We start from the raw sequence: 115,343 nt of genomic DNA on the forward strand, positions 1-115,343 counted from the left end.
ATTTAGAATTGATTATAAACCTAGTCCTAATACAAGCATAGGTTTAGACTTAACTAAGAGTATTACAAAACACTTTAATAATAACTACAATGTAAATTTAGGGTTTGCTTATAATTTTTAATCTAATTACCCCTTACTTATTATCATAATGAGAAGGGGGTAATTATAAATGTTTGATAAGTGTAAAAGTAAATTGAACTATTATAAATTTTAATTATAAAACAATATTATTTTAATAATAAATTTTATTAAAATAAAGGATAAATTTGAATATAGACAATTTAAAAGACTATAAAATAAAAAACGATTATTTATATAGCTTAGAGCTTATTAGATTTATTAGTGAAATTTTCGTAATTTTAATTTTATGTCGCATAATTTATGTTGGTATAGATAATTTAATTTTTTTATATAATAGACCAGAACGAATAATGTCGGATTTGTGGTGGATAAAAAGGATGGATGAAGCAATACTTCGTAGCATATTCTTTATTATATTCTTTTTAAACCTTAGACAAATAAAAAGACTTATATTTGTTAAAAATAATGATTTTTATATTAGCGTAGATAATGAAAAGATATATTTTGAAACATATACAATAGATAAAGAAGGTCTTTTTGGTATAGCAAAAAGTTACAAAAAAGTAACCACAACGATAAATAAAAGTGATATAGTTTTTAGATTGCAATCTAAACGACCTGCTTTAGCTTATTCATATATATTTGATAAAGATTCTTTTAATACTAAAGAAATGGAAGGAAAAAATTTAAATCATAAATCAGATTTTATATTAATTAGAATATTATTCTTTCCTATACTTATATTTTTTGTAATATTGGATATTTTATCAAGTTATTTAATATTATTTTTCTTAAATGGTAAAAACTTAAAAACTTACACAATATATCAAACTAAAACCAAGCTAGTTTCATTGCCTTTTATTGATGATTTATCAGTTTATTTTTTATACACAGAGTTTAGACAAAAGTATTCTGCAATGAGTAAAGGTGGCTATGAAATGGAAGCAAAAGAAGAAGCACAACCACTAGGCGAAAAATATATAGAAAAACAGCGTAAGAAAATTGAAAAGATTTTAAGTGAAAATATGATAGATTAATTAAATAAATTTTAAAGGATAAACAATGAGAAAAATCGCCTTAATATTTGTGATTTTGCTTTTATTTGGATGAGAAAGTAAAGAATGCTAAGCGTTGATAATAAAAAGGCTTTAGACTTAATCTTAAAGAATTTAAATAAAAACATAACGCATACTTATGGATGTTTTTTTGATAGGTATGATATGAATATTTATGGATTAAATAAAACAAATGATATTAATACATTTTTAAATAATATTGAAAATGCTAAAAAGCTAGATAATATAAATATGAAAATAATAGCTTATAAAGAAAAAGAATAATTTAAGTGTAGAGAATATAGTAATGGGGTGAAAAGCTGCAGGGTAAAACTTAAAGGAAAGCTTATTTTTAAAATAAAATAAATAATATAGGAAAATGTTATGCAAAACAACAATGAGCCTATTTTTGTGATGAGTAGGAAAAATCAATTTTTATAGTTTTTTATTATGTATTTGTTTTTATATGGGATTTAGCAACATTGTTAATTAGCATTAATCTTATGCATTTGGATAATATTTTTGCAAATATTTTTGGTTTTTGTGCAGCAATTATTACGCCTTATCATTTTTTTATGCAATTGATATCAAAAAAGTTATTTGCTATGAAGATTTTTTCATAGTTAAAAGAAATTTTTGCACTCAAAAGGTTTGCTATAGAAAATTTAAAGATTATTGGTTTTTTACTTCTATTACTAATAATAATATAGTAGTTAGGTTTAAGAAATTTCAATTTCCGATACATATAAATCAAAATATGTTTACACAAGATGAAATTAAAAATTTTATTGAAATTTTAGAAAAAAATAATATAAAGCGTTATAGTTGGTTTGATTAATTAAGTATTATAAATACTACTGAAAGGATTTTATGAAACTAGTATTTCTTGCTATGATAGTTGTAGGATTTGCATTCTTATGTGAAGCTTACCCGTATAAAAAATTTAAGGCTAAACTTTTCTTTAAATGTGTATTTTGCTTTCGTTATTTTAAAGTAATTTCAAAAGAATATAAACCAAAAGATAAAAACCACATATATTATAATTTTATAGAAAATTTTCTTTATTATTTTAAATTTGTAATATTAGTTCTTTCATATATACTCCTTTACTCAGGCATATTAGGATTATTTTTTTGCTAATAAATTTAAAATTTTAAGATATAAAAATAATTTAGAGCTAGTAATAAAAAATGATAAATATTTTTATGATGAAGCTTCATTTGTTTTTGAAACTGAAAGATTGTTTGTGAAGTATTATTACTTTGATGAAAATAATGATTTTAAAGAAGTTAGTGAAGAGTTTTTCATAGATAGTTGTGGTTATATTGAAAATATATATAAAGCAATAAGTTCTAAAGGTAGATTTAGATTATAAAAACTATAAATAATTTATAAATATTATTTATAGTTTTAAATAAATAAAATTATTTTAAAAGATTTGATAATTTATCTTTAACTTCGTTTGAGTTTAATTCTAGTTTTTCAAGTGTTTTACGAGCTCTAAATTCTACTAAATTATCATCAAGTTTTTTACCCACTACAATAGCATAAGGTGTGCCTATTAACTCATAATCACTCATTTTTACGCCAAAACGCTCATTTCTATCATCTAATAAAGCCTTAATGCTATTAGCCAAACAATACTCATATATATCATTTGCAAACTTAACTTGCTCTTCATTTTTAATATCTGATATTATGATTTGTAATGTAAATGCTGAAATATTTTTATCAAAAATAAGCCCATAATCATCATTATTGCATTCAGCAATTACTGCTAAAAGCCTACTAATTCCTATACCATAACAACCCATTATAAAAGGTTTTGCCTTGCCATTATTATCAAGATAAGTTGCATTCATAGCACTTGAATACTTATCGCCTAATTTAAATATATGCCCTACTTCAATGCCTTTTGTAATTTTTAAAGCTCTATTACACTTATGGCATTCATCATTTTCTTTAACCAAGCTTAAATCATAAAAACGCTCTTGTAAAAAGCTAGTTACCTTAAATCCTACATAATGATAGTCTTTTTCGTTTGCTCCACAAATTAAATCGCTTTCATTTTCTAACTCGCTATCTATGAAAAATCTAACAGGACAATCCTTAAGCCCAATAAATCCTGGAACTAAATTAGCTTTTATTAATTCTTCTTCACTTGCATCTACTAAATCAAGTGCATTAGCTGCATTTAAAGCCTTAGTTTCATTTAGCTCATCGCAACCTCTTATAAAATATACTATGATTTCTTCTTTATCTACATATATTGCTTTTTTTGCTACTGCTTTTATGAAATTATGCTCTTTGCATTTAAAGAATTTAGCTAAATCTTCTATGGTTTTTACATTTGGAGTGTGAAATTTTGCAAAATCAGCTTCTATTTCTTTGATAAATTTTCTTTTAGCTCTTTTTGCTGTTTCTATATTAGCACAATATCCACATTCACAAATAGCCAAATCATCTTCTCCACTAGGACTAATTACCATAAATTCTCTTGAACCACTTCCACCAATTGCTCCGCTATCTGCTTCTACAATCGCATAATTTAACCCTAATTCATCAAAAATTTTACAATACGCTTCTTGCATATTTAAAAACTCAGTTTCTAAAGACTCAAGCGAATCATGAAAACTATAAGCGTCTTTCATAATAAACTCACGAGCCCTAAAAAGTCCAAATCTAGGTCTTGCTTCATCACGGAATTTAGTTTGAATTTGAAATAAATTAATAGGCAATTGTTTATAGCTTGTAATTTTTCCACGCACAAGTGCAACTATTGCTTCTTCTGCTGTCGGGCTTAGGATAAAATCATTTTCTTTTCTATCCTTAAACCTTAGCAATTCTTTACCAAATTTAGCACTTCTTCCACTCTCATCCCAATAATTTAACGGGCATACAAAACTAAGATTTAAATAGTTTGCTCCTGCATTTTTCATATGCTTAATTACAATATTTTTAATATTTTCTAATACTTCAAGCCCTAATGGCAAATAACTATAAAGTCCTGAGCCAAGTTGCTCTATATAAGCTGCTCTACTAAGTAAAATATGACTTTTTAAGATAGCATCTCTTGGTGCTTCTTTTGTCGTTGGTGCGTATAATTTTGAAAATCTCATTCGTTTTCCTTCACATTAAATAAATAATTTAAACTTTGCGTTTCTAAACCTTCATCATCAATATTTTTAAGTCTTATTGTAGGTTCGTGCAAATAAGACTTCATAACTTGTTTTGCAAATTTCAATGCTTCTTCATTATCACTATTTTTTAAATAACCTTTCTTAATTGCTATTGCTAATTCTTGATTTATGATTTCATCTGCTCTAATTCTCATAGCTTTTATTATAGGAGTTACTTGAATTACATTTAAATCCTTATAAAACTCATTAACCATTTTTGCAACTACACTAAAAGCAATTTTTGCTTCTTCATCTTTAAATTGCATATTTTTCTTAACTATTTCATTTAGACTATCAACGCTAAAAACTTCTATCAATTCACTATTTTCAAGTTCAATATCTCTTGGCACAGCAATATCAAAAAAATACCTTTTAAACTCAACCGGACTTATAATATCTTTAGTAATTATAGGTTCATTTGAACTAGTAGCACAAAATATAAGCTCATAAGAATTTAAAATAGAGATTAAATCTTCATAATCTAAACATATTAAATCTAGTTCATTTGCTAGTTTTAAAGCATTTGCTTTGGTTCTTGAAATTATCGCAATATTTCCTTTTGTATGATTTAGTAAGTGTTTTGCAGCTAATTCTATCATCAAACCACTTCCTATTAAAAGGATTTTTTTAGTTTTAATATCACAAATCTCTCTTGCTTTTGCTACTGCAACAGAGCTTACTGATACAGAGTTTTTTGAAATAGCAGTTTTATTTCTAACCATTGCAGCACATTTAAAAGAATAATTAATCGCTACTTCTAAATTAGGAGAATAATTAGCACTTTGCAAGGCTTGTTTTAATTGACCTGTGATTTGAGTCTCCCCTATTACAAGGCTATCAAGTGAGCTTGAAACACTAAAAAGATGATGAATAAACCCACTGCCTTCGTAAATATCAGGAGAATTTTTGATAAGTTGCTCATCAATCTTACAAATTAAACATAAGCACTTTATTATGTATTCATAAACACCCACTTGGTTTTCAATATAACACATTATTTCTATTCTATTACAGGTGCTTAAAATCACGCATTCTTCTATGTAATCATTAGCTAAGATTAATTTATAAATTTCTTTTTTCTTAAATTCATCACTTAAAGCTAGTCTTTCTCTTACTTCAATACTTGTATTTTTATGAGTAAAACTAACGCTAAAATAATGCATCAAAACTCCCTAAAAATCATTTTTTTAACGATTTCTTTTAATTCATCGCTACTTGCGTATTTTAATGCAAGTTCTCCGTAATTTTTAGCTTCATTTATACTTGCATTTATTAAATCGTATTTTAAAAATTGCTCTTTTATCCACGATAATTCATCTTTGCTTAAAGTCTTACAAAAATAAGACCTTAGCCTTGCTTTATCATCGCCTTGTAATTTTTTATCTAGCATAATGTATGGAAGAGTAACTTTGCCTTCTTTATAATCATTTAGATTTGGCTTTCCTAAAGTAGCTTCATCTTGAGTAATATCTAAAATATCATCAACTATTTGAAAAGCAATTCCTAGATTTTTACCAAATTCTTTATAATCATTAGCGTTAGGATAATTAGCTAAAAGTGCTGCTGCATATGCACTTGCTTCTATTAATGAAGCAGTTTTTTTATAAATCATTTCATAATATTTGCTCTCATCTTCATTAAAGCTTTCTCCAAGCTCTACATCAAGCAATTCGCCACTACTAAGCAAGGCAACTGCACGACCAACACAGGCTGCTATTTCACTTTTAAAAGAGCATAAATTATAAAACGCAATTGAATATAAAATATCGCCTAGCATAATAGCAGTTTTATCGCCATAAATTGCATTAATACTTGGAGCATTTCTTCTAGTTAGTGCTTCATCTATTACATCATCGTGCATAAGCGATGCTAGATGAATACACTCAATTACTGCACATAATTTATAAGCTTCATCACTAACTCCAGCTATTTTTAAAATCAGTTTTGAGCGTAATCTTTTGCCGTGATTTACCTTGGCTAAATACTCATAAATACTAGGATGCTTTAACTCTTTTATAAATTCATTTATATAAAAATCTATCTTTTCCATACTACTTCCCTTTCATGAATAATATCTAAAGTTATTTTAACTTTATATACTTTTAAGAATATTAAACTAACTATCAAATGACAATAGCATTTTAAACATTTTTTTAATCTCCTCACTCTCACTTCTTTTATATTTATTCATCTTTCTAAATTTATAAGGTTCCATAGCATTTTTATCAATCCATAAGCCTTTTAATTCACTTTTTGCTTTTAATTCATCATCTTTATATATATCTGTATAATATGTGTATGCCCAAGCACAGCCCTGCTGAACCATATAACGATTTATGTCAATTTCATTTAGATAAACAACGGCTACCTTTCTTTTATATTTATCTATATTCTTAACATCAATATTTATTTTTTTATCTAAAATCATATTAGATAAAATACCTTTACATTCTTTACCAAAATTTTGATTACCCTCTGGTGCATCAATGCCATATAATCTAATATCTGATTTTACATTATTATTAACAGCAACAAAACTATCACCATCATAAACTTTTATAACTAAATATTCATCGGCAAATAAACATAATGTAAAAAATAATAAAAATATTTTTTTCATTATTTAGCTCTTACGATTTTATTTAAAAATGTGAAATTTTCTTTAATTTTAAAATCACTTTCAATAGATTTTGCTAATTTTTCTAAAGAAGATTTAAAATCATCAAATAAATAATTAGCATAAGAACCTGGATTTGGATTAATCTCATTTAGATAAATCTCATTATCTTTAATAAAAAAATCACATCTAATTAAAGCACCTTTAAACAACGGCAAATAAAGTCTAGTAAAAGCGTCTTTTAATTTATTTACTAACTCATCATTAAGTTTTACTTCTTCTATTTTTTCTTGTTTAAAGCTTAGATATTTTTGGTCAAAATCTAAATGACCATTTTTCTTAGGCTCTTCAATCTTTGAAAATACAATTTTTTCGCCATCAAAAAATCCTGCTAGATTTACTTCTTGAATATTTTCAATAAAAGGCTCTGCTAAAATCTTGTCATCAAATTCATACGAACTATCATACGCATAAGCAAAATCTTCTTTATTTTTTACTATATTTATACCTATACTACTTCCAAGCCTAGCTGGTTTTAAAATAACAGGTAGTTCAACCTCATCATTTTTGCTTTCTAATAATTTATAAGCAATTGTTTTAACCCCTACTTCATTTGCATAAAGTTTAGTTAAATGTTTATCAAAACTAAGCACACAAGCAGCGGTTCTAGGGCCTATGTATTTGATATTATAAAAATCAAACATAGAGGCTAATTTCCCATCTTCGCCATCTTTTCCATGAACTATATTAATAGCTATATCAAATTCTACTTTTTCTTCGCCTAAAAGTTTTTTAAGATAAAAGCCACCTTGTTTTAATACTAAAGGCTTAAGGTTTTTAAAACCACCTTTTGCAAAATAATTTGCATTCATATTGTTTTTATCTATTAGATAAAACTCATTATCAAAACTAACATAAATAAAAATTACATCATCTAATAATTTTGCCACAGTTACAGCACTTACTATGCTTATTTCATGCTCGTAAGAATTCCCACCAAAAACCATTGCGTATTTCATTTATTTTCCTTAACTTAATTTTTTAAGAGCTAGTTTTATTACTTCGCTAACACTATTTGCATTAATATCTTTTAAAGCTTTAATCACAGCTTCTTGTTTAAAGCCTAAAGCAAGTAAAGCTTCACTAGCTTCGTAATAATAATTATTCTCCGCACTTATTCCTAATTTGATTATTTTATCTTTTAATTCTAATATTAATCTACTTGCACTCTTAGCACCAATTCCTGGAGCTTTACATAAAGCTTTTGCGTTTTCGTTAATAATAGCACTTTGCAAACTCGCTACATCCATTGATGATAGAAGTGCCATAGCACTTGTAGCACCTATGCCATTTACTTTTATTAAGGCTTCAAATAATATTTGCTCACTTTCATCTAAAAAGCCATATAATTTATTTGAATCTTCTTTAATAATTTGAGTAATTAATAAAGCTACTTTATCTCCTTTATTAATCCTAGCAGCACTTAATAAGCTAAGATTTATTCCATACCCTACTCCATAAGTTTTTAAGATTATAAACGCAGGAGTTTTTTTAATAACTTCACCTTCTAAATAAACTATCAATAATCTTCCTTTTTTGTATCAAAGCCTTTATTTTTTTTCGTTAATATACCTAAAAATAAATTAAAAAAGTAAAATGAATGAAACAAGAACTAATAAAAAAATATTTTTTCAATATTTTTGGTATTTTAATATCAAGAATAAGTGGCTTTTGTAGAGATTTTTTACTAGCTAGATTTTTAGGGGCTAGTATTTATTCTGATATATTTTTTATAATGATAAAGCTTCCGAGTGTTTTTAGAACCTTATTTACTGAAGGCACATTTAATCAAAGCTTTTTACCAAATCTAGCCAAAACTAATCGTAAAGGCGAATTTTGTGTAAAGATACTTATGATTTTTATAGCTATTCTTAGTTTAATAGCATTAATTGTTTTTATGTTTTCTAATATCTTTACTAATCTAATAGCCTATGGTTTTGATGATGAGATTAAAAAAATATCAGCACCTTTAATCGGGCTTAATATTTGGTATTTAGTGATTATTTTTTGTGCTTCGTTTTTTGCGTCTTTACTTAATTATAAAGGTAGATTTTTTATAACTAGCATAAGTGCTTCTATTTTTAATTTTGCCTGTGTAGCAGCTCTTTTAATATTTAAAGATTTAGAAAAACTACAATTGCTTAAAATGATTACTTATTTTATTTTAATAAGTGCTTTTATTCAAGTAATTATTTTAATGATTGCTTTAAAGGATAATAAAATCTTTCATTCTATGATAATTTATGTAAAGAATTTAAATCATAAAAATAAAAAAACTTCTCTTAAAGGCTTTTTTAAAAATTTTAGCTCATCTTTAATTGGCTCATCAAGTTCGCAATTAAACTCATTGGTTGAAATTGCTCTAGCTAGCTCATTAGCTCACGCAAGTATTTCATATCTTAATTATTCAACTAGACTTTATCAACTCCCATTAGCCTTAATTGCTATAGCTTTTACTCAAGTATTTTTCCCAAGCTTAATTGCTTATATTAAACAAGGAAAAATTCAAAATGCTATTTTAAGTATTCAAAAAATATTTGAATTAATGCTACTTTTATTAATACTTGCTGCATTAACAGGCTATATTTTAAGCGAAGAGATAATTAAGCTCTTATTTGAGCGTGGAGTATTTACAAATGAAAACACACTTGAATGCGCTAAAGTCTTAAGGCTTTATATATTATGTATAGTTCCACTTGGAATTTCAAAATTATTTTTAGCTTGGATAAACGCAAATTATTTACACTCAATTGCTGCTAAGATTTCAATAATGTCTTGTTTTATAAGTATAATTGCAAGTTTATGTTTGATAAAAGATTTTGGTATTTTAGCGTTTTGTATAAGTGCTAATATTTCTGCTTGGTTTATACTACTTGCTTATCTTTTTGTGTTTTCTTATGCTAGATTTTTTAGTATTTTAAGACCTAGCGTTTGCTTAGGAATTATCTTTATTAGTGTAATATTTGCTTATGTTTTAATATATTTAAAAGGATTTTTAAATGCAATTTTTTAACTCACAAACTAGAAAAAAAGAAGAATTTACATATAAAAATGAATGTATAAATATATATGTTTGCGGTCCAACCGTTTATGATGACGCACATTTAGGTCATGCAAGGTCAAGCATAAGTTTTGATTTATTAAAAAGAGTAATTAAAGCAAATGGTTTTGAAGTAAAATTAGCAAAAAACTACACAGATATTGATGATAAATTAATCAAAAAAATGAATGAAAGTGGCAAAAGTCTAACTGAAATTAGTGAAACTTATATTAAAAGTTATGAAGCTGATATGAAAGCTTTAAATGTTTTAGAGCCTGATATTAGCCCAAGAGCAACTGAATATATTAATCAAATGATTAGTTTTATTGAAAAATTGCTTGAATTAAAATATGCTTATAGATTAGATGATGGAATATATTTAAATACAAGTTTAGATAAACTTTATTTAAGTATTTCAAACAAACCTCAAGATGATACTATCTCAAGACTTGAAAATGAAGTAGATAAAAAGAATGCAAGTGATTTTGTATTATGGAAATTTGATGAGAATTATTATAAAGCAAGTTTTGGCACAGGTCGTCCTGGTTGGCATACTGAATGTGTTTGTATGATTTTAGATATTTTTCCTAAATTACACATTCATTGTGGTGGGGCTGATTTGTTGTTTCCACATCACGAAAACGAAGCTTGTCAATGTCGCTTAGCAACTAAAAACGAACTAGCTACTTTTTGGCTACATAATGGCTTTGTAAATATTAATAACGAAAAAATGAGTAAAAGTCTAAATAATAGCTTTTTTGTAAAAGACGCTTTAAAAGAATTTAGCGGAGAAACACTTAGATTTTATTTACTAAGCACTCATTATAGACAAGATTTTAATTACACAATTACTGATTTAAAAGCTTCTAAAAAACGCCTTGATAAAATATTTAGAGTGAAAAAAAAGCTTAATTTAAATGAACTAGATTTAAAAACAATAGCACCTAATAGTGAGCTAAAAGCAAAATTAGTTGAAGCTTTAAGCGATGATTTAAATACTTCAAAAGCACTTGCAATTGTAGATGAATGGGTAAATTATGCAAATACTATAAAAGCTAATGATGAGCTTAAAAATGAGTTTTTAGCTATTGTTGAATTATTAGGAATTGGAGTAATTAATCCTAATGAATATTTACAAAATTGTGATGAGAAATTCCGTATTCAAATTCTAAAATTAATTGATGAAAGAAATGAAGCTAAAAAAAATAAAGATTACGCAAAAGCCGATAGTATTAGAAATGAATTAAGTAATTTAGGCGTAAGCATTCAAGATAGCGCTAATGGTGTTGATTGGGAGATTTTATGAATTTAAAAGAAATAGAAAATCAAAATGTATCCCAATTAAAATTATCTTATGTATTAAAAAGGTTTAAGCACTATTTTAAAGATTATAAAATAAGATTTTTTCTAGCAATAATAGGTATGATTTTAGCTTCAGCTGGAACTGCTGGTAGTGCTAAGATTATTGAACCGATTTTAAATAAAATCTTTGTAGAAAAAGATGTAACATTATTATATATCTTACCTTTAGGTGTGTTTGCTTTATATTTTATAAAGAATTTAGGTCTTTATATGCAAACAATTAATATGGGTTTTATAGGTATAGAAATTACAAAAAGACTAAGACAAAAAATCCTAAAAAAAATCATAGTAATGGATATGAAATTCTTTCAAAAACACCCTAGTGGAGAGCTAATATCACGCTCTTTAAATGATATTGGAAGTCTTCAAAATGTGCTTACTAATTTCATTCCTGATATTACAAGAGAAATAATTACAACCTTAGGCTTACTTTATGTAGTGATTTCTCAAAGCCCAAAATTAGCTTTTTTTGCATTTATTATCTTACCTGCTGCTATGCTTCCTATTAGATATTTCATAAAAAAATTAAAAAGTATAGGAGTAGCAACACAACAAAATTATGCCGAGCTTACTTCAAGACTAAATGAGATTTTAGGCAATATTGAGCTAGTTAAATCATCAAATGCTGAAAAATTAGAACTAGAAAAATACAAAAATAGCAATGAAAATGTAGCGAAATTAATCTATCGTGGAACTAAAATAAATGCCTTTACAAGTCCTATTATGGAAACTTTTGGTGCTTTAGGCGTATCGGCAACTATAATAATAGGTGGAATGGAAGTTATAAATGGCTCTATGCAAATAGGCAATTTTTTCTCATTTTTAACGGCTTTATTTTTAATATATACTCCTGTTAAAAGAATTACAAGTCTTTATGCAAGTCTTCAAACAAACTTAGCAGCTAGCACAAGAACTTTTTATTTACTTGACCTTGAGCCAGAGATTAAAGGTGGAGATGAGAATTTAAATCAAGAAATTAAAAGCCTAAAATTACAAAATGCTAGTTTAAAATACGATAATAAATTAGCTTTAGATAATGTTAGTATAGAGTTTAAAAAAGGCGAAATTACCGCAATTATAGGAAGAAGTGGTAGTGGAAAAAGCTCTTTAGTAAATACTATTTTAAGATTTTATGAGCTAAATTCTGGAGAAATTAAAATAAACAATAACAATTATAAAAACTATTCACTAGATAGCTTAAGAGAAAAAATAGCAATAGTTACACAAAATATTTATTTATTTAGCGATACTATTGCAAATAATATTGCTTATGCAAATGAATTTGATGAAGAAAGAGTAATTAATGCTTTAAAACTTGCAAATGCTTATGATTTTATAAGTGCTATGCCTGATGGAATTTATACTAAACTAAGTGAAAAAGGTAATAATTTTAGCGGCGGCCAAAGACAACGCCTAGCACTTGCAAGAGCGTTTTATAAAAATCCTGAAATAATAATTTTTGATGAAGCAACAAGTGCTTTAGATAATGAAAGTCAGAATTTAATATCAAAAAGCTTAGTAAATATTAAGCAAGATAAAATAATTATTCTAATAGCACATAGACTAAATTCTATTGCAATTGCTGATAATATTTTGATTTTAGATAATTCTAAAATGGTGGGATTTGGAAACGATAAAAGCTTAGAAAATAATGAATTTTATAAAAAATTAAAAGAAAGGTATGGAAAATGTTAAATTATATAATTCAAAAAGATAATTTATTATCAAATATTATGCACTATTGTTTGGAAATAATTCCAGGTGCTTACGGTTATTTTTACAATAAAAATAAATTTATTAATAAAATAACAATAAATAATATAAATTATATAAATCAGTTTATTTGTGAAATTAATAATCCTAAACAAGTTAAGGCAGTATTTGCAAGTGGATATGCAATAGCACTCATAGAAAATCCTAATTATCAAATCTTAAATGAATTTTATAATTCAAATTTCAAAATAGCCTTAACATTAAATGAAAAAACTAAAACATATGAAAATTTATGCGACTTTTTTATTCTAAAATCAAACGATTATTTAGATTATAAAAATATTAAAAAAGATATATATTTATGTGGTTTTAATAGTATAGAAAATTTATGCGAAATAGCTATAAATGAGAAATTTACTGGAATAGTAATAGAAGGTCTATCAGATGTAAAATTTTACAAAGAAAAATATCCTAAATTAAACTTTATTTGTAAAAATCCAAGTGACACCAAAGAAGCATTAAAATATGCAAATTTTATAATTAAAAAAAATATAAGTGTAAAAAATGAATATAGAAAGTAAAATATTAAAAAATGGCTTAAAAATTTATGCCGTAAATCTAAATGATAATTCAGGTGTAGCTAGTGTAAATATCTTTTATAAAGTAGGCTCAAGTTATGAAGAATTAGGCAAAAGCGGTATAGCACATTTGCTAGAACACCTATCTTTTAAAAGCACAAAAACTCATAAGGCTGGAGAATTTGATGAGATAATAAAAGCATTAGGTGGAGTAAATAATGCTTGCACTAGTTTTGATTACACTCAATATTATGTAAATATCGCAAATATTCATATTAAAAGGGTTTTAGAATTATATTCTAGTATGATGAGTGAGTTATTGTTTAATAAAGATGAGTTTTATAAAGAAAGAGATGTAGTCCTTGAAGAAGAGAGATTAAGAGTAGGAAATGATGCTTTTGGGTATTTATATAATGCTATTTATAATTACGCTTTTATAAAGACTAGTTATCATTGGACGCCGATTGGATTTGCTGATGATATAGCAAATCTTACACCTAAAATTGTAAAAGAATTTTATACTAAATTCTATGCACCAAATAATGCTTGTATAGTAATTAGCGGAGATTTAGCTAATATTGATATTTTTAGTATGTGCGAAGAGATTTTTAGTAAAAAATCAGCAAAAAAAATCACACAAAATAAAGTATATGAACCAGATAGAACAGGTCTAAAAGAAATAGAACTTAGTTTTCCTAATCTAAATTCTAATATTTTTGCTTGTGCTTATAAAATACCTGCATTTAATCACGAAGATTTTGAGTATTTAAAGGCTATTTCAATATTTTTAAATCTTGATAAAAACTCAATTATAAAAAATAAAATGATAAATGAATATAATCTATGTGCTGATTTGGACTTTTACGCACAAAGCTCTAAGAATGAAAATTTATTTATAATTTTTGGAGTTTGTAATGATTTAGTAAATACAAAATCAGCAATAAAGCAACTAAAAAAATTAATTAATCAAACAAAATTTAATAAATTTGATACAAGAACAATTTATAATCAATTAGAATTAAGCATAAATCAAGTAAAATCCAACCCAAGTGCTTTAGCGAGTGGAATTGGTAAATTTGAATGTTTTGGAGATGTAAATGTATTTTTAAATTCTCTAACTTCAAAAGAATTAGATTATAAAATTTTAAACCAAGTTTTTAAAAAATATCTAAAAGATGACAATTTAACTCAAATAATTTTAAAGGAGAAAGTATGAAAAAAGAAATAATAGGTGCAATGACAGCTTTAATAACACCATTTAAAAATGATAAAATTGATGAACTTAGTTATGAAAAGCTAGTTAAAAGACAAATAGCAAATGGAATTGATGCCGTAGTTCCTGTTGGAACCACAGGAGAAAGCCCAACTTTAACTCACGAAGAGCATAAAAGATGTATAGAAATAGCAGTAAGTGTTTGCAAAGGAACAAATACTAAGGTTTTAGCAGGTGCAGGCTCAAATGCAACTCACGAAGCAATATCTTTAGCAAAATTTGCTCAAGAGTGTGGAGCTGATGGGATTTTAAGCATTACTCCATATTATAATAAACCTATGCAAAGTGGATTATATAAACACTATGAAGCTATTGCTAAATCAATTGATATTCCTATTATGCTTTATAATGTTCCAGGAAGAACAGGTTGTGAAATAGCTAGTCAAACTATAATTGAACTTTTTAGAAATTGTCCTAATATTTACGGAGTAAAAGAAGCAAGTGGAAATATAGATAAGTGCGTAGATTTATTAGCAAACGAGCCAAAACTAAGACTTGTAAGTGGAGAAGATAGTATAAATTATCCTATTTTAAGCAATGGTGGTAGTGGTGTAATTAGCGTTACTTCAAATCTTTTACCAAATGAAATTGCTAATTTAACTCACGAAGCTTTAAAAGAAAACTATAAAAATGCAAAATCTATTAACGATAAACTTTATAATATAAATAAGATTTTATTTTGTGAGAGCAACCCAATTCCAATAAAAGCAGCAATGTTTATAGCAGGATTACTTCCTAGTCTTGAATATCGTTTGCCACTTTGCGCTCCTAGTAAAGAAAATCTAAAAAGAATAGAAGAAGTTATGAAAAATTATGATATAAAAGGATTTTAATGCAAGAGATTAATTTTAAAGATAAAGTATTAGTAATAAGCGGTGGAACTCGTGGTATAGGTAAGGCTATTGTGTATGAATTTGCAAAAGCAGGTTGTAATGTTGCATTTACTTATAATTCAAACGAACAAATCGCACAAGAAATCGTTGCTGATATTGAAAAAACTTACAAAGTTAAAGCTAAATGCTATCCATTTGATATACTTGAGCCTGAAACTTATAAAGATTTATTTTTAAAAATTGATGAAGATTTTGATAGAGTTGATTTTTTTATCTCAAATGCAATTATTACAGGTCGTGCAGTTGTAGGTGGATATACTAAGTTTATGAAACTTAAACCTCGTGGAATTAATAATATCTTTACAGCTACCGTTAATGCTTTTGTTTGTGGTGCTCAAGAAGCAGCTAAGAGAATGGAAAAAGTTGGCGGTGGAAGTATTATTTCAATTTCTAGCACAGGGAATTTAGTTCATATTGAAAACTATGCAGGTCATGGAACAGCAAAAGCAGCTGTTGAAGCAATGGCTAGATATGCAGCAACCGAATTAGGCGAGAAAAATATCCGTGTAAATGTTGTAAGTGGTGGTCCAATTGATACTGACGCTTTAAAAGCATTTACAAATTACGAAGAAGTAAAACAAGCTACAATGAGTTTAAGCCCATTAAATCGTATGGGGCAACCTGAAGATTTAGCGGGCGCATGTTTATTCTTATGCACTGATAAAGCTAGTTGGGTTACAGGGCATACATTTATTGTAGATGGTGGAACGACATTCAAGTGATGAATTTACCTAATCTTTTGGCTAGTGCTAGGATAATCCTAGCACCTATTTTATTTATATTATTAACTCACTCAAATACATTAGTAAGTGAATATGGCATACATATTTCTTGGATAAATTATTTAGCAGCTCTTATTTTTACTATTGCTTCTATAACTGATTTTTTTGATGGATATATTGCAAGGTCTTGGAATCAAAAAACAATTTTAGGAGAGATTTTAGACCCTTTGGCTGATAAAATGCTTACCTTAGCAGCATTTTTAGGGCTTATGATGATGGGAAGGGTTAATGAAATTCTAGTTTATTTTATATTAGTTCGTGAGTTTTTTATAACTGGCTTAAGAGTTATGATAGTAGCTGATGGGCTTAAAATCGCTGCAAATATGAGTGGTAAAATAAAAACAACCTTTCAAATGTTAGCAATTGGATTTTTGCTAATGGATTGGTGGGGAAAAGATATTTTATTTTATCTATGCTTTTTCTTTACTATTTATTCTGGGGCTGTTTATGTGATTGAATACGCAAAGGCTAGTAAATGAAGAATATATTAATAACTCTTCTTATATTAGCTTTTTGCTTTTGGCATTATGGGGCTAGTTTTTTAGGGACTATTTTAATACTTTCTTTTTTGATATTCTTTCACGAATTAGGGCATTTTTTGGCTGCAAAATACTTTAAAGTTAGAGTTTTAACCTTTAGCATAGGATTTGGAAAGCCAATTTATGTGAAGCATTACAAAGGCACTGATTATCAAGTATCGAGCATATTTTTAGGTGGATATGTCAAGATGAAAGGTCAAGATGATAGCGACCCTACTCTTAAAAATTATGATTATGATAGCTATTCGGTATTACACCCATTTAAAAAGATTTTAATTCTTTTTGCAGGTCCATTTTTTAACCTACTTTTAGCATTTTTAATCTATATAAGTTTAGGTTTTATAGGGACTAAGCAATTAGCACCAGTTATAGGAAATTTAAGTCCTAATTCAAGCAAAGAATTAAAAATAGGCGATAAAATAACAAAAATAAATGGTAAAGAAATTCAAATTTATGATGAAATAAAACCACTCGTAAGAGATGGAATAAATGAATTAGAAATTATAAGAAATAATGAAAAAATAATACTTAAAGTAAATACATTTTATGGTGATAGTTATAATATTTTCGGAGAAAAAACAAAAAAAGCATTATTAGGAATAGCTCCTAGTATGGAATTTGTAACAGAATACCACAAAGATTTAGGAGTTTTTAAATGGGCATTTATACAATGTGTTGAAAATAGCACTCTAATATTTGAAAGTATTAAAAAACTAATCCTAGCTGAAATAAGTCCTAAAAATATTAGTGGCATAATTACAATAGCCGATATTACAACTCAAGCTACAAGTGTAAGTATATCTACATTATTACTAATAACAGCCCTGCTCTCAATAAATTTAGGGATATTAAACCTTTTACCAATTCCTGTCTTAGATGGAGGGCATATATTTTTCAATATTTATGAATTAATTTTCAAACGCCCAATAAATCAAAGAGTCTTTGAAATACTAAGTTATATAGGAATGTTTCTTTTATTTTCTCTTATGATATATGCTACATATAATGATGTAGAAAGAATAATCAATAATGAAACTATAAAGCTAAAATAATTTTAGCTTTATAATAATTTAGCCAATAAAACTATTAAAAAACATAAAATTAGAGCTATTATATGAGCTTTTTTTACTAAAAAATTATTTGAATTTTTATTTCTTTTTAGAATTATTATGCTTATAATTGTAATAGCTATCATAAAAATAATTAATAAAATTTTAATAACAAAAATAATCTTTGAAACATTAGAAAATAAATGAAATTTATCTATAGCTATCATTATTCCAGTGAAAATTAGTAAAATAAAGCTAATAGCATAAATTATCCCTGAACTCTTAAAATATGCTTTTTTAAATTTATTCATATTTTCAATTTTTGCACAAATAACACAATCAAAAAATACATAACCCACAAAAACAATTACTGAATATAAATGTATAAAAATTAATATAAATTCTTTCATTTAAGCTTTTCTTTTAATGTCTCATAAGCTTCGTTAATCTCATGAAATTTATCTATACAAGCCTTTAGCTCATTTTCGTTTAAATTTTTAGTATTTAATACATCAGGGTGATATTTTTTAGCTAGTTTTCTATATGCTGCCTTAACCTCAATAAGACTAGCATTTTTGCTAAGCCCTAATACTTCATAAGGGTCTTTTCTAGCCTTTTGTTGGCTTTGTCTATTTTGATATTTTCCATAATCTTGATTATAATTTTGTCTATAATAACCTTGGTTATATGTTTTTTGATAATTATAAATATTAATAAATTCTTCAAAATCACTAGAAATTCCAAAAATTTCAGCAATCTCTCTTAAAGCAAAAATCTTTTTTTCACTAAAACCATCAATACTCGCACAATAAAGCAAACTTTGCATAATATTAAGCTTTTCATTTTTGCTTAAAATAAAATTATTTTTAAGCTCTTGTGCAACTATTCTATAATTTTCTGGATTTTCTTTAGCTTCTTTAAAAACCTTTTTTAATCTCTCACGCTCAACTAAATTATAAGAATTATTATCTAGTATTAATTTTATAAATTCAGCTTCTTTAGGCGAAATTACTCCATCAAGTTTAGCTATTTTTGCAATAAGTGCGACTAGGTATTCAGCATATCCGCCTTTCATTTTAGTAAATTGATTGTTTAATATATTTCCTTTAAAAAATAAAGGTAATAAAATTGCTCCAATAAGCCCTAAAATCGCTGTTAAAATAGTCCCTAATATTATCGCAAAAAATGATATTATGGTTCTAATAATACCCTTACCTGTAATAAATCCTATAATTGCTAAAATTATTATTAATAATAAAAATATATTCAATTTTCTTCCTTTATAACACTTAAAATCTTTTGGAAATTATCCTTTTTTATCCCACGATAGACTAAAAACCAATCTAATATAACCCAAATAATAAATATAAACCATATCAAAATAAAAGAAAAAGCAACTATATTTAAATATATTTTTGATTGCAAAATAAATGGAGGTGGCGGTGCATCAGGTCCAGAATAAAAAAGCATTGCAAGTGGAATATGTAAAACAAATAATAAACAAAAATGAGAAATAAAAAACAAAATAAACTTAATAAATCCTAAAAATCCATCTCCTTTATAAAATCTATCAGCTCCTAAAATACCAAAAAATATCCCTAATATTAGTCCTATTTTTGGTTCTTTTAGTTTTATTTCACTAAGCTTATTTATATCAATTTGCTTATCTTCTAAGCTAAGCAAATTGATATCTTTAATTTTGTTATTTAAAAATAGTTTTTGGGCTGTATCCACGATAATCCTTTATGTTTATCACAATAATCAATCTTCGCTGCTATCCTTTTGAGCAATTAATACACCTTCTATCATTTTTTTAATATCGCCATCAAGTATCGCATCAACTTGGCTAAATGCTTCATTGCTTCTAGTATCTTTTACTTGCTGAAAAGGAGCTAAAACATACGAGCGAATTTGATGCCCGAAACTATTTTCACCAACTCCTCCTGTATCTTTTCCATCATTTAGTTTTTGCATCTCAAGTTCATATAATCTTGAACGAAGCATTTTATAAGCTGTGGCTTTGTTTTTATGCTGACTTCTATCGTTTTGACATTGCACTACAATTCCTGTTGGAATATGAGTAATTCTTACTGCACTTTCTGTCTTATTTACATGCTGACCACCCGCACCACTTGCTCTATAATAATCTATTCTTATATCTTTTTCTTCAATTTCAATTTCTATATCATCATCAATTTCAGGTGCAACAATTACACTACAAAAACTAGTATGGCGTCTAGCATTACTATCAAATGGACTAATTCTTATAAGTCTATGAACCCCGTGTTCAGCCTTAAAATACCCATAAGCATTAAATCCACGAGCAACAAAGCTAACATCTTTTATCCCTGCTTCATCGCCTTCTTGATAATCTAGTGTTTCAACTTTAAAGCCTTCTCTTTCACAAAATCTCAAATACATTCTATAAACAATACTCGCCCAATCATTACTCTCCGTTCCACCTGCTCCTGGGTGAATATTAATAATTGCGTTTTTAGTATCGTTTTCTCCACTTAAAAGCATTGATATTTCAAGACTTTTAATAGTTTCTTCTAAATTAGGACTATCTATAAATAAAGCTTCTAAAGTCTCATAATCATTTTCTTTTACCGCAAGTTCAAACAACTCACTAGTGCCTACTAATTCACTATTTGCAATTTCATATTTTGATACTAATTGATTTAATTTAGTTTTTTCTTTACCAAGCTCGGCTGCTCTTTTTGCATCAGCCCATAATGCTGGGTCTTCTTGCTCTTTTTCTATTTCTTTTATTCTTTCTTTTGCCTCGTTTGGTTTGATTATTTTTTCTATATTGTCAAGTTTTATTTGTAATTCTTTTAATAATTTACTAAATTCATAATTATCCAAATTTTGCTCCGTAATTGTATTTTAAAGGCAAATCTTAGCTAAAATTTATTAAGATAATAGCTTTTTTAAAGGAATTTAAATGAAATTATTTTTACAAAGTTTAGGCTGTAATAAAAACTTAGTTGATAGTGAAATTATGCTAGGTCGCTTAAAAGAATACGAAATTACTAATGAAGCAAGTGAAGCTGATGTATTGATAGTAAATACTTGTGGCTTTATAAAAAGTGCAAAAATTGAAAGTATTAATGCTATTTTAGAACTACACGAAATTAGAAAAAAAGGCTCAATTTTAGTAGTAACTGGCTGCTTAATGCAAAGATATAAAGATGAATTGGTTAAAGAATTACCCGAAGTTGATTTATTTGCAGGAGTTAGCGAGTATGCAAAAATTGATGAATTAATAGCAAGTCGTGAAAGTAGATTTAGAGATTTTGTATATTTACAAGACGCAAATACTCAAAGAGTAATAACAGGCTCAAATACTCACGCTTATATAAAAATCGCTGAAGGCTGCAATCAAACCTGTAGCTTTTGTGCTATTCCTACATTTAAAGGCAAGTTAAAATCTCGCCCAATAGATGATGTAGTAGCTGAAGTTAAAGGCTTAGTTGCTAGGGGATTTTATGATTTTTCATTCATTGCTCAAGATACAAGCTCTTATTTAAAAGACTTAAAAATTAACGATGGTTTAGAGAATTTAATTTCAGAAATTGAAAAAATTGAAGGCATAAAGGCTGCTAGAATTTTATACCTATATCCAAGCTCAATTAAGCCTAGTTTAATTACTAAAATAATTAACTCAAAAGTATTTGTGAATTACTTTGATATGCCACTTCAACACTCAAGCGATAAATTATTAAAAATTATGAAGCGTGGCTATGATAAGGCTAAGGCTATTAGCTTTTTAGAGCAAATGAGAGCAGCTCCTAATAGCTTTTTAAGAACTGGTTTTATCGTAGGACACCCAGGAGAAAGTGAAGAAGATTTTGAAGATTTATGCGAGTTTATTAAAGAATTTGATTTTGATAGAATTAGCGTGTTTGCTTATTCAAAAGAAGAAGATACCGCCGCTTACTCAATGCAACAAATCAATGCAAATACTATTAAAAGTAGGCTAAAAAAGATTGAAAAAATCGTAGATGCTAAAATCAATGCAAGTTTTGAAAAAATGCTAAATCAAGAAATAATAGCAAGTTGTTTAGGAGAATCTAGCGAAGGCGAGTTTTTTATAGGTGCTAAGCCACTTTTATTTGATAGAGATATAGATGGAGAAATCTTAATAAATGAAAGTGAGATAGGAGAGCTAAAAGTGGGTGATTTAATAGTGTGTAAAATCACTCAAGTGCATGAAAAAACACTAATAGCAACTGCAATTAGACGCTATGAGAATTGAATATTTAGAAGAGCTAAAAGGTAAAAAAAACCTTTTAGCATTTTCACACGGGACTGATAGCACGGCACTTTTTTATGCTTTGCTAAATAATTGCGAGTTTGATTTGTGCTTAGTAAATTATCACACAAGAATAAATTCCAATAAAGAAGAAGAAAAAGCTAGAAATTTAGCAAACAAATATGGAAAAAATATTTATATAAAACACGCAAGCCTAGCACAAAATAATTTTGAAAATAATGCTAGAAATTTTAGATATGAATTTTTTGATGAGCTTATGTGTAATTATGATAATTTAATAATAGCTCATAATTTAAATGATAGATTTGAATGGTTTTTAATGCAGTTTGCAAAAGGTGCAGGGCTTTGTAATTTGCTTGGTTTTAATGGTATTGATAATAGAAAAAATTATAAAATAATTCGCCCTTTAATAAATGTAAGCAAAGATGAAATTATGCTGTATTTAAATGAAAATAATTATGAGTATTTTCAAGATGAAAGTAATTTTAATACCAAATATAAAAGAAATGAAATTAGGCTAAATTATGCAAACGAATTTATAAAAAGTTATTCAAATGGAATAAAAAAAAGTTTTTCATATTTAGAAAATGATAAATTTGATTTTTTAGGCACAACTAAGGAATATAAAAATTTATTAATTACAAAAAATATAAATTCTATAGATAAAGCTATTAAAAAATTAGGATTTATAAGCTCAGCTAAACAAAAAAGCGAATTGCAAAATTTACTTAAAGAAAACAATGAATCAGAATTATTTTTTGGTAAAAATAGTGTTTGTGTATGTGTCTATTTAGATACTTTCTTTGTTTTTTTAAAAACTAATTGCAAACTAAATAAAAACGAAAAAGAATTATACAGAAAAGAAAAAGTACCAAATAAATTAAGATTTTTCTTAAGTAAAAATCAAATTTCAATAAGCGAAATAAAAAATATAATCAATAAATTTTAAAACAAATAATTTAAATTTCATTTTAAAATATAAATTACAAAATAATACTTCCATAAAGTAAAATATTTACTAAAACAAAAGAGGTTATGGTAAAAACAAAAAATGAATTGAAAGTTAATTCATTTTTTAAATATAAATAAAAATAATAAGCAACACATGCAAGAATTAAAATAGAATTAGCAACAATATCTAATGGTGAATATATAGTAAAATATTTAAATATAAAAACACAATAAAAATAAAAAGCAACATTTGATATATAAATAAAAAAATCTATTTTACTAAATTTCATAACCATAAATCCTTTGTAAATTATTAAGTAATATCCAAAATTAGTAAATTTCAATATATAAATTATTGTTTTATTATAAATTTATTAATAAATATTATTTAAATTTTAAAATTTTTCAAACTAAGTTTAATAATATTTTTATAAATATACTTAAAGTTAATATAAAATATACAAAATAATATTACACATAAATAATAACTTTAAAAAAAATAAATAGCCCTTATAAAAGGGCTTAAATTTATTCTCCTAAAGCTTCTTTTGCGTATTTAATACCTAAATCATAAGCCTTAGCATTTGCATCACGAGTTTTTGGTGGCACATGGCTTAACATAACTTCTTTTACTTTTTGAATATCCATACATTTACTCATATAAACAGCTATAGCAAGTGCAACAACTGATTGAGTAGCCACATTTCCAACTTCATCTTTAGCTATTGTAATAATCGGAATTTCAAGTATTTTAAATTTTTTTCTATCTTCTTCACTTGGTTTTACTAAATTTGGTTCAACCACTATTATCCCGCCTTCACAAACGCCATCTTTAAAACCTTTATAACCTTTTTGTGCAGTTGAAAGCATAAATGTAATTTCACCTTCTACTGCATAAGGAAACAAAATTTCATTATCGTCTAAAATAATATCAACCTTAGTTGGACCACCACGAACTTGAGATGTATATGTACTAGCCTTAATTGCATATCCACCTTGTTCTATCCAAGCAGCTGCTAAAATCTCGCCAGCGGTAATTACACCTTGACCGCCTTCTCCACCAAATCTTAACTGATGTTTCATTTAGCACCTCCTAAGGCATTTAAATCAACCATTCTTTTTTCTCTAGCTGCACGGCGAACTTCCTCATAAGCCTCACAATATTCTGCTTTAGCTTTGTTTTCATAAAGAATTCCACTAGGAAATTTACCAATTTTCTCCTCATCACTTAATTTTTCAAATTGAGCCTTATCAACAACCATACCCTTAATCCAGTCAAGAGTTTGAACTGCCTCTCCCATTTTATTTTTACGACCTAAATTAATATGGCAGTTACTAAAACAATCAATAAAGCTATAACCTTTATGAGCTAATGCTTTATAAATCATATTTTCAAGTTTATTAGCTTCAATAATATTACCACGAGCAACAAAACTTGCACCAGCTGCTTTTACTAATTCACAAGCATCAAAATTTGGGTCAATATTACCAAATTGAGCTGTAACGGTATAAAATCCTTGTGGTGTCATTGGACTTGTTTGAGAATTTGTAAGTCCATAAATAAAGTTATTAATCATAATATGCGTCACATCAATATTGCGTCTAGCAGCATGAATTAAATGATTACCACCAATTGCAGTTGTATCACCATCTCCAGTTACAACTATTACATGTTTAGTTGGATTAGCTAATTTAACACCAGTTGCGTAAGCAAGTGCACGACCATGAGTTGTATGAACTGTATTACAATTTACATATGAACTCATACGACCACTACAGCCAATACCACTTAATAAACATACATCATCCATACTCCAACCAATTTTCTCAATAGCACGAATTATACATTTTAAAACAACACCATCACCACATCCCCAACACCATTGTGTAGGCATTTTATCTACTCTTAAATATTCATTATAACTAAAAGCCATTAGAAACTCTCCTTTACTTTAGCTACTACTTCACTAGGTGTTATAGGACGACCATTTGCTCTATGTAAAGTAGCGAAATCATCTCTCTTACTTGCTCTTTGAATTTCTTCTAAATATTGTCCCATATTTAATTCTGTTACTAAAATTTTCTTAAATCTTGAGCAAACTTGCGCTATTTTTTTCTCATGAACCGGATATAAAGTAATTGGTCTAAACATACCAACCTTTATTCCATCTGCTCTAAGTCTTGTAATTGCTTCTTTTGCAGCACGAGAAACACTACCATAAGCAATAATACAAATATCGGCATCATCTAACATATATTCTTCATATAAAGAAATTTCATCTACTTTATTTTTTACTTTACCTATAAGTCTTCTCATATTATAATCAACTATTTTTCCATCTTCAGTTGGAAAACCTATATCTCCATGATGAAGACCAGTTATATGATAGCGATAACCTTTGAAAAAAGGATTTAGTGTAGCAGGTTCGTCCATATCGGCTTTGTAAGGTTTATAGTCTTTTGGGTCTCCCGTAAATTCACGGCGTGGTTCTATTTTCAAATCTTTTATATCTGGTAAACTTGCTTTACCATTCATATGTCCAACCGTTTCGTCCATCAATAAAAATACTGGGGTTGAATATTTATTAGCATAATTAAATGCTGTAACTGTTAAATTATAACTTTCTTCAAGACTAGCAGGTGCAATAGCAATATTTGCCATATCTCCATGGCTTGGACTTTTTGCTTGAAACAAATCACCTTGTGCAACACGAGTTGGAAGACCAGTTGATGGACCACCACGCATAACATTTACTATTACGATTGGAATTTCAGCTATATATGCAAGTCCTATTTGTTCAGCCTTTAAACTAATTCCAGGACCACTACTTGCAGTCATTGCTTTTGCACCACTCATAGCTGCACCTAATGCTACACTAATTCCAGCAATTTCATCTTCCATTTGAATGAACGTTCCACCAGCTTTTGGTAACATATGGCTTAATTCATGAGCTATCTCACTACTAGGAGTGATAGGATAACCACCAAAAAAATTACAGCCACAATCAATTGCAGCTTGCGCAATTAAATTATTTCCAGTTGATATAACTTCTCTCATATTTACCCTCTTTATAGTTTTTGAAAATTATTTGCTTTTATCTTTGCTGCTAATTCTTTATTTTCAGCAGTAAGTTTTGCAAATTTAAATTCTTTAGGATTTGCTACATAAATAGCAAAATCAGGGCAATGTAACTCACAATCTTTACAACCTATGCAATTTTCTGGATGAATTACTTCTATCATTTTTCCTAGAACTGCCGTAGGTTCATCTCTCATAGCAATTGCACCAGATGGACAATAGCTAACACATAAATTACAGGCTTTACAATTACTCTCATTCACCCATACAGGTGTATTTTCTGGAGCCTTCATATCCATTTTATTTTCCTTTCATAAGCCTAGATTATCTAGGCTTTAATTATTTTAAAATTTCTTTGATTTTTTTACCGATATCTGCAGGAGAATCAACTACATGAACTCCATAGCTTTTTAAAGCTTCTTTTTTAGCAGCAGCACTTTCGTCAGCACTTCCTACAATAGCACCTGCGTGACCCATTCTTTTACCTTTTGGAGCAGTTGCACCTGCTATAAATGCTACAACAGGTTTTGTGATATTTTCTTTTATAAATTTAGCAGCTTCAACTTCTAAGCTTCCACCAATTTCACCTATCATAACTATAGCTTTAGTTTCGCTATCTTTTTCAAATTCAGCTAATAATTCTTTATAAGCAAGACCTATGATTGGGTCTCCTCCAATTCCAACTGCAGTTGTAATTCCATAACCACCTAAAACAACTTGATTTGCTGCTTCATAAGTTAAAGTTCCACTTTTAGAAATTACACCTATATTTCCTTTTTTAAATATAAAGCCTGGCATAATTCCTAATTTACATTCATCTGCAGTGATAATTCCTGGGCAGTTTGGTCCAATGATTTTCATACCTTTTTTATTTGCATAAGCTTTTGCAAACATCATATCTTTTACAGGAGTATGTTCTGTGATTACTACTGCAAGTTTAATTCCTGCATCAGCAGCTTCAATGATACTATCTCCAACAGCAAAAGGAGGAACGAAAATTAAACTTGTATCAGCACCAGTTTTACTAACTGCTTCTTTAACCGTATCAAATACAGGCTTTCCTAAATGAGTTTCTCCACCTTTAAATGGAGTTACACCACCAACTATATTTGTGCCATAAGCAATACATTGTTCTGCGTGAAATGTAGCTTCTTTACCTGTAAAGCCTTGAACTATTACTTTTGTATTTTTATTTACTAATATACTCATTTTTTCTCCTTACTTTACTAAGCTTTTTACAATTTCAGCACCATTTGCAAAATCTGTTGCTGCGTGAATATTTTTAAGACCTGAATTATCTAGAATTTCTTTTGCTTCTTTAGCGTTTGTTCCATCTAAGCGAACTACTACAGGAATATCAATTTTAGTTGTTTTTGTAGCTTCTAAAACACCATTTGCAATTCTATCACATCTTACGATACCACCAAAAATATTTATGAAAATTACTTTTACATTCTTATCTCTCATAATAATCTCAAATGCTTTTGCAACGGTTTCAGCACTTGCTCCACCACCAACATCTAAGAAGTTTGCTGGTTTGCAGCCACTATAATTAATAATATCCATTGTAGCCATTGCTAGACCTGCACCATTTACCATACAAGCCACATCGCCATCAAGTTTTACATAACTTAAACCATATTTACTAGCTTCTAGCTCTGCTGGGTTTTCTTCTGTTTCATCTTTTAATTCTGCAATATCTGGATTTCTATAAAGACCACTATCATCAAAACTCATCTTAGCATCAAGTGCGAAAAACTCGCCTTCTGCAGTTTTGATTAATGGGTTAATTTCTACTAAATTTGCATCTTTTGCTAAATATAATTTATATAATTTATCTATAAATGTTATTAATTTTTTACCTTCATCTTTATTTAGACCTAAAACTTTTACTACTTCAAGTCCGTGAAACATTTTAAAGCCAATTGCAGGGTCAATTGTAACTTTTGCTATTTTTTCAGGTTGCTCTGCTGCAACTTTTTCTATATCCATACCACCTTCACTTGAAGCAATGATTGTGATTTTTTCTTCCATTCTATTAAATAATAGTGCTAAATAATATTCTTTAGCAATATTTGCACCACTTTCAATATAAAGTTTTCTAACAAGTTTTCCTTCTGGTCCTGTTTGATGAGTTACAAGGTTCATACCTAATATTTTTTCAGCATACATTTTAACTTCATCTAAATTCTTAGCGATTTTTACACCGCCACCTAAACCACGACCACCAGCGTGGATTTGAGCTTTTACAGCCCAAACACTTCCACCTAATTCTTTTGCGTTTGCAACAGCTTCTTCAACACTAAATGCAACCTTACCTTTTAAAGTAGGCACACCAAATTTAGCAAAAATTTCTTTTGCTTGATATTCGTGTATATTCATATTTTCTCCTTATCTTTTATAAAAAGAAAGGTTTAAAAAACCTTTCTTAAAAATATTAAATTGATTTTATTATATCATTAAATGTAATACTAGGTCTCATTAATTTATCAGCTTTTTCACCTAAATCATAGTAACCACCTAAGTCAACTGGCTTTCCTTCAGCTTGCATATATTCTGCAAAAATTTTATCGCTATTAGCATTTATCTTATCTGCTACTTCCATAAATTTAACTTGAATTTCTTTATCAGCATCTTGTTTTGCTAAAGAATTTGCTAAATATTTTGCAAAAAAGAAATGACTTGTTCTATTATCATTTTCTTTTACTTTTCTACTAGGTGCTTTATTTTCTTCTAAATACATAGAAATAGCTTCATCAAAAGCCTCTGCTAAGACTTTAGCCTTAGGATTATTTTTTTTAGCTTCGTATTCTAAAGAACTTTGTAATGCTAAAAATTCACCTAAGCTATCCCATCTTAAATGATTTTCTACCATCACTTGCTCAACTTGTTTTGGAGCTGAACCACCAGCACCTGTTTCAAACATAGCTCCGCCATTTAGCATTGGAACTATTGAAAGCATTTTCGCACTTGTTCCTAATTCAAGTATTGGGAAAAGGTCTGTTAAATAATCTCTTAAAACATTACCTGTAATTGATATACAATTTTTACCACTTCTAATTATTTCTAAACTTTTTTTGCAAGCATCGTATGGATTTAAAATTAAATATTTATTACCTAATCTATCTCTTACTAAATCAGCTAAAATTTTATTACTAGCTCTTTTTTCATCTAACCAAAAAATACCTTCTTCACCGCTATCAGCACATCTTTGTTCTGCTAATTTAATCCAGTTTTCAATAGCATCAGGCTTAGCTTGATTTACTCTATATATATCGCCTTTTTTCACATTATGACTTAAAACTACCTTGTCATCAATTTCAACCACATAAGTAGCATCACTATCAGCTATAAAAGTTTTATCATGTGAGCCATATTCTTGAGCTTTTTTAGCCATCAAACCAACATTACTAACTGAACCTACTTTACTAGGATTTATCGCACCATTTACTCTCATATCATCTAAAACTGCTTGATAAATTGTAGCATATGTTTGATCAGGAATAACGGCATTTGTATCCATTTCATCACCATTTTTATCCCATAATTTAGCACCATTTTTAAGCATTGCAGGCATTGAAGCATCCACAATAACATCGCTTGGAACATGAAGGTTAGTAATTCCATTATCAGAATTTACCATTGAAATAGGTGCACGAGTATTTAAAATTTCATTATATCTTTTTAATATTTCATCTTTTTTACTTGAATTTTCAACTTTAGCTAAAAGTTCTTTTAATCCATTATTAGGATTTACACCTAATTTTGTAAATTCATCACTAAATTCAGCAAATAAGTCCTTAAAATATACTTTTAATGCATGTGCGAATAATACAGGGTCACTTACCTTCATCATTGTTGCTTTTAAATGAAGCGAAAATAAAATATTTTCCTTTTTGCAATACTCAATTTGCTTATCATAAAACTCATCAAGCTTTGCAACATTCATAAAAGTAGCATCAATAATTTCATCTTTTACAACATCAAATGATTTTAATTCAGTTTTAACATTATTAACTATTTTATAAATAATAGCCTTAGAATTACTTGTAACTTTAAATGCTTTTTCATTTGAAAAAAAGTCATCACTACTCATACAAGTTACACAACTCTTACTATCCTTACTAAATGCTTTTGTTTTATATGGATTTGCTTTTGCATATTCTTTAACAGCTCTTGTACTGCGTCTATCTGAATTTCCTTGTCTTAAAACAGGGTTTACAGCTGAACCCAAAACTTTTGCATATGTATCTTTAATTTTTCTTTCTTCATCATTTTTAGGTTCATCTGGATAGTTAGGAACATTATAACCTTTTTCTTGTAACTCTTTAATACAAGCCTTTATTTGCGGAATCGAAGCTGATATATTTGGAGTTTTTATTACATTTGCTCCATCTTTTTTAACAAGTTCACCTAACATAGCTAAAGCATCATCAACTCTTTGCTCAGGTTTTAAATATTCTCCAAAATTAGCAAGTATTCTAGCTGATAAAGATATATCTGCTACTTTAACATCAATATTAGCATATTTTAAAAAAGCCTTAGCAATAGGTAGAAAACTAAAAGTCGCTAACGCTGGCGATTCATCCGTAAATGTATAATAAATACTCATTTTGTCTCCTTTTTAAATTTTTACTAAGACGATTATGTAATTTAAAAAGTAAAAAAAAGTAAATAAAAAAAATAATTTTTAAATTTATCTTTGCCTTGCAACCTCTTTTTCATGTTCAGATAAATTCGTGTTAAACTTGTGTTTACCGGTCTTTTTATCACGCATAAAATATAAAAAATTTGTCTTTTCAGGAGAAATTGCTGCTAAAATTGCAGGGGTAGAAACGTTACAAATTGCAACACTTGGAAGTCCTTCATTTTTATATGAATTAAACTCGCTATCATCATTCCTTATCATTTCTGGTGTAACCTTATTATGAGAATTCATACCATAATTTAGCATTCCATCCATTTGAAGTTTCATACCCTTATTTAATCTATTATAAATTACACTAGCTACAACTGGCATCTCTTCTTTATTCGCAGCTTCTTTTTGTATGATACTAGCGACAATTACAAAACGATAAAATTTATTTTCTTCATAATCTCCAAAAACTTTTTTGCTAATTTCATAATTACGCTTTTTTGTATTCTCTAATAAATATTTTATAAACAATTCTTCACTAATACCTAATGGTATTAAATAAGTATCAGGTGTTAATACACCTTCTTTATAATTTGATTGCAACTTCAATTCATTTAACAATTTATCAGGGTTTAATTTTAAACTAGGAGCAACTATTGTTCTTAAAAAATATTCACTGGTTTCACCTGGAATTAATGTGATTTTTACTAAAGCTGCTTTATTTATAGTAAGCTCATGTAAAAATTCAGCTCTTAATAAATTAGTGTTAGATATATTTATCCAACCACTCTGAGGGCTACCGAAAAACAATAACAAATATTGATCTAATTTTGAAAATTGCAATTTTGCATTATTTAAACTTGCTATAATCTTAGAATTAGAACCTTTAGGAATATAAACAACTGAATTTGAACTAACAGGCTGTAATAAATAAAATAACATCGCTAGGATAATAATGAAAAAAACATCTAAACCAATAAAAAAAATTTTAAAAATAGCCTTTGCATTCATTGCCTTAATATTAACCTTTGTACTCATATTAATTAATGGTATTTCAATTGATAAATTAAGTATTTTTAACATATCAATCAATAATTTTAGCTTAAAATTAGATAAAAAATTAACCTTAAATATTGATGAAGTTTATATAAAAAAAGCAAATAATGAAAATAGTTTAACAATGGATGATATAAAAAAAACTATATTAAATTTAAAAAAATACAAAAAAGTTTTGTTACTATTTAGTAAAATTGATATACATAACATAATAAATAATGAAAATAATTTTAAAATATTTTATAATCAAAAAATACTAAAAATATCAGCTAATGACTTAAATTTAAATATTAGTATTGACTTATATTCTAAAGAATTAGTTGCAAACATAAACACACTACAATATAAAAATTTAAATTTTACAGGCAATGTAATTTTTAATAAATTAACAAAAATTAATGGAAAATTAACTACTACAAATGATGATTTTAGTGTAGATATATCTTTAGAAAATATAAAAAATGATATAAATTTAAATCTTAAAAATATAATTATAAATAATAAAAATTCAAGCTTAGCACTAATAAAAGAATATATGCCACCAATTTTAGATGAGTGGATTATAAATAGGGTTCAATTTGATAAATTCACTGGTAATTTCACTATATCAATAAAAAACAATGAATTAGATGGTATTTTTGGTGATGGAAGCTTTACAAATGTAAATGCTAGATATAATGATAAAGCACCAATTGCTTACGCTGATAATATTAAAATAACTATGAAAAAATATTCATTACTAATAGATGGTGAAAATTTAAAAAGTCAAGGAAACCTAAAAGCGGATATTTTTAAATTATACATAGAAAATATTTTAAAACCTGATGTTTTAATAAACATAGAAGCTAAAAATACTTTATATAATAATGAAGTAGAAAAAATTATAAATGCTTTTGGAGTTAGCTTAGGAATTAATCAAACAAGTGGTAATTCAGATGCAAAAATACAAATCTTACTAAACAATAATCACACGCATAACATAAATATAATTGTTAACTCTAACGGTAGTTATAAATATAAAAATTTTGCATTTGATGCTAAAAATGTAAATATTAATATCAAAGATAAAATAATTAATATAACAGGCAATTTAAATGCGAAAAACATTAATGCCAATAATGTTAGTGTAATTTTAGACACAAATTCAAATATTGGAAATATCAATATTAAAAAATTAAAAATAAATTATGATGATTATTTTAATTATAATGACGAAGCTAACTTTGATTTGAACCTAAACACAAAAATGCTAACTTTCAAAAATATAAATACTGATATAATTTTACAAAATGATGCAAAAATAAAAATAGAATTGGATAAAATTTTAAAATATTCTAAAAAATTACAAGAATATAATTTTCAAAATGGAGAATTAGAATTATTTAATAAGGACAATGCCTTCTTTATAAATATTACAAATGCTACATTTGATTTAAATTTATATAAAAATAAAAATTTCAAAACAATTGAAGAAGCTAAAATATATATCAATTCATATGAGAATAAATACACAAAAGATGATTTTTATATAAGTATTTATCCTGAAAAAACAAAAGTTGATACCAAAAGTACAAATTTAAATGTTGTTATTGATAAAGATAATACTAATATAAATGTTAATAATATGTTAATTTTAACAAATGATATGAATAATAATTCTAATGAAAACTTAATATTAATTTTAAATAATTCACAAATTATATACAATGATTTTTTATTAAATTTTAAAAAACTTAAAATAAATAAAAACAATGAAATAAAAATAAGAGGTGAATTACTGGATAATTCTACTATAGTAGCATTAATTAAAAATGATATTTTACAAGCATATATTAGGAATTTACAAGGCACTACGCTAAATAATATAATATCTAAAAATATTTTTAATACTGGAACTATAGATATAGACTTAAGTGGAAAAAATATGAATGATTTTAATGGTCTTATTAATATAAAAGATGCTAGTTTAGCACACACAAAAAACTATGTAAATTTACTAGCAATAATAGATAGTATACCTAGCTTAATAACTATCAATAAACCTAATTTTACTAAAACAGGATTAGGAATAAAATTAGGTTCAATAGAATTTACTAAAAAAAATGATTTCATAGATATAAATAACATAAATATATTAGGATATAGCATAGATGCAAACGGCAAAGGTAGTATTGATATAAAAAATAACTATGCTAATATTACAACTAATATTTTTACATTAAAAGGCACGAACAAAATCATCGGCAACATTCCTATAGTAAAAGAGATTGTAATAGGAGAAAAAAATAATAAAATTGCAACACAATTAAAAATTACTGGTAAACTTGATGATTTAAAATTTCAAACATCAATAGCAAAAGATATAATAACTAGTCCATTTAATCTCATAAAAAATATAATAACATTACCAAAAAATCTATTAGATTTTTAAAAAAGCTAGATTAAAAAATCTAGCTTTAAAATCAATAAAAAATTATATGAACTTTTTGACTACCGTGAACGCCAAAAACTGTGATTAATTCAATATCAGCTGTTCTACTAGGACCTGCCAAATAAACTATATTTGTAGGTAATAATTCACCATTTTCATCGCATTCTTTTTTTATTCTTTCAAGACCAGTTGTAAGAGATTTTTCTATTTTAGTTTTATCTAATAAAACTATACATAATGTTGGTGCTAGACTTAACATTCTTGGTTGTTTTGCACTTGATTTTATGCAAGCAATACCATGTGAACTAATAGCAAATGCAGCATCAATTATAGAAAAATCGCTATGAAAAACCTCAGCCCTTAACTCTTCAATCGGCTTATTAAAACATATTTTCTTAGTAGCATTTATATTTTCTACATTAATGCTTAACCCATCTGGATATATCAATGATTTATAACCATAATTAGCAACAATATTATTAATCTCGTCAACCACCATATCTAAACCACTAACTTCATGAACTATAAATTTATTATCGCTCATCTTTGTTTTTGTTTCCTCTAATGGATTATCACTTTGTTTAATATGAACACTAGGATCAATACTAGGTTCATTTAATTCTTTTTTAATACCACACTCAACTGCATTTAAAATTTGTTCTTTTGAACGCTTGCTAATTTGTCTAATAATCTCATTCATATTTTACTCCTTCAAGAGTTTTTAACTCATCATAAAGATTGCCTTTAAGATTAGGTAATTTTTTATAATTAGCCCAATTTTTTAAGACAGGCAAGCTTGTTCCTAAACTTTGTAAAAGCCAATTAAATTTACTAGCATTTCCCATAGCCGTTCTCCATACTTTAGGGCTTGTAGCAAGACTTGCAAATTTTTCAAATCCATAACTTTCTAATTTAGAATGTTCTAATTCATTTGCTCCTAACGGTGCATTGTCTCCACCCTCTCCTACTTTATCACGGCGTAATTTTCTAATCATACTATCAAGTGGGATACAAACAGGACAAACCTCTGAGCACCTACCGCATAAAGAACATAAAGTTACAATATCTCCATGCTTATCCATTCCAAATAATTGCGGTGATATAACTTCTCCTATTGGTCCAGGATAAACAGCGTCATAACTATGACCTCCGATTTTATCATATACAGGGCAAAAATTCATACAAGCACCACATCTAATACAGCGAAGTGCTTCATAATAATCTTCATGACTTAAAATATTTGTTCTATGATTATTAAATAAAATAATATGCATTTCTTTTGGCCCATCTAACTCGCCTTCTTTTCTAGGACCTGTGATTATATTATTATAAGCTGGGATAAATTGTCCAGTTGCTGAAGGTGTTAAAAGCGTATCAGTTGTAGCTGCATCGCTAAATGTTTCAACTAATTTTTCAATACCACAAACACTTACATGAATATCAGGTGCAGTAGTACACATCCTACCATTTCCTTCATTTTCTATTAACCAAATAGCTCCAGCTTTAGATATAGCAAAATTTGCACCACTAATACCCATTTCTAGGCTTTCAAACTGATTTCTTAAATGCTTTCTTGCTATGGCGTTTAATTTTTCAGGTTCGTTTTCCTTGCTGGCACCTAATTTTTCTGCAAACAATTCACCTATTTCATAACGATTTTTATGTATAGCAGGGACAACTATATGAACTGGTGCTTCACCACCCAATTGCAAAATAAGTTCTCCTAAGTCAGTTTCAACAGCTTTTAAACCTTTATTTTCTAAATAATGATTTAAACCTATCTCTTCAGTGGCCATTGATTTTTGTTTTAATACTTTTTTAATATTTTTTTCTATCATTAATTGATAAATTATTTCACAAGCATCTTCTTTAGAATTTGCAAAATGAACTTGCATACCATTTTTAGTAGCATTCTTTTCAAATTCTAAAATTCTATCTTTTAGTGTAAATAAAGCATTATTTTTTGCTTTTTTAGCTTTTGCTCTTAATCCATCCCAGTCATTAAATTTAGCATCAACTAATTTTTTTCTATTATTTTGTAATGTATGCATAGCATTGCTTACATTTTCTCTCATTTGTTTATCTGATAACTTTGTTCTTATTAATTCGCTATGGTTTTTCATAATGACACCCCTTCCATACGAGAAACTAAAAAGTCATATAAATGATAACATTTAATATCAAGACCCATTTTGTCAATCGTTCCTTTAATATTCAATAAGCATCCACCATCAGCTGAAAGTATAATTTTTGCTCCACTATTTACAATATCATTTACTTTTGCAATAGCCATAGCATTAGAAATTTCAGGTTCTTTTACACTGAAAGTTCCACCAAAACCACAACATTCTTCTTCATACTTAAGCTCAACTAATTCTACGTTTTTTAATTTTTTCAATAAATTTTTGTTAGCTTCTATACTTTTTTGCACTCTAAAAGCATGACAATTCGTATGCCAAGTAACCTTAATAGGCTCTCCTTTATCTTCTATACTAAAACCTATTTTTTCTAAATATTGACTAAGTTCTATAACACGAGATGAAAAATTTTTAATCTTTTCATAATTTGAGTCATTTTTAAATAATTCTAAATAATCATGACTCATCATACCACCACAGCTTCCACTTGGAATTACAACTGGCAAATCTTCACTAAAAAGCTCAGCATTAAACAAAGCTATTTTTTTAGTATCCTTAAAATATCCTGTATTATAACTTGGCTGACCACAACAGGTTTGGTCTTTTTTAAAAATAACCTCAACTCCAGCACTTCTTAAAAGCTTTATAGAGTTTAAAACTGTAGTCTGCATAGCAGCAGTACCTAGACAGGTTGCATAAAAATATACTTTTTTTTGCATTTTTAACCCTTTTTAATAAAATATCTTAAATTATACTTATTAAAAATTATTAAAGGTTTAATTATGATATTTTATGTTACAATTATTTTAAATTTTGTAATTTTTTTAATACAATTGGTAGACAATAATTTTATGATTGTTAATTTTGCACTACATAGTAATTCTAAATTTTATACTTTTGTCACTTATGCTTTTTTACATTCTGATTTAGAACACATTATTATGAATATGTCAATGCTATTAATTCTTAGCCAGTTCTTAAAGTATTATAATCAAATAATAATATTTTTAGTATATATAAGCGGGGCTATAATATCTGCTTTATTGTATTATTATCTTATGAATTACTTTAATCAATTCTTTATTTTAGTAGGAGCAAGTGGAGCTATATATACTTTATTTGGATTTGCTAGTTATATTTTTAAACAAACTGGTTTTTTAATAGCTACAATAATAACTAGTGTAATTTCAGTTATATTTTTTGAAAATATTGCATGGCAAGCTCATATATTTGGTTTTATATATGGATATATTTGTGCTTATTTACTAAAAAATTAAATAAAAAAATGTATTATTTTTATAAAAAAAAGGAAGTAAAATGAGAAATTTTTTAAAAGGTTTTTTTATAGGTTTTGGAATAATGATATTTTTTGTTTTAGGAATTGTGGTAACTAAAGCATATGAATTACTAGCCATAAACAATAAAAGCACTATAGAAAGAGAAGTAGAAGTTACAAAAACAATAAAATACGATAATTATTTAGCTAATCCTAATTTTAATTCAAGCAAAGAATTAAGCATTAAAGAATATTTAAGTAATGAAGAAAAAAATGAAATAATTAATACATTTTCTAAAATATTAGAACTTGCTAATAATAGTGATATTTGTAAAGGTGGTAGTTATACATTGCAACAAAATATAGCATATAAAGATGGAATACAATTCCCTAGTGGTTTTTTATTTAAATCTGGATTTGAATGCAACTTTAGTAAAGAAAAAATTAAAAATTATGAAGAACTACTAAATAAATTTAATGAAGTATTAAAAGATAATAAATATATAACGCTTGATATTCCAGCAGTGAATGAAGTAATTAGCGATACTAATTTTACAAATATTAAAGAATCATTACACGATGAAATTTATGAAAAAAGTGAAGAGCTAAAAGAACATTATTCTAAAATATCTAACAAAATTTGTAAAGTTATAAATATTACATATGAAAACAATTCTTATCCATATGCTAGATATAAAAATGATATAATTTACAATATTCCTACGGTAGAAAAAGATATGATTGCAAAATTAAAAGCTAATATCAAAATAGAGTGCGAGTAATATTAATTACTGTTTAACTTTATTACATAACATTTAAAAATATAATTTTAAAAGGAATATATTATGAGTATTTTAACTAATGGCTGGGCAGCTTATGATGAAAAAGCTATATTTAAACCTATAAAATTTAAAAGAAGTGCGTTAAAAGATAATGAAATTTTACTAAAAACTCTTTATTCTGGAATTTGCCATAGTGATATACATCAAGCTAAAAATGAATGGGGAAGAACCGTTTATCCTATTATTCCAGGTCACGAAATAGTTGGTGAAGTAATTGAAATTGGTAAAAATGTAAAAGATTTTAAAATAGGTGATTACGCTGGTATTGGGTGTATGATAAATTCTTGCAAAACTTGCAATGCTTGTTTAGAATCAAAAGAACAATTCTGTGAAAATGGAGTAGTTTGGACATATAATAGCTGTAATCATTATGATGATAATGAGATTACAAAAGGTGGATATTCTGATAAAATAAAAGTTAGAGAAGATTTTGCTATTAAAATTCCACAAAATGCACCACTTAACTTAATAGCTCCACTTTTTTGTGCTGGAATTACTACATATTCTCCTCTTAAATTTTCAAATATAAAAAATAATGATAATGTTGCTATTGCTGGATTTGGTGGACTTGGTATTATGGGATTTAAATATGCTAAAGCTATGGGTGCAAATGTTAGTATTATTGCAAGAAATAATAAAAAAAAGGATATAGCATTAAAACTTGGAGCTAATGAATATTTTGATGATGTCAAAAAAATAAATAAAAAATTTGATATGATTTTAATAACAATTCCTGCAAAATATGATATTAATGATTATTTAAAAATATTAAAATACGGTGGAGAAATAGCAATAGTAGGATTACCACCTATAAATGAAGATGTTAGTATTAAAGTAAATCAATTAATGCCTATGGCTCATAAAAAAATATATGGCTCATTAATTGGTGGTATCAAAGAAACTAAAGAGATGCTTGATTTTTCATTAAAACATAAAATTTATCCTGAAGTAAAATTAATAAAAGCAAATGAAATTAATCAAGCTTACGATGAATTGCTAAATAGTGGAAGTGATTTTCGCTATGTAATAGATTTTAATGAATAAAAAACTAATATTAAGCCTAATATCGTTGGGCTTAATCTCATTTCTTTGTGTTTTAATTGAAACATCGCTTAATGTAACATTTCCATTTTTAATTAAAGAACACAATATAAATATAAATACAGCTTCGCTTTTAACCTCTATGTTTTTATTAGCTATTACATTGTTAATGCCGCTTAGCTCATTTATAATATATAAATTTAATACAAAAATCATATTTAATTTAATTATAACTTTATTTTTAATATCTTTAATAGCCTGTATAACTACTAATAATTTTTATGTATTACTTATAGCCAGAATTATTCAAGGCATAGTTGCAGGAATTGCACTACCATTAATGTTTAATATTGTAATAATAAAAGCACCTAAAAATTCATTTGGATTTTTAATGGGATTTTGCATTTTTTTAATCGCTTGTGCACCTGGTCTTGGACCAATATATGGTGGATTTATGATGAAATTTCATAATTTTAATAGTATTTTTATATATCTAATACCTTTTGTAATAATATCATTTATAATAGGAGTATTTAGCATTGATAATCTACAATGTCAAAGTAAAGTTAAATTTAATATACTAGAATACATTTTTATATTATTAATTATTGTAAGTTTAATTTTAAGTATAAAAAATCAAATTTATTTAATTTTATTCATAATACTACTAACAATATCAATAAAAATGAAAAACCAATTAATTATGTGCATTACAAACATAAATTATACTTCAGGTGCATTTGTAATATTTTTTATACAATTCATGGCTTTAAGCTTTTCGTTAATCTTACCAAATTATTTAATAAATATTTTAAATTTAGATAATTATAATGCAGGTAAAACAATGCTTATTGGGTGTATTATTGCTGCTATTTTAGCTCCAGTAAGTGGAAAAATTAGTGATAAACATAATCCTTTTATAATATCTACAATAGGAGTATTAATAATTATAATTTCAAATATTTTATTTTTATTACTTGATAAAAATTTATTAAATTTCTCAATTTCTTATACTATTTTTTCAATAGGTCAAGGATTATGTGCTAGTCCTATCATTTCACATATAATAAAAATATCTACAAATAAAACAAATGCTAATGCATTTTTTAATACATTTCAGCAATGCTTTGGTATGTTTGGTGTTATGATTTCATCATTAATTTTTAATAATAACTATATTTTAGGATTTAATCATGTAATAACATTGCTAATAATACTATCAGTAATCTCATTAATTCTAACACTAATAAGTTTTAAATTTAATCAATAATAAATTTATACACTACATCTTGTCTTTTTGATATTTGTTCTATAAAATATCTTATTTTTGAATCTTGTGTTAAAATTTTATCACTTACTTCATCATAAAAATAATATGGCAAATCATTGCTAACATTTTCCATCATTTTAAATCTAGTTAATAATATATTAATATCTGACTGTTCTAATGGACCTATTTTGTTATATTTAACATTCATATAATCATTTAAAGATATACATAAATTATTAATTTCTAATAAAGAATCTAATAATTTTGTATATGTTATTTTATTGCTTTTATTTTTGCTTTCTAATAAATAACCTTTTAAAATGGTAAAATTAAACAAAATTTCTTCTTCTTTATTTATAAAGTTTTCTTTTTTTAAAACACAATCTAATAAAATTTTCTGATTTACAATAATTCCTTTTAATATAGGTTTTATATTATCCTGACTTTTACTAGGCCATAAAAAAGAAAAAATATAAACTATAAAAAACGCTACTATAAAATCTATAACTCTAACAAAAATTAACTTTTCATAATCAAGCCCTAAACTAGCAAAAAATATAGCTAAATTCATCATTATAAAAATAGTAGCTATAAAATAAGGAAAATGTTTAAAATATATACAAGCAAAATATGATACGAATAATATAGGTATTAAAAACGAAGAATTAATAACAAAAATAATAAATAAACCCAATGCAAAACCTATAAGTGCTGCATATATCGTAAGTTTATTATTGATTGTAGTTGAATTTATAGTTTCTTTAAACAATGTAAAGACCCCCATAGCTATCCAAATTCCATGGTCAAGTTTAAAAAAAACAGCCAAAAACATAGAAAATGAAGTAGCTAAGGCTACCTTTATAGCAAATTGAAAATTTTTATCCTTAAAATTTAATTTATCAATAATATTTTTTAAATTAAATTTATTATTATCAGGTTTTAATTTTATCTCCCTTGAACCACCTAACCTAAAAATTTCAAATTTATAATACAAAACCTCAAGCGAAGAACAAAGTATAGGTAAGGTATTTAATTGTTTTAATCTATCAAAATAAAATCTACTTAAATTTACCTTTTCATCTTTAAAAATATGTTTTAATTCCTCTAAATTATAAATAATTTCTTTTTGTATATTTTTTACATGCGAATTTGTTTTATTTTTTCTTAAAAATGTCCTTAATGAAAATAATGTAAGCATTATTTCTTCACATTTTAACAAATAAAACATAGCTGTTTCTTGATGTTTTATCAAACTAGAGTCTTTAATATTTACAGAACGAGTTTCAAATAAATTTTTAAGCGCACCTAGTCTATTTGATATCAAACTCTGCCATTCATCATATTTATTATTATTGATATTTTCACTCATAAAAATTAAATCATTTAATAACATTAAAAAACTTTTTCTAGTAAATCCACCATATGTATAAAAAGTAAAAGTTCTAAACAATATAGCAATGCTAGAACCTATTATAATTGCAACAAAAGCATCATTAGCATTATAATTACCCATGCTAGAGCTAATCAATAATGCCATATGTAAAATCGTAATATAAATACCGATTCTTTGATAATCTAAATCAATAGAACTAGAAAAAACAACTAAAAACACCCATAAAAAACAAGGGATGAAAATATAAAAATCTAGCCTGACTAAAAACGGAACCATTAATGCAAACATTGCACTAAGAAACATAAAACTTGATAAAAGTAAAATTTTTTTTACGCCAATAGCATTTAAATTATTCATATAAAAAATAAAAACGCAAGATAATACACTAAAAATTAAATGATTACTATCTAAAATAAAATAACTAATAATGGTACATACTAATAAACCTATACTAGATTTTATAGCATAAAGCAATGAAAAATTACTTGGGTCATAAGTATGAAAAAATGCTTTAATTTTCAATATGATTTCATTATAGCCTATCATTTATTTATACCTAACTTCAAAATAATTAGTAATTTTATTTTTAAATTGTAATGCTTCAATTTTTCTTTTAAGTTCTTTATTTTCTTCTATTAAAACTTCTCTTTTATCTCTTAAATCAATATAAAATTTACTAGATTCATATATATGCAATCTAAGAGATATCAAAATAATTGAGCATATAGATATAACAATAAATTTCAAAACTATCTTTTTATTAAAATTCCATATAGAATAATCAATGTAATTATTTAGTAATTCTTCTTTTTCTAAATAACTCGTTCTTTTATCATCTTTCATTATTTATATAAAACACCCTAAGTTTAGCACAGCTTGCTCTTGAATTATTTTTAATTTCATCTACCGTAGGAGTAATAGGCTTTTTCGTAATTATTACACCTTTACTATGATTGTTACCACAAACACATCTAATAGTATTTTCATCACAAATACAATTTTTTGACCATCTTTTAAAAGTATCTTTAACTATTTTATCCTCTAAAGAATGAAATGTTATAAAACAAACTAAGCAATTATTTAATTTTTCTATTTCTTCTAAAAATCTAGTTAAAACACCCAGCTCATCATTTACTTCTATTCTTATAGCTTGAAAAACTAATGTTTTCAATGAAACTTTTCTATTATTTAACTTAGAATTACCTATAACAGCACTCAACTCTTTACAAGAATTAATTGGACGATTATTAATAATATTTGTTGCTATATCACTAGCAAGTTTATATGGTAATTCTGCATAATTCATAAAAATTTCACTTAATTTATCTTTAGAATAATTATTTACAATATATTTAGCATCTAAATTATTATCTTTATTCATTCTCATATCTAACTCTAAAGAATCAAAAGAAAAACCTCTATCGTCCTTATCTAATTGCAAACTAGATACACCTATATCAGCTAAAACAGCTCTAATTTCATTTTTATTTATTTTATTTAATATAAATTCATAATTAGTTTTAATAATATTTACTCTATTTGTAAATTTTGATAATTTTTGCTTAGAATATTCTATAGCCTCGTCATCTTGGTCACAAGCTATTAAATTTACAAATTGATTGTTTTCTAAAATAGCATTAGAATGACCAGCATACCCTAAAGTAGCATCTAAATAAGTACCTTTAATATCCTTAAAAAAATATAAAACTTCATCTTTTAAAACTGGAATATGAATTTGCAACTACAATACCTTAGCAATTTATTAATATAAATTGATATGATAAACAAAAGTTTTTAACGAGGATATAATATGAATGAAGAAATAATGAGATATGCAAAAATTATGTATGAAAAAAATTTTTTATATGGACTAGACGGTTCGATTTCTTATAAACTTGATAATGATAATTTTATCATAAATAAAAATTTAATATATAGCAATGACATTAATTATTTTACAAAACTTCAATTAAATAAAAACTATAAATATACATATGCTAGTAAAGATTCTTTATATCATTCATACATATATTCTAGTATTTCTCAAGCAAAAGTTATAGCCGTAATAGTTAGTGAAAATATCTTAAAAGCATGTAATTTAGGTATTCTTAATTATGACAACAAAAATATAATTATAAATTCTAACTTAATACTAGATAATAAAAATGAACTAATATCTCAATTCAATAATTTAAATAAAAAATATCTACTAATAAAAAATTTTGGATTATTAATATACGATAGAGATTTTAATACTTTATTTGCCAATATTTTCAAGTTAGATTTAATAACAAAAATTTATTCTTAATCTATTAAAACAATTAACGCCCATTAATATTTATAAGTTAGGATTTACGCTTAATTTAGCATATAATAGGATAAAAAATGATAACTTGGATGCAACGTCATAAAAAATATTTAGTTATTACTATATGGATTAGTGTTATTGCCTTTGTAGGAGCTGGTTTTGTTGGCTGGGGTAGCGTAGATCTAAATACATCAAGAAGTAATTATGTAGCAAAAGTAGGAAATTTAGGAATAACACATAAAGAATTTCAAAATAAGTACAGTGAATTATTTTCTATACAAAGTCAGCTAAGCGATGGCGAATTAACTCAAGAACAAGCTTTAAAATTAGGTTTAGACAAACAAGCTTTAATAACACTTGTAAGAAATAAACTGTTATTAAATTTCGCTTACGACTTAGGACTATATGCAAGTGATGAAGAAGTATTACAATCTCTTATGAATAATGAATATTTTCATAAGGATGAAAATAATAAAATTTTTGATAAAGAAAAATATAATTTGTTTCTAAAAAATATTAATCTTAAGGCTAGTGAATTTGAAGAAAGTATAAAAAACGATATTGTAATTCAAAAATTAATTAATCTACTAAAAATACCAAATAATAGTGAAGAACTAAATTTAATAACAGCTAGTTTATTTATGCAAGATGAAATAAATATGAAGATTATAACTACTGAAAAAGTAATTCCTAATGAGAATGAAATTAAAGAATACTGGAATAAACATAAAGACAATTATAAAAGCGAAATAACAAAGACTTTTTCAGTATACACTATAGAACCAGAAGTAAATTTAAATGATTCCGAAATAAAAGAATACTGGGAGAATAACAAAAATAATTACAAAGATGAAGACGGAAAAATAAAAGACTTTAATGATGTTATTGAACAAGTTAAAAATGATTTAGGACTAGAAAAAACTGAAAAAGTAGCTAAAATAAAATATAAAGAATTAAAAAATAACGAAATTAAATTTACAAGTACAATAACACAAAATTTAAATTCATCATTTGCAACAAAGTTAAATTATCTATCTGAAAATCAAATTAGCAAACCTTTTATAGAAAATAACAAATATAATATAGTAAGATTAGATAAAATTAATCAGTCTAGTATTTTAGAATATGAAGATGCAAAAATAATGGCAAAAGAGGATTTAGAAGATGAATTATTTAAAGAAAAATTACAAAGTCTAGCTAAAAAAGAATTAGAAAACAATAAAATATCAGGAGAAAATATAGGTTTCATCTCTAAAAATTCTAAGAATATAACTAAATTGTCTGATACTGAATTTTATACTTTCATAAACAATGTATTTTCTAATAATGAAAAAAAATCTTTTGTTTTACTAAATGATAAAGCAATAGTTTATGAAATAATTTCACAAAAATTAGAAAATGAAAAAGAGTTAAACGAGAACAAAATAGCATTAAATGATGAGATAAGTGTTTTAAAAACAAATGTTATACTGAATGAATTATTAATAGAATTAGAAAAAATTTATAAAATTAAAAATTATTATAAAGGTAGTGAACTTTGAATATTTTAGCAATTGATTTAGGTTCAAGTTTTATAAAAACTGCTATAGTTAAATTTGATGGCGATGGAATTAAATTATTAAGTATTTTTAAAACTCCAACCTACGGTATTAAATCAGGTAAAATAACAAGTATAGAAGATGCCAGCAATTCTATAAGAAGAGCTGTAAAAGGTGTTAAAGAAAGTATTAGTGTAAATAATGACAAAACTGTTGTATCAAAAAGTTTAAGTGTGAATATTGATAAAATAGTAGTTTCCATTAGTGGGGCTTATACAAATTCATTAAAAGGTTTTTCAGAATTAACATTAGATACCGACGGTGCAACAATTACTAGAAAAGATATTGAAAGAGCTATAGAAAATTCTAAAATCTCTGCAGGAATACCAAAAGAGCAAATACCTATACATGTTTTACCTTATAAATTTAAGGCGAATAATACTGATAATATTGAAGACCCATTAGATATGAGAGCATCTAGTTTTAGACTAGAAGCAAATATTATAACTATGAATAAAAACGATTATGAAAACATAAAACAAATATTATCAATAGCAGATATTAATAAATATGATTTGGTATCATCAATTTATGCTAATTCTTTATACTGCTTAAATTCGGATGAAAAAGAAAATGGTGTAGCTATAATTGACTGTGGAGCTCAAGTATGTGATATTGCTATTTATTCTTATAATTCATTAATTTGGATGAATCATTTTCCATTTGGTTCTGCACATATTACAAATGATATAGCTAAATTTTTAACTATCACAAATGAAGCAGCTGATAAAATTAAGCTCCAATTTTATGCATTTAAAAATGGAGAAAACAATGCGGTAGATTATTATAAAACTGGTTCAACGACAAAAGACACTGTATCGGTTGATACAATAGCTAAATGTGTAAACTCAAGAGTTGATGAAATGCTAGAATGTATTTATGCTAGCATAAGCGATAGTCAATATGAAAGATATGTTTCAAGTGTTGTTTTAACTGGTGGTTGTGCTAAATTTGGTGATATCTCAGAAAAAGCATTTCCTAAGTTTAATAATAAAGCAGTAAGAACTCTTATAAATAAAAATAAATTTTTCATAGGAGAAAGTGAATATTATACACAACCTGAATATACTTGTTTGTTTGGCTTGTGTATGTATGCTAGTGGATTTCATACAAAATATGAACTGAATTCAAATGGAATTTTACTTGTTAAGCAAAAGAAAAAGGATTTTGATATAATAGATAATTATCAATCTATTGAAAATACAATCAAAAAAACCGATTTAAATAATGAAGATAATATTGAAATTGATATTAAATTAAATGATATAGAAGAAAATAATAAAAACGTAAAAAAGGAAATAAAAATAGAGGGTATAAAAATTGAAAAAAATAAAATAAAAGAAAAAAATTTTTTTCAAAAAGCTTGGGAATATATTTGTGAAACCTTAGAGAGGAGATTTTAGTAATGGATAATAATATAGATTTTGAAGTAACGGAGAATATTGTGAATTGTGGTGTCAACATAAAAGTAATAGGTGTAGGTGGTGCTGGTGGTAATATGATTAACCACATAATTAATACTTGTAATTTTGCTTCCAACATAGATTTATTAATTGCAAATACGGACTTACAAGATATTAATAAATCAAAGGCTGAAATAAAAATACAATTAGGAATAAAAAAAACCAACGGACGTGGTGCTGGAATGATTCCAGAAGTTGGTAGAATTTCAGCTGAAGAAGCAGAAGAAGAAATAAAAAAACACCTTATAGGTACAGAATTATTATTCATTGCAGCAGGTCTAGGAGGTGGAACAGGTACTGGTGCAGCACCTGTAATAGCAAGAATTGCTAAATCTTTAGGAATATTGGTTGTTTCAGTCGTTACAATTCCTTTTAAATATGAACAAAAAGTTAGAACAAAAGTTGCATTAGAAGGATTAGTTGAACTAAAAAAAGAAAGCGATTGTGTAATACAAATTCAAAATGATAAACTAATTGCTATTGCTCCTAAAAATTTAAATGCTAAACAAGTATATGCCTTCGTTGATGAAGTATTAGTAAATGCAGTAAGTGGTATCATTAATGTATTACTTGAAGAGGGCGATCAAAATATTGACTTTGCAGATGTTAGAACAATAATGACACATAGAGGGATAGCTTTAATGGGTATGGGTAAAGCTACAGGAGAAAACGCTATTATAGAGGCTTATGAAAATGCTATAGATACACCATTACTTGATACTTGCAATACAAATTTAAGCCAAGCTAAAGGTATAATTGTATTCTTTAAGTATGGTGTTAATGCTCCTTTCCTTCAGCTTGCTGAAACTATGACATCTATTAATAGCCAAGAAAAAGAAGATTGCAAAGTTATTTGTGGGCATAAACTATCTATGGATTTAGACCCTGATACTGTTGAAGTTACTATTATCGCAACTGGTTTTGATGAAACTAGAGAAGAAGAGATGAAAATAGAAGAAGATAAAAGAGCACAAGAAATACAAGAAAGTCAAATGAAACAAGCTCATATACAAAGAGTTAGTGGTGGTATAAACAAACTTGATTACAAAAATATTAATTATGATGAACCGACTTTTATAAGAAGAAGTAAAGATTAAGGATTATCCTTAATCTTCTATATTAACTTTAATGATAATCCTTAGGTCTTAAAGAACCATAAAAATAACTAGCAGTTGCACCACCATCTATAAGAAAATCAGCACCTGTTATATATGCACCCTTTTCACTCATTAAAAGCTCAGCTACGTTAGCTACCTCATCAGCAGTTCCTGCTCTACCAGCTGGACATTTAGCAAACATTTCTTTATAAAAATCACCCCTTATCCCATTAAATTCATCAATAGCAAGTGGGGTAACAATTATACCTGGAGAAATAGAATTAATTCTAGCACCCCTACTACCCCATTTATTAGCTTCCATCATAACTCTTTTTTCATTACAGCGTTTTGCCAATTGATACGCATGAAGAGTATCTTTAATATTTTCAAGTTTTAAAATTTCTAATGAAAGTAAATCTTCAGTAGGAGAACACGCAAGTTCTAAATCTTCTTTAGGTGTTAATTGTTTCATTCTATGCCCTGATTGACTAGAAATAGTAACACCTACACCATTTTTTGAAATTACCTTTCCAACTTCTTCAAGCAAAACTGCAGTACCATATAAATCTACCTTTAATATAACTTCAATTGAAGCTTGTGATGGCGAAACCCCAGCAGAATTTATAAGCATAGAAATTTCGCCATAACTAAGACCCTTTGATATTAATTCTAAAATAGATTTTCTACAAGAAATATCAACCTCCATAGGTTCTATATCAAAACCTGCCTCTTTCATAATTTTTGCCGTATTATTAGCATTATTGATATTTTTATCACCCACAATAATTTTTTTACCATATCCAATTCTTCTAGCAATAGCAGTGCCAATTTGACCTGCACCAGTCCATAAAATTACACTTTTATTCATAAATTTCCTTTTTACACCAATTTTTAATAATACATTCTGATTTATCTACAAAACTACCATGTATAGCCAAACCTTTTTCAACCTTTACACCATTTGCTGTTTTTGCAATATCTTTTTCTGTATTAGACATACCACTTCCTTCATGGGTGCAAAAAGGATAAATCTTTTTACCCTTAAAATCAAATTTTTCAAGAAAAGCATAAATAGCCATAGGCATAGTCCCAAAATAATTAGGATAACCTAAATAAATTTCATCATATTTTAAAATATCGCTAGGAATATTAAGTATTTTAGGTCTAACATTTAAATACAAATCTTTTTTTGCCTCATCTATGCAAACATTATAATTGTTAGAATAAGGATTTTCTTGTTCAATCTTAAATAAATCAGCACAAATAATGCTTGCAATAATTTTTGCTACTTTTTCGGTATTTCCGATTTCAATATTTATTAAAGAACCACTAAAATAATTTTCCCCTGCTCTAGAATAAAACGCTATTAATTTTGACATAAAAAACCTCCGAAAATATTATAATTAAATTTATGATTACTTGTTATTATAAAATATTATTTAAATTAATTTGAAAATAAAATTCAAATATAAGGAAAACAAATTAGTAATAAAAAAGTATTTTAAAAACTTACTATTACAAAAACCATAAATTTATTGTTAAAAATAGAAGATGGTAAAGATTTTTGTATGCGTATTTTTAGTACTATTTTTAAAAATTCTTATGATATATATTATAATCTAAGTATAATGAAATTGGTAAAAGAATTCATAATAGACCAAAACCAAAAACTAAGAACTTACAATAGAATATTTTCAAAAGTTAAAATAAACTACCTAATTAAGCATTATAATATTAATGACGCTAAAATAACCTATGACACAATATTAATGGGAAAAATTATTAAATAATACAAGATGAAAATAAAAAATAAATATTTTTAAAAAATATCTATATCTTTTATTAAGGATTACTTATTTTAAAAAATAATCCCTAATTATAAATAATAATTAAATTTAAATAAAATTATGATTTAATAATTTAACGCTAGAATTAAAACTAAAACTATTTTTTAAAGCATTACTTACATAATCTTTTGCATTTTTACAAGCTGTTTTAATATCTTCGTTTAAAGCTAAATTACAAGCAATTGCAGAGCTTAGAGTGCAACCCGTGCCGTGAGTTACAATATTTTTTATTTTTTCGCCTTTAAAAATCGTAATTTCACCATTTTCGCTTAAAAAATCACTTGCTTTTAAGTGTCCACCTTTTAACAAAACCTTACAATTTAGAGTTTTTTCTAGACTTTTTGCTGCATTTATTGCATCTTTTTCATTTGTGATTTTTTCGCCCAATAAAACTTCAGCTTCATATAAATTTGGAGTAATCAAATAAACATTTTTTGCAAAATCTTTTATAGCATTAATCGCCCTTTCATCAAGCAATCTTGCACCACTTGTAGATACCATTACTGGATCTAATACGATTTTACTATATCCATTTAGAGTATTTTTAACACAATTTATAATTTCTTCATCATAAAGCATTCCGATTTTTATAAAATCTATTTCACATTCATCAAAACAAGCTTTTATTTGAGCTTTTATAAAATCTGCATCAACCCTTAAAACGCCAAAAACTCCGCTAGTATTTTGAGCAGTTAGAGCTGTAATTACACTCATTGCATACATTTTATGAGCTTGAATTGTCTTTATATCAGCTTGCAACCCAGCCCCACCAGATGGGTCACTTCCAGCTATACTTAATATCTTTTTCATTTAATTCTCCTATGTTTTTAATATTTATTGTTGCATTTTCGCAATTGATTCCAACGCTAAAAATGTCGTTTTTATTAGCTAAATCAATTATTTTAAAGCTATCATCAATTAAAATAAATTTATTAGTATTTAGCTTATTCATACAAGTTTTTAAAGCTATTTGAGTAGTTTTTAAATATTTTCTTTCATCTTGAATGAAAACAAATTCATCTAAAATATCAAATCTTTTTAAAACAAGTTTTGCAAATGGACTAGCTGTATAAATACACTTTTTATAAGCTCTAAATTTTGCTAAAAACTCATTTACACCTATACATAAATTAGCTTCTTTGCTATAAAAATCAATGCAAGTTTTAATGATTTTTTTACTTAATTTAGTTTTGTTTAATTCATCAATTTTTTTAAGCCCATCATAAAAACTTAAATCATCTAAATTATATCCATTAGCTAATTCTTGCCAAAAGCCAACGCTATCAATGATTACGCCATCAAGGTCAATTATAAAAGAGAAATCTTTTTCCATAATTTTTCGCAATTTGCTTTATAATTTTGATTTTCATAAATCGCACTTATACAAGCTATATTTTTTATTTTAAATTCTTTTAAATTGTCTATATTTTGATAATTTAATCCTCCTATTGCAACTTTAGGCATGTTTATTTCTTGCACTATTTTTATTAGGTCATTTTTGCTTAGCATTTTTGCATCTTTTTTAGTATTGCTCTCATAAATTGCTCCAATGCCTAGATAATTCGCTCCTAATTTTAAGCCTTTTAACGCTTCTTCATAATTACTTGCACTTATTCCTAAAAACATATTTTTTGGTATTTTTAGATTTTTGTTTATATCGCTTTGTCCTAGATGAATACCATCAGCATTTAGCTTAATTGCAAGGTCTAAATCATCGTTTATTATTAAAGCTACTTTTTTTATTTCACAAAGATTTTTTAATTTTAAAAGTGTATTAAGGCTATAATTATTCGCTTTATTTCTTACTTGAAAGCAAGTTACATGATTTGCAAATAAAATCTCACAAATATCTAATAATTCATCTTCTTTAGTGTATATATCATCACTAATTGCATAAAATCTTAAAATTTCATCTAAGTTTTTCAATTTTTATCCTTTCTTTTATGGTAATTCCATCAATTTTGCTTAACTCATCAATTAAGTGCATTTTAAACGACATAGTGCCATTTGCTTTAGTTTCGGCTATTTCAGCACTTATGTTAAATGCACTTATGCCTGTGATTACGGCATTTAATTTATCATCATTTGCCCCTACAAAAACGGCTAAGATATTGCCTAGCATACAACCTGCACCTGTGATTTTTGTCTGCATTGCCGAACCATTGCTTAGCATAAAAACATTTGTTTCATTGATGATAAAATCATTTTTACCTGTGATTACCAAAATAGTTTTATGTTTTTTAGCAAAATCAATGTATTTTTCTAAATCATTTTGATTTATTTCATCACTACTATCACAGCCACTTGTATTTAATGTCTTATTTACTAGATAATTTATCTCGCTTGCATTGCCTTTAATTACACAAAACTTTATATTTTGTATTAAATATTTACATAAATTATTTCTTGCATTACTAACTCCTGCTGCAACGGGGTCAAAAACAATAGGAATATTTAATTCATTTGCCTTTAAGGCTGCGTTTTTATGGGCTTTTATTAGATTGTCGTTTAACTGCCCGATATTTAGCAAAACCGCATTACTAATTGTAACAATTTCGCCAACTTCTTCATAAAAATCTCCCATAATAGGTGAGCCACCAACAGCTAAAATAGCGTTAGCTGAGTCATTTATCGTTACATAATTTGTAATACTTTCTACTAAAGTTTTATGATTTCTTGTTTTTTGCATAATGTTTTGATACATATTCTCCTCCTAAGGTTAAAATTAAAATGATTAAAAAAGTTAAAATTGATGCTAAAAAATCAAAATAAATCAGTATTTGATAAATTAAAAATCCAATAAACCAAATTAAAAAATTTAATTTAGCTGAATTTTTTAGTTTAAAACAATATACACATACCATAACCGATGCCATAGGTAAAAATACTGAACTTAATGTATATAAAAAATTTTCATATAAAGAAAAAGGTATAAAAATAGCTATTAATAAAGCAATAAATATTATTAATAAAATTGTAATTTTATTACCAAATTTATTATTTATATTTTTAATACTTTCATTAGCTGAAAAAATGTCTAAATATGTTGTTGTTATTGTTGAAAAAATAATCAAAAATATTATTAACATTGATAATTTTAAAGTGATTAAAAAACTAGAAAGGTCGTTATAGTATTTCATAGTTAAATATCCAATTATATACATAAGTGAACTTCCTAGAAAATACGCGACTGAAGCTACTAAACTATCTTTTATTGGATTTTTAAAATATTTTGTATAATCACCAACTAATGCAAGCCAAGAAATTGGCATAGCAATACTTAGTTCAATAGCATTTATCAAGTTTATTTTATTAACTTCTATTTGGTTTAAATTAAGATTAATTAAGTTATAAAAAATATAAATTACTATCAAAAAAAGTATGCAAACTATAAAATTATTTATTAACATTAATAAATTTTGTTTTAAGAATAGCCATATTATTAAAAGTGATGATAATAAAATTGCTACTAAGTTAAAATTTGTATTTGGATATAGTCCATTTAGTAGTATTGCTGCACTCATAATCATAACTGCACTCCAGCAAATTAAAGCTAGAAAATTGCAAAATGAAAAGAATATTTTGCCATTTTGTGAGTAAAAATATTTAAGACTACCCATAGCATTGCATTTTAGTTTAGTGCTAATATACATCATAGCAAAAAATAAAATTCCACCTAAAAAATGTCCAAAAAATATAGCAAATAAAGAATCACTTAAAATAAGACCTGAAAATAAACTACCGGCTTCAATTTCAGCTAGCGAAATACTAGCTCCAAGCCACAAGAAAAAATTACCCATACAACTCTCCATAAAATCAATTTATGGGAATGCTAAGAAAGGATTAGAAAATTTTGCATCTCCCTACGCTGGCATTACCCAAACAGGTTCAAAGGGTCAAGACTATTACGCCTACTCTCAGCTTTCGCTCCCCTAAAAATTGTGATTTTAAATTTAAAAGATTAATATTTATAAAATAATCTAAAAAATAAAGTACGGATAAAAATTAAAGATTTAAAAATTTCTCTTGTGATTTTTTTAACTACAAGAACATTATAATCCTTATGTAAAATCGTACTTTCGCTATAATTTTCACTCACTAATAATGGCTGATAAAGTATAGTTAAAACACCGTGTAAACCGAAAGTATCCATATAATCATCTACAGGATAAACCCAATATCTAGCATATTTTATAAATTTCTTAGCAGCATTAGGTTTTAATAAATATGCTTGGGCTCCACTTAATTTTTTATATGTTTTATAAAAATTATTATTAATTTTATATATTTTTTTATCAAATAATTTATATAATCTTACATAATCATATTTTGAATTTAAAATTAAATTTAATGTATTTTCATTAAATTCATCACTGAATTTTAAATCATCTTCTAATACAATAATAGGCTCATTTTCTTCTATACATTTTTGCCATAACAAAAAATGTGATGCAAAGCATGCTCTTTCACAATCAGTTAATGCTCTACCTAAAATATAAGTAAATAAAGAGTTTTCGTAGTATTTTTTAAATTTTACAAACTCGTTATTACCCCCCCCGACCATCAATGGCATTAAAAAATATGAATTTATCTTTCATATTTTGTGGTAATTTTTCTATCTCTTTATTCATTTTTTCAAATCTATCTACGGAAGTTTTTAAATTTATAACATAAATATTCATAAAAATCCTTAACAAATTTTAGTCAAGTTTAACTTGACTAATTTCTAACTTTATCTAATACACCATTAATAAGCTTAGGTGCATTATCACTTGCATATTCTTTAGCTAGTTCAATAGCTTCATTTATAACAACAGCTTTATCTGTTTTTGTAAAAAGCAATTCATAAACACCAAGTCTTAAAATAGCTTTTTCCATACCACCTAAATTACTAACTTCATTGCTTTCTAAAATACCTTTTAAACACTCATCTATTTTTAATAGATTTGCTTGAACGCCGTTAAATAATTCTAAAGCCCATTCACGAATAGCATTTCTTATTTTATGCTCTTCTAAATAATCATTTACATGCTCACTATTTTGAACATAATCAAATGAATACAATAAACTTACAACCGTTTTTCTAGCTTGATGTCTAGTTGCCATTTTGAACTCTTTGTAAATTTAGCATTTCAATAGTAGTTACCATAGCTTCATAACCTTTATTGCCACTTTTAATTCCTGCTCTATCCATAGCTTGCTCTGTAGTGTTTGTTGTAAGAACACCAAAACTAATTGGAGTATCATTTGCTAAAGTTATAGCTGCAACACCCTTAGTGCATTCTGCTGATACATAATCAAAATGTGGGGTATCTCCACGAATAACAGCACCTAAAACCACTATTCCATCATAATTTTTCTTCACTGCTTGTTTTAAAGCATAAGGTAATTCAAAAGCACCAGGAACTAAAATTAAATCTAAATTCTTTTCATTTCCACCAAAACGAACAAAAGCATCTTTAGCACCTTCAACTAATTTATCAGTTATAAAACTATTAAATCTAGCGTTTATTATGGCAAATTTCTCATTACCATTTAATTTTAATTGTCCTTCAATAATATTCATACTTATTCCTTATTTAATATTTTCAATAATAAATTAATTTTCTCTTCTAATTTGCTAGTAGCTACCATATTAGGTCCATCGCATAAAGCTTCACACGGATTAAAATGTGTTTCAAAGAAAAATCCATCAACACCAACTCCAGCAGCAGCTCTTGCTAAAGGCAATACAAAAGAACTATCTCCACCACTCTTACCACCTGCTGCTCCAGGCATTTGAACGCTATGTGTAGCATCAAATATAACAGGTGCGAAATTTCTCATAATTTTAAGAGATCTCATATCAACAACTAAATTCCCATATCCAAGACTAGTTCCACGCTCAACCGCTAAAACACCGGCTTCTCTTGCCATTTGATGAGCTTTTGAAAAATCTTCATCTTTTAAATCTTTAAATGATAATTCTCCAATATCAGAGCAAGCAAAAAAACTTTCATCATTAGTTTTATAATCATACCCTCTAGTCTGTGCTACTTTTGCTACGCTATATTTCATATCACTTGGATTTAAAAATTGACCTTTTTTAATATTTATAATAGCTTTAGTCTTAGCGGCTGCAACTAATAAATCAGTTTGTCTGCATAAAAAAGCTGGAATTTGAAGAGTATCAACAACTTGAGCTGCAATTTCAGCTTGATAACTCTCGTGAATATCTGTAATTATTTTATATCCAAATTTAGATTTTATATCAGCTAAAATCTGCAAACCTTTTTCAAGTCCAGGTCCTCTAAAACTATCTAAACTTGTGCGATTTGCTTTATCAAAACTTGATTTAAAATAAAAATCAATTTGTGGATGTTTTGCAATTTTTTCCAATCTTTTTGCAACTTCTGTAACAATTTCAGGACTTTCTATAACGCAAGGTCCTGCAAATAATATAATTTTTCTCATTTTTTATTATCCTTACTTAAACTTATTCCTATACCACCTATTAAAACGCAGATTATACCTGTTAAAACTACAAAACTTGGTAAATCATCACCCAAAAACAATCCTAAAAAAAGCGTAAAAACAACATCAAGATAACTTACACCTGCTACAACTCCAGCTTTTTTCGTTGCTTTATAAGCCTTTGTAACTTGCATTTGATAAAAACACGATAAAGCTCCTATAGCTATTATTAAAAACCAAGTAAAAAATCCACTAGGCACTACAAAATGTGAAAAAAGATAATCATATTTATTTAAATTTTCAGCACTTAAAAAATTAGCGCAAAACATTGATAAAGTTGGTAAAATTACTCCCATTGCAAAAAAACTAAGCGCTATTATTTCAACATTGTAAAATTTACCCAATTCTCTAGCACTAGTAAGTGCTAGTGCTGCACAAAATCCACTTGCTATACCTAGTAATGAATTTTTTAAATCAAAACCAGTATGTAAATGTTCTGGTGCAAATGGTTGAACTATTAATAAAACTCCAGTAAATGCTAAAATTAAGCAAAAAATACCTTTTAAACTTATTTTTTCATGCAAAAATAAAAATGCTATTAATGTTACAAATAATGGATTTGTTTTTTGAAATGCAAATGCTCCACCAAGAGATATATTAGATACATTATAAAAAAATGCATATAGGGATATAGTACCTGCAAATCCCCTAAAAGCAAGTAATAAAAATTTACCACCATGTTTTTTATAAGGAATTTTATAAATCAAATAAGATATAAAAATCAAACTTATAAAATTTCTAAAAAACATTACCTCTACACTAGGAAGCTCATCAGAAAGTAGTTTTGCACAGCACCCCATGAGTGCAAATGCAAAACTAGCAATAACCATAAAATAAATTCCTAAATTTTTCCTAATTAAGTATCTTAATTTATCCATTTAGGAATGCTACTATAAATTACTTAACAGGAATACTAGGTGGTATAATTCCAGGCATAAAATATGCAATTACACTTACCCAAATTCCAATTATAATAATCATAGCTATTGAATATTTAATTGTATATTTAAATAATTCACTCTCGCGTCCTACAAGGCCAACAGCAGCACAAGCAACTGCAATACTTTGTGGAGATATCATTTTACCAACAACACCACCTGCACTATTTGCAGCTAAGAATAATGTGTCATGAAATCCTAATTGATGAGCTGTAACTTGTTGTAAAGAACCAAATAAAAGGTTTGCACTTGTATCAGAACCTGTTAAGAACACTCCAATCCAACCTATAATAGGAGAGAAGAATGTAAATGCTCCACCAGTTTGTGATAATGCAATTCCTAATGTTCCACTAGCTCCACTGTAATCAGTAATTTTTGCAAAACCAACAACTAAACCAATAGTTAAAATAGGAAACGCCATTTCTCTTAAAGTATCATTAAAGCATACTTTAGCATCACTAGCTTTTACTTTTAAAATATATATACTTGCAATCGCAGCAAATAAAATAGCTGTTCCTGGAGTATTAATTAAAGAAATTCCTAATCCTAATGGTTGAGTTCCTGCTTTTCCTCCTTCTACAAGTGATGGTTTAATAACTGCTAAATCACCTAAACTAGCAAATGATAATTTAAGATTTGTAAATGCTAAAGCTGCGTCAGTTCCAAATAATGATTTAAACCAAGGTTGAGTCCAAACAACAACAAAAACGATTAATAATAAGAAAGGTGACCAAGCATAAATAATTTCTCCAATGCCTAAAGTTTTTACATCACTAAAATCTTTTTTATCATCAAATCTTACAATATTTTTAATCTTAAATGTTTTTGCAGCAACAGCAGTAGCTACCAAAGAAACAATAGCTGAAATAATATCAGGTAATTCAGCACCTAAGAAGTTTGCTGATAAAAATTGTGCTATAGCAAAAGAAATAGATGCAACAAATACAATAGGGAAAGTTTCTTTAATACCTTTTATACCATCCATCAAAAATACTATAAAAAATGGAATACAAAAACTAAACGGAGGTAAAATTCTACCAACCATAGCAGCAACTTCATGTTGTTCTACCCCAACAGCTTGTGCCATAGCAATAATTGGAATACCAATAGCACCAAATGCAACAGGAGCTGTGTTTGCTATCATACAATATCCAGCTGCTTGTAGTGGTCTAAGACCTAAACCAACGAGTAAAGCAGCAGTAATTGCAACAGGGCCACCAAATCCAATAGCACCTTCTAAGAATGCTCCAAAACAAAATCCAATGATGATTACTTGAATACGATGATCAGGCGTAATTGTCATAATACTTTGTTTAATTACTTCAAATTGACCTGATTTAATTGAAAGCTTATAAAGAAAAATAGCTGCTATTATAATCCAAGCAATAGGCCAAATACCAGTAGTAAAACCTACTATAATACTAGCAAATGCAGCATTTAACGGCATTTTATAAGCAAAAACTGCAACGAGAATGGCTGTAACAACGGTTAAAAAACCTGCCACATAACCTTTTGTCTTAAAAACCACTAGGCAAAGAAAAAAGCAAAGTATAGGTAAAAACGCTACTAATGCACTTAACCAAATGTTGCCAAGTGGGTTAAAATTAGGTGTAAATTCCATAATTTTCCTTTCATAATAATTTGAGTTTTTTAGATTAATACAAAAAAAATAACACTTAATACAATATGTGTAATAAAATGTTATATTTGTAACTTATTGTAACAAATTGTTATATAAGATTTCTTGTGTATAATTAAGATTTAGAACTTTAATTAAGAAAGGTTTTGTTATGAGAGGTTATACCGTTTTTTCAGGTTCAGCAAATATTAACTTTGCTCAAAAGGTTGCCCAAAGGCTTGATTGTAATTTAAGTGATGCTGGAGTTAAGCGTTTTAGTGATGGAGAAATTAGTGTTCAAATTGGAGAAAGTGTGCGTGGTAAAGATGTATTTATTATCCAAAGCACTTGCGCACCAGCAAATGATAATTTAATGGAATTATTAATATTAACTGACGCATTAAAAAGAAGTTCAGCTAATTCAATCACTGCTGTAATTCCTTATTTTGGATATGCTAGACAAGATAGAAAAGCAGCTCCTAGAGTTCCAATTAGTGCAAAATTAGTAGCTGATTTAATGCAAACTGCAGGAATTAGCCGTGTAGCTACTATTGATTTACACGCTGGTCAAATTCAAGGATTTTTTAATATCCCTGTTGATAACTTATACGGAAGTATTATTTTTAACGAACATTTAAAACAAAGAGATTTAAGTAATGCTGTAGTTGCTAGTCCTGATACAGGTGGAATTGTTCGTGCTAGAAGTGTTGCTAAGGCATTAAATTTAGATTTAGTTATAGTTGATAAACGCCGTGAAAAAGCTAATGAAAGTGAAGTTATGAATATCATAGGTGATGTTGATGGAAAAGATGTAATTATAGTTGATGATATGATTGATACTGCAGGAACTATTATTAAGGCTGCTGATGCATTCAAAAATAGAGGTGCAAAAAATGTTATAGCATGTTGCACCCATCCAGTTTTAAGTGGAAGTGCATATGAAAAAATAGAAAATGGTGCTTTAGATGAGTTAATAGTAACCGATACTATACCGCTTACAAAAGAATGCAAAAAAATAACAGTTTTAAGTGTGGCTCCTATTTTTGGTGAAGTTATTCGCCGTGTTTATCATAATGAAAGTGTTAATGGACTATTTAATAACTAAATTTTTAAAATTCCTAATTTTATTAATTAGGAATTATTTTTTAAACTTATAACTAAATAATCCAAATCATCTTCGCTCAATTTATTTGTATTAATAATAAAATTAATATATTTAGTTTGAATATAAATTCCTTGATAATCTATATATTTTATTTTCTTATACTTGACTTTAAATAAGAAAAATCCATATTCAAATTCTAAAAAATCATCATAAAAATTAATTTTGATTAAATTAAATTTTAGCTCAAAAACTAGCGTAATTATAGGATTTAAAATAATTAAAAAATACATTATAATAATTTCATCACTATATTTAAACGCTGCAATTATAAAAATAAACCAAATTAATAAAATCAAAAAATATTTATTAAAAGTCTTCAGCCTTATGCTATGTTTAAGTAATGGTAATTCATAATCATCAGGGTATTTACCTTTAATATTTAGCATATAAAATATACTCGCAAAAAATATAAAAAATGGGAAAATATATTTTAAATCTTCATAATTATCTCTTACTTTGTATCGCTCATAAATAAAGCCATTTGATTCTAATTGCCTTATTTCTGGATAAAATATGCTAGGAACATAGTAAATAGCTACTTTTTGCCCTATGAGATTTTTTGCATAACTTTTATCTTCTCTTGCTATGAAAGTTTTGTGATTTTTATTATTATCAATCATTTTATAATGCCATATTATGTAATCAGTTCTACTTCTAAATATTTTCTTATAAACTATCTTTTCTATATCATACAATACACCTTCAGCCTTTTTAAGTTCATTAAGATTTTTTGTATGATCGCTTATATATTCTAAACTATATAAAACTATCACAATAAAAGTTACAAAAACAAAAAACGCTGAAACTAATTGAAATAAAAATAATAAAAAATTACCTTTTTTATCATAACAAAGTCTAAAAATAAATATTAAATATAAGTGTTTAAAAAATGCCAACATTACTAATTTAGGAAGCTTGGCTTCCTTAAAATTATAAATATTTTTTAATATTTTCAACCCAAGCATTAATTCTTGCTTCGTTTTTATCCCCATCAGCTTTATCAAGGCAAAGTCCTCTTAAAGCTTTTCCAAATTGTAATCTTGAGAATGTGTAGTTATAATCACTTGAGCAAACTTCGCCTATAAATCTTGCTCCACTAAAAGCTAATTTATCATAAAAATCAGCTACACCAGAGCAAAAACTATCAGGATGTCTTTCTTGTCCGCCAACACCTACGATAGCTACATTTTTATCGCTAAAATCAATAGTATTTAATAATTTTACTTTACTTCCCCAATCATCAGCCAAAGCACCAAAAAAATAGCTTGAACTCATTAAGATTAAAGTTTTATATTCTGATAATGCGTTTATTTCAACATCTTTAATATTTATAACATCAGCACCAATTTTTGCTGCAATTTGCTCTGCAAAAGCTTTAGTAGTACCACCTTTTGTAGCATAAAAAATACCAACTTTTTTCATAACTTCTCCTTAAAATTAAAATGTAGTTTCATTGTAGCCTAAATAAGATAATTTTTGTTTTAAATATTTTAAAATTATTTTAAGCTACTTTTAAGATTGGGGGGGGGGTATTATATGGCTTTAATTTTTTATTAAGGAGTGTAAATGGATACGAATAGTATTTTAATGAGTATTCAAGACAAGTTGCCAAAAGACGGAATGGCTGTAATTAATTTAAGAGAAAAGTTAGGAAGAATGAGCGATGCTGAAAGAAAAAACTTTTCAGATAAACTACTTGCTGCAAAGCTTAAAAATCCTACTACTGGAATTATATGTGCTATGTTTTATGTAGATAGATTTTATCTTGGCTCTATTGGTTTAGGCATACTTATTTTTATACTCAAATTCATTACTTGTATGTTTGCAATAGGAATTATATGGTGGATTATTGATATTATAAATATTGGCAAAAAAGTTAGACAATACAATTATCAACAAATTTTACAAATTATATAAGGATATATCGTGAAAAAAATATATTTTTCTTTAATTGTAGTTAGTGCATTTTGTATAGGTTGTGGTTCTATACCTAGTTGTGATGATGAGAAGGTAACACAGCTTTTAACTGAAATTTTATTAGAACAATCAAAAACATTAGATGCTTATGATATTTCATATTCAAGTTTTATGACTAATAAAATTGATAAAGAAGTAAAAAAGATAAATTGTACAAACAAACTCATATTAAAAGAAACTGAAAATTTTAGTATAGTTAAAGAGATATGGTTAGACTATAGTGCAAGATATACTGATGATGGTATGGTATATGTGGAAGTTTATTAATAATTTTGTGTTTAGAATTTGAAATAGGATTTTCCTATTTTGAATTCTTTTTACAAAATTATAAAAAATAAATCATATATTTTTAAAAAATAAAATTTTATATTTCATTAATAAAAAAATATTAGTTCACAAAACAAATACAATAAATATTATAATAAACAATTTAAGTTATCATCTTTATAACTATAAATATATTTAATAATAAATTTTTCAACTATTTAATACTAAAAAAATAAATTTAAATAAAAAATATAAAATTATATATTTGTTATATAAAAGCTAAAAAAAATAAAAAATAAATAAAACTTATTTTTAAAAAATGTAATACAAAATTATTTTAAATTTTATAAAAATACTTACAATAGCTTTTAATGATAAAAATATAAAATCATTACTAAAAAACAAAATAATTTTACTAACAATTATAAAACTTTTTAAAATTTGAACAAAAAAAACCAAAATCAATTTATACTATAAAAGATAACAAAATTAAAATTTTTATATTGCATATATTTTTTAAGAAAGACGATTATAATAATTTAAATAAATTATGATTACTCTATTATCAAATAATTAATTATATTTTTATTTTCTTCTAAATATTTTATAACTCCGTAGTCTTTGTTCTTACAGCTTGTTACAAAATCTTTATATATTGTTTTGTTTTTTAATTTATGTTGATTATTTTTTATATACACTTCACAATCTCCTATAAATTTTCTTATTAGTTCTTGTTTAGGTGGATTTTTATAGCATTTGCATTGTATTAAATGTAGTTCATTGTTTTTATAAGCTAATAAATCAATGCCTTTATCGTTCTTTTTATTTATGTAACCATTAGGATATACTTTGTATCCTAAATTTTCATAAAAAGTTTTAATTTTAAATTCGTAATCTTGTCCTTTTTTGATGTTTTGTTCTTTATTCTTTAAATATTCTTTATAATTTTCTTTTTGTTTGTTTAATTTTTCTTTGAGTTCTTTGTTTTCTTGTTCTAATTTTTCAATTATCTTTTTGTAATCTTTTTCTAAATCTTTTATAATCTCATATCTTAAATTATCTTTTAAATTTAGCATTATTTCTTTATTTGTTTCTTCTTTTAGTCTTTGTTTAAATTCGTCTTTAATTTTTACTTGTCCTGCTTTTTCTCGTAATTTTAAAATCTTAGTTTCTGAAAGTGCATATTTTGCTAGTATTGCAAAAAATATTATTAATATAATCATAAATAATGTTGCCATTTTAATTTCCTAATTTTTTGTTTATTATTTTTAATTTGATTTCAAGTAATATTTTTTTCTTGTTTTTTTACTTAAAAAAACTTTGTATCATAAAATATAAATTCATTTATTTAATTTTTTCTTTAAAATATCAGCTTTGATGACTGCTGTATAATATTCTCTTTCTTCTTTACTTAATTGCTCTATTAAAACAAATATTTCTTCATTATCTTTTTTATTATAATTTACTGTATTTTTAGCTACATTATTTTTAAAATCCATAACAATTTGATATAAATTAGGTTTGTATTTTTTCCAATTGTAAAGTGTTTGTATTGATGTATCTATAAAACTACATAATTCAATATTTGTCATATTTTAACCTTAAAGATTTATAAAACGAATGCTTTTTTACTGGTTGCGAAAGGTGGATTTGAACCACCGACCTTCGGGTTATGAGAAATATATGTCTCTGTTTATCTAATATTTATTATTTAATTAATCTTTATTAATAACCAATAAGGATTTAAAATGTTAAAAAAGAAAAAACGAAAAATTAAAGAATATGAATATTTTCAATTTAATCAAGAGACTATTAATGAAGTTGAAACGCTTTTTAATGACATTTTAAGTAATGATGATTTGCATTCTAAATTATTATATTTAAATATGCTTACAAGCTCTTTTATTGAAAACAATGTTTCAAATTCTTTATATTCTTATAATGAAATTATGTGTGGTATTTATATCTTATCAAAAAAAATAAAAAATAAAGAATTATTTATTAAACATAAGTTTTTAAGGTTTCCTAAAGGTTTTTAAATTGAATAAATATTCTATTAGTGATGATGATTTAATCTATTGTCAAAAAAAGCTTTTAAAAACTTTTACATTCCAAAAATGTGCTAAGTTGAAAAATAATTCTAATGACGAAAAATTAAGCATTTTTGATATATCATATAATGCTAATATTAATATAAAATACTCTTATGAATTACTTAATATAATTGATTTATATGGTTCTTATAATCAATGTATTTTAACATATATTCCTATCTTTATTACTATTACTTTAGATGGTTGTTATCGTAGAATGCTTAAGGGTGATTATAAAGAGTTTAACGAAACTAGATTAAATAATGAAATCCCTAAATATTTAAGATATAAATATGATTTAAAAAAGCCTTTAAATATCAAAGACTGCTATAATATATTAAATTATCAGCATAAAAAAATGCGTGATAGATATCTTAACAAATATAAAAATATTTGTCACGATTTTATAAAAGTTCCAGAGCCACATAAAAACGGAGTTCCTCATCTACATTGTTTATGGTTCGTTCCTAATGATGAAAACCTTATAAAATATTTAAGAAAAATATTTAAAGAATGTTGTCCTGCTCCCCAAAATCATACTCAAAAAGGTTTATCTAAGGAACAAATATTAAAAGGCGATACTCAAGGCTTTCAAACAAATATTAACGACACTTGTGCTTATATTACTAAGTATATTTTTAAAACATTTAGAAATATACATAATAAAGACTATAAAATTAACAAGTTGCACGCTTGGTATATTAATTATAAAATTAGGCGTTTTACTCGTTCACATTTAAAAACTTGTAATAATTATCGTTTTCCTATTATTGTTTATCGTAAAATAAGACATCATCTTATTAACTTAGGTTATAAAGACTTATCTGATTGTTTTTTTGCTTTTTTTAGTAATGAAAAATGTTTTATTAATTATAATTTAAATCGTAAAAAGGGCGATATTTATATTAATATATCTTTATTAGGAAAAACTATATCTTATACTAAACAACAAACAATTATAAATCATTATGGTGATAATAATAAGATATATAAACAAGACATTATTAAAAATAATACTTATGTATTAGATTATGATAAAAATTTAAATAAAGATGTTTATGATATATATTATCATAGTTTTGTATCATAGAAAGGATTTTTAATGTTATTAAAAGAATTGTTTATAATTTATTTTGATATGTATTCAAATACTTTAAAGCCTACTACATATTTAAGTAATTACCATACCTATTTAAAACATTTTAATGAAACCGAAATCGGTAATAAAAACTTAAATGATATTGATTTTATTTATTTACAAACATTTGCAAATAATTTATTAAATCAAGGCTATAAGCCTAAGACTGTAAAAAATATATTATCCATATTAAATACAGCTTTAGAATTAGGCGAACGATTGAAAGAAGTTAATAAAAATTATTGTAATTTAGTTAAATTACCTAGATTTGATAATAAAGTCTATTTTAGACATAGCACAGAAATACAACAAGATATTATAAAATCTATAATTTATAATGATAATAAATATAAAGATATATTTTTATTTTTATTACACGGTAGGAGAAAAAACGAAGTTTTAAGCATTAAATGGGAGGATGTAGATTTTGATAATGAAAGCTATGTAATACGCTCTGAAAATTGTAAAATCTCTAAAAGCTTAGAATATTCATTAACTCCACTTTTAAAGTATAGATTAAAAGAACATTATAAATATACCTTGTTTAATTCTCCTAAAGATTATATTTTTACAAACCCCGACACAGGCAATAAATACATTGATTTACGCCGTGCTTGGAATAACTTTTTAAAGCTTAATAATTTACCTAAAATGAGATTACACGACATAAGACATTTAATCGGCACTTATGCGATTAATCATTTAGGACTTAGTATGGAAAGCGTTATGCTTACTTTAGGTCATTCAAATATAAGCACAACACACAATTATCTAACACGAAATAAAAACTTTTCAAAAATTGTAATAAACAGCATTTTAGAAAGTGTAATAACGCCTTTAAACTCTTAATAATTTTTATATATTTGTGTATGTAGGGGGGGGTATGGGGGACTCCCCCATAAAGGCTTTTGTGGTATTCACACAAAAGCCGGAGCAAAAAAATGCGTAGCATTTTTTTTAAGTTAGGTCTTTGACCTAACCCCATAAAAAATTAAAAATCTTAAAAACTCTATTTATTTTAAAAAAGTATTTATTCCCTTTCTTAATAGCCCTTTAAAATCGTTTTAACGCCAAAAGCATATAAACCTACTCTTAACGCTTTAAAACGCCAAATTTTTAACGCTAGGTGGTTTAAAATGTATATTTAAAATCTATGCTAAATAACTAAAAAAGAATTAAGAGCATAAGCAAGGGCGGGGGCGTTAGCCCACGCCATTGCTTTGCTCCTTGTCTTATTTATACAATTTTGCGAGATTTTAAAAAATCCCCCTTAAACACTGATATAATCGTTATTTTATTCTTTAAGTTTTCTTTAAGAAAACACCCCATTTTTACCCATTTTTTAAGTTAGCTCTAATAACAATTATCAAAAAAATAATTATATACTTTTAAGAATAAATTAAGTTTTAAAATGTTATGATTGCAAAATTTAAAAATAATAAGATATTATTATTAAGATTAATTATATAAATAGCGATTAAACGCCCGTGAAATGGTTGCGAAAGGTGGATTTGAACCACCGACCTTCGGGTTATGAGCCCGACGAGCTAACCACTGCTCTATTTCGCGTTAAAGAAAGGGTGGATGGGGTAAGAGGATTCGAACCTCTGGATGACAGGACCAAAACCTGTTGCCTTACCGCTTGGCGATACCCCAATGCAAAATAAAGATGAAATTATATATTAAAAATAAATATTTGTCAAGTATTTTTTAAAAAATATTTTAAAATATCAAAATAAAATTTAAAATCATACAATAAAACTAAACATATAAATGTGCGTTCAATAAAACAAAAAATATTTATTTAAAATATTAATGTACTTAAAATGGATGGGGTAAGAGGATTCGAACCTCTGGATGACAGGACCAAAACCTGTTGCCTTACCGCTTGGCGATACCCCAATGCAAAATAAAGATGAAATTATATATAAAAATAATATTTTGTCAATAATATAAATATTTTTTATTAAAAATAATAATAAAAATGGTGAATTTAAATAAATTTAATAATATTTTTTAAAACTAAGCATTTATAAATAATTTTAATTTAAACTTCGTTATTAATTTAATTATAGAAAGGAAAAAAATGTCTTTTATAAGTATAGAAGAAGGAATTAAAGAATTAAAAAAAGGCAATATGTTAATAATGTTAGATGCTGAAGATAGAGAAAATGAAGGTGATTTAATATTTCCTGTAGATTTTAGTACACCTGATAAGGTAAATTTTACGCTTAGTTATGCTAGAGGTGTTGTATGTGTAGCTTTAGACAAGAAAATAGCTGAACATTTTGAATTACCGTTAATGGTACCGAAAAATACTTCAAATCATGAAACTGCTTTTACAATAACAGTAGATAGTAAAAATGCTACTACAGGGGTAAGTGCAAGTGAAAGGAATGAAACTATTAAAATATTTGCAAATCCTAATGCAAATGCAAATGATTTTGTAAGACCTGGACATATCAATCCTCTAATAGCAAAAGATGGTGGGGTATTAGTTCGTACTGGACATACCGAAGGAACAGTTGATATGTGCCGTATAGCTGGATTAACTCCTGCTTGTGTAATCTGTGAAATTATGAATGAAGATGGCACAATGGCAAGAAGAGATGATTTGATTAAATTTGGAAAAGAACATGATATTAAGCTTATTACTATTGAAGACTTAATTAAATATCGCCTAAAAAATGAAAGTTTAATAAATAAAATAAATGAAGAAAAAACACAACTACTGCATAACAATGTAACAAAAATTTCATATAAAGATTTTTTAGGGCATATTCATACTGTTTTCAAATTTAATGGCGAAAAAGAAAAAAACTTAGTTAAGTTTTATAAAAGCTCATCGGATTTAAATATATTAAATTCTGAAAAATTAGAAGATACACTAAATGCTATTGATATCCTTAGAAAAAATGGTGGAATGCTAATATTCATGGAAGGTCAAAAAAGTGATGATAAAAACTACGGCATAGGAGCACAAATTTTAAAAGATTTAGGTGTTGATAATTTTGAATTATTAGGAACTTCTAGTCAATTTGCAGCACTTAGCGGATTTGGGCTTAATATTAAAAATATTTAATAATCAAGGTTTATCCTTGATTATTTGTTGAGATTTTGCTATACAAAATATACTATATAAGTATGTCTTACACAAAAATATAATAAGATTTTAAAAAATAATTGATTATGCTTAATAAAGTTATAAAAACTTTTAAAAATGTAAAATTAAAAAATATAAATATATACTTTTAGCGGATTTGGTCGTAATATTAAAAATATTTAATAATCAAGGTTTATCCTTGATTATTATGTTGAGATTTTGCTATATAAAATATAATGTATAAGTATAACTTACACACAAATATAATAAGATTTTAAAAATTATTGATTATATTTATAGCTTGCAATAAAGTTATAAAAACTTTTAAAAATGTAAAATTAAAAAACATAAATATATCATTTAAAAATACAAAATTCATAAAATGACATACTCATAAATATAAAATATACAAATTTAAAAATACACAAAATATATTTTTTAACAAACATAATTTTATAAAATCAAAATAATATTATTGCATTTTTGTAATTTTGATAAGGTTTAAAAAATAAATTAAAAATAAGTTTAAAATCAATTTATAAGTTTTTGTAATACAAATTTAAAAGTATAAATTAAAAGATTTAATTTTATTATCAAGGCGTAAAGCCTTGATAATTTTATTATCTAATATCTACTTCAATAGTGAATGAATTATTAGAATCTAGATAGCTATTTCCAGCATTTGGGATAACTTTAATATTGTCTTTTACATAAGATTGTGTTTTATATTTTGTATCAAAATCATAATCTAAAACATTTACCTTAGTTCCGTAATCAGCCACATATTTAACTTGTGAAGCTAAATCTCTTAAATAACCATCATAAACAACACTAGAAGCTGCTGCTGGATTATCTTTAGTCTTAATAACTCTTTCTTTTTTAGCCTCGTCAAAATACACAAATTGAACTTTATTGGTGTTAATTGTATTTTTAAAGCAACTAGCACCTGCTTTGCAAGATATGTCTTTAAATTTCAATGTAGTAAACGCTACATCATAATCTTTATCTAAAGACTTCTCTTTTGTATAAGTTACTGGAGAACCTATTTCTACTTTAGCTTTTGAATCCTTTGTTATAACAAATTTAGGTAATAAATTAAATTTATTATTAACAGTCTTAGGATATCTCAAACCTAAAATTACTTTACCATAATTTTTCGCACTAAATAAATTTTCATCATAATCACTTAATTTATTTTCTGGTTGTAATTGTGATAATTTACTATCAAAGCCACTATTTAAACCTGTAACATTAAACTCAAGTTTATCATTATTACTTAAAGTTAAATCTGATTCAACATTCACTTTTATCTTATTAAAATCAGTAGCATTGATATTGCTATATTTAAAATCATAGGTAACTTTTGCACTGTCATTAGAATATTTTTTATAAAAATATTTATCCTCACTACCATTATTTACTACATTTTGTAATTGAATAGGGAACATTAGCTGATCGTTATTGTCATCACTAAACGCTAAAATATTTAAACTATCTCTTTTCAAACCAACTTCGTTCTCTACTTTTTCAACATTAGCATAATTTAAATTCTCATTAGCTGTGAAATTTACACTTATCTCATTACCTGGAGTTTGACAATTAATTTTACCATTTTCATCAATTTTATTAGCATTATTTTTAGCATCTTTAATACCATCTTCTTTTGTAAGAACTTTGTTATCATTCGCACAAATACCTAAAACAAAATCTGATAAAGTAAATTTACTCTCTGCTAATGCTATTTTTGCATCTGTTAGCATAGGGAACACTGTTTTAATTTTTACATTACCATCAGTTGTAAAATTAGCTATAGGTGTATTTTTAACAACTAATGTTCTTAATTGTTCAGCATTTTCATTCTCTAAATATAGTGTTTTTATAGTGTTTTTAGAATCATTAACCCTTAATTCAGCTATACCTACACCAAATCTATCATCTTTTTTATCAGTTGTAAATACAACATCATTATTAGTATATGAATCATCAACCTTTCCAGCTTTTTTATCAAATGTATTTTTACCATTTACCTTATATTCTATGCTTTCTGGTCTAATACTAAATTTATTTGTTGTGCCTTCACCTAATTGATAGCATTCTTTACCTATCTCATCATATTCAGCCATTATAAATTTAAATTCATAATTTTGACCTACTGGTAATTTATCATTTAGTTTTAATGTTAAAGGTTTTCTAGTTGAATAATAACCATCACATTTATCATTTTTTTCACTTAATTTTTGATTTTCGTTATAAACGGTTGCATTTAATGGATTACCATCTTTATCAAAAAACTTAACAAATTGCTCATCATAAGGATTAGTAGGATTTATAAAACCTAAATAAATGTCTTGATTATTTGTTCTAGTATAAACACTATTTACTGTTTGTACGCCTGTTACAACTCTATCATTCTTTATAATACTATCAGGATTTTTAGGATTATAAGCTGTTCCAAAGGTAACTTTAGGCATTTCAACATTACCTACTCTAATCTCTGCTTGTCCTAATTGACAACCATCTACTATGTCATCAGCATGTGCTTTAGCAACTCCAACACATTTTCCATTTTCTTTGTTAAAATTAGCTTTTTGAAATAATGGTCTATCATATTCTCCATCATTATCTACTATCTCATTAACTTCTAGAATAAATGTAAATATCTTACCTTCATCAAGCTCTTTTTGACTAACTTTTACTAATTCTTGGAATTTACCTTCAGTAAATTTTAAACCTAAACCATCAATTCCTTCTTTAGGGACAAGTTCTAATCTTACATTTTCTACCATTGTGCTAAAATCAGTATTATCTAATTTGTTACCATTTTCTGCAACTAATTTCTTTTTCAATGTAAATTTAGTTAAGTAATATTTATGTTCTTTACCCCTTGAAATTCTTTTAGGGATAACATCACCTTGATTTGTAAGGTGAAAATACACATCGTTTAGATTACTTACTCTTAATTGAGTAGCTAAATTTTTACTACCTTTATTTACTGAATCTGTGATTAATAAAGCATCTGCATCTGGGTAAAATGTAACATTAACAGCACCACTCATTGAAGAATTTGTGAAATATTGCTCACTAGGAAACGCTGGTCTTGCATTTATACTTACTAAATTGCCCTTGCCTTGCTCATAAATACCTTTTCTATCACCATGAGTTTTATGAATACTGAATGAGAAATTGTTTGTTACACTAGAAGTACCAGCTTCGGTTGTATAATAAGGTCTTTGTTTATAATAATCAAAATAATTTATCCTAGAATGCATATAAGTTTTACTTTCTACATCATAGTTATAACACTTAGTAGGTCCGCCTAAATTTCCACCCTCTTTAAATGATTTTGTTCCATTAAAATATTCATCGTCATTTATATAAGTAATCCTTGAATTTTTTAACAATAAATATTCTAAAACTTTAGGAGTAACCTTGCCATTTGTGTATGCATCATAATACCAGTTATAAATATTGCAAGCACCTTGAGCGTTATTGTAATTGCTCTCATCTAAATACAACAACCTATTACCAGCTTGGTCAACTAATTTACCACTTCCATCTTGCTCTGTAAAATTTTGCAAATGTGCTCTATTATTGCCCTCACCTATACCATGACAATAATCTTTAACATTTATATTACCAACTACTAAATCAGCGAAATTTTTAATTTTCCAGTCACCATCGCCATCCATTGGTAAATTTTCAGTCATATATATTAATAATCTAGAATTAGCGTAAGCTGTAGTGCTAACTTCTATCCTACCCGTTGTATCACTTTTAAATTCTTTAAAAATATCTTGCATTACATATGGCTCACCTTGATTTGGTTTCATACGAAACTCAGGCTGTGGAGAAAAACTAAATTTATTAGTTGTTCTAAAATTAACGACATCGTTTAGCTTACGATTTTGATATAGATTATATTCTGTTATTGTTCTTACTTTGTTATTTTCTAAATATGCTTTAATATCATTTAATTCTTCTTGTAATACTTTTTTACAATTATCACTAGCATTAGCAAGTAAATTTTTAATAACTCTTTCATGTTTATCACCTACAAAATAACTGCAAGTTCCATAACTTTTATCATTATTTACACCACTACCTAAATAATTTTTATTGTATTTACAAAACGAATATATCTTAGCATAATCATAATTAGCACCACATTGTTTTAATAAATCAAGCCTAATTTTTGACTTATTAGTTAAAATGCTTGTATGATGAAACAATGATGGATTAGTAGCTATATCCAAACTACTATCTTGGACACATTGAATATTAACTGGGTCATTTATCTTTCTAATCTTAGTGCAATCCTCAAAATTATACCTATATTTATCATTTCCCCAAGTTGGATCAGCCGGACTAAAAGTAAAACATTTAGACAAGTGTTCGTTAGAATTACTGGCACCATCATTAATATTAATTCCTAATCTTAATTCATCAGCATTAATTTGATAAAACGCTGATAATAATGTTAAAGAAAAGACTAATTTCTTATTCATATCCCTCTCCTTATTAAAATCTTTAATTTGCTATTATAATCACTTATATTAAATACATATAGCCCTTTAGTGCAAATATGATTAACCTATTTATTTTTAGGTCTAAATACCTTTGGTGCATTTTCGCTCTCATTTATATAACTTGCATTCATTAAGTCTAGGCAATATGGTATCGCAGGAAAAATAGGCTCTATACATTCACGAATTGCTTTTGGCTTACCTGGGAGATTGATTATTAGAGTTTTACCCCTTGTCCCTGCTAATTGACGGCTTAGGATTGCTGTTGGGACAATCTTAAGTGAGCTTGCACGCATTAATTCTCCAAAGCCTGGTAATTCACGCTCGATTGCTTTTTTTGTTGCTTCTGGTGTAACATCTCTTAAAGCTGGTCCTGTTCCACCTGTGGTAAATACCAAATCGCATTCAAATTCATCAGCCATTTTAATAATCTCATTTGTAATCAGCTCTTCTTCATCAGGGATTAATGAGTATTTAAAATCAATTTCATTTAATAAATATTCTTGCATAATTTTTCTAATCTCTGCTCCACTAATATCTTCATAAACTCCTGCACTTGCTCTATCTGAACTTGTAATTATCCCTATTTTTATATTATCCATTTTTATCCTTTAAAAAAATATTTCTTTATTTAAAAGCAATTCATTTGCTGTATTTTTAATCTCTTCTTCATAAGCTTTTAAATATTCTTTACATTCTTCTTCTAAAGATGATAATTCAAATTCCACATAAAATTTGCTTAATTCTTGTATTTTATCTTTATCTTTAGAAAAATTATTGTAATTTTCGCCTAAAAATAATTCATTTGCTAACATTCCTGATAAAAGAATTTTGATTTCATTTTTTATTTCTGAAAATGATTTTATATGCTCGTTTGGATAAAAATACTCAAATGTAAATAAATTAGCATAAATTAAATTCGCATCACAAATCTTTGCCATAGTGATTTTACCTGCTTGATAAATAGCTTGAATATATTGCTCGTTTTCGCTTAATTCTAAATCTTCGCTAATGCCGTGCTTTATCACTAAAATCTCATGTATTATTTCTCTTTCGCTTAATCTATCTCTTAGTAATAATTCATTTTCTAAGCTTTTAAAAGAAGCCCCGCTAAAACCTTTTGAAATATAAGCTAAATAATCTAAATTAAAATCAGAACTTATTAAATCTTTTTTAACAAGTTGTTTAAAGAACTCTATTCTGTCGCTGTAATTTGGTAAGGTAAAATGAATTTTTTTATCAAATCTTCTAAGTAAGGCTGGGTCTAAAATATCCGCTCTATTTGTAGCTGCTAGTATTAAAACACCATTTAAATCACTAAAGCCATCAATTTGTGTTAAAAGCTCGTTTAATGTATTTTCTCCGTCATTAGATAAAACATTTCCACGCTGTTTGCCAAGTGCGTCTATTTCATCAATAAACACTATACAAGGTGCTAATTTTTTTGCATTGTCAAATAATTCTCTAACACGCCTAGCTCCAAGACCTACAAAAATTTCATTAAAGCTACTTGCACTTTGATATAAAAAATTCACCCCACATTCATTTGCTAACGCTCTTGCTAACATAGTCTTACCTACTCCACTAGCACCAGTTAATAAAACTCCTTTTATCAAACAATGATTATTTATTTTAAAAATTGAACTTAGTTTTCTTAATTCTTCTTTAGCCTTAAACTGACCTATGACATCATTAAATTCAGTATTTGATTTTAAAACAAATTTATATTCTGGCTTTAAAAAACTATTAACTGCACTATTATTTGATGGTATTTTCTTTTGTAATGATTTTAGATAATACAAATAATAAATAAAAGCCACCACCATAATAAACATAAAAATTATAGAATAATCAAAATCATTTTTTTTACTAATACTTGTAGTTTTTAAAATATCTTGCACTATTTCATCATTTGCTAAAATAGAATAATCTTTATTATTAGCGCTAAAATAAATCATATCATCATATAAATAAACATTTTTTAAATCATATTGTCTTAAATTTTCAAATTCTAATAATGATATAGTTTTAGGACTTTTACTAATAAAAAAAATACCTAACGATATCAATGCTAAAAATATACATGTGAATATTATTTTTATTTTTATATTAAATTTTTGCTTTATTTTTGTCAATTTCTACCTCGTAATCTTTAATATTTATCCAAGTTTTTAATAAGTCTTTATCTGATTTGATTTTAATTAGATTAAAATATTGGTCGTATCCTTGATAATAGCCGTCTTTAAACTGCTCTACTAATACTATTAAATCTTTTTGATTTTTTCTAAATTCATAATTTTTTAATCTAGTAATTTCTTTAATCTCGTTTAATCTTTGCTTTGAGATATTTTTATCAACTTCGCCTAAAGTCTTTGCTAATTCTACGCTTTTTGTCCCGTCTCTTTTAGAATACACAAAAGCGTGAAGATGAGTTATAGGGAATTTCTTAAAATTATTAATAGCATCAGCCCATATTTCATCACTCTCACCTGGATGACCTACTATATAATCAGTGCCTAAGGCATAGCCTTTATTAGCTAAATATTCAAATAATTCTAAGTCTTTATAAGCTTTATTTCTTCTTTGCATTAGTTTTAGCATTTTTTCATTTGTGTGTTGTAAGGCTATGTGAAGATGTTTTTCAATAAAATCTTCGTCTAATAATTCTTTAAACTCATCATCAATTTGAACCGGCTCAATGCTACCTAAACGAACTCTTTTAATCCCATTTATTTTGCTAATTTCTTTAAGCAATTTTGCTAAAGATAGATTTAAATCTTTTCCGTAACTACCTATATTTGTGCCTGTTAAAACTACTTCTTTATAACCATTATTAGCTAGGGTTTTTATCTGATTTATAATTTGCTCTAATTTTAGGCTTCTAGCTCCGCCCCTTACACTAGGAATAATACAATAAGAACAAGCAAAATCGCAGCCTTCTTGGATTTTAACAAATGCTTTTGTATGGTTTTCGTAATTGCTTACTATTTTTTCATCTATGAAATTTAGATTTCCTAAATCAAATTCCTTTGGATTTAGTATAAACTTATTTATATTTGATTTTAAAGACGCACCCATTACACCATCAACTATTTTGCTATCATATAAGCTTTTGCCAATACTTGCCGCAGCACAACCTGTTAAGATGAACTTAGTATTTGGATTATGATTTTTAATATGTCTTATATATTGCTTTAAGCCTAAATCAGCTTGATTAGTAACCGTGCAAGAATTGATTACTATCATATCAGCTTGCAATTCATCATTTATTATTTCATTATCTTTTATGTAGCTTTTGATTAGTTCGCTATCGTAAATATTGGTTCTACAACCAAAAGTTTTAATATATATTTTCATTATTATCCTTTAAAAATGGCTGATTATTTCTTTTATCCATATAAATAGTTTGTGATGGGAAAGCTAATTTTATATCATCACTTGCTTTTAATCTTTTAATAATTTCTTCACTTACCAAAGAACGCATTTTTAAAGTTTCTCTTGAATTTGTCATAAACCATACTGAAATTTTAACCCCATATTGCTCTAAAAATACAAACATTCTAACATCAGTTCCTGAGTTTTTCATTTGATAATGATTTCTCATTTTTTGTATTGCTTTTTTTGCACTATCACTAAATGCTTGAGTGTGAGTATTTACTGCTTCTAAAATAATTTGTTTAGCTTTGTCAATATTGCTTGAAAAATCTATTACTATATCTATTCCGTCCCAAACCGTTTTCATATAAGAATAATTATAATTTGATATAAGCTCTGTGTAAATATAATTATTAGGTATATAAATAAGCCTACCTGCACGACGATTTTGAGTATATGTAGTATAAGTGATATCTTCATATATAGTCATTTTAAGTAAAGATATATCAATAATATCCCCTACATAAGTAACGCCATTTTTACTAACTTTTACCCTATCACCTACATGAAAACCGCCACCAAATTGTAATGTAACCCAACCAAGTAAGCTCATAAACATATCTTTCATTGCAATAGCAAGACCAGCTGATGCAAATCCTAATACGCTTACTAAATAGCTTATATTTTCAACAAAATAAAATATTGAAAATAAAGAAACTATTATAAATGTAAAAATATTTAATATTTTTTGAGATGTATATACCTTATCTTTGTCATCCACATATTTTCTAATTAATTGTCCCAACAAATAACGAGAGATAATAATACATATCATAACAGCTATAAAAAAAATAGCTTCATCGTATTGTTTTTTTATATCATCATCAATTAATTTTAAAATATTATTTACTTTGGCTTTATAAATTTCATAGGCATTTTTGATATTTTCTAAAGCACCTGAATAATCATTTAATTCTTTAGTAGTATATAAATATTCGTTTTCTAAACTAACATTATTATCAATATTTATTAATTCTTCTAAATAACTTTTTTTTAATTCTAATTTACTTACTAAATTTGAAAAATCTTTTAATTTATTTTCATAATCTATTTTTTCATTTAATAAACTCTTACGCTCACTAAGACCTTCTAAAACTAAATATATATTAGTGATTTTTTTATATTCAATAGGTTCTAGTGGTAAATTTAAATATTTTATAATATTATAATATTCATAGTCTTTTAAAACATTTAATTTATCCTCTAAAATTTTTACCTCATTTAAAATTTCATTTCTTTTTGCCTTACTAGATTTTTCTAGCTCATTATTAGCTAGTTCTAATTCTTTTTTTATCTTTAAATATTCTTGATAATTTTTATAGTTTTTAATAACAATATTATCTTTTATTTCGTTATTAATTTTATGTATTTTCTCTTTTAAAGTATAAATTTCTTCTAAATTTTTTGTCAAATCAATATCAGTATCAGCAAAAATATTAGTTAAAAATAATATTAAAGCAAATAAAAATCTCATTCAAATTCCCTTAAAACTTTTAATATTTCATCTTTTGAAATATCATTTTTAATAATGCTTAAATCTTCTTTGCTAGGTAAAATAAAGTTGATTTTTCCACTTAGAGTTTTTTTGTCTTGAAAAAATCCTTCATAGAATTTAGAAGATGAATTGATTTTATAAAATGTAGGTAGATTAAAATTCTTTAAAGTATTTAAAATACTTATTTCAAATTCTTTTGAAATTAAACCTAAATTACAAGCCAATTTATTAGCCATAACCATACCAATAGCAACAGCTTCTCCGTGTAAATAGCCTTTATAATTCGTCTCATTTTCTATAACATGAGCAAAAGTATGACCATAATTTAGTTTCATTCTAAGATTATCTTCAAACTCATCATTTATTACTACATTTGCTTTAATTTTTATTGATTTTTCTACAAATTCTAAGATATTATCAAAAATATCATCAAAACTTAATTTGCTTAATTTGTTATAAAAATCCAAATCAAAACAAACAGCCATTTTAATCACTTCAGCCATAGCAGCACTTAATTCAGCCTTTTTTAAAGTCTTAAAATAATTTGTGAAAATATAAACAGCACTAGGTTGCTTGAATGTGCCTATTAGATTTTTACCATAAGCATTGTTTATGCCTGTTTTACCACCTACTGCTGCATCAACACTAGCAAGTAAGGTTGTAGCTATATTTATATGTTTTATTCCACGCTTATAAATACTAGCTACAAAGCCACCAATATCGCTAATTACCCCACCGCCAAGATTAATTAGCAAATCACTTCTACTAATTTCAGCCTTAAATAGTTCTTCTAAAATATAATTAACGCTTTCTTGATTTTTGTATTCTTCTCCATCTGGTATAACTATTATCGCTTTTGGTTGTTTTCCTATTTTTTGTAAAACATCATTTAAGTATAGTTTTTCTAAAGTTGTATTAGTTAAAATTACATAATCTTTATTTATTTTTAATTCTTCATCTACATAAACTTTATATGCTTTATCTTTTAAATCAATATCTATTACCATAACCTCACCTTATTACATCATAATTTTTTGGAATACTATATTTAAAAATATCATCATTTATTTTTAAATTAATTTTTGAATTTATAAAATCTATGCTTACTTGATTATCTAATTCATCTTTATAACTTATATTTGTTAAAAGATTATTAAGCACTTTTACATAATAAATTATATTATCATACTTAGCTTTATAGATTACAAAATCTTCTTTTTTTTCATATAAAGAAACATTTTTTAAAATATTTGTTAAATCAATTTGTTCTTTACTAATAATTACTTGTTCTAAGTCATCATCAATTATTACAACTTCATTTTTAGTAATATAAACTTTTTTTTCATCAGGGTTTAAGTATTGCCATAAACTTTTTTCATTTTGATAATAAAATTTACCTTCATATATTAAAGTTTTATTACTCAAATCAACTACTTTTTGAATAAAATCAGCTTCAAAACTATTGTAATTTATATTATCAATTTTAAATGCAAAAGCAAAAATTCCACAAATACAAAGCAAAAAGATTTTTTTAATAATCATTTAAATACCTTTTAAATATCCTTTTATTTATTTTAACAAATATAATTATATTCAAAAATCAAAACCAAGAGGTAAATTTAAATGTTTAAAAATATAGCAAAATGTATATTTGGAACTCGTAATGATAGACTTCTTAAAGCCTACAAAAAAAGAGTATTAAAAATAAATTCTTTAGAAGAAAAATATCAAAAATTAAATGATGAAGAAATTAAAAGCGAATTTCAAAACCTACAAAATAAAGTGCTTGAAGACAATAATAATTTAGATTTAGTTTTAGAAGATGTATTTGCAATAGTAAGAGAAGTTAGCAAAAGAACGCTTGGAATGAGACATTATGATGTGCAATTAATAGGCGGTATGGTTTTAAATGATAAAAGCATAGCAGAAATGAAAACAGGGGAAGGAAAAACCTTAGTAGCAACCTTACCTGTGGTATTAAACGCAATGACAAAAAAAGGCGTTCATGTAGTAACAACAAATGATTATCTAGCAGCAAGAGATGCTAATGAGATGAGTGCTATATATAATTTTCTTGGTTTTAGTGTTGGTATTTTAGTAGGAAACGACCATAGAAATAGAAAAGCTGTTTATGCGTGTGATATTGTTTATGGAACTAATAGTGAATTTGGTTTTGATTATTTAAGAGATAATATGTGCTTTGATGCTGAAGATAAAGTTCAAAGGGGACATTATTTTGTAATAGTTGATGAAGTTGATAGTATTTTAATAGATGAAGCTAGAACTCCATTAATAATTTCAGGGCCAACCAATAGAACATTAGATGGCTATATAAGAGCTAATGAAGTAGCTAAACAAATGGTTCGCGGAGTTGCACCAGATGATCCTAAAGAAAAACCTAGTGGAGATTTTATAGCAGATGAGAAAAATAGAACTATTTTAATTACAGAACAAGGAATTTCAAAAGCAGAAAAATTATTTGGAGTTGATAATTTATATAGTCTTGATAATGCTATTTTAGCTCATCAATTAGACCAAGCTTTAAAGGCTAATAATTTATTTTTAAAAGATACTCATTATGTTGTTAAAGATGGCGAAGTAATGATTGTAGATGAATTTACAGGTCGTATTAGCGAAGGAAGACGCTTTAGCGAAGGCTTACATCAAGCACTTGAAGCTAAGGAAGGGGTTAAAATCCAAGAAGAAAGTCAAACTTTAGCAGATATTACCTACCAAAATTACTTTAGAATGTATGAAAAACTTGCTGGTATGACAGGAACAGCCCAAACTGAAGCAACTGAGTTTTCTCAAATATACAACCTTGATGTAATTACAATCCCAACTAATGTGCCTGTAATTAGAAAAGATTTAGATGATTTAATTTATAAAACTCAAGATGAGAAATTTAAAGCCGTAGTTGATGAAATAAAAAAAGCTAACGCAAAAGGACAACCTGTATTAGTTGGAACTGCAAGTATTGAAAAAAGCGAGCTTTTACACGAGTATTTAAAAAAGGCAAAAATAGCTCACAATGTATTAAATGCTAAAAATCACGCTCATGAAGCTGAAATAATCAAAGATGCAGGTAAAAAAGGAGCAGTTACTATTGCAACTAATATGGCTGGTCGTGGTGTTGATATAAAAATTACTGATGAGATTAGAGAATTAGGTGGCTTATATATAATAGGAACTGAAAGACACGAAAGCCGTAGAATTGATAATCAATTGCGTGGTCGAGCTGGAAGACAAGGTGATCCTGGTGTTAGTAGATTTTATTTAAGTCTTGAAGATAATTTATTAAGAATTTTTGGTGGAGATAAGCTAAAAGCAATTTTTACTAGATTAAAAATCGCTGAAGGCGAAAGCATAGAAAGCTCACTTGTAACTCGTGCAGTAGCAAGTGCTCAAAAAAAGGTAGAAAATCTTCATTTTGAAAGTAGAAAACATATACTTGAATATGATGATGTAGCAAACGAACAAAGAAAAACTATATATAAATATAGAAATGAATTGCTAGATACAAATTATGATATTGAGACAAAAGTTGAGCAAAATATAGCTGAATATGTGGATTATTTAATTCATAACTTAAATGATTTAAGTGCTGAAAATTTAGTAGAATTATTCAAAAATGAAATTAATTTGGAGCTAGATTTAGAATTATTAAAAACTTTAAACACAGAAGAAAGCAGAAGTGTTATTATTGATGCAATAACTACTATGTTAAAAGTTAAATTTAGCATAGTTCCTGATAGTGAAAAGGAAAGAATTGAAAAATTATTATATCTACAAGTTTTAGATGGTGCTTGGAGAGAGCATTTATATCAAATGGATATTTTAAAAACAGGTATTGGTCTTCGTGGATATAATCAAAAAGACCCATTAGTAGAATATAAAAGAGAAAGTTATAATTTATTTATGGAGCTAGTTGAAAGAATTAAAAGTGAAAGTATAAAAGTATTGCTAATAATTCAACTAAGAATGCCTGAAACTAATGAAGAAATTCAAGAAATTGAAAAACCTATCAAAAAGCAATCAAGAAATGAACCTTGTGCTTGTGGTAGTGGTAAGAAATATAAAGATTGTTGTGGTAAAAGTGGGCCACAAAAAGGCGTATTTGCTTGAAATTCTTTATAATTAATCTTGAGCAAGATATAGAAAAAAGACAAAAAATAACAGCCCTTTGCGAAAGCTTAGGGCTTAATTATGAAATAATTAAAGCTGTATATGGCAAAGCGTTGAGTGAAGATGAAATAAAACAAAACACCTATCCTAAAGAAGAACAATTAAAATTATTCAAAAGAACTTTAAGCCTTGGAGAAATAGGCTGCGCTATGAGTCATAGATTGTGTTATCAAAAAATTATAGAGCAAAATCTAGAAGATGCAATTATTTTAGAAGATGATGCAGTATTTGATAAAAATTTATTAGAATTTTTAAAATATAAAAATGAATTTCCTAAAGATTTAGAACTTTTATTATTAGGTCATTATAAGCAAATGTATTACGATGATGGTTTTATGATAAATAGTCCTTTTTATAAATATTTTAATATTCAGATAAAAAAATGGAATATTAAAAGAATTGTTGGTGGTGGTAATGGAACCCATGGTTATTATATTACCAAAAAAGGTGTAAAAAAACTATTAAACTTAATGAATAAAATATATATTCCAGCAGATTGGTATACAAATAATGATAGACATACAAATTTATATGCTTTGTATCCTACATTAATTAATCCAGATTTAGCAGAAACAAGTTCTACACAAGTAAATCCAATTAATAAAAAACGCTCAAAAATCAGTAAATATTTTAAATTATTTAAAACTAAAATACAATTTTTTATCCCGTCTTTAATGAATTTAAGAAAATATAAATAATATTTTTTATTTTTTGCTATTATAGAACAAAAGGAGTGTTTATGATATTAAAATTTAAAAATTTTTACCCAAATATACATCAAAGTGTTTTTATTGCAGAAGGTTCAAAAATAATAGGTCATGTTAATATAGATAGTGGTAGCTCAATATGGTTTAATGCCGTAATTCGTGGCGATGTAGCTAGTATTAAAATAGGGAAAAATACAAATATTCAAGATAACTCAACAATACATGTAGCAAGAGCTTTATATGATAAAAATGGTAAAGAAATTAGTCCAAAAATTGACTGTAATATAGGTGATGGTGTAACAATAGGTCATAATTGTGTAATTCATGCTTGTGAAATATCAAACAATGTTTTGGTTGGTATGGGTAGTGTAATAATGGATGGTGCAAAAATAAATGAAAATTCAATTATTGCTGCTAATTCTTTAATAACAAAAAACAAAACTTTTCCACCTAATTCACTAATACAAGGTTCACCTGCAAAATTTATAAGAGAATTAAGCGAAAATGAAATACAGGCTATAAAAGAGCAAGCATTAGAATATTGTTTAGTAATGAAAAATTATATAGAATAGAAATTAAACATTAAAAAAGTGTTAAAATCATTATAATTTTATATTCATTAATGACAAAAATATATTTATTATTATTTTGTCTATATTAAAAACATTATAAATATTTTGTAAAAAATTATTTTTTATAAAATATTTTTATTAAATATTAAAATATTAAAATTGTAATCTAAAGCTAATACAAACATTAAAATTACATAAAAATTATTAATTTATACAATTTTTCATTTTTAATTATTATATATTTTTAAATAATAAATATATAATTTTAAATCCATTAAATATCAATAATAAATAATCTTACAATTTTTAATATTTAATAAATAAAGATAACTATATTTTTTTATATTTTTTGTTTAAAAACCAAAGATGAGCATACTCTATTAATGCACTTTTTTTATTTTTACTAAAAAATTCTTCAAATTCATCTATTTTTACATATACACTTTCAATAGCCTCAGCACTATCAGCACCTCCGCCTTTACCAACAATATCATCATCACTAACTATTGCAAAGTACAACCTTTGTGTGCTAACACCAGAGCCAAATCCAGTATAAAATTTACCTAAAAAATCTAATTTTTTAGGTTTAATTCCCAATTCTTCTATACACTCCTCCATAGCTATTTCTTCATAGCTTTTATTCTTATCAACTATACCACTACAAAGCTCAACCGTTAGTCCGTTTTCAATATCACCTAGACCTTCATGATAATATAACGGAGCACGAAACTGCTTAACAAATATATAGCTATCTTTAGCTTGATGATACAATAAAACACTAACACAATCATGTAAAACTATAAAATCCCATTCAACCAAATTTCCATTTAAATCATAATGAACTCTTTTTGGTTTTATAAATTTAGAATCACTAAAATTAGTTAATTTAAAATCCGATACTTCTATTTTCATAATAATTCCTTTAAAATTTCCATACCTTTTTCATCTATTTTTTTACCTTTAAAATGTACCTTACAAAAATTTAATAACATACTATGGAATTTAGAATAAATTTCATAAAGTTCATTACATTTGAAATATTTATAAAAATATTCATCATCTAAGCCACTCATTAATTTTTCTGCTACTTCATCATAATAATTAAATTCATAACCTAAATTAGACATAAATCTTAATGTATAACTATCTATTACCAAATATTCTTTTTTACATAAATAGTTCAAAATACTATCAGCACTTTCATAAGAAATTCCTTTACAAGCAAGCAACCATTCTCTATCTACATTATTAAAAAAATTATCTAAATTTTCATAATCTAATAATATTTTTTTAGCTAAATCTAGTATTCTTTTAGCCTTGGTATTATAAAAACCACTAGGCTTAATTAAAATAGCTAGATTACTTACATCAAGTTTTATTAACTCATTTAAATTTGTTATTTTTTTATCTTTCAAAAGCGCTAAAGATTTTAAAACATTTTGCCATTTTGTATTTTGTGTGAGTATTACACTAATTAATTTTTCAAAATCACTTAAATTACTATCTTTATCCCATTCAAACTCACATTCATAACCATTTTTTATAAGCAATCTTAAAATCACGCCACCATTTATCATATTTTATCCTTAAAAATTTCACAAAATTGCTTAGCGATTCTACCATTCCTACTAGCTCTTAAATTTGAAAATTCTATAGCTTCCTTAAATAATCTTTCATCATTTTCATAATTTTTAAAATATGACTTTACTATCTTTAAATATTGTTCTTGGTTTAATGCATAAAAATTTAACCATATACCAAATCTTTCTTTTAAAGAAAATTTATCATCCATTTCATCATTAAAATCAGCATCTTGATAATTTTTATTATTATTTTTTAATACATTTTTATAATTAGAACTAACTATAAACATTATATTATTACTTAAATTTTCTATACCACCATCAATAATAGGCTTTAAAAGTTTATAATCATCATCATTTACATTAAAACTTAAGTCATCTAAAAATAATATAAAATAAAAATTTAAATTTTCTAAATCATCTATTATGTATCTTAAATCTTTTAAATCATCTTTAAAAATCTCTACAATTCTTAATTTTGTATTAATAAAGTCATTAAAAACTGCCTTTACTAAGCTAGTTTTACCACAACCTTTAGCTCCTGATAATAAACAGTGTTGGTATAATTTATTATTTAAAAAATTATTTATATTACTTTTTAAAATATCAAATTTATCATCTAAAAACAATAAATCACTAATATTAATTAAATCAATATTTTTAATACCTTTAAAACTACTAGTCCTTCCTCTATAACTAGCAGCTCTAAAGTTAGAAAAAAAATTATTCAAAATTTACCTCTTTTAGATCAGCAACACTTGCTATATGCTTATAAATTGTATAAACTAATGCTAAACGATTTTGTTTAATATCATTATCTTCAACATTAATCATTACATTATCAAAAAAATTATCAATTAAAGGTTTTAATGAAAAAATATTTTCTATATTTTCTAAAATATTATCTCCAAAACTGATTTTTTTATAAGCTAGATATAAAGATTTTTCATTTTCATCTACAAGTTTAGTTTCATCACAATATAAGTCTTTTTTATCTTTAATAATATTAGCCAACCTTTTAAAAGTGGATAATTTATCTGTAAAATCATTATCATTTTGCAAATGTATCAATGCCTTAATACTATCATCAATTACTACTATTTTATCATTATTAGCTTTTAAAACTGCTTCTATAAATGATGGATTTACATCATATAAAGCATTAAATCTATCATTAATAAATGTAACTAATTTTTGTATATCAAAATCAGCATAAATAGTTTTTATACTATGTAAAAATTCAGCTATATTAAAATTTACCCTAGCTGATATTATTATTTTTAAAATACTAAGTGCTGCTCTTCTTAAAGCATAAGGGTCTTTGTTACCACTTGGAATTTTATTTATGCTAAACAATGCCATTAAAGTATCAAATTTATTAGCTAAAGACACAATTTCACTCAATGTAATACTAGGTAAAACATCATACAAATACTGCTCTCTTATAGCTATAGAAATTTCTTTAGAATATCCCATTTTCAAAACATAATATGAACCGACTACTCCTTGCAATTCAGGGAATTCACCAACCATTTGTGTTCTTAAATCAGCCTTGCTAAATTTTATAGCATCTTTTACAAATTCTTCATTACTATATGCAAATATTTTTGCTAATTTAAGAGCTATATACTCTTCTCTTTTAACTTTATCAGCTATCGTTCCTAATTCTTGCATATAAATTGTATTGTTTAATAGTTCAGGCTTTAATCCTTCTTTTAAGTCGTTTCTCCAGAAAAATAACGCATCACTGAGTCTTGCTCTTAAAACTTTTTCATTACCTTTTCTTATTAACTCTAAATTTGGATTAAATGAATTTGTAATTGTTACAAAATGATTACTTAATTTATTATTGCTATACACTGCAAAATATCTTTGATTTTCTTTCATAGAAGTAATTATAACTTCAGGTGCTACCTCTAAAAATTCTTTATCAAAACTACCTAATAAAGCACTAGGATATTCAGTAATTGCTATAACTTCTCTTAACAAATCTTCATCTAATTCAACATTAACATTATGCAATTTTTCAATATTTTTAATTTCGCTTAAAATTATTTCTTTTCTATCGTTTGGATTTAAGACAACTTTACCTTCAGTCAAAACCTTATAATAATCAGCTTGAGTATTAAATTTAACCTTATCTTGTGTAATATTTCTATGTACAAATGTAGAATTTTCACTATTAATATTAAACACACTAGCACTAATTAATTCATCATCAAGCATTACACAAAGACTAGTCACAGGACGAATAAATTTAAAATCATACGCACCCCATCTCATACTTTTACCAAAATTAAGTGAATTTAAAAAATCATTTAAAATACCAGTAAATAGTCCTCTAATATTTCTACCAGCTTCTTTTTTTTCATAATATAAACATTCTTTACCTTTAACTAATTTAAAAGTAATTTCATTCTCACTTATATTTGCTTTTTCACAAAAACTAATTCCAGCTTTAGTAATTTTTCCATCTTTAAATGCAACTTCTTTTGGTGCACCTATTATTTCAATAACACTATCATCGGTAGTTTCATTAGTAAAAAATGTAAAAACAAATCTTCTAGGTGTATATAAAAAATTTAAATCTTTAAAATTAATATTATTATATTTTAAAATTTCACTTAATTTATCAATAATATTTGGCTCTTCCTTTAAAAATGGAATTGCTGGTAACTCCTCAGTACCTATTTCTATCAATACTTTTTTCATTTTATCTCCTTGAAAATAAATCCTTGTTCTTTAAGAATTTTACTAACTTCTTCTTGATGAGCTTTGCCTTTAGTCTCAAGTGTAATTGTAATATTTGCATCACCAAAATCAGTACCTAATCTATCATAATCAACTTTTATTATGTTTGCTTGTGCATCTTTTAAAGCCTTAGTTAAATCAAGTAATGCTCCAGCTTTATCAATTAAAGTTACGCATATTTGCATTTTTCTATAACTTTTCATAAGACCTTTTTCAATAATATTATTTAACATTGTAATATCTATATTTCCACCACTTAAAATACAAACTACATTACCATTTAAATTAGGAATTTTATTATGCATAATAGCTGCCACACTAGCTGCACCTGCACCTTCAACCACTTGTTTGTGTTGTTCTAATAAAAATAATACAGCATTAGCTATTTCGTTGTCATCAACTAAAACAATATCATCAACACATTCTTTAATAATATTAAAGCAACTTTCATTAACATCTCTTACAGCTATACCATCGGCTATAGTTTTAACCTTATTTGAGTTTATAATTTTTCCTTCACTAAAACTATTTGTCATAGCACTAGCACCCTTGCTTTGCACTCCGATTATCTTAATTCTAGGATTAATTTGTTTAGCCGCACTAGCAATTCCACTAATCAAACCACCACCACCAATTGGTACTACTATATAAGATATATTTTTCAATTCTTCAATTAATTCTAAAAATATGGTCCCTTGTCCTGCCATTACGAATGGGTCTGCAAATGGATGTATAAAAGTTAAATTTTCTTTAACTTCAAGCTCTTTTGCATATGCATATGCTTCATCAAAATTATTACCTTTTAATATAATATTAGCACCTAAATCAGCAGTACTTGAAACCTTTGTAATTGGTGTTGATTCTGGCATAACTATATAAGCATTTGTGTTAAATTTAGCAGCACTAAAAGCCACTCCTTGGGCATGATTTCCCGCACTTGCAGCTACAACACCTGATTTTCTTTGTTCTTCACTTAAATTTGAAATTTTATTATAAGCTCCCCTAATTTTATAAGCACCTATTGTTTGAAGGTTTTCACATTTTAACCACACATTATATTTATCATTTGATAAAAATCTTGAATGATTAAAAGGGGTTTTTATTGCTACATCATATACTTTTTCTTGTGCTTCATATATCTTACTAAGTTCTATCATTTTACCTCTTTTCTAAATAAAATCCACATTCTAAATGATTTGAATTTATAAACTGATCAAATAATTCAAATTTTAATAATTTATGTGTTTTTTCTAAAATCTTTAAATCTTCTTTAGCACTATTTGGATTACACGATATATAAATTATATTATCTATTCTTTTTGCTAACTCAATACTACTACCTAATCCACTTCTAGGTGGGTCAAGCATTATATGTGAAAAATTATATTCATCTAAATTTATATTTTTTAAACGATTAAACTCTCTTACCTTATTCATAGCCATAACTACTTCATCATCTCTTAACCTTGCAATATCAACATTTTTTATTTTATTTAATTCACAATTATTTTTCAAAAACATAATATTTTTTTTACTAAGCTCAGTAGCTAAAACTTTATTAAAATATTTAGCTAGTACTAAAGTAAAATTACCATACCCACAGTAAAGCTCTAATAAATCATCACAAGGTTTATTTTCTAAACATTTCTTTGCAAAATTTAGCATATTTTCATTCATAATTAAGCTAGGCTGAATAAAACATTCATCATTAAACTTATATTTAATCCCATTGCTAAAATGCTCTAAAATATCGTTTGGATAACATTTACGCTGATTTCTAGCTTGTAAAACGATATTTAATTTTAAATCAGTTAAATTTGTTAGCACATCATACAATATTTTAGGATCTAAATCACTAATATTTTTATGATACAAAAATAAAATGTTCATGCTAGAAGAAGTGCTAAAAAATCTAATTTCAAATAACTTTTCTTGATAATTTTTTGGTAATTTTTTTAATACATTAGGCATCATATTTTCAATGCTTTCACATATAAAATCAGTATTAAATTCTATGGTTATTTTACCATTTTCAAACATTGCATAATATATTTTCTCATTGTTACGGTATAAAGCAAAATTTACTCTAGTTCTTAAACCATCTTTATAAATCTTTTCGCAAGGAATTTGAAATTCCTTGCAAGTAAGTTCAAACTTATCCAACTTTTTTTCCTATTATGCGAAGTGCTAAACTCATCATAACTATTCCTAAAATTATGGTTAAATACACATTTAAACCAAGACTTACTGGAATATATCCGAATAAAACTGATATAGCACATACTAAAAGTGCATAAGGCATTTGAGTTTTTACATGGGCTGAAAGCTCACATTTAGCACTCATTGCACTTAAAATAACACAATCTGCTATCGGAGAACAGTGATTACCAAAAATCGCACCTGTTAGAACACAAGATATATTAACAACTATATAATGATGAAGTTCAGTAGCATCAAAACCTGAGTGAATTCCTACTGCGTGTGCTAAAGGAATTGCTAAAGGCATTAAAATACCCATAGTTCCATAGCTTGTTCCTATTGCAAAACTCATAGCTGAACCGATTAAGAAAATAAAGCTAGGTAATAAAATATGTGGAGTAGAATCTGCTAATAATTTTACTATATAATCAGGAGTTCCTAATTGTTTTACTATAGCTGTAAGACTCCAAGCAAAAAGCAACATTGCTATTGTAAATATCATACTTTTCCAACCATGCAACCAAGTTTCTATTGCTTCTTTGTGATTAATTTTTTTACGAATTAAACCTAAAATAATTGCTACTACACTAGCAAATAACGCAGCTTGGAATAATGCAAGACTTGAATTTGCTTCGCCAAATGTTGTTCTTAATGCATAAAGAGAAAAATAATTTTCTTCTACCTTAGCTAGTTCTTCACCTTCTAAAGCACTAAGCCCACTAAAATAAAAACATAAAAGTGCTGATATAATAAGTGTTAATATAGGAATTAAAGCATCACTAATTTTATGAGCAATATCTTCTCTAGGTTTTAATTCACGCTCAAGTTCAGCCCCAACATCAAGTGCAGCTTCGCTTACTATTCCAGCACGAGCGTTTTTTTCAGCTATATACATTGAGCCAAATTCTCTTTGCTGAATAGCTGTTAAAACAACAAAAATTAGCATAAAAATATTATAAAATCTATAAGGAATTGTTTCTAAAAAAATTCCAAAAGCATTTACATCATTAATCCCTATTAAAGCATAAGCTGTTCTAATTAATCCTACTTCTACACCTATCCAAGTAGATATTATTGCAATTCCTGCAACAGGTGCAGCGGTGCTATCTAAAATAAAGCTTAATTTTTCACGAGAAATTCTAAATTTATCAGCAATAGGTCTCATAATAGGACCAACAGTTAAACTATTTGCATAATCATCAAAGAAAATACAAAGCCCAATCATCCAAGTACTAACTTGTGCTGAAACAGGGCCTTTTACAAAGCGAGTAAGTGCAAGTGCTATGGCATTTACACCACCCATTTTTGTAATCAGTGCAACTACACCACCTATACAAAATACTTGTAAAATTACTCCTGCATTACCACTATCTGTCATTGAATCTAAAACATGTTTTACAATATTTGAGAAAGATGACAAAAATAAATTAACCCAGTCCATAAAACCAGTATCTTTATAAGAAAAAACATAAGCTACTTGCTCTTTATTATCAACTATATTTTTTACTGTTTCATAGTCAAAAAAATTAGCAAAAGCCAACAAAAGTGTTCCAGTAAAGACACCTATAAATAACGATAAAATAACTTCACGAGTAATAAAAGCTAAAAAAATAGCAAATAAAGGTGGTAATAATGTTAAAACACCATAAAGCTCCATATTTTTAGCACCCTCATCGGAAGCATAAGCAAAAATGCTAAACAATAATAAGAAAAAAAATCTCATACAAAATCCTTAAAAAATTAATCCCGACTAATCAAAACGATAAATAATAATTAATTTTACTTAAATTTGACTTACTTTAAGTATTGTTAAAATTAATAAAATCTCACATTTTTTTCTGAACTAATATAGCTGTAATAAATGCTATTATTGCTATAAATACAATATAAATTGCCCCACCTAAATTATAAACTAATAAACTTTTTTCTAAAGCTTTTGAATTTAAAAATACTAACAAAGGTGGTGTAATAGCACCAGCTATCGCATAAGCTAAATTATAACTAAAACTAATTCCACTATAACGAATTTTTGCTGGAAAACTTTCTAACATAATTAATGGAGTAAAATTCATAATACCAGCAAAAAAACACGATAATAAATATGAAACTACAAATAAATTAAAATTTTGATGAATGTAAACTTCATAAAAATAAAAACTACCGAAAATAGCCCAGCATAATGCAAAAATTTTGCAAATTTTACTAATACCAAATTTATCACTCAAATATCCTGTTGATATACAACCAATCATCATAGAAAATATTCCGAACATTTGAATTAAAGTATTTGTAACAGGTTCTAATTTTAAAATCTTTAACGCAAAATTTGGCATTAATAATACAAAAACAACGACACAAGCAGTTAATACCCAAGTTATTAAAATTGATATAAAAATACTAAATTTATAATTATTAAGCACTTCTTTAATAGGTAATTTTACTAGCATAGAATCTTTTTGCATTTTCTGAAATACTGGAGTTTCATTCAAATATCTTCTTAAGTATATTGATACAATACCAAAAACACCACCTAATGCAAATGGAATTCTCCATGCCCAATCACTCAACTCTGCCTTAGTATAATTTAAAGTCATTATCAAAGCAACTATTGAACCTAATAAAATTCCACCAACAACGCTTGAAGTTAATAAGCCTATAAATAGACCTTTTTTACTATCTTCACTATGTTCTCTTACAAAAACCCAAGCACCAGGTAGCTCTCCACCTATTGCCATACCTTGAAAAATACGAACTAGCAAAAGTAAAACAGGTGCTGCATAACCTATTGTTTCATAAGTTGGGATAAATGCTAATGCAAAAGTAGGTATCACCATTAGCAAAATACTTAACATAAACATATTTTTTCTACCAAATTTATCCCCAAAATGTGCCATAGCAACTCCACCTAATGGACGAGCTAAATATGCAGCAGCAAAAGCCCCATAAGTATTCATTTCTTGCCAAAACTCATTTTCTAACGGGAAAAAATGATGTTGAAAATATCCAGCAAAAAATACAAATATAATAAAGTCATAAAACTCAAGTGTCCCACCAAGTGAGCTTAAGGCTAGAGTTTTTACTTCCTCTTTGTTTAATTTTTTTGTCATAAATCTCCTTTTGTAAAATTATTTTTTATTTTTGTGCTAACAATTCTTTATAAGCATCAGCTATTAATGTATCTAGCTGATAATCAAAATTATTTGTATGAGAAAATCCAACTAAAATTTGAATCCTAGTATCCCTTATACCAAAACTATTTTTCATAGCCTCATTTTTTATATCATCTATAAAATTTCTAACAACTAACTGATTTTCATTAAGTATAAAAATTAAAAATTCATTACCACTCCACCTTACAATGTATTTATCATAATTTTCACTATTTTTCTTTAATGTATATGCAAATTCCTTTAAAATTTCATTTCCTAATTCAACGGTATAACTTTCATTAATTCTTCTTAAATTATTTATCTCAATTATAACAACACTTGCCTGAGTTATCATATCTTCTTCTAAACTATGTTCTAAATTTGCATTAATAATTTCTAAAAAAGAATATTTATGATAAGTTTCTGTTAAATAATCAAAAGATGTTATTTTTTTAAAATGAGCTTCTCTATTTTCTTTATTTACTAATCTAATGACTTCGCCTAATTCTATTATTAATTGAGTAATCATTATAACACTAATAGCAAAAACACCATTTATTATATATACAATTAATTCAACTTCGCTATTATAAACCTTATCACTAGTAAAATACACAATTATATAAACTAGAAAATAAAATGCTGGGAATAAAAATATGTATTTACTAAATTTTCTAAGATTCAAATAAAAATAAGATGAAAGTGTAATTATAAATAAATCAAAGCCATATCCCCAACCTAGTGTATATGAAAAATATATAGTTGATACTATAATTTCAGCTTGATACAAATACAAAGCATAATGTCTTACTTTTATAAATTCAGTTTGTAATATTTTCTTGTATAATTTAAACAAAAATAAATTATTAAAAACCCTATGTCTTAATTTTTTTTTAGATATTTTTTTATTTATTATTTTCTTATAAACAATTTTAGCAATAAATAAAACTAGCAAAAATAATAAATAATAAATAGCCAAAATAATAAGTTCACCAGCAACTTTATTATTACCATATATGTAAAAAACTATAGCAACGCTAGCTCTAGCCAAAAACATTAAAATACTATCTATTAAAACTAAAAATTCGTATTTTACCACTTAAATTATCCTATCACCATATTCATATAATATATATTCTTTTCCAATAGTTTTAGTTTCATATTTTAACTTAATAATTTCATTAATTTTTTCTAATAATATCTTATGCTTTTTTTTACCATCAATAAATTTATAATTTTTTGCTATTACCTTTAAATATAAATCATAATTAGTTTGACTTCTTTTTATTTTTTTATCAAAATCATTACTTATTGATTCTAAAAGAAAATATAAATTATTTGAATTTTCTTCAATAATTAAAATAATGCTATTTAAATCCCATCTAATAATAAGCTCATTTGATGGAAAATAAATTCTTAACAAGGAATAAAACTGATTTATAATTTTTTCATAAGAAAAATAATCTATTTGAAATATATTATCCATATTTTTAAGAATAGTTGTAAATTCAAACATACAAATATTTAAATTATTATAACTCAATATTTGATTTTGAATTAAATACTTAGATAAATCTTTTTTATTCATAATTCTTAATCTATTATTCATACTTGCTATATAGAAATTTATCTTTTGATTAGTAACACTTTCTACATATTCAATTGATTTTAATCCGACAGTATACGCACCAAAAACATTTACAGCCAAAACAATACAAATTGAAACTGTAAATAAAATTTCTGACATAATATTATCTTCAATACTTTTATGCCACACACTGTCAAAAATCATTAATGAAACAAAAAAAGTAACTAATATTATATAACTTATAAGTGCTGTTATTTTTCTTTTTTTATTTGAATTAATATATATTGTATAAACTAAGCTAGCAAGTAATAAGACATATAATTGTGCTCCACCGGCTGCTCCGAACAAATAAATATTCCAAGCTATTGCAATCATTATGCTAAATCCACCCATAATAAAGCAAAACCAGCTTAAATGTTTAGCAACAACTTTTTTCTTTCTATTTAGAAGCAAAACTATATAACTTATAGTGAAAACAAAATACGTTCCAGCAATCATAAATTCTCTTAAGAATAAAAAAATCATACCTAACACAGCAAATGAAAACATTAAAGATAATATAATAATGACATAAATCCTAGTTAGGGTTAAATTATTATTTTTAATATCCTTATATGTTTCATAAAGTTCTTGTATAAATATAACTTTTTCGTTATCGTTCTTATACATTAGTCCTCGTTAAAAGAATAATCGTCGTCATCATATAAATCGCTATTGTATATATCATACTCATCTAAAGCACTTAACTCATCATCAAATTCATCAAAATCTTCAAATTCACTTAAATCATCATCTAAATCACTTAAGTCATCTTCAAATTCATCTAAGAAATCATTATCATCATATTCATCAAAATCTTCAAATTCATCTAAAAATTCGTCATCATCATAAGCCATTTTTAATACCTCGCATAAAATAAATTGTTAATATACCATTTTATTTATATTATTTGTTAAAATCTAAGCAAAAATAAAGGAAAAAAATGCAACTTACACACATAAACGAGCAAAATAATCCTACTATGGTTGATGTTAGTGATAAACAAATTACTAAAAGAAGAGCTTTAGCAAGTGGCAAAATCACAATGAACGAAGAAGCTTTTAAAGCAGTTTTAAACGGAAATGCCAAAAAAGGAGCGGTAATAAATACAGCTATTGTTGCAGCTGTTATGGGAGCTAAACAAACATCAAATCTAATCCCAATGTGCCATCCACTACCAATTAGTAAAGTTGAAGTAGATATTGAACCAATTGAGAATGAATTTGCTTTTAGACTAAATGCAGTGGTAATCACCGAAGGAAAAACAGGTGTAGAAATGGAAGCATTAAATGCTGTTAGTGTAGGCTTATTAACGATTTATGATATGGTTAAAGCAATTGATAAAACAATGGTTATTGATGATATAAAATTATTAGAAAAAGACGGAGGCAAAAGTGGTCAATTTAGAAGAAATTAAAGCTGATTTAAAGATAGAATATCCTTGCAACTGGAGCTATAAAGTAATACTTGATAAAGATGATGATATAAATGAATTAGTAAAAAAGCTAGATATTAAAAATGCAAAAATTGAAAGTTCAAAATCTACAAGTAATTACAAAAGCTATAACCTAAGCCTAGAAGTGCCAAATGAAGCTTATAGATTAGAATTATTTTCTGCTCTTAAAAAGCATTCTAAATTTGTTTTATAAGGAAAAACTATGAAAAATATATTATTTAATGAAATACAAGAAAAAGCTAAAAAAGAATTTATTAATTCAAATGATGATGGATTAATAGCTAGATTATATACTAAATATTGTGAAGAGCTAGAGAATTTAGAAGCACTTACAAATGAGAATAAAAATATAGTTTTAAAAGCCCTTTTAAGAGCAAAAATGTCTATAAAAGAGCAAGAGATTTATACTCTTACAAATGAGCTTGAAATGATTAGAAAAGAGATAAAATCAAAAGAATTAGAGCTTTATAATATTACAAAATCAAGTTTTAATGAGCTAAGTAAGGTAGTTCAAAATGATATTCAAAAAGAATACCTTGAAGAACTTATGTTAAATGAAGCAAACTCGTTACAAATCCTTTACGAAACTTCTCAAAATGCTTTTATAAATGTTCTTGAAACAAATGTAATGATAGAAGAAAGATGCTTTTTAATAAGTAATTTTATGTTAATTAATGCACTTGAATATGCTAAGTTTAATAAGGATAAAATAATTAATGCAGCTGAACTTATCTTAAAAGCAGCACTTGAACTAGCAAATGAATGGCAAAGCTATGCTGAAGAGCTTTTAACTGGGGTTTTAAATGGACTTTTAGAAGGTATATTTGCTATCTTAGAAAGGCTTAAAAAGGATTTAGAAGTTAGCTTAAGTGATAATGAACTTGATAATATGAAATTATCTCTTCTAAGCCTTGAGAGTGATTTTATAGCTATGATTAAGACAAATCTAAATAACGATGCTTCAGGTAAGGCACTTGAAAATATTTTAAATAATAAACTTGATAATAATTTTGCTAAATTTGCAAGATTAGTAAGAGAAAACAAGCAACTACTAAATATAAAATTAATTAAATTTCAAAATAGCGAACTAAACGAAAAAATCAAAAAAGAATTAAATACTTTAGAAAAAGCTTATAATGAATTTGATGTAAAAAAATTAGCAATAAATATACTAGAAAAATTTAAAAAATAAATTTATTAAAGTTAATTTACCATTTAGGTAAATTAACTTATAAATTACAATTATTACTTTTACTAATATAAACCCTACCAGTATAAGGTGCTACACAAACTAAAGCTGATTCTTTATTCTTTGTTAATTTAATCCACACAGGGCTAGTAATTTCTACAAGTGCATCACCAGTTGAAGTAACCTTATGTTCTACTGGAACACCAAATTCATCAAAATATAATTCAAAATAGCCATTAGATGAGCTATGTTCTACTTTAACTCCATAAGTTTTATTTAAATCAAATCTATTATCACCATCCATCCTAATAGTCTCATCTAAATAATCAGTTGCATAAAGAGCAGCATCCATATTTCTACAAGAATATCTAATATTCCCTATTTTGGCTTCATCTTCAACACCTCTTTTAGAACATATTTGATACTCATTTTTTACATTTGAATTCCTAGAAGGATCATGTCTATCACTTGGAACTATATTAAAGCTCCAATACCTTCTAGCATATAATCTATCTTCATATGCAACTATTGAAGATGGTGCAACTGCTGGAGGTATAGTTTTTCCTAAATATGCATTATTACGTTCACTAGCTTTATCTTTACTCCCTATTTTATCATCTACTAAATAATTATCATAATTTAATGATAAATATTGAGTATATCTAATATCATTAGCTAAATTTCTAGCTGCATCATTCACATCACTTGTATGAATTTTAGATACCGCAATAGCACTTAAAATCGCACCAACAACCATAACAACTAATAATTCAATCATAGTAAAAGCTTTTTTCATACTTACATCCATTCTAAAACTTGAGCTAACTCATTAGCTACAAAGCATTTAATACCTTTAAAATTACTTTTATTTGGAATTATAGCATTTTTAAAACCTTGATTTTTTGCTTCATTAAGTCTAATGTCAAGGCTAAAAACTTCGCAAATTCCACCATTTAAACTAAGCTCCCCAATAAATACACTCTCATTGCTTAAAACTCTATTTTTAAAGCTAGATATTATAGCAGCTGCAACTGCTAAATCAGCAGCAGTTTCGCTAACTTTTATCCCACCGCTAATATTTATAAATACATCATATCTTGCAAGTGGAATTTCTAATTTTCTCTCAAGCAAGGCTAAAATCATATCAAGTCTATTTCTATCAAATCCCGTTGCACTTCTTTTAGCATAAGCACTTTCACATACTAAAGCCTGAACTTCAAGAGTAATTGCTCTGCTACCTTCTAAAATAATAGTTAGAGCACTTCCTGCGTGATTTTTACCTACAAATCTAGTTTTAATATTGTTTGCACTTATAAGTCCATTTTCACTCATTTGCCAAATGCCTATTTCGCTAGTGCTTCCGAAACGATTTTTAAAGCCTCTTAAAATTCTTAATTCCTTACTAGCATCACCTTCAAAATAAAGCACCACATCAACCATATGTTCAAGCACTCTAGGTCCTGCAATTGAGCCTTCTTTAGTGATATGTCCTATTATAAATGTGCTAATATTATTGCTTTTGCTTAGTTTCATTAGTTCAAATGTAAGCTCTCTTACTTGAGTGATTGAACCAGCGCACGAACTTATATTTTCTGAATAAATAGTTTGAATACTATCTATAATTAAGACTTCATAATTATTGCTTAAAACTTCATTTTTAATATTTTCAAAACAAAGTTCTGTAAGTAAAAACAAATTATCTTCATTAGCATTTAATCTATTTGCACGAAGTTTTATTTGACTTTTACTCTCTTCAGCACTAACATAAAGGACTTTTTTGCCATTTTTCGCTAAGTTTGCAGCGGTTTTTAAGAGTAAAGTTGATTTTCCAACACCAGGAGAGCCACCTAGTAAAACTAATGAGCCTACAACAAGCCCGCCACCTAAAACCAAATCAAGCTCTTTATCATAAGTTGAAAATCTATCAACTTGCTCAATTAAAACTTCTTTAATGCTAACTGCTTTGTTTGAATTTGGTTTTATTTCGTTTTTTAATACTTCAATTTGAGTTTGATTTAATTCTAAATATGAATTAAATGCCCCACATTCAGGGCATTTGCCTAAAAATCTAATTTGTTGATTACCACAAGCTTGGCATTCATAAAGGCTTGATTTTTTCTTAGCCATTGTTAAAAATTCCGTCTAAAAGAACCTTTAAATATTCATTTGCTTTAAAAGGAGCAATATCATTTGCACCTTCTCCATATCCAAAATATAAAATTGGTAGCTCTAATTCTCTTGCGATTGCAAATAATGAACCACCTTTACTTGTTCCATCAAGTTTAGTAATAATTACTCCATCAAGCTTTACTAAATCATTAAAAACTTTTGCTTGATTAATACCACTATTGCCTTGAGTTGCATCTAGGACTAGAATTTTTCTATGTGGAGCGTTTTCATAAGCACGAGATGAAATTCTTATTATTTTTTCTAGTTCATTTGCTAGATTTTTTTTATTTTCTAATCTTCCTGCTGTATCAATAATAACATTATCATAACCTTTGCTAAGTGCTTTTGTAATGGTATCAAAAGCAACTGCACTTGGGTCATGCCCTTGCTTAGTGCTTACAATATCGCAATTATTCTTACTAGCCCAAAGTTCAAGTTGCATAATTGCACCTGCTCTAAAAGTATCACAAGCTCCTAGTAAAACTTTTTTGCCTTGATTTTTATAAAAATTACTTAATTTTCCTATGGTTGTAGTCTTTCCTACTCCATTTACACCTAATATTAATTCTACAAATGGTTTATCATTAGAATTTGAATTAGGATTTTCATACATAAAATATGAGCTCATTACTCTTTCTAAATCTGCTCTTTCAACTATATCTTTAGGTGGTAAGTAGTATAAAATCTCTTCTACTATTTCATAAGTAATATCAGCATTTACTAGCATTTCTTCTAATAAATCTTTACTTATTTTTTCGTTTTTTGGTTTTACTTGATTTATAGCTTCAAGTGTTTTTGCTAAGCCTTTTTTTAAAAAATCTAACATTATTTCATAACCTTTTGAATATCAATATCAAGCATTTCTTCATAAACTGCACCTAGATAGTTGTTTATGTTTTTACCATTTTGGTCGTATAAAGCAATATATGGAATGCCGTTAATTTCTCCTAAAACTTTTACAAGCGTATAATTATTATCTCCTACAGCAACATTATAATTAATATTATGTTCTTTTATAAACTGTTCTAGTTCTTCATTGCTTTTATCTTCTAATAAAACACCTATAACTTCTAATCTATCTCCATATTTTTTAACTAAATTGTTTAAATGATAAATTTCAGCTATACAAGGTGGACACCAAGTAGTAAAAAAATTAAACAAAATAATTTTATTAGAATTAAATTCTAAATCCTTATTATCTTCACTTTTTCGCTTCAATTCAAAAACTCTATCTGAATTATGAAAATTTAAAGAAAATTTTACTAAGTAATTAAAATCATCCTTTTTTATTACTTTTTCATCTTTTTCATTATTGTTTGTTTCATTATCTTTTTTATCATCTCCACAAGCTACAAATAAAGCTAAAACAAAACATAAAAAAATAATTTTTACTTTCATTATATATCCTTATAAAATTAAAATTGTTTTATAGGATAAAATTATGGATAAAAAGTTAATAAGAAAAGAGTTTCATAAACAAAATTATAAATTTTGTAAAAATTATCTTGTGTATAAATATTTGTTAAAAATCATTAATAAATATAAAATAAAAAATAAAAAATTAAATTTATTACTTTATATATCAAAGGAAAAAGAAATAAACTTACAAAAATATAAAAGATTGTTATCAAAAAAATTTAATATATATTGTCCTAAAATGCTTGATAATAATTCACTAGCTTTCACAAAATTAAGATTACCATATGTAAATTCAAAATATAAAATAAAAGAAAGTATGAGTAAAAATGAAAATATAAAACTTGACATAGCAATAATACCAACACTTGGCATTGATGGGGATTTTAGAAGAATTGGTTATGGAAAAGGTTATTATGATAAAACTTTTTCAAATATAAATTATAATTTATTAATTATTTTTATTCAAAATATAGAATCTATAACTAAAGACAAAATTTGTTCTAGTTTAGATTTAAAATGTGATTTTTATATCACACCAAAAAGAATTTACAAAAGAAAAGAGTTAAAATGATTTTAGAAATAATTTTATTACTTGCTGTTTTCATCTTAGGTGGAGTATTAGGTTATTTTATAACAAAAAAAATAAACGATGCACACTTTAAAGTACATGAAGAACAAGCAAAGGCAAAGGCAAAAGCTATAGAATATGAGGCTGAAAAAATATTACAAAATGCTGACAAAATATTAGAAAACGCTAAAGCTAGTGAAGTCAAAATAGAGCTTAATTACAAAAAATCTTATGATGAAAAAAATATGCAGCTCCAAAAAGAATATGATAAGAAAATATTAGAACTTGAAAAAAAAGAAAATAGCTTAGAGTTAAGTTACAAAAATTTAGATGAAATAAAAGAAAAGCTAAATATAAGCGAACAAAATGCCAAAGAATTAATGAACGAAGCAAATATACTAAAACAATCTTGCGAAAATAAAATGCAGGAGTTGTTAAAAAAAATAGAAAATATAAGTGGTCTTACAAGCGAAGAAGCAAGAGAATTAGTAATTAATCAAGCAAAAGATAAGGCAAGAGATGAAATTTCTCATATTGTAAGAAAATGCGAAGAAGAAGCAAAAACTCAAGCAAAAATTAAAGCTGGATATATCCTAGCACAAGCAACTACAAGATATGCTGGAGAATATGCAAGTGAAAGACTAATAAGCATTATAAATTTAAAAAATGATGATTTAAAAGGTAGAATTATCGGTAAAGAAGGAAGAAATATAAAAACACTTGAAATGGTTTTAGGTGTTGATGTAATTATTGATGATACTCCAAATGCAATTATTATTAGCTCATTTAATGTTTTACGCCGTGCTGTTGCTAAAAAAGTAATTGATTTATTAGTAGAAGATGGAAGAATTCAACCAGCTAGAATTGAAGAATTACATGAAAGAGTTTCAAAAGAATTTGAAGAAGAAATGTTTAATGAAGGTCAAAATATCATAATGGATTTAGGACTTACAAAAATGGCTCCTGAATTAGTAAAATTAATTGGCCGTTTAAAATATCGTGCAAGTTACGGACAAAATGCACTAGCACATAGCCTAGAAGTTGCACATTTAGCAGGAATTATCGCAGCTGAGTGTGGTGGTAATACAAGACTTGCAAGGCGTGCTGGAATTTTACATGATATTGGTAAGGCTTTAACTCACGAATATGAAGGAAACCATGTTGATTTAGGTGCTATGGTTTGCGAAAGACACAAAGAACATCCTGTGGTATTAAACGCTATTTTTGCTCATCATGGACATGAAGATGCTTTAAGTATTGAAGCTGCTGCAGTTTGCACGGCTGATGTTTTAAGTGCAGCTAGACCTGGTGCTAGAAGAGAAGTTTTAGAAGCGTTTTTAAAGCGTGTTAGCGAACTTGAAGATATAGCTAAAAAATACGAACAAGTTAAAAAAGCTTATGCGATCAATGCTGGTCGTGAGATTAGAGTAATTGTTAATGCAAAATTAATCAATGATAATGAAAGCGTTTTACTTGCTAAAGAGATCGCTAAAGAGATTGAAGATAAAATGCAATTTCCAGGAGAAATTAAAGTAAATGTTATCCGTGAAACTAGAGCTGTGGAGATAGCTAAATAATGCAAGAATTTATAGAAAAATTTGTAGAATACGGATATATTTTAGTATTTTTATACTCTTTAGGCGGCGGTATGTTAGCACTGCTTGCCTTAGGAGTGTTTGCAAGTGCTTATAATGTAAATCCTTATATTAGTATTTTAGTAGCTTTTGTGGGTAATTTTTTAGGCTCGTCGGCTTTATTTTATTTTACTAGAGCTAGTAAAAAAGACTTTCAAAAACATCTTGTAAAGCATAAAAGAAAACTAGCTCTTTTAGTAGTTTTATTTAGAAAAAATGGCTTTATTTTTACTTTAGTTTGTAAGTTTGTTTATGGGCTTAAAACCTTAGGTCCAATAGCAGCCGAGATTTCAAAATTAAGCTTTTTTAGATTTAGTATTTATAATCTAATTTCTTGTTTTGTTTGGGCTGTTGTGGTGTTTTATGCTGCGTTTTATTTAGGAGATAGTTTGGCTAAAACTTTTGATGAATATTCATCTTATATGCCAATTATTTTACTTGTTTTATTGATTGTAATTTTCACATATTTAAAAATAAAAGCGAAAAAATGAAATGTGAAAAATTATTAAATATTAGATTTTTTTTAAGAAAGATAATTTATTTTAAAAATCACAAATTCCTAAATCAAATTCTACTAGATTATCCGAAATTATCTAAGAAATTTAGCGAGAATTTAAAATATCACAATGATATGTTATGCAAAAAATACGGGGCTACTAATTTTACTTTTGAATATTCAAATGAATGTTTTAAAAGGGATTTAGAAATTATTACAAATAGATTTTTGGATATTTTAAGTAATGATGAGATTATTTTTAATGAATTTGATTTAAAAATTACGCTTAGCTCAAATCCTAAAGTAATTAGCGAAGGACTTTTTACAATTCATTTGCATTATAAAAATGAGCTTTTATATTCTTTAAGTTTTGTTTTATTAAATGATGCTTTATTAATCACGGCCTTACAGGGTAATTTAAATACTAAAGATGAGATAAAAGAATTTACTAAAGTTTATTTTGGTTTAAGACCACTTAATTTTATTATATTTTTTGCTTTTATTTTTGCTGAGTTTTTAGGTATAAATAAAGTTTGCGGAGTAAAGGATAGATTTTTAGTATCAAGATTTAAACGCAATAGAAAAAGAGATGGAAGAGTATTTGTAATACCAAATTATGACGAAATATGGCAAGAAAATACAAAAATTATTAAAGAAGAAAAATCATTTTATGTATTAGAATATTTGCAAAAAGATTTAGAAGAAATACCATCAAAAAAACGCTCAATGTATAAAAAAAGATTTGAGTTCTTAAAAACGATTAAATTGTAAGCAATAATTATTCCTAACTAGCTAAAATGCTCTTTATGAGAGTAGATAAATTTTTAAATGCAGTAAATATCACAAAACGCCGTTCAATTTCACTTGATATGTGTAAAAACGGCGTAATTTGTATAAATGGAAATGTTGTTAAACCTAGTAAAGAAGTAAAAGTTGGCGATATTATAAGTCTAAATCTTTTAAACGAGCAAATCAGATTTAAGGTATTAGCTTTACCTACAACCAAAAATGTAGCTAAAGCAAAATCAAATGAATATGTGGAAAAACTAGATGATAATCAAGGCTAATTTAGATAATTTAGATTTAGTGGTAAATGAGTTTGGTGATAATGGGATTTATTTATTACAAGGCGATTTAGCTAGTGGAAAGACTACTTTAGTAAATAAAATAGCAAATAAAAAGTTAAATCAAAAAGCAATTTCTCCAACTTTTAGTGTATTAAATACTTATAAAAACGATACTAATACGATTTATCATTATGATATTTATCAAAAAGGAACAAAAGTTTTTATAGAAAATGGTTTGTTTGAGAATTTGTTTAATGATGGTCTTCATTTAATTGAATGGGCTGATGATGATTTTATAAAAATATTAGAGCAATTTGCACTTGAATACAAGATTGTAAAAATTAGCACTAATAATGAAGGTAGGCTTTATGAGTTTAGTTAATTTAAAAGCGTGTGGTCTAAAAAAAAGTATAAAAAATATAGAAATTATAAAAAATGTAGATATTAGTATGGATAATTCTCAAATAGTAGGATTATTTGGAAGTAATGGTGCAGGAAAAACTACTACATTTTATATGATTTGCGGACTTGTTAGCCCTAGTGCTGGGGATATTTTTTTAGATGATTTAAATATTACTAACGAGCCACTTCATAAACGCGCAATTCTAGGCATTGGTTATTTACCACAAGATTCAAGTGTTTTAAAAGATTTAAGTGTTTGGGAAAATATGCAAATTGCAGCAGAGCTTAAAGGGCTTAAAAATATAGATGAATTAATAGAAGAAAAATTAAATCTTTTAAAGATTTATGATAGAAAAGACCGCCTTGCAAAAAGTCTTAGCGGTGGGGAGCGTCGTAGATTAGAAATAGCTAGAGCTTTAGTTTTAGAGCCTAAGTTTTTATTACTTGATGAGCCTTTTGCTGGGGTTGATCCAAAAAGTATTAATGATGTTCAAAGCATTATTAAGGATTTAAAAGATTTAAATATAGGCGTATTAATTACTGACCATAATGTCCGTGAGACCCTTAGAATTTGTGATAAAGCTTATGTTTTAGATAGCGGTAGTATTTTAGCTAGTGGAAGTGCTAAAGAAATTGCAAATAATGAAATAGTAAAAAGCAAATATTTAGGTAAAAATTTCTCACTTTAAGGAAAAATATGAAATATTTAGAAATCAAAGAAAAATATCCAAATACTAGAATAATAGCAGTTAGCAAATATACAACTGATGATAAAATAATTGCATTACATAATTTAGGTCAAATAGAATTTGGTGAAAATAAAGTTCAAGATTTAACAAGAAAAAAATTAGAATTATCAAATAAAATTAATTGGCATTTTATAGGAAATTTACAAAAAAATAAAGTAAATTTATTAATAAAATCACAGCCTATTATGTGGCAAAGTTGTGTTAGTTACGATATGGCTAAATATGTTGATACAAGGCTTGATTATAAACTTCAAACATTATTAGAGATAAATGTTGCTAACGAAGATAGCAAATCAGGAATTACACCTGAAAATGCTATTGATGAGTACTTAAAAATAAAAGAAAATTGTAAAAATATAAATTTAGTTGGTGTTATGTGTATAGGAGCAATGAGTGATAATTTGCATCAAATTATAAAAAGTTTTGAATTATGTTATAAAATATATCAAAATTTAGAAAAATATGACGCCAAAATATGCTCTATGGGGATGAGTAGCGATTACGAAATAGCAATAAAATCTGGTTCAAATATGATAAGACTAGGAAGTATTTTGTTTAACGAATAAACAAAATACTTTAAGATTTTAGTTCTTTTTACCATTTAATGCTCTAATTTTTGCACTTAAACTAAATATTTTAATGAATCCAGCTGCATCTTTTTGATTATATACATCATCTTTATCAAATGTTGCAAAATCTTGGTTATATAGCGAATTTGAAGAAACCTTACTTAATGCTTGAACACTTCCTTTATAAAGCTCTAAAACAACCTTTCCTGTTAATTTTTTTGCAAATATATCAATAGCTGCACTAATAGCTTCTCTAGTAGGACAAAACCACTTGCCATCATAAACTAAATAACTCATTTCAAGTCCTAATTGAGTCCTTAATTTCATACTATCCCTATCTAATATTAATTGCTCTAACGCCCTTAGTGCTGTATTTATAATAGTCCCACCTGGAGTTTCATAACAACCTCTTGACTTCATACCTATCAAACGATTTTCTACTATGTCAATTCTACCAACACCGTGTTTTGCACCTAAATCATTAAGAATTTGCAAACTTTCATAAGGGCTAAGTGATTTATTATTTACACTAACTATAAAACCTTCTTTAAATTCAATCTCAACTAATTCACTTTCATTTGGTGCTTTTTTAGGATTTACACTAAAACAAAAACAATCATCATTATGAAAATTTGCTGGATCTTCTAGAACGCCACCCTCAGTAGATATATGCCAAGCATTTGCATCTTTACTATAAATTTTTTCTTTAGTAGCTGTAGTTTTAATTTTTTTTGATGCTAAATAATCTAACAAATCTCCTCTTGATCTCATATTCCATTCTCTCCAAGGAGCTATAGTTTTTATATCTGGTGCTAAAGCGTTTATAGTATATTCAAATCTTACTTGGTCATTTCCCTTGCCAGTGGCACCATGTGCTATTGCTGTAGCATTAATACTTTTTGCATAATCAACTAACGCTTTTGCAATAACAGGTCTAGCCATAGAAGTTCCTAATAAATAAGTTCCTTCATAAATAGCGCCACTTAAAATAGTTGGATATATATAATTTTTTACAAATTCCTCTTTTAAATCAACTATCACACAATCAGTTGCACCTGAGTAAAGTGCTTTTTCTTTAACACCTTCTAATTCGCTTCTTTCTTGCCCTACATCAGCTACTAAAGCATAAACTTCTACATCTTTATAATTTTCTTTAAGCCAAGGTATAATAGCTGAAGTATCAAGACCACCACTATAAGCTAAAACTATTTTTTGCATTTTTTCTCCTTTTTAAATTTCATTTTCTATTATTTTTTTGTATTCTAATAAATTTTTTACAATATTTGATTTTAATTCATCATTTAAATATAAATTTAAAATAGTTATACTAATAGCAGCAAAAATTTTTCCTTGCTTATAAATAGGCACAGCAAAACAAGCAAAATCTACATCATATTCGCCGTTTTCAAATGTATAACCTAATTTTTTACTATCATCAATATTTTTATACAAATCATCTATATTATCTATAGTATTATGAGTATTTTTTTCTAATTTATCGTTACCAAATATCTTTTTCAAGTCGTTTTTACTACACTCTAATAAAAGTGCTTTTCCTAATGCCGTTGAATTTGCATTAGCTAAATCTCCAGCCTTTGTTTTTATAATTATTTTTCCATTGCCTTCACTCTTATGTAAATATATAACTTTTTTTCCATTTAGCATCCCTAATTGAACACCAAATTTAATTTTACTAGCTAATTTATCCATATAAAAAATAATGATTTTAATGGTTTTTTCTTGCTCAATTTTCGGATTAAGATTAAATGCTAATTTATAATTTTTACTATCATAATTTAAATAGTTTAATTCACATAAAGTTTTTAATATAGGATGAAGTGTCCCTACACTAATACTACAATCTTTAGAAAGTTGTGTAATATTTAAACCATCGCTTTTATTTTTTAAAGTTTCTAAAATTTTAACCACTCTTAAAGTAGGTTGGTGCAAGGCAATCAATTTAATCCCTTATATTTTTTCGTGGATAATATAGCAAGATGATTAATAAAATGTTAAATCATTTTAACATAAATTTATTCATTACAAATGACCTTATATTTAAATTTTAAAAAACTATTAAGCAAAATATAATAACCACTAACAAATTAAAATTTAAAAATGAAAACAAAGCTTTTATTAGTGCAACGATAAAATTTAAAAACTAAAAAATAGATTATACACAATGTAAATTAGTTAAAAAGATAACAAATGGCATATATCTACAAAACAAGAAATTGAAATCATAGTGATTGAATAGTAATTAAGATTATCTTTAAAATATATTTAATAGATAAAATCTAAGCCAAATTACTTATTTTAAATTCTAGGAATTTCATAATTGAAATTCCTTCTAATAAATTTAATAAAATTAATCTAAATGATAAACTTCTTTCATATTAAGCCATTTTTGACCTGCATAGCCAAGCGATATTTGGCAAGGGTCTGTGCAAGCCCACCACTTACGAGTATTCTCATCGGCTGCCATTTTTGCCATATCAGCATCAAAATCAGTTCCTGTATATTCAAAATAAGCGAATAAATACTCACCAAAATTATAAATAGAATAATTACGAATATTGCAAGCCTTTATCATCTCATTTACACCTTCCATAGGGTTTGCGTGAAGTCTTTCGTATTCAGCTAATTTTTCTGGAATAACTTTTATAATTTGCCCAAATCTTTGCATTTTAAATCTCCTTTATTTTATAAATTTCTTTTGCATTTAAATAAAAAATCTTTTCTTTTAAATCATCACTTTTAAAATGATTTTCAATTATTCTAATCCATTCATTTGGTTTTAACTCACTTACAGGATAGTTTGAGCCAAAACAAATTCTACTTTCTCCAAAAATATTAAATGCCATATCAAGTAATTTTGAATAATCTTTACCTAAAATAAAATCATCTTGACAAGATAATTTCATATAAACATTTTCTTTTTTAGCAATTTGCCTTAAACTATCTTCGCCGCTAAAATCCTTAATATTTGCAAAATGATTAAAGATAATTCCTGATTTAAATTCCTTTGCAATTTTGCTAAAATTACTTAGCTCATCTTCGTTTATACAAACTTCAAATAATAAATCATTTGCATTTACTAGATTAATAGTCTTTTTAAACTCACTGCCTAAGCAATATCCACTTGGCTTTGTATGTAAAACTTCTCTAAAACTAGCACCACCTATCGTAGCAAGGCATAAAGCAAGTAATTTTTTATGTTTAAAGCTAAGCATTTTTGCACTCTCTTGGCTAGGATTATTTGCATTTATTTCTACATAAACTCCACCTAAAAAATCACTTTTGCTAAACTCATCTAAATATTCATCAAAAGAAAAATCTCTTTGCAATCTAGTTGGGGCGTTTTGCACCCAACTAATATCATTTTTATCCCATATATGAAAATGCGTATCAATTATTTTCATGACTTTTTAGTCCATAAAAAGCTATATAATGCTACATATAAAAAGCAAGGAGCTAAAGCTAAAAATCCCGCACCTGTGCCATAGCTATCATTTATTGAACCCATAATTGTAGGCATTATTGCACCACCGCAAATACTCATTACTAAGATTGAGCCACCAAGTTTTACTTGATTTAATGGCAAATCCTTTGTAGCAACGGCAAAAATAGTAGGAAAACTAATACTCATAAAGAAAAATACCAAAATTAAAGCATAAACACTAATCATTCCATCAGCAATATATAAATAAAAGCACAATGCAACATTTATTAATGAATAAAGTCCCAAAATACTCTCACCTTTAAATTTTTTCATAAGTGGAGTTGTAACAATTCTTCCTATCATAAACGCAACAAGTGCAGCTGAGAAAAAATATGCTGATTTTTCATCGCTTAAAGCTTTTTCTCCTAAACTTGCTGTATGTTCTACTGCGTAATTTATAAAAAACGCTCCTGCTCCAACTTGAGCTGCAACATATAAAAATTGAGCTAATACGCCTAAGTTAAAATGTCTATGTTTAAATACATCGATTGATTTTGAGTTGTCTTTATACTCTACTTCTTCACTTACTTCGCTACCTTCTGGAATTTTATTAAACACAAATGCAAGTAAGATTAAAAACACTACTAAAGCAATTCCTACATAAACCATTTGCACATTAAACATATTTTCAAGTAATGCTTGTTCTTTTTCTGTATCAGTTGCATTTTCGCCACTATGAGTGATTGATAAGAATAAACTTCCACCAATAATAGGTCCAACAAATTGTCCAAAACCATTAAAGCTTTGAGCTGCATTAATTCTAAATGAAGCGTTTTTCTCATCTCCTAGCTTTGTCATATAAGGATTTGCATTAGTCTCAAGTGCTCCAAGCCCACACGCAAGAATGAAAAATGCAAATAAAAACATAGAAAAACTAGCCATATTAGTTGCAGGAATTATTAGTAAGCAACCAATCGCATAAAGTGCTAGTCCTGTAATAATCCCAACCTTATAAGAAAATCTTGAAGCAATCCAGCCAGCAGGAAGTGCCATCACAAAATACGCCCCAAAATAAGCCATTTGCAAGTAGCCACTATTTTGTTGAGTAATGCCTAGATGATTTTGAAAATTTTTATTCATAACATCAACAAGTCCATAGCTAACACCCCATAAGAAAAATAATGAAGTTACTAAAATAATTGCAATTTTTACATTTTTATTCATTTTTTCTCCTTAATTTTCCCAGTTTAATGCACGATCAAGATGCATATAACCACCATCTGGAGTTAAAATCTGCCCTGTTGTGTGAGATGCTCTTGGGCTTATTGTAAATACTGCAGTATCAGCTATCTCTTCGCAAGTTGTAAAGCGATGACCTAGTGGAATAAATTTTGCAATTTCTTGATATTGTTTTTCAGGGTCAGGGAAATTTTTAATCCATTTTTCATAAAGCGGAGTCCAAACTTCAGCAGGGCAAATACAATTTACTCTAACATTATCAGGTGCAAAAGCGCAAGCCCACTCTCTTGTCATAGCTATTTGAGCGCCTTTTGCACTTGCGTATGCTGTGGTTCTTCCTTGACCTGTGATACCTGTTTTACTTGAGATATTTAAGATACTTCCTTGCTCTTTTTTAATATATGGAAGGCAGCATTTTGTCATTTCATAATAATGAAAAAATATATTATTTTTTAATAGTTTAACATTAGCCTTGTCCGTATTTTGTCCGTTAATTATTTAAAACCTATTTTATTTTTCTTAAAATCTTTTTAATAGCTCTATAATAAACACCTTTACATTCACTAGTTGTCATATTTAGCTTAATAGCGATTTCTTCAAAAGTAAAATCATACGAGTATTCTTTATCAAATAAATAATGCAAGGCTGTATAACTATCATTACAAAAAGAGTTTCTTAAGTTTTTCTTCATAGAAAACCCTTTTAATAATTAAAAAAACAATAATAAAAAAAGAACAAATGTGCTATTTTAAATAATAGCATAAAAAAATTATATAAACGAACTTTATTTTTAAATTCAACTAATATAGATAAAAACAAAGGAGATTTTAGTGAGTATAAAAAATAAATTTATACTATTTATTAGTATATCAAATGGTATTCTGATAGTAATTTGCTTATATATGTTTTATTGTAATACTAGCAATAAAAAAGATTATCAAAAATTACTTTTAGAAACTTATAACTTAGAAGAAAAATTAAAATATTATCAAAATAAAGATATTAATAATAACTTAGAAATACAAAAAGCATTTGTTCTGGCTTTAAAAGAAAAAGCAAAAAGACAAAAACTTGAAAATGAAGTTTATAAAGAGCAAATTGAATTAGAAAACGCAATGGTGCAAGAGCAAATAGATGAAATGACAAATGAAATTAAGTTAAGACAAATGAATGAATTAACACTAAATTAATTTTAATATTCCAATATGTTAGCATTTAGTAAAGAAATGCAGTAATGCAAAAGTTAAAGTAAAAGAAAAAAGCAAAACATTAAAACAAGTTGCCATTTCATTTAATTTATTATTTGTTTTTATACCTCTTATACTATTAATATAACTTAATAAAACAATTATTAAATTACCACAAAATAAAAATGCTAATGAAAATACAAAACCTAATTTAAAAATACCAGTTTTATCTATATTTTGAAAAATAGATGAAACAAACACAAAATCACCAATAAAAGCTAATAAAATAGATGCAAATATTCCTAATATTACTATATAACTATCTTTAGATTTTATTACTTCTTGTTTTAATTTAAAAAGTTCATTTTTTGTCCTTTTTATATTTTCTTGTTGTTTTTTGTATTTATCTATATAATCATTATATTGTTTTCTTAATATTTCAATGTCAATCTTATATATTTTTTCATCTTGTAAAACACAAATATAATCATTTAGTTTTTCCAAATTTTTTATTAAAGACAACGTGTTATTTGTTTTTTCTAAGTGTTTTATACATTCATTAATAATATAAGTTATCTTATTGAAATACAGTTCATATTTATCTTTATCGTTAGGTATTATAGTTTCTAACATTTTTCTTATTTCGGCGTATTTATGTCGTTTATTATTTGAATATAAGTCTTCAAATTGATTTATATAATTTTCAATTTCTATTTTATTTTCTTTATTTTTATCAAGTTCATTATTATCAATTAATATATGAGTATCTTTATCTAAATCTTCTTTACAAATTAAATTAAATATGTTCTTTAAATCATTAATATCTATAAACATAAAACTACCTTATTGTATATGGTGCCTCTTCTTTAATTAATTCTTTTCTTATAACGGATCCTATACCATTTCTATTCCTATAAGTTTTATCCCAAGCACCGCCACTTTTATGACTAATATTAACTAATTGATATGATGGCATTGTAGCACATTTATAAACCAATAATTCTTGTTTTTTACTCAAACTATTGTCATAACTTTCAAAGTTTTCAAAAATATTTCTTGCACCATAAATAGAATATTGTATATATACATCATATATAATAGGACCATAAGGATATGCTAAAAAATCATCACTAAATAAACTTCTATTTGTATCTTTATAACTTTGCATTTGTAAAAAATATAAAATTTTTTGTAACTGTAAATTACTAATATAAATTCCACGATAATTACAAAAGTTTAAAACATTTTTTGCATATTGCAAGGCAGTCATTTTATAATCCTTTTCTAATAAATCATAAAAATTATATATTTATTAGGCTTTTTATAAATAATACTCATTATAAATTATAGTTATTAAATTAAATTTGTATTTTATATAATAATTTAATTTATATATAGCTTAAATATTATAAAAATTAAGTAAAAATAAATATTATTTATATTAGAATGCAGTTTTTATTAAGGATAAAAGATCGATTTTTTCAAGGTCATCGCATAGACTTAATCTTTTCTGAGTTTATACCCAGAGAAAAAATATGCGAAATAAAATTAATTAATTCCAAAAGGGAATACAATTTTATTCTCTAATGGAATTATTATACGATCCTTTGTGGAATGAAAGGAGAAATTATGAAAAACACAACACTCCAAAGTAAAAATAATTTTATTGAAACAAATTTTGACAGAATTGTTGATGATTTAATAGATGAAATAGTAAAAAATTATGCACACATTAATTTTTGTGTTATTGTTTCAGCTGTTGTTGTTAAGTTGCAAAGTATTTATGAGATAGT

At 26.2% G+C, this 115,343-nt stretch carries 121 protein-coding genes, 3 tRNA genes, 1 pseudogene and 1 riboswitch (1 of these 126 running past the window's edge); of the genes and pseudogenes, 48 read left to right on the plus strand and 77 right to left on the minus strand.

Annotated features, from left to right (window positions below; all coding sequences use genetic code 11):
- The first annotated feature begins 266 nt into the window (after positions 1–266).
- The 4 genes from NY022_RS02890 (at position 267) to NY022_RS02905 (ending at position 2,511) form a co-directional block, all read left to right on the plus strand.
- A complete protein-coding gene (locus NY022_RS02890) occupies positions 267–1,118 on the plus strand; it encodes a hypothetical protein (RefSeq protein WP_267523475.1) in 852 nt (283 codons plus the stop codon).
- 84 nt (positions 1,119–1,202) lie between these two features.
- Complete coding sequence (locus tag NY022_RS02895) at positions 1,203–1,421, plus strand: hypothetical protein (RefSeq protein WP_267523476.1); 219 nt, start codon at positions 1,203–1,205, stop codon at positions 1,419–1,421.
- 585 nt (positions 1,422–2,006) lie between these two features.
- The gene (locus NY022_RS02900; RefSeq protein WP_267523477.1) at positions 2,007–2,276 is read left to right on the plus strand and encodes a hypothetical protein; all 270 of its coding nucleotides are present in this window, start codon (positions 2,007–2,009) and stop codon (positions 2,274–2,276) included.
- 106 nt (positions 2,277–2,382) lie between these two features.
- Positions 2,383–2,511, plus strand: coding sequence for a hypothetical protein (locus NY022_RS02905; protein ID WP_267523478.1), 129 nt, complete (start codon positions 2,383–2,385; stop codon positions 2,509–2,511).
- A 49-nt stretch (positions 2,512–2,560) separates the two neighbouring features.
- On the opposite strand, the gene NY022_RS02910 is transcribed toward NY022_RS02905, so the two are convergent.
- From NY022_RS02910 to ruvA, 6 genes are all read right to left on the minus strand, one after another.
- Positions 2,561–4,255 (minus strand): proline--tRNA ligase, encoded by a 1,695-nt coding sequence (locus tag NY022_RS02910; RefSeq protein WP_267523479.1) that lies wholly within the window; start codon positions 4,253–4,255, stop codon positions 2,561–2,563.
- The gene (gene hemA, locus NY022_RS02915) at positions 4,252–5,478 is read right to left on the minus strand and encodes a glutamyl-tRNA reductase (RefSeq protein WP_214117722.1); all 1,227 of its coding nucleotides are present in this window, start codon (positions 5,476–5,478) and stop codon (positions 4,252–4,254) included. The genes NY022_RS02910 and hemA overlap by 4 nt, the downstream gene beginning before the upstream one ends.
- Positions 5,478–6,365 carry a polyprenyl synthetase family protein gene (locus NY022_RS02920; RefSeq protein WP_214150441.1) on the minus strand — a complete coding sequence of 296 codons (888 nt, stop codon included), beginning with the start codon at positions 6,363–6,365 and terminating at the stop codon, positions 5,478–5,480. The genes hemA and NY022_RS02920 overlap by 1 nt, the downstream gene beginning before the upstream one ends.
- A 66-nt stretch (positions 6,366–6,431) precedes the next feature.
- Complete coding sequence (locus NY022_RS02925) at positions 6,432–6,935, minus strand: thermonuclease family protein (protein ID WP_267523480.1); 504 nt, start codon at positions 6,933–6,935, stop codon at positions 6,432–6,434.
- Positions 6,935–7,951 (minus strand): D-alanine--D-alanine ligase, encoded by a 1,017-nt coding sequence (locus NY022_RS02930; protein ID WP_214117727.1) that lies wholly within the window; start codon positions 7,949–7,951, stop codon positions 6,935–6,937. The genes NY022_RS02925 and NY022_RS02930 overlap by 1 nt, the downstream gene beginning before the upstream one ends.
- A 9-nt stretch (positions 7,952–7,960) precedes the next feature.
- Positions 7,961–8,515, minus strand: coding sequence for a Holliday junction branch migration protein RuvA (gene ruvA, locus NY022_RS02935; RefSeq protein WP_214117728.1), 555 nt, complete (start codon positions 8,513–8,515; stop codon positions 7,961–7,963).
- 77 nt (positions 8,516–8,592) lie between these two features.
- On the opposite strand from ruvA, the gene murJ reads away from it, so the two are divergent.
- The 9 genes from murJ to rseP are packed head-to-tail and all read left to right on the plus strand — an operon-like array spanning position 8,593 to position 18,224.
- Positions 8,593–10,005 (plus strand): murein biosynthesis integral membrane protein MurJ, encoded by a 1,413-nt coding sequence (murJ, locus tag NY022_RS02940; RefSeq protein ID WP_267523481.1) that lies wholly within the window; start codon positions 8,593–8,595, stop codon positions 10,003–10,005.
- Entirely contained in the window at positions 9,992–11,338 is a 1,347-nt protein-coding gene (cysS, locus tag NY022_RS02945; protein WP_267523482.1) for a cysteine--tRNA ligase, read from the plus strand. The genes murJ and cysS overlap by 14 nt, the downstream gene beginning before the upstream one ends.
- The gene (locus NY022_RS02950; RefSeq protein ID WP_267523483.1) at positions 11,335–13,089 is read left to right on the plus strand and encodes an ABC transporter ATP-binding protein; all 1,755 of its coding nucleotides are present in this window, start codon (positions 11,335–11,337) and stop codon (positions 13,087–13,089) included. Before cysS ends, NY022_RS02950 begins: the two co-directional genes overlap by 4 nt.
- Complete coding sequence (locus NY022_RS02955; protein WP_267523484.1) at positions 13,083–13,688, plus strand: hypothetical protein; 606 nt, start codon at positions 13,083–13,085, stop codon at positions 13,686–13,688. The genes NY022_RS02950 and NY022_RS02955 overlap by 7 nt, the downstream gene beginning before the upstream one ends.
- Positions 13,672–14,901, plus strand: coding sequence for a M16 family metallopeptidase (locus NY022_RS02960; protein WP_267523485.1), 1,230 nt, complete (start codon positions 13,672–13,674; stop codon positions 14,899–14,901). Before NY022_RS02955 ends, NY022_RS02960 begins: the two co-directional genes overlap by 17 nt.
- On the plus strand, positions 14,898–15,791 hold the full coding sequence (gene dapA, locus NY022_RS02965; RefSeq protein WP_214117734.1) for a 4-hydroxy-tetrahydrodipicolinate synthase: 894 nt from the start codon (positions 14,898–14,900) through the stop codon (positions 15,789–15,791). Before NY022_RS02960 ends, dapA begins: the two co-directional genes overlap by 4 nt.
- The gene (locus tag NY022_RS02970; protein ID WP_267523486.1) at positions 15,791–16,573 is read left to right on the plus strand and encodes an enoyl-ACP reductase; all 783 of its coding nucleotides are present in this window, start codon (positions 15,791–15,793) and stop codon (positions 16,571–16,573) included. Before dapA ends, NY022_RS02970 begins: the two co-directional genes overlap by 1 nt.
- Positions 16,573–17,112: a CDP-diacylglycerol--glycerol-3-phosphate 3-phosphatidyltransferase gene (gene pgsA, locus NY022_RS02975; protein ID WP_267523487.1), complete on the plus strand. Its 540-nt coding sequence runs from the start codon at positions 16,573–16,575 to the stop codon at positions 17,110–17,112. Before NY022_RS02970 ends, pgsA begins: the two co-directional genes overlap by 1 nt.
- Positions 17,109–18,224 (plus strand): RIP metalloprotease RseP, encoded by a 1,116-nt coding sequence (gene rseP / locus NY022_RS02980; protein WP_267523488.1) that lies wholly within the window; start codon positions 17,109–17,111, stop codon positions 18,222–18,224. Before pgsA ends, rseP begins: the two co-directional genes overlap by 4 nt.
- An 8-nt stretch (positions 18,225–18,232) precedes the next feature.
- On the opposite strand, the gene NY022_RS02985 is transcribed toward rseP, so the two are convergent.
- From NY022_RS02985 to prfB, 4 genes are read right to left on the minus strand one after another with little or no spacing between them, the layout of a single operon-like run.
- Entirely contained in the window at positions 18,233–18,631 is a 399-nt protein-coding gene (locus tag NY022_RS02985; RefSeq protein WP_267523489.1) for a trehalose-6-phosphate synthase, read from the minus strand.
- Positions 18,628–19,491: a DnaJ domain-containing protein gene (locus tag NY022_RS09700; RefSeq protein ID WP_324287464.1), complete on the minus strand. Its 864-nt coding sequence runs from the start codon at positions 19,489–19,491 to the stop codon at positions 18,628–18,630. Before NY022_RS09700 ends, NY022_RS02985 begins: the two co-directional genes overlap by 4 nt.
- Positions 19,488–19,955: a TM2 domain-containing protein gene (locus tag NY022_RS03000; protein ID WP_239802949.1), complete on the minus strand. Its 468-nt coding sequence runs from the start codon at positions 19,953–19,955 to the stop codon at positions 19,488–19,490. Before NY022_RS03000 ends, NY022_RS09700 begins: the two co-directional genes overlap by 4 nt.
- A 27-nt stretch (positions 19,956–19,982) precedes the next feature.
- The gene (gene prfB / locus NY022_RS03005) at positions 19,983–21,089 is read right to left on the minus strand and encodes a peptide chain release factor 2 (protein WP_267523490.1); all 1,107 of its coding nucleotides are present in this window, start codon (positions 21,087–21,089) and stop codon (positions 19,983–19,985) included.
- A gap of 79 nt (positions 21,090–21,168) precedes the next feature.
- Between prfB and rimO the strand changes: the two genes are divergently transcribed.
- Positions 21,169–22,482 (plus strand): 30S ribosomal protein S12 methylthiotransferase RimO, encoded by a 1,314-nt coding sequence (gene rimO / locus NY022_RS03010; protein ID WP_267523491.1) that lies wholly within the window; start codon positions 21,169–21,171, stop codon positions 22,480–22,482.
- Positions 22,472–23,449 carry a tRNA lysidine(34) synthetase TilS gene (tilS, locus tag NY022_RS03015; RefSeq protein ID WP_267523492.1) on the plus strand — a complete coding sequence of 326 codons (978 nt, stop codon included), beginning with the start codon at positions 22,472–22,474 and terminating at the stop codon, positions 23,447–23,449. Before rimO ends, tilS begins: the two co-directional genes overlap by 11 nt.
- A gap of 34 nt (positions 23,450–23,483) precedes the next feature.
- On the opposite strand, the gene NY022_RS03020 is transcribed toward tilS, so the two are convergent.
- From NY022_RS03020 to mltG, 9 genes are all read right to left on the minus strand, one after another.
- Positions 23,484–23,741, minus strand: a complete 258-nt coding sequence (locus tag NY022_RS03020) for a hypothetical protein (RefSeq protein WP_267523493.1) — start codon at positions 23,739–23,741, stop codon at positions 23,484–23,486.
- 238 nt (positions 23,742–23,979) lie between these two features.
- A complete protein-coding gene (locus NY022_RS03025) occupies positions 23,980–24,534 on the minus strand; it encodes a 2-oxoacid:acceptor oxidoreductase family protein (protein ID WP_267523494.1) in 555 nt (184 codons plus the stop codon).
- On the minus strand, positions 24,531–25,385 hold the full coding sequence (locus tag NY022_RS03030; protein WP_267523495.1) for a 2-oxoglutarate ferredoxin oxidoreductase subunit beta: 855 nt from the start codon (positions 25,383–25,385) through the stop codon (positions 24,531–24,533). Before NY022_RS03030 ends, NY022_RS03025 begins: the two co-directional genes overlap by 4 nt.
- Complete coding sequence (locus NY022_RS03035; protein ID WP_267523496.1) at positions 25,385–26,509, minus strand: 2-oxoglutarate synthase subunit alpha; 1,125 nt, start codon at positions 26,507–26,509, stop codon at positions 25,385–25,387. The genes NY022_RS03030 and NY022_RS03035 overlap by 1 nt, the downstream gene beginning before the upstream one ends.
- An 11-nt stretch (positions 26,510–26,520) precedes the next feature.
- Entirely contained in the window at positions 26,521–26,829 is a 309-nt protein-coding gene (locus NY022_RS03040; protein ID WP_267523497.1) for a 4Fe-4S binding protein, read from the minus strand.
- 40 nt (positions 26,830–26,869) lie between these two features.
- On the minus strand, positions 26,870–27,739 hold the full coding sequence (gene sucD / locus NY022_RS03045) for a succinate--CoA ligase subunit alpha (protein WP_214118506.1): 870 nt from the start codon (positions 27,737–27,739) through the stop codon (positions 26,870–26,872).
- A 9-nt stretch (positions 27,740–27,748) separates the two neighbouring features.
- Positions 27,749–28,912 carry an ADP-forming succinate--CoA ligase subunit beta gene (gene sucC / locus NY022_RS03050; protein WP_214118504.1) on the minus strand — a complete coding sequence of 388 codons (1,164 nt, stop codon included), beginning with the start codon at positions 28,910–28,912 and terminating at the stop codon, positions 27,749–27,751.
- A gap of 55 nt (positions 28,913–28,967) precedes the next feature.
- Positions 28,968–31,142, minus strand: a complete 2,175-nt coding sequence (locus NY022_RS03055) for an NADP-dependent isocitrate dehydrogenase (RefSeq protein WP_267523498.1) — start codon at positions 31,140–31,142, stop codon at positions 28,968–28,970.
- 84 nt (positions 31,143–31,226) lie between these two features.
- Complete coding sequence (gene mltG, locus NY022_RS03060; RefSeq protein ID WP_420707982.1) at positions 31,227–32,225, minus strand: endolytic transglycosylase MltG; 999 nt, start codon at positions 32,223–32,225, stop codon at positions 31,227–31,229.
- On the opposite strand from mltG, the gene NY022_RS03065 reads away from it, so the two are divergent.
- Positions 32,122–34,653 (plus strand): AsmA-like C-terminal domain-containing protein, encoded by a 2,532-nt coding sequence (locus tag NY022_RS03065; protein ID WP_267523500.1) that lies wholly within the window; start codon positions 32,122–32,124, stop codon positions 34,651–34,653. The genes mltG and NY022_RS03065 overlap by 104 nt on opposite strands.
- Positions 34,654–34,684: 31 nt before the next feature.
- Here NY022_RS03065 and NY022_RS03070 read toward each other — a convergent pair whose 3' ends face one another.
- The 3 genes from NY022_RS03070 to NY022_RS03080 are packed head-to-tail and all read right to left on the minus strand — an operon-like array spanning position 34,685 to position 37,510.
- The gene (locus NY022_RS03070) at positions 34,685–35,353 is read right to left on the minus strand and encodes a LutC/YkgG family protein (RefSeq protein ID WP_267523501.1); all 669 of its coding nucleotides are present in this window, start codon (positions 35,351–35,353) and stop codon (positions 34,685–34,687) included.
- Positions 35,346–36,776, minus strand: coding sequence for a LutB/LldF family L-lactate oxidation iron-sulfur protein (locus NY022_RS03075; RefSeq protein WP_267523502.1), 1,431 nt, complete (start codon positions 36,774–36,776; stop codon positions 35,346–35,348). The genes NY022_RS03070 and NY022_RS03075 overlap by 8 nt, the downstream gene beginning before the upstream one ends.
- Positions 36,773–37,510 (minus strand): (Fe-S)-binding protein, encoded by a 738-nt coding sequence (locus NY022_RS03080; protein ID WP_267523503.1) that lies wholly within the window; start codon positions 37,508–37,510, stop codon positions 36,773–36,775. The genes NY022_RS03075 and NY022_RS03080 overlap by 4 nt, the downstream gene beginning before the upstream one ends.
- A 132-nt stretch (positions 37,511–37,642) precedes the next feature.
- On the opposite strand from NY022_RS03080, the gene NY022_RS03085 reads away from it, so the two are divergent.
- The 4 genes from NY022_RS03085 (at position 37,643) to NY022_RS03100 (ending at position 41,220) form a co-directional block, all read left to right on the plus strand.
- On the plus strand, positions 37,643–38,068 hold the full coding sequence (locus NY022_RS03085; RefSeq protein ID WP_267523504.1) for a rhomboid family intramembrane serine protease: 426 nt from the start codon (positions 37,643–37,645) through the stop codon (positions 38,066–38,068).
- 40 nt (positions 38,069–38,108) lie between these two features.
- A complete protein-coding gene (locus tag NY022_RS03090; RefSeq protein ID WP_267523505.1) occupies positions 38,109–38,849 on the plus strand; it encodes a hypothetical protein in 741 nt (246 codons plus the stop codon).
- Positions 38,850–38,912: 63 nt separating this feature from the next.
- Positions 38,913–39,953, plus strand: coding sequence for an NAD(P)-dependent alcohol dehydrogenase (locus NY022_RS03095; protein ID WP_267523506.1), 1,041 nt, complete (start codon positions 38,913–38,915; stop codon positions 39,951–39,953).
- Entirely contained in the window at positions 39,946–41,220 is a 1,275-nt protein-coding gene (locus NY022_RS03100; RefSeq protein WP_267523507.1) for an MFS transporter, read from the plus strand. Before NY022_RS03095 ends, NY022_RS03100 begins: the two co-directional genes overlap by 8 nt.
- On the opposite strand, the gene NY022_RS03105 is transcribed toward NY022_RS03100, so the two are convergent.
- The 3 genes from NY022_RS03105 to rsmH are packed head-to-tail and all read right to left on the minus strand — an operon-like array spanning position 41,210 to position 44,354.
- A complete protein-coding gene (locus NY022_RS03105) occupies positions 41,210–43,159 on the minus strand; it encodes an FUSC family protein (protein ID WP_267523508.1) in 1,950 nt (649 codons plus the stop codon). The genes NY022_RS03100 and NY022_RS03105 overlap by 11 nt on opposite strands.
- Positions 43,160–43,456, minus strand: a complete 297-nt coding sequence (locus tag NY022_RS03110) for a hypothetical protein (RefSeq protein ID WP_267523509.1) — start codon at positions 43,454–43,456, stop codon at positions 43,160–43,162.
- Positions 43,446–44,354: a 16S rRNA (cytosine(1402)-N(4))-methyltransferase RsmH gene (gene rsmH, locus NY022_RS03115; RefSeq protein ID WP_267523510.1), complete on the minus strand. Its 909-nt coding sequence runs from the start codon at positions 44,352–44,354 to the stop codon at positions 43,446–43,448. Before rsmH ends, NY022_RS03110 begins: the two co-directional genes overlap by 11 nt.
- Positions 44,355–44,423: 69 nt before the next feature.
- Here rsmH and NY022_RS03120 point away from each other — a divergent pair, with 69 nt between their 5' ends.
- The 4 genes from NY022_RS03120 to ftsZ all read left to right on the plus strand — a co-directional run bounded on the left by NY022_RS03120 (position 44,424) and on the right by ftsZ (position 49,079).
- Entirely contained in the window at positions 44,424–44,921 is a 498-nt protein-coding gene (locus NY022_RS03120) for a class II aldolase/adducin family protein (protein ID WP_267523511.1), read from the plus strand.
- 77 nt (positions 44,922–44,998) lie between these two features.
- Entirely contained in the window at positions 44,999–46,462 is a 1,464-nt protein-coding gene (locus tag NY022_RS03125) for a peptidylprolyl isomerase (protein ID WP_267523512.1), read from the plus strand.
- Positions 46,459–47,922 carry a cell division protein FtsA gene (ftsA, locus tag NY022_RS03130; protein ID WP_267523513.1) on the plus strand — a complete coding sequence of 488 codons (1,464 nt, stop codon included), beginning with the start codon at positions 46,459–46,461 and terminating at the stop codon, positions 47,920–47,922. Before NY022_RS03125 ends, ftsA begins: the two co-directional genes overlap by 4 nt.
- 2 nt (positions 47,923–47,924) lie before the next feature.
- Positions 47,925–49,079: a cell division protein FtsZ gene (gene ftsZ, locus NY022_RS03135; protein WP_267523514.1), complete on the plus strand. Its 1,155-nt coding sequence runs from the start codon at positions 47,925–47,927 to the stop codon at positions 49,077–49,079.
- A gap of 28 nt (positions 49,080–49,107) precedes the next feature.
- Here the strand turns inward: ftsZ and NY022_RS03140 are convergent, their stop codons facing one another.
- The gene (locus NY022_RS03140) at positions 49,108–49,947 is read right to left on the minus strand and encodes an SDR family oxidoreductase (RefSeq protein ID WP_267523515.1); all 840 of its coding nucleotides are present in this window, start codon (positions 49,945–49,947) and stop codon (positions 49,108–49,110) included.
- On the minus strand, positions 49,940–50,458 hold the full coding sequence (locus NY022_RS03145) for a flavodoxin (RefSeq protein WP_267523516.1): 519 nt from the start codon (positions 50,456–50,458) through the stop codon (positions 49,940–49,942). Before NY022_RS03145 ends, NY022_RS03140 begins: the two co-directional genes overlap by 8 nt.
- 156 nt (positions 50,459–50,614) lie before the next feature.
- Here NY022_RS03145 and NY022_RS03150 point away from each other — a divergent pair, with 156 nt between their 5' ends.
- Entirely contained in the window at positions 50,615–50,869 is a 255-nt protein-coding gene (locus tag NY022_RS03150; RefSeq protein ID WP_267523517.1) for a hypothetical protein, read from the plus strand.
- 105 nt (positions 50,870–50,974) lie between these two features.
- Here the strand turns inward: NY022_RS03150 and thiD are convergent, their stop codons facing one another.
- The 12 genes from thiD to NY022_RS03210 all read right to left on the minus strand — a co-directional run bounded on the left by thiD (position 50,975) and on the right by NY022_RS03210 (position 59,998).
- Positions 50,975–51,736: a bifunctional hydroxymethylpyrimidine kinase/phosphomethylpyrimidine kinase gene (gene thiD, locus NY022_RS03155; RefSeq protein ID WP_267523518.1), complete on the minus strand. Its 762-nt coding sequence runs from the start codon at positions 51,734–51,736 to the stop codon at positions 50,975–50,977.
- Positions 51,705–52,259 (minus strand): hypothetical protein, encoded by a 555-nt coding sequence (locus tag NY022_RS03160; RefSeq protein ID WP_267523519.1) that lies wholly within the window; start codon positions 52,257–52,259, stop codon positions 51,705–51,707. The genes thiD and NY022_RS03160 overlap by 32 nt, the downstream gene beginning before the upstream one ends.
- Positions 52,235–52,852 (minus strand): thiamine phosphate synthase, encoded by a 618-nt coding sequence (gene thiE / locus NY022_RS03165; RefSeq protein ID WP_267523520.1) that lies wholly within the window; start codon positions 52,850–52,852, stop codon positions 52,235–52,237. Before thiE ends, NY022_RS03160 begins: the two co-directional genes overlap by 25 nt.
- Complete coding sequence (gene thiM, locus NY022_RS03170; RefSeq protein WP_267523521.1) at positions 52,836–53,630, minus strand: hydroxyethylthiazole kinase; 795 nt, start codon at positions 53,628–53,630, stop codon at positions 52,836–52,838. The genes thiE and thiM overlap by 17 nt, the downstream gene beginning before the upstream one ends.
- Complete coding sequence (locus NY022_RS03175; RefSeq protein ID WP_267523522.1) at positions 53,593–54,726, minus strand: cytosine permease; 1,134 nt, start codon at positions 54,724–54,726, stop codon at positions 53,593–53,595. The genes thiM and NY022_RS03175 overlap by 38 nt, the downstream gene beginning before the upstream one ends.
- Before the next feature lie 43 nt (positions 54,727–54,769).
- A riboswitch (TPP riboswitch) is annotated at positions 54,770–54,870 on the minus strand.
- 17 nt (positions 54,871–54,887) lie between these two features.
- Positions 54,888–55,490: a glycosyltransferase family 25 protein gene (locus NY022_RS03180; protein WP_267523523.1), complete on the minus strand. Its 603-nt coding sequence runs from the start codon at positions 55,488–55,490 to the stop codon at positions 54,888–54,890.
- Entirely contained in the window at positions 55,474–55,608 is a 135-nt protein-coding gene (locus NY022_RS03185) for a glycosyltransferase family 25 protein (protein ID WP_267523524.1), read from the minus strand. Before NY022_RS03185 ends, NY022_RS03180 begins: the two co-directional genes overlap by 17 nt.
- Before the next feature lie 37 nt (positions 55,609–55,645).
- Positions 55,646–56,032 (minus strand): transcription antitermination factor NusB, encoded by a 387-nt coding sequence (gene nusB, locus NY022_RS03190; protein ID WP_214120575.1) that lies wholly within the window; start codon positions 56,030–56,032, stop codon positions 55,646–55,648.
- The gene (gene ribH, locus NY022_RS03195) at positions 56,022–56,492 is read right to left on the minus strand and encodes a 6,7-dimethyl-8-ribityllumazine synthase (protein WP_214118534.1); all 471 of its coding nucleotides are present in this window, start codon (positions 56,490–56,492) and stop codon (positions 56,022–56,024) included. The genes nusB and ribH overlap by 11 nt, the downstream gene beginning before the upstream one ends.
- Before the next feature lie 2 nt (positions 56,493–56,494).
- The gene (gene kdsA, locus NY022_RS03200; RefSeq protein WP_214120573.1) at positions 56,495–57,379 is read right to left on the minus strand and encodes a 3-deoxy-8-phosphooctulonate synthase; all 885 of its coding nucleotides are present in this window, start codon (positions 57,377–57,379) and stop codon (positions 56,495–56,497) included.
- Positions 57,376–58,317: a DMT family transporter gene (locus NY022_RS03205; protein ID WP_267523525.1), complete on the minus strand. Its 942-nt coding sequence runs from the start codon at positions 58,315–58,317 to the stop codon at positions 57,376–57,378. Before NY022_RS03205 ends, kdsA begins: the two co-directional genes overlap by 4 nt.
- Positions 58,318–58,336: 19 nt before the next feature.
- The gene (locus NY022_RS03210; RefSeq protein WP_267523526.1) at positions 58,337–59,998 is read right to left on the minus strand and encodes a lactate permease LctP family transporter; all 1,662 of its coding nucleotides are present in this window, start codon (positions 59,996–59,998) and stop codon (positions 58,337–58,339) included.
- Positions 59,999–60,167: 169 nt separating this feature from the next.
- Here NY022_RS03210 and NY022_RS03215 point away from each other — a divergent pair, with 169 nt between their 5' ends.
- Positions 60,168–61,100: a ribose-phosphate pyrophosphokinase gene (locus NY022_RS03215; protein ID WP_267523527.1), complete on the plus strand. Its 933-nt coding sequence runs from the start codon at positions 60,168–60,170 to the stop codon at positions 61,098–61,100.
- A gap of 26 nt (positions 61,101–61,126) precedes the next feature.
- On the opposite strand, the gene NY022_RS03220 is transcribed toward NY022_RS03215, so the two are convergent.
- Together NY022_RS03220 and NY022_RS03225 are read right to left on the minus strand one after the other, a co-directional pair.
- Positions 61,127–61,933 (minus strand): hypothetical protein, encoded by an 807-nt coding sequence (locus tag NY022_RS03220; RefSeq protein ID WP_267523528.1) that lies wholly within the window; start codon positions 61,931–61,933, stop codon positions 61,127–61,129.
- Positions 61,934–62,090: 157 nt separating this feature from the next.
- Positions 62,091–62,582: a flavodoxin domain-containing protein gene (locus NY022_RS03225; protein ID WP_214120445.1), complete on the minus strand. Its 492-nt coding sequence runs from the start codon at positions 62,580–62,582 to the stop codon at positions 62,091–62,093.
- A gap of 144 nt (positions 62,583–62,726) precedes the next feature.
- On the opposite strand from NY022_RS03225, the gene NY022_RS03230 reads away from it, so the two are divergent.
- Positions 62,727–63,077, plus strand: coding sequence for a hypothetical protein (locus tag NY022_RS03230; RefSeq protein WP_267523529.1), 351 nt, complete (start codon positions 62,727–62,729; stop codon positions 63,075–63,077).
- Between the two features lie 9 nt (positions 63,078–63,086).
- Entirely contained in the window at positions 63,087–63,404 is a 318-nt protein-coding gene (locus NY022_RS03235; RefSeq protein WP_267523530.1) for a hypothetical protein, read from the plus strand.
- A gap of 554 nt (positions 63,405–63,958) precedes the next feature.
- Here the strand turns inward: NY022_RS03235 and NY022_RS03240 are convergent.
- Both NY022_RS03240 and NY022_RS03245 read right to left on the minus strand, forming a co-directional pair.
- Positions 63,959–64,642, minus strand: coding sequence for a restriction endonuclease (locus NY022_RS03240; RefSeq protein ID WP_267523531.1), 684 nt, complete (start codon positions 64,640–64,642; stop codon positions 63,959–63,961).
- Between the two features lie 102 nt (positions 64,643–64,744).
- Positions 64,745–64,996 (minus strand): hypothetical protein, encoded by a 252-nt coding sequence (locus NY022_RS03245; RefSeq protein WP_267523532.1) that lies wholly within the window; start codon positions 64,994–64,996, stop codon positions 64,745–64,747.
- 156 nt (positions 64,997–65,152) lie between these two features.
- On the opposite strand from NY022_RS03245, the gene NY022_RS03250 reads away from it, so the two are divergent.
- From NY022_RS03250 to NY022_RS03260, 3 genes are read left to right on the plus strand one after another with little or no spacing between them, the layout of a single operon-like run.
- Complete coding sequence (locus NY022_RS03250; protein ID WP_267523533.1) at positions 65,153–65,443, plus strand: hypothetical protein; 291 nt, start codon at positions 65,153–65,155, stop codon at positions 65,441–65,443.
- 1 nt (position 65,444) lies between these two features.
- On the plus strand, positions 65,445–66,587 hold the full coding sequence (locus NY022_RS03255) for a hypothetical protein (RefSeq protein ID WP_267523534.1): 1,143 nt from the start codon (positions 65,445–65,447) through the stop codon (positions 66,585–66,587).
- Positions 66,588–66,599: 12 nt separating this feature from the next.
- Positions 66,600–67,484, plus strand: a complete 885-nt coding sequence (locus tag NY022_RS03260) for a tyrosine-type recombinase/integrase (RefSeq protein WP_267523535.1) — start codon at positions 66,600–66,602, stop codon at positions 67,482–67,484.
- 644 nt (positions 67,485–68,128) lie between these two features.
- Here NY022_RS03260 and NY022_RS03265 read toward each other — a convergent pair.
- The 3 genes from NY022_RS03265 to NY022_RS03275 form a co-directional block, all read right to left on the minus strand.
- Positions 68,129–68,204 (minus strand) — tRNA-Met (locus NY022_RS03265).
- 12 nt (positions 68,205–68,216) lie between these two features.
- A tRNA-Gln gene (locus NY022_RS03270) sits at positions 68,217–68,291 on the minus strand.
- A 171-nt stretch (positions 68,292–68,462) separates the two neighbouring features.
- Positions 68,463–68,537, minus strand: a tRNA-Gln gene (locus NY022_RS03275).
- Positions 68,538–68,721: 184 nt separating this feature from the next.
- Here NY022_RS03275 and NY022_RS03280 point away from each other — a divergent pair.
- A complete protein-coding gene (locus tag NY022_RS03280; protein WP_267523536.1) occupies positions 68,722–69,717 on the plus strand; it encodes a bifunctional 3,4-dihydroxy-2-butanone 4-phosphate synthase/GTP cyclohydrolase II in 996 nt (331 codons plus the stop codon).
- Positions 69,718–70,358: 641 nt separating this feature from the next.
- On the opposite strand, the gene NY022_RS03285 is transcribed toward NY022_RS03280, so the two are convergent.
- The 7 genes from NY022_RS03285 to lolA all read right to left on the minus strand — a co-directional run bounded on the left by NY022_RS03285 (position 70,359) and on the right by lolA (position 80,733).
- Positions 70,359–74,243, minus strand: coding sequence for a hypothetical protein (locus tag NY022_RS03285; protein ID WP_267523537.1), 3,885 nt, complete (start codon positions 74,241–74,243; stop codon positions 70,359–70,361).
- Positions 74,244–74,329: 86 nt separating this feature from the next.
- The gene (gene mog, locus NY022_RS03290; protein WP_267523538.1) at positions 74,330–74,863 is read right to left on the minus strand and encodes a molybdopterin adenylyltransferase; all 534 of its coding nucleotides are present in this window, start codon (positions 74,861–74,863) and stop codon (positions 74,330–74,332) included.
- A 9-nt stretch (positions 74,864–74,872) separates the two neighbouring features.
- Positions 74,873–76,396 carry an AAA family ATPase gene (locus tag NY022_RS03295; RefSeq protein WP_267523539.1) on the minus strand — a complete coding sequence of 508 codons (1,524 nt, stop codon included), beginning with the start codon at positions 76,394–76,396 and terminating at the stop codon, positions 74,873–74,875.
- Entirely contained in the window at positions 76,371–77,618 is a 1,248-nt protein-coding gene (gene mtaB, locus NY022_RS03300; protein ID WP_420707978.1) for a tRNA (N(6)-L-threonylcarbamoyladenosine(37)-C(2))-methylthiotransferase MtaB, read from the minus strand. The genes NY022_RS03295 and mtaB overlap by 26 nt, the downstream gene beginning before the upstream one ends.
- Entirely contained in the window at positions 77,602–79,170 is a 1,569-nt protein-coding gene (locus NY022_RS03305; RefSeq protein WP_267523540.1) for a mechanosensitive ion channel domain-containing protein, read from the minus strand. Before NY022_RS03305 ends, mtaB begins: the two co-directional genes overlap by 17 nt.
- On the minus strand, positions 79,167–80,198 hold the full coding sequence (gene aroB, locus NY022_RS03310; RefSeq protein ID WP_267523541.1) for a 3-dehydroquinate synthase: 1,032 nt from the start codon (positions 80,196–80,198) through the stop codon (positions 79,167–79,169). The genes NY022_RS03305 and aroB overlap by 4 nt, the downstream gene beginning before the upstream one ends.
- A gap of 4 nt (positions 80,199–80,202) precedes the next feature.
- A complete protein-coding gene (gene lolA / locus NY022_RS03315; RefSeq protein ID WP_267523542.1) occupies positions 80,203–80,733 on the minus strand; it encodes a LolA-like outer membrane lipoprotein chaperone in 531 nt (176 codons plus the stop codon).
- Between the two features lie 81 nt (positions 80,734–80,814).
- Between lolA and secA the strand changes: the two genes are divergently transcribed.
- From secA to NY022_RS03330, 3 genes are read left to right on the plus strand one after another with little or no spacing between them, the layout of a single operon-like run.
- Positions 80,815–83,316 carry a preprotein translocase subunit SecA gene (secA, locus tag NY022_RS03320; RefSeq protein ID WP_267523543.1) on the plus strand — a complete coding sequence of 834 codons (2,502 nt, stop codon included), beginning with the start codon at positions 80,815–80,817 and terminating at the stop codon, positions 83,314–83,316.
- The gene (locus tag NY022_RS03325; protein WP_267523544.1) at positions 83,313–84,074 is read left to right on the plus strand and encodes a glycosyltransferase family 25 protein; all 762 of its coding nucleotides are present in this window, start codon (positions 83,313–83,315) and stop codon (positions 84,072–84,074) included. Before secA ends, NY022_RS03325 begins: the two co-directional genes overlap by 4 nt.
- Before the next feature lie 41 nt (positions 84,075–84,115).
- Positions 84,116–84,655 carry a gamma carbonic anhydrase family protein gene (locus NY022_RS03330; RefSeq protein WP_267523545.1) on the plus strand — a complete coding sequence of 180 codons (540 nt, stop codon included), beginning with the start codon at positions 84,116–84,118 and terminating at the stop codon, positions 84,653–84,655.
- A gap of 330 nt (positions 84,656–84,985) precedes the next feature.
- Here the strand turns inward: NY022_RS03330 and NY022_RS03335 are convergent, their stop codons facing one another.
- The 11 genes from NY022_RS03335 to NY022_RS03385 all read right to left on the minus strand — a co-directional run bounded on the left by NY022_RS03335 (position 84,986) and on the right by NY022_RS03385 (position 96,821).
- A complete protein-coding gene (locus NY022_RS03335; protein WP_267523546.1) occupies positions 84,986–85,567 on the minus strand; it encodes an NUDIX domain-containing protein in 582 nt (193 codons plus the stop codon).
- Positions 85,564–86,232: an endonuclease III domain-containing protein gene (locus NY022_RS03340; RefSeq protein WP_267523547.1), complete on the minus strand. Its 669-nt coding sequence runs from the start codon at positions 86,230–86,232 to the stop codon at positions 85,564–85,566. The genes NY022_RS03335 and NY022_RS03340 overlap by 4 nt, the downstream gene beginning before the upstream one ends.
- Positions 86,229–86,969, minus strand: a complete 741-nt coding sequence (locus tag NY022_RS03345) for a DUF815 domain-containing protein (protein WP_267523548.1) — start codon at positions 86,967–86,969, stop codon at positions 86,229–86,231. Before NY022_RS03345 ends, NY022_RS03340 begins: the two co-directional genes overlap by 4 nt.
- Positions 86,962–88,950 (minus strand): glycine--tRNA ligase subunit beta, encoded by a 1,989-nt coding sequence (gene glyS / locus NY022_RS03350; RefSeq protein WP_267523549.1) that lies wholly within the window; start codon positions 88,948–88,950, stop codon positions 86,962–86,964. The genes NY022_RS03345 and glyS overlap by 8 nt, the downstream gene beginning before the upstream one ends.
- Entirely contained in the window at positions 88,947–90,146 is a 1,200-nt protein-coding gene (gene ilvA, locus NY022_RS03355) for a threonine ammonia-lyase (RefSeq protein WP_267523550.1), read from the minus strand. Before ilvA ends, glyS begins: the two co-directional genes overlap by 4 nt.
- A 1-nt stretch (position 90,147) precedes the next feature.
- On the minus strand, positions 90,148–91,152 hold the full coding sequence (locus NY022_RS03360) for a tRNA (uridine(54)-C5)-methyltransferase TrmA (RefSeq protein ID WP_267523551.1): 1,005 nt from the start codon (positions 91,150–91,152) through the stop codon (positions 90,148–90,150).
- Positions 91,145–92,911, minus strand: a complete 1,767-nt coding sequence (locus tag NY022_RS03365; RefSeq protein WP_267523552.1) for a Na+/H+ antiporter NhaC family protein — start codon at positions 92,909–92,911, stop codon at positions 91,145–91,147. The genes NY022_RS03360 and NY022_RS03365 overlap by 8 nt, the downstream gene beginning before the upstream one ends.
- Positions 92,912–93,014: 103 nt before the next feature.
- Positions 93,015–94,295 (minus strand): MFS transporter, encoded by a 1,281-nt coding sequence (locus tag NY022_RS03370; protein ID WP_267523553.1) that lies wholly within the window; start codon positions 94,293–94,295, stop codon positions 93,015–93,017.
- Positions 94,296–94,320: 25 nt separating this feature from the next.
- Positions 94,321–95,436, minus strand: a complete 1,116-nt coding sequence (locus NY022_RS03375) for a GGDEF domain-containing protein (RefSeq protein WP_267523554.1) — start codon at positions 95,434–95,436, stop codon at positions 94,321–94,323.
- Positions 95,437–96,594 carry a hypothetical protein gene (locus tag NY022_RS03380; protein WP_267523555.1) on the minus strand — a complete coding sequence of 386 codons (1,158 nt, stop codon included), beginning with the start codon at positions 96,592–96,594 and terminating at the stop codon, positions 95,437–95,439. It abuts the gene before it with no gap.
- Positions 96,594–96,821 (minus strand): hypothetical protein, encoded by a 228-nt coding sequence (locus tag NY022_RS03385; protein WP_267523556.1) that lies wholly within the window; start codon positions 96,819–96,821, stop codon positions 96,594–96,596. Before NY022_RS03385 ends, NY022_RS03380 begins: the two co-directional genes overlap by 1 nt.
- An 86-nt stretch (positions 96,822–96,907) precedes the next feature.
- Here NY022_RS03385 and moaC point away from each other — a divergent pair, with 86 nt between their 5' ends.
- Genes moaC through NY022_RS03400 form a run of 3 tightly spaced genes read left to right on the plus strand, consistent with a single transcriptional unit; the run spans position 96,908 to position 98,612 of the window.
- A complete protein-coding gene (gene moaC, locus NY022_RS03390; protein ID WP_214117451.1) occupies positions 96,908–97,381 on the plus strand; it encodes a cyclic pyranopterin monophosphate synthase MoaC in 474 nt (157 codons plus the stop codon).
- On the plus strand, positions 97,359–97,613 hold the full coding sequence (locus NY022_RS03395; protein WP_267523557.1) for a DUF493 domain-containing protein: 255 nt from the start codon (positions 97,359–97,361) through the stop codon (positions 97,611–97,613). Before moaC ends, NY022_RS03395 begins: the two co-directional genes overlap by 23 nt.
- 9 nt (positions 97,614–97,622) lie before the next feature.
- On the plus strand, positions 97,623–98,612 hold the full coding sequence (locus NY022_RS03400; protein WP_267523558.1) for a hypothetical protein: 990 nt from the start codon (positions 97,623–97,625) through the stop codon (positions 98,610–98,612).
- Positions 98,613–98,649: 37 nt separating this feature from the next.
- Here the strand turns inward: NY022_RS03400 and NY022_RS03405 are convergent, their stop codons facing one another.
- The 4 genes from NY022_RS03405 to NY022_RS03420 are packed head-to-tail and all read right to left on the minus strand — an operon-like array spanning position 98,650 to position 102,176.
- Complete coding sequence (locus NY022_RS03405; protein WP_267523559.1) at positions 98,650–99,405, minus strand: type II secretion system protein; 756 nt, start codon at positions 99,403–99,405, stop codon at positions 98,650–98,652.
- Between the two features lie 2 nt (positions 99,406–99,407).
- The gene (gene radA / locus NY022_RS03410; RefSeq protein ID WP_214115925.1) at positions 99,408–100,736 is read right to left on the minus strand and encodes a DNA repair protein RadA; all 1,329 of its coding nucleotides are present in this window, start codon (positions 100,734–100,736) and stop codon (positions 99,408–99,410) included.
- Complete coding sequence (gene ftsY, locus NY022_RS03415; RefSeq protein ID WP_214119726.1) at positions 100,729–101,604, minus strand: signal recognition particle-docking protein FtsY; 876 nt, start codon at positions 101,602–101,604, stop codon at positions 100,729–100,731. Before ftsY ends, radA begins: the two co-directional genes overlap by 8 nt.
- A complete protein-coding gene (locus tag NY022_RS03420) occupies positions 101,604–102,176 on the minus strand; it encodes a TlpA family protein disulfide reductase (protein ID WP_267523560.1) in 573 nt (190 codons plus the stop codon). Before NY022_RS03420 ends, ftsY begins: the two co-directional genes overlap by 1 nt.
- A gap of 43 nt (positions 102,177–102,219) precedes the next feature.
- Between NY022_RS03420 and NY022_RS03425 the strand changes: the two genes are divergently transcribed.
- From NY022_RS03425 to NY022_RS03460, 8 genes are read left to right on the plus strand one after another with little or no spacing between them, the layout of a single operon-like run.
- The gene (locus NY022_RS03425; RefSeq protein ID WP_267523561.1) at positions 102,220–102,768 is read left to right on the plus strand and encodes a 5-formyltetrahydrofolate cyclo-ligase; all 549 of its coding nucleotides are present in this window, start codon (positions 102,220–102,222) and stop codon (positions 102,766–102,768) included.
- Positions 102,768–104,342, plus strand: a complete 1,575-nt coding sequence (gene rny / locus NY022_RS03430) for a ribonuclease Y (RefSeq protein ID WP_267523761.1) — start codon at positions 102,768–102,770, stop codon at positions 104,340–104,342. The genes NY022_RS03425 and rny overlap by 1 nt, the downstream gene beginning before the upstream one ends.
- A complete protein-coding gene (locus NY022_RS03435; protein WP_214120024.1) occupies positions 104,342–104,890 on the plus strand; it encodes a DedA family protein in 549 nt (182 codons plus the stop codon). Before rny ends, NY022_RS03435 begins: the two co-directional genes overlap by 1 nt.
- Positions 104,887–105,666 (plus strand): DUF535 family protein, encoded by a 780-nt coding sequence (locus NY022_RS03440; RefSeq protein ID WP_267523562.1) that lies wholly within the window; start codon positions 104,887–104,889, stop codon positions 105,664–105,666. The genes NY022_RS03435 and NY022_RS03440 overlap by 4 nt, the downstream gene beginning before the upstream one ends.
- A 35-nt stretch (positions 105,667–105,701) precedes the next feature.
- A complete protein-coding gene (locus NY022_RS03445) occupies positions 105,702–105,962 on the plus strand; it encodes an RNA-binding S4 domain-containing protein (RefSeq protein ID WP_214115905.1) in 261 nt (86 codons plus the stop codon).
- The gene (gene tsaE / locus NY022_RS03450; RefSeq protein WP_267523563.1) at positions 105,946–106,344 is read left to right on the plus strand and encodes a tRNA (adenosine(37)-N6)-threonylcarbamoyltransferase complex ATPase subunit type 1 TsaE; all 399 of its coding nucleotides are present in this window, start codon (positions 105,946–105,948) and stop codon (positions 106,342–106,344) included. The genes NY022_RS03445 and tsaE overlap by 17 nt, the downstream gene beginning before the upstream one ends.
- Entirely contained in the window at positions 106,331–107,053 is a 723-nt protein-coding gene (lptB, locus tag NY022_RS03455; RefSeq protein WP_214115900.1) for an LPS export ABC transporter ATP-binding protein, read from the plus strand. The genes tsaE and lptB overlap by 14 nt, the downstream gene beginning before the upstream one ends.
- Before the next feature lie 8 nt (positions 107,054–107,061).
- A complete protein-coding gene (locus NY022_RS03460) occupies positions 107,062–107,679 on the plus strand; it encodes a YggS family pyridoxal phosphate-dependent enzyme (RefSeq protein ID WP_267523564.1) in 618 nt (205 codons plus the stop codon).
- Between the two features lie 18 nt (positions 107,680–107,697).
- On the opposite strand, the gene NY022_RS03465 is transcribed toward NY022_RS03460, so the two are convergent.
- The 7 genes and pseudogenes from NY022_RS03465 to NY022_RS03495 form a co-directional block, all read right to left on the minus strand.
- Positions 107,698–108,900 (minus strand): argininosuccinate synthase, encoded by a 1,203-nt coding sequence (locus NY022_RS03465; protein ID WP_267523565.1) that lies wholly within the window; start codon positions 108,898–108,900, stop codon positions 107,698–107,700.
- A gap of 12 nt (positions 108,901–108,912) precedes the next feature.
- Entirely contained in the window at positions 108,913–109,641 is a 729-nt protein-coding gene (locus NY022_RS03470) for an IclR family transcriptional regulator (RefSeq protein WP_267523566.1), read from the minus strand.
- Positions 109,642–110,050: 409 nt separating this feature from the next.
- On the minus strand, positions 110,051–110,368 hold the full coding sequence (locus NY022_RS03475) for an L-rhamnose mutarotase (RefSeq protein WP_267523567.1): 318 nt from the start codon (positions 110,366–110,368) through the stop codon (positions 110,051–110,053).
- Between the two features lies 1 nt (position 110,369).
- Positions 110,370–111,104 (minus strand): amidohydrolase family protein, encoded by a 735-nt coding sequence (locus tag NY022_RS03480; RefSeq protein WP_267523568.1) that lies wholly within the window; start codon positions 111,102–111,104, stop codon positions 110,370–110,372.
- Positions 111,101–112,348 (minus strand): L-fucose:H+ symporter permease, encoded by a 1,248-nt coding sequence (gene fucP / locus NY022_RS03485; RefSeq protein ID WP_214149984.1) that lies wholly within the window; start codon positions 112,346–112,348, stop codon positions 111,101–111,103. Before fucP ends, NY022_RS03480 begins: the two co-directional genes overlap by 4 nt.
- Before the next feature lie 9 nt (positions 112,349–112,357).
- Positions 112,358–112,813 (minus strand): annotated as a pseudogene (locus NY022_RS03490) (SDR family oxidoreductase); the annotation flags it as partial.
- A 55-nt stretch (positions 112,814–112,868) separates the two neighbouring features.
- Entirely contained in the window at positions 112,869–113,054 is a 186-nt protein-coding gene (locus NY022_RS03495; RefSeq protein WP_267523569.1) for a hypothetical protein, read from the minus strand.
- Positions 113,055–113,193: 139 nt separating this feature from the next.
- On the opposite strand from NY022_RS03495, the gene NY022_RS03500 reads away from it, so the two are divergent.
- A complete protein-coding gene (locus tag NY022_RS03500) occupies positions 113,194–113,553 on the plus strand; it encodes a hypothetical protein (RefSeq protein WP_267523570.1) in 360 nt (119 codons plus the stop codon).
- An 18-nt stretch (positions 113,554–113,571) separates the two neighbouring features.
- On the opposite strand, the gene NY022_RS03505 is transcribed toward NY022_RS03500, so the two are convergent.
- Together NY022_RS03505 and NY022_RS03510 are read right to left on the minus strand one after the other, a co-directional pair.
- Positions 113,572–114,384 (minus strand): hypothetical protein, encoded by an 813-nt coding sequence (locus tag NY022_RS03505; RefSeq protein WP_267523571.1) that lies wholly within the window; start codon positions 114,382–114,384, stop codon positions 113,572–113,574.
- Between the two features lie 4 nt (positions 114,385–114,388).
- A complete protein-coding gene (locus NY022_RS03510) occupies positions 114,389–114,820 on the minus strand; it encodes a Panacea domain-containing protein (RefSeq protein ID WP_267523572.1) in 432 nt (143 codons plus the stop codon).
- 359 nt (positions 114,821–115,179) lie between these two features.
- Between NY022_RS03510 and NY022_RS03515 the strand changes: the two genes are divergently transcribed.
- Positions 115,180–115,343, plus strand: partial view of a hypothetical protein gene (locus NY022_RS03515; RefSeq protein WP_267523573.1) — the start only. Its footprint extends 232 nt past the window's final position; 164 of the gene's 396 nt are visible here — the first part of the coding sequence; it begins with the start codon at positions 115,180–115,182; its stop codon lies beyond the right edge, outside the window.

Origin of the sequence: Campylobacter sp. MG1 (assembly GCF_026616895.1) — a bacterium.
Lineage (GTDB): Bacteria > Campylobacterota > Campylobacteria > Campylobacterales > Campylobacteraceae > Campylobacter_E.

Excerpts from the sequence above, each read along its gene's own strand:
- NY022_RS02895 (WP_267523476.1), top strand. The coding sequence starts at position 1,203 with ATGCTAAGCGTTGATAATAAAAAGGCTTTAGACTTAATCTTAAAGAAT.
- NY022_RS02900 (WP_267523477.1), top strand. The coding sequence starts at position 2,007 with ATGAAACTAGTATTTCTTGCTATGATAGTTGTAGGATTTGCATTCTTA.
- NY022_RS02910 (WP_267523479.1), bottom strand. The coding sequence starts at position 4,255 with ATGAGATTTTCAAAATTATACGCACCAACGACAAAAGAAGCACCAAGA.
- hemA (WP_214117722.1), bottom strand. The coding sequence starts at position 5,478 with ATGCATTATTTTAGCGTTAGTTTTACTCATAAAAATACAAGTATTGAA.
- NY022_RS02920 (WP_214150441.1), bottom strand. The coding sequence starts at position 6,365 with ATGGAAAAGATAGATTTTTATATAAATGAATTTATAAAAGAGTTAAAG.
- NY022_RS02925 (WP_267523480.1), bottom strand. The coding sequence starts at position 6,935 with ATGAAAAAAATATTTTTATTATTTTTTACATTATGTTTATTTGCCGAT.
- NY022_RS02930 (WP_214117727.1), bottom strand. The coding sequence starts at position 7,951 with ATGAAATACGCAATGGTTTTTGGTGGGAATTCTTACGAGCATGAAATA.
- murJ (WP_267523481.1), top strand. The coding sequence starts at position 8,593 with ATGAAACAAGAACTAATAAAAAAATATTTTTTCAATATTTTTGGTATT.
- cysS (WP_267523482.1), top strand. The coding sequence starts at position 9,992 with ATGCAATTTTTTAACTCACAAACTAGAAAAAAAGAAGAATTTACATAT.
- NY022_RS02950 (WP_267523483.1), top strand. The coding sequence starts at position 11,335 with ATGAATTTAAAAGAAATAGAAAATCAAAATGTATCCCAATTAAAATTA.
- NY022_RS02955 (WP_267523484.1), top strand. The coding sequence starts at position 13,083 with ATGTTAAATTATATAATTCAAAAAGATAATTTATTATCAAATATTATG.
- NY022_RS02960 (WP_267523485.1), top strand. The coding sequence starts at position 13,672 with ATGAATATAGAAAGTAAAATATTAAAAAATGGCTTAAAAATTTATGCC.
- dapA (WP_214117734.1), top strand. The coding sequence starts at position 14,898 with ATGAAAAAAGAAATAATAGGTGCAATGACAGCTTTAATAACACCATTT.
- NY022_RS02970 (WP_267523486.1), top strand. The coding sequence starts at position 15,791 with ATGCAAGAGATTAATTTTAAAGATAAAGTATTAGTAATAAGCGGTGGA.
- pgsA (WP_267523487.1), top strand. The coding sequence starts at position 16,573 with ATGAATTTACCTAATCTTTTGGCTAGTGCTAGGATAATCCTAGCACCT.
- rseP (WP_267523488.1), top strand. The coding sequence starts at position 17,109 with ATGAAGAATATATTAATAACTCTTCTTATATTAGCTTTTTGCTTTTGG.
- NY022_RS02985 (WP_267523489.1), bottom strand. The coding sequence starts at position 18,631 with ATGAAAGAATTTATATTAATTTTTATACATTTATATTCAGTAATTGTT.
- rimO (WP_267523491.1), top strand. The coding sequence starts at position 21,169 with ATGAAATTATTTTTACAAAGTTTAGGCTGTAATAAAAACTTAGTTGAT.
- tilS (WP_267523492.1), top strand. The coding sequence starts at position 22,472 with ATGAGAATTGAATATTTAGAAGAGCTAAAAGGTAAAAAAAACCTTTTA.
- NY022_RS03020 (WP_267523493.1), bottom strand. The coding sequence starts at position 23,741 with ATGAAATTTAGTAAAATAGATTTTTTTATTTATATATCAAATGTTGCT.
- NY022_RS03025 (WP_267523494.1), bottom strand. The coding sequence starts at position 24,534 with ATGAAACATCAGTTAAGATTTGGTGGAGAAGGCGGTCAAGGTGTAATT.
- NY022_RS03030 (WP_267523495.1), bottom strand. The coding sequence starts at position 25,385 with ATGGCTTTTAGTTATAATGAATATTTAAGAGTAGATAAAATGCCTACA.
- NY022_RS03035 (WP_267523496.1), bottom strand. The coding sequence starts at position 26,509 with ATGAGAGAAGTTATATCAACTGGAAATAATTTAATTGCGCAAGCTGCA.
- NY022_RS03040 (WP_267523497.1), bottom strand. The coding sequence starts at position 26,829 with ATGGATATGAAGGCTCCAGAAAATACACCTGTATGGGTGAATGAGAGT.
- sucD (WP_214118506.1), bottom strand. The coding sequence starts at position 27,739 with ATGAGTATATTAGTAAATAAAAATACAAAAGTAATAGTTCAAGGCTTT.
- sucC (WP_214118504.1), bottom strand. The coding sequence starts at position 28,912 with ATGAATATACACGAATATCAAGCAAAAGAAATTTTTGCTAAATTTGGT.
- NY022_RS03055 (WP_267523498.1), bottom strand. The coding sequence starts at position 31,142 with ATGAGTATTTATTATACATTTACGGATGAATCGCCAGCGTTAGCGACT.
- NY022_RS03065 (WP_267523500.1), top strand. The coding sequence starts at position 32,122 with ATGAAAAAAACATCTAAACCAATAAAAAAAATTTTAAAAATAGCCTTT.
- NY022_RS03070 (WP_267523501.1), bottom strand. The coding sequence starts at position 35,353 with ATGAATGAGATTATTAGACAAATTAGCAAGCGTTCAAAAGAACAAATT.
- NY022_RS03075 (WP_267523502.1), bottom strand. The coding sequence starts at position 36,776 with ATGAAAAACCATAGCGAATTAATAAGAACAAAGTTATCAGATAAACAA.
- NY022_RS03080 (WP_267523503.1), bottom strand. The coding sequence starts at position 37,510 with ATGCAAAAAAAAGTATATTTTTATGCAACCTGTCTAGGTACTGCTGCT.
- NY022_RS03085 (WP_267523504.1), top strand. The coding sequence starts at position 37,643 with ATGATTGTTAATTTTGCACTACATAGTAATTCTAAATTTTATACTTTT.
- NY022_RS03090 (WP_267523505.1), top strand. The coding sequence starts at position 38,109 with ATGAGAAATTTTTTAAAAGGTTTTTTTATAGGTTTTGGAATAATGATA.
- NY022_RS03095 (WP_267523506.1), top strand. The coding sequence starts at position 38,913 with ATGAGTATTTTAACTAATGGCTGGGCAGCTTATGATGAAAAAGCTATA.
- NY022_RS03100 (WP_267523507.1), top strand. The coding sequence starts at position 39,946 with ATGAATAAAAAACTAATATTAAGCCTAATATCGTTGGGCTTAATCTCA.
- NY022_RS03105 (WP_267523508.1), bottom strand. The coding sequence starts at position 43,159 with ATGATAGGCTATAATGAAATCATATTGAAAATTAAAGCATTTTTTCAT.
- NY022_RS03110 (WP_267523509.1), bottom strand. The coding sequence starts at position 43,456 with ATGAAAGATGATAAAAGAACGAGTTATTTAGAAAAAGAAGAATTACTA.
- NY022_RS03120 (WP_267523511.1), top strand. The coding sequence starts at position 44,424 with ATGAATGAAGAAATAATGAGATATGCAAAAATTATGTATGAAAAAAAT.
- NY022_RS03125 (WP_267523512.1), top strand. The coding sequence starts at position 44,999 with ATGATAACTTGGATGCAACGTCATAAAAAATATTTAGTTATTACTATA.
- ftsZ (WP_267523514.1), top strand. The coding sequence starts at position 47,925 with ATGGATAATAATATAGATTTTGAAGTAACGGAGAATATTGTGAATTGT.
- NY022_RS03140 (WP_267523515.1), bottom strand. The coding sequence starts at position 49,947 with ATGAATAAAAGTGTAATTTTATGGACTGGTGCAGGTCAAATTGGCACT.
- NY022_RS03145 (WP_267523516.1), bottom strand. The coding sequence starts at position 50,458 with ATGTCAAAATTAATAGCGTTTTATTCTAGAGCAGGGGAAAATTATTTT.
- thiD (WP_267523518.1), bottom strand. The coding sequence starts at position 51,736 with ATGAAAAAGATATTAAGTATAGCTGGAAGTGACCCATCTGGTGGGGCT.
- NY022_RS03160 (WP_267523519.1), bottom strand. The coding sequence starts at position 52,259 with ATGGAAAAAGATTTCTCTTTTATAATTGACCTTGATGGCGTAATCATT.
- thiM (WP_267523521.1), bottom strand. The coding sequence starts at position 53,630 with ATGTATCAAAACATTATGCAAAAAACAAGAAATCATAAAACTTTAGTA.
- NY022_RS03175 (WP_267523522.1), bottom strand. The coding sequence starts at position 54,726 with ATGGGTAATTTTTTCTTGTGGCTTGGAGCTAGTATTTCGCTAGCTGAA.
- NY022_RS03180 (WP_267523523.1), bottom strand. The coding sequence starts at position 55,490 with ATGGTCGGGGGGGGTAATAACGAGTTTGTAAAATTTAAAAAATACTAC.
- NY022_RS03185 (WP_267523524.1), bottom strand. The coding sequence starts at position 55,608 with ATGAATATTTATGTTATAAATTTAAAAACTTCCGTAGATAGATTTGAA.
- nusB (WP_214120575.1), bottom strand. The coding sequence starts at position 56,032 with ATGGCAACTAGACATCAAGCTAGAAAAACGGTTGTAAGTTTATTGTAT.
- ribH (WP_214118534.1), bottom strand. The coding sequence starts at position 56,492 with ATGAATATTATTGAAGGACAATTAAAATTAAATGGTAATGAGAAATTT.
- kdsA (WP_214120573.1), bottom strand. The coding sequence starts at position 57,379 with ATGAGAAAAATTATATTATTTGCAGGACCTTGCGTTATAGAAAGTCCT.
- NY022_RS03205 (WP_267523525.1), bottom strand. The coding sequence starts at position 58,317 with ATGGATAAATTAAGATACTTAATTAGGAAAAATTTAGGAATTTATTTT.
- NY022_RS03210 (WP_267523526.1), bottom strand. The coding sequence starts at position 59,998 with ATGGAATTTACACCTAATTTTAACCCACTTGGCAACATTTGGTTAAGT.
- NY022_RS03215 (WP_267523527.1), top strand. The coding sequence starts at position 60,168 with ATGAGAGGTTATACCGTTTTTTCAGGTTCAGCAAATATTAACTTTGCT.
- NY022_RS03225 (WP_214120445.1), bottom strand. The coding sequence starts at position 62,582 with ATGAAAAAAGTTGGTATTTTTTATGCTACAAAAGGTGGTACTACTAAA.
- NY022_RS03230 (WP_267523529.1), top strand. The coding sequence starts at position 62,727 with ATGGATACGAATAGTATTTTAATGAGTATTCAAGACAAGTTGCCAAAA.
- NY022_RS03240 (WP_267523531.1), bottom strand. The coding sequence starts at position 64,642 with ATGGCAACATTATTTATGATTATATTAATAATATTTTTTGCAATACTA.
- NY022_RS03245 (WP_267523532.1), bottom strand. The coding sequence starts at position 64,996 with ATGACAAATATTGAATTATGTAGTTTTATAGATACATCAATACAAACA.
- NY022_RS03250 (WP_267523533.1), top strand. The coding sequence starts at position 65,153 with ATGTTAAAAAAGAAAAAACGAAAAATTAAAGAATATGAATATTTTCAA.
- NY022_RS03260 (WP_267523535.1), top strand. The coding sequence starts at position 66,600 with ATGTTATTAAAAGAATTGTTTATAATTTATTTTGATATGTATTCAAAT.
- NY022_RS03280 (WP_267523536.1), top strand. The coding sequence starts at position 68,722 with ATGTCTTTTATAAGTATAGAAGAAGGAATTAAAGAATTAAAAAAAGGC.
- NY022_RS03285 (WP_267523537.1), bottom strand. The coding sequence starts at position 74,243 with ATGAATAAGAAATTAGTCTTTTCTTTAACATTATTATCAGCGTTTTAT.
- mog (WP_267523538.1), bottom strand. The coding sequence starts at position 74,863 with ATGGATAATATAAAAATAGGGATAATTACAAGTTCAGATAGAGCAAGT.
- mtaB (WP_420707978.1), bottom strand. The coding sequence starts at position 77,618 with ATGAAAATATATATTAAAACTTTTGGTTGTAGAACCAATATTTACGAT.
- NY022_RS03305 (WP_267523540.1), bottom strand. The coding sequence starts at position 79,170 with ATGAGATTTTTATTTGCTTTAATATTATTTTTAACTAATATTTTTGCT.
- aroB (WP_267523541.1), bottom strand. The coding sequence starts at position 80,198 with ATGGTAATAGATATTGATTTAAAAGATAAAGCATATAAAGTTTATGTA.
- lolA (WP_267523542.1), bottom strand. The coding sequence starts at position 80,733 with ATGATTATTAAAAAAATCTTTTTGCTTTGTATTTGTGGAATTTTTGCT.
- secA (WP_267523543.1), top strand. The coding sequence starts at position 80,815 with ATGTTTAAAAATATAGCAAAATGTATATTTGGAACTCGTAATGATAGA.
- NY022_RS03330 (WP_267523545.1), top strand. The coding sequence starts at position 84,116 with ATGATATTAAAATTTAAAAATTTTTACCCAAATATACATCAAAGTGTT.
- NY022_RS03335 (WP_267523546.1), bottom strand. The coding sequence starts at position 85,567 with ATGAAAATAGAAGTATCGGATTTTAAATTAACTAATTTTAGTGATTCT.
- NY022_RS03340 (WP_267523547.1), bottom strand. The coding sequence starts at position 86,232 with ATGATAAATGGTGGCGTGATTTTAAGATTGCTTATAAAAAATGGTTAT.
- glyS (WP_267523549.1), bottom strand. The coding sequence starts at position 88,950 with ATGAAAAAAGTATTGATAGAAATAGGTACTGAGGAGTTACCAGCAATT.
- ilvA (WP_267523550.1), bottom strand. The coding sequence starts at position 90,146 with ATGATAGAACTTAGTAAGATATATGAAGCACAAGAAAAAGTATATGAT.
- NY022_RS03365 (WP_267523552.1), bottom strand. The coding sequence starts at position 92,911 with ATGAGATTTTTTTTCTTATTATTGTTTAGCATTTTTGCTTATGCTTCC.
- NY022_RS03370 (WP_267523553.1), bottom strand. The coding sequence starts at position 94,295 with ATGACAAAAAAATTAAACAAAGAGGAAGTAAAAACTCTAGCCTTAAGC.
- NY022_RS03380 (WP_267523555.1), bottom strand. The coding sequence starts at position 96,594 with ATGTATAAGAACGATAACGAAAAAGTTATATTTATACAAGAACTTTAT.
- NY022_RS03385 (WP_267523556.1), bottom strand. The coding sequence starts at position 96,821 with ATGGCTTATGATGATGACGAATTTTTAGATGAATTTGAAGATTTTGAT.
- moaC (WP_214117451.1), top strand. The coding sequence starts at position 96,908 with ATGCAACTTACACACATAAACGAGCAAAATAATCCTACTATGGTTGAT.
- NY022_RS03400 (WP_267523558.1), top strand. The coding sequence starts at position 97,623 with ATGAAAAATATATTATTTAATGAAATACAAGAAAAAGCTAAAAAAGAA.
- NY022_RS03405 (WP_267523559.1), bottom strand. The coding sequence starts at position 99,405 with ATGAAAAAAGCTTTTACTATGATTGAATTATTAGTTGTTATGGTTGTT.
- radA (WP_214115925.1), bottom strand. The coding sequence starts at position 100,736 with ATGGCTAAGAAAAAATCAAGCCTTTATGAATGCCAAGCTTGTGGTAAT.
- ftsY (WP_214119726.1), bottom strand. The coding sequence starts at position 101,604 with ATGTTAGATTTTTTAAAAAAAGGCTTAGCAAAAACACTTGAAGCTATA.
- NY022_RS03420 (WP_267523560.1), bottom strand. The coding sequence starts at position 102,176 with ATGAAAGTAAAAATTATTTTTTTATGTTTTGTTTTAGCTTTATTTGTA.
- NY022_RS03425 (WP_267523561.1), top strand. The coding sequence starts at position 102,220 with ATGGATAAAAAGTTAATAAGAAAAGAGTTTCATAAACAAAATTATAAA.
- NY022_RS03435 (WP_214120024.1), top strand. The coding sequence starts at position 104,342 with ATGCAAGAATTTATAGAAAAATTTGTAGAATACGGATATATTTTAGTA.
- NY022_RS03440 (WP_267523562.1), top strand. The coding sequence starts at position 104,887 with ATGAAATGTGAAAAATTATTAAATATTAGATTTTTTTTAAGAAAGATA.
- NY022_RS03445 (WP_214115905.1), top strand. The coding sequence starts at position 105,702 with ATGAGAGTAGATAAATTTTTAAATGCAGTAAATATCACAAAACGCCGT.
- tsaE (WP_267523563.1), top strand. The coding sequence starts at position 105,946 with ATGATAATCAAGGCTAATTTAGATAATTTAGATTTAGTGGTAAATGAG.
- lptB (WP_214115900.1), top strand. The coding sequence starts at position 106,331 with ATGAGTTTAGTTAATTTAAAAGCGTGTGGTCTAAAAAAAAGTATAAAA.
- NY022_RS03460 (WP_267523564.1), top strand. The coding sequence starts at position 107,062 with ATGAAATATTTAGAAATCAAAGAAAAATATCCAAATACTAGAATAATA.
- NY022_RS03465 (WP_267523565.1), bottom strand. The coding sequence starts at position 108,900 with ATGCAAAAAATAGTTTTAGCTTATAGTGGTGGTCTTGATACTTCAGCT.
- NY022_RS03475 (WP_267523567.1), bottom strand. The coding sequence starts at position 110,368 with ATGCAAAGATTTGGGCAAATTATAAAAGTTATTCCAGAAAAATTAGCT.
- NY022_RS03480 (WP_267523568.1), bottom strand. The coding sequence starts at position 111,104 with ATGAAAATAATTGATACGCATTTTCATATATGGGATAAAAATGATATT.
- fucP (WP_214149984.1), bottom strand. The coding sequence starts at position 112,348 with ATGAATAAAAATGTAAAAATTGCAATTATTTTAGTAACTTCATTATTT.
- NY022_RS03495 (WP_267523569.1), bottom strand. The coding sequence starts at position 113,054 with ATGAAGAAAAACTTAAGAAACTCTTTTTGTAATGATAGTTATACAGCC.
- NY022_RS03505 (WP_267523571.1), bottom strand. The coding sequence starts at position 114,384 with ATGTTTATAGATATTAATGATTTAAAGAACATATTTAATTTAATTTGT.
- NY022_RS03510 (WP_267523572.1), bottom strand. The coding sequence starts at position 114,820 with ATGACTGCCTTGCAATATGCAAAAAATGTTTTAAACTTTTGTAATTAT.